We start from the raw sequence: 112,552 nt of genomic DNA on the forward strand, positions 1-112,552 counted from the left end.
GCATTTGACAAGTGCACGCTGTTGAGTTCTCAAGGAACGGACGCACCCACAGAAACGATCTCTCGACCTACCCGCGAGGCAACTTCACTACCTTATACGCCACACACAAGTCATATTTCACAAGTCGAATCAGAGGATTCAGTCTTGGAAGACAAGTGCCGAGTGGCAGAATCCGATCTTAGACCCTCGAGCCGAAGCTCACAAGTTCTGATCGGGGTGGTTCACCGCTTGAGAGGACGCGGGGCCTTTCGGCCGCTCCGCTCTCCCCTGTGGGGCGAACAAGTAATAAGTTACGCGGATACGGCCGACTCGTCCAATCAGCGCCTCATCCCGGGCGTGTCGCGACTTGAAATCCGCGGAAACACGCGGATCTCGCGCCGACGCCGGACCTGAACCGTGACGGCCAGCAGAAGGGACGCGATCGCCCATGCCGCGGCGATGCGCGTCAGAACTCCATAGATCAGTGCGGTCGGGGACATCACCGTGCTCTGGGCGGCGCTCATGAACACCGCGATCGCTCCGCCGACGACCAGAGCGACCGGCAGGGATACCCACCACAGGACACGCACCGCAGTCGGCAGCACCCGTCGCACCGGAACGGTCCCTCGTCGTGCCATCCACACGAGTCCATAGGCGGCGAGGACGATCAGCCCGAACGCGCCCGATCCGTACTGCAGCCACTTCACTCCCGGGAGGGGGCCCCACTGGTCGTCCAGCGACGGCATCAACGCCACGCCCAGACGCCCCTCGTGAGTGAAGAGATCCCACAGGATGTGCGTCGCGACTCCGAACGCGAGCGAGAGGAGCAGCCACATCAGCGCCACCGGTCCCCCGCCGAGTGTTTCGCGGAGACCGTCGCGGAAGCCGGCATCCCATCGGTCCGGAAGACGCTCGGCGACCACCCGCGGGGAGAGCTCGCGAACGGCGGGGCGGAGAACGCACCGCCAGACGAGAAGCAGCAGCACTGCCAGCACCGTGGTGACCGGCACCCAGGCGAAATCGTGGGTCAGGGAGTAGTCGGGCCACATGCCGCGGAAGAACAACGGCAGGTCGGGGGTCATCGCCCCGATGGCGATCGCCGCCGGCACCAGCCGCGTGCGCACGAAAGGGAGCGCGACGACGGCATGGCTCGGCGTGAAAGGCATCAGCCGACGAACACTCCGGCCAACGTCTTCTTGCCGCGCCGCAGAACCGAGACACCGCCCGGCAGCGAGCCCGTCACCGGGGTGTCGTCCGCGGTCACCTTCTGCCCGTCCAGCGACACACCGCCCTGTGCGATCGCACGCCTCGCCTCGCTCAGACTGCTCACGAGACCCGTCGACGTGAGTCCATCGAGCACCGTCGCCCCCGCGGGCAGGGACGCGTGCGGGAGTTCCGCCAGGGCGCTCCGCAGGGTCGCGGCATCCAGAGCCATCAGGTCGCCCTGGCCGAACAATGCCTCGGTGGCCGCGACGACCGCGTCGGCAGCATCCGGGCCGTGGACGGTCGTGACGACCTCGCGCGCGAGGCGCTTCTGCCCGGCACGACGGTACGGCTCCTCGTCAACCAGTCGCGCGTAGTCCTCGATCTCGGCTCGCGTGAGGAACGTGAACACCTTCAGGCGGTCGACGACGTCGCGGTCGTCGGTGTTCAGCCAGAACTGGTACATCGTCCACGGGCTGCACATGTCGGCATCCAGCCAGATCGCGTTGCCCTCGCTCTTGCCGAACTTGGTTCCGTCGCTGTTGGTGATCAGCGGAGTGCCGATCGCGTGGACCGACTCCCCCTCGACGCGGCGCACCAGATCGGTGCCGCTGGTGAGGTTGCCCCACTGGTCGCTCCCGCCGGTCTGCAGGACGCAACCGTACGCGCGGAAGAGCTCGAGGTAATCCATGCCCTGCAGGATCTGGTAGCTGAACTCCGTGTAGCTGATCCCGGCCTCGGAGTTGAGGCGGGCACTGACCGCATCCTTCTTCAGCATCGTCCCGACGCGGAAGTGCTTCCCGATCTCGCGGAGGAAATCGATCGCGCTGAGCGGTGCGGTCCAATCGAGGTTGTTGACCATCCGCGCCGCGCTGTCGCCCTCGAAGCTCAAGAAGCGCTCCACCTGCGTCCGCAGCCGGTCGACCCACTCCGCGACCGTCTCCCGGGTGTTCAACGTCCGCTCCGCCGTCGGACGGGGGTCGCCGATCAGCCCCGTCGAGCCCCCCACGAGGCCCAGGGGGCGGTGCCCCGCGAGCTGGAGTCGCCGCATCGTGAGCAGCTGCACGAGGTTTCCGAGGTGCAGACTCGGCGCGGTCGGGTCGAAGCCGCAGTAGAAGACGATCGGCGGTCCGGACAGCAGTTCGCGCAGCTCGTCCTGGTCGGTCGAGACGTGGATAAGACCGCGCCAGACCAGCTCGTCCCACACCGAATCGAACGCGGGGTCGTTGGCGGGCTCGAGGGCGCGAACGGAAAGCTCGTCGGAGGGAACGGACACCCTTTCAGGCTATCAGCGGCGACGACGCGGCCAGGATGGCGGGCGGGTCACGCGCCGCTGACGCCCCACCACACGACGAAGGCGGCCGCGAGCGCGGTCACCCAGCTGACGAGGCTGCCGATGAGGAAGTACTCCGCCCGATCTCCGCCCTCGCCGTCGCGGGAGATCTCGGGGAACCGCACGATCCCCTTCGCCGCGAGGACGGCGGCCAGCAGCGTGTACGCCCCTGCGAGGGTCAGGGCGAAGACGAGGATCCGTTCGAGCGGACCGATCAGGCGGCCGCCTTTGAGGGTGGTCGGTGCCTCGCCGGACGGGGGCAGCACACGCTCCCCCATCTCGGCGCGCAGCGCGATGCGGACCACGGCATTGCCGGACTCGAGCAGGAACAGCAGGCACCCCGCCACGAGCAGCACCGCGTCCAACGAGACGTCCGCGCGCGGCCCGTACGCCTCCCAGCCTGCGCCGAGGAGTCCCGGATGGGGACGAGCGGGCGCGACGACCACGCACGCGGCGACCGCGATCCCGAGGAGTCCCACCGGCCACAGGCCCGCGCGCGCCGAACCCGACTCGGGAACGACCCACGTCCAGATCGCCGCGACCGCCACGGCGAGGATACCGGCGACGACCGCATCCGCCCCGGCCGACAGCGCCACCAGCAGGACGCCCGCGACGGCGAAGATCGCCCTCCGGCGATGCGCGATCAGCCGGCGCAGAAGGTCCACGCCACCGACGGCGAGGAGCAGCAGGGCCGCGGCGATCACGATGACACCCCCGCCCGGAGGGCGAGGAACCCCTCGACGATCGCCACCGACCCGGCGGAGGCCAGCGCCTGCGAGACAGCCGACTGGGTGATTCCCTCATCGGCGGCGAGCTCGCGCTGCGATCGCCCCAGACACCGGCCGTACGTCAGACGTCGCGTCCGCTCGCTCATCGACGACACGAGTTGATCTCGCGACAACCCGTACGCGTTCGCGAGCGCGACGCTCTCGAGCACCCTCGCACCGGTGTGCTCCTGCGCCTCGAACCAGGTGCGGGCGTGGGGAACCGCCCGCTGCTGCATCGCCTCGACCCGCTCGATCGCCGTCCGCGCCGCCCACCACGCGGGCCCCTCCGGAATCGTCCGGCCGTCGACCTCGACGGGACGCACCTCACCGATCCCGACGCCGAACCGGCACTCGACCCCGTCGGGAAGGTTGAGGCGGACCAGGAGGAGGGCGGCCGCCGCGGCGGCGATCGTGGGGTACTCCCCCTGCAGCTCGTCTCCGACGACGGCGGTGAGCGGCGCGAGTGCGAGCGGGACATCGGCCTCCGCTCGCGCGACGGCGGCGTGGATCGCGCTCTGCGCACGGCTGCGGTCGTCCAACTCGCGCGAACGGACGATGTCGGCGATGACGGCGGCGATCATGTGAACAGCTTATGGCTTATGGGGACGGATTTATAAGCTTTTTGCTTATTCAGAACCCGAGATCATGCGCGGCCGCCTGCGCGCGGGACACCAGTTCGGTGCGCTGCTCGGACACACGGTCCGGTGCGGTGCCACCGGCGCCCGTGCGGCTGGCCACCGAGCCCTGGATCGTCAGCACGTCGCGAACCTCGGGCGTGAGCGACGGCGAAACCGAGGCCAGCAACGCGTCGTCGGCATCCTCGAGACCTATCCGCCGCTCTTCGCACGTGCGCACCAGTGCTCCGGAGATCTCGTGGGCGTCGCGGAAGGCCACGCCCTGCCGGACGAGCCACTCGGCGACGTCGGTCGCGAGCGAGAAGCCCTGCGGGGCGAGCTCCGCCATCCGATCGGTGTGGAATCGCAGGGTCGAGATCATGCCCGAGAACGCGGGCAGCACGAGCTCGAGCGTGCGCACCGAATCGAAGACCGGCTCCTTGTCCTCCTGCAGGTCGCGGTTGTAGGCCAGGGGGAGCCCCTTGAGCGTCGCCAGGAGACCGGAGAGGTTGCCGATGAGCCGCCCCGCCTTGCCGCGCGCGAGCTCGGCGATGTCGGGGTTCTTCTTCTGCGGCATGATGCTCGAACCGGTCGAGTACGCGTCGTCGAGGGTGACGAACCCGAACTCGCGCGTGTTCCACAGGATCACGTCTTCGGCCAGGCGGGACAGGTCGACGCCGATCATCGCGGTGATGAAGGCGAACTCCGCGACCACGTCGCGCGACGCCGTACCGTCGAGGGAGTTCTCGGCCGGGCGTGCGAGGCCCAGCCGGTCGGCGACGAGCTGAGGGTCGAGGCCGAGAGTCGCTCCGGCGAGCGCGCCTCCGCCGTAGGGCGAGACGGACGCGCGCACCGACCAGTCGCGCAGGCGCTCGATCCCGCGGACGAACGCCCAGCCGTACGCCTGGAGATGATGCGCGAGGAGGACCGGCTGCGCGTGCTGCAGGTGGGTACGGCCGGGCATGATGGCCGACTCGTGCGCAGATGCCTGCGACACCAGCGCGTCGATCAGTCGCAGCAGTTCGCGCGTGATGGTGCGGGCGTGGTCGAGCAAGTACAGACGCACCAGCGTGGCGATCTGGTCGTTGCGGCTGCGACCCGCGCGGAGCTTGCCCCCGAGGGCCGGACCCACCGTCTCGATCAGCACCCGCTCGAGGGCACCGTGCACGTCTTCGTCGCCCGGGGCCGCCACGAGCGCACCCGAACGCACGCGCTCGGCGAGGTCGTCGAGCCCGGCGTGCATGTCGCGTGCCTCATCCGCGGACAGATACCCGGCGGCCTCGAGGGCGGCAGCGTGCGCGTGCGAGCCGGCGATGTCGTACAGCGCGAGGTCCCAGTCGAAGTGGGTGGAGCGGCTGAGCGCCGCCAACTCGGGAGAGGGCCCGCCGGAGAAACGGGCGCCCCACAGCGCGCCCTCGTTCGTACCCTGGCCGGTCTCGGTGCTCATGCGTCCCAGCCTAGCGAGAGCGTCGGACACCACCCGGCCCGCTCAGTCCGCGGACGCCGGAGGCGCGGCATCCGGTCGGGAAGCAGGACCGACGACGCGACGGACGACGCCGTCGATCACCGCTTCCAGCGGCCCGCGCCCCCACAACAGCGCCCAGGCGGTGCACCCGACGACGATTCCGAGAGTCAGCGGCAGGAACAGACCCGCATCGCGCACGCCGGAAAGATCGGACGTGTCGCCGAGCAGCACGGCCGCGAACACCGCCCACACGACGATCTGGAGGACGTACGCGGTGAGCAGCATGGAGCCGACCGTGCGAAGCGGAATCGCCACCCATCGGAGCGGAGTGCGACAGACCAGCAGGCACAGCCCGATCATCGCGACGGCGAATCCGCCCGAGCCGACGACCTCCCACAGACCTGACGAGTGCGCCTCGGCGGTCCAGACCGCGGCGAGATAGGGACCGGCTTCGGCGACCGTCGCCGCCGTGGCGATCGCGACGCCGTACCCGCACGCCGCCACCGCGCCGCCCACGACCGTGAGCGCCGCCTGCACGCCGAGCCGCCGCAGGTCCAGGCGCCCGACACCCATCCCCGCGAGCAGGAAGGCGATCCACACCGGGAAGGGGTACGCCCACCCCACGAGGGCCTGCAGGTCCTCCCCCGCGCGCCCGCTCCAGATCGGAGCGGCGTCGAGGAACGGGTAGACCCACGGCATCACGACGGCGACGAGCGCCGCCGCCAGGAAGAGGTTCCCCGCGCGAAGCCCGAGGAACGGCAGCGAGAGGGCGAACAGCAGCGCGTAGGCGGGAAGGATCACGTACACCGGGACGCCCGTCATCACCAGCAGGATGCCGATCCCCCAGAGCAGAGCCCCGCGCAGGGCCAGGCGCGCCGCCGCGCGCGAGCGAGCGGCCCCCTCGGGCGGTCGAGCCCCACCGGTGACGAGAGCGATCGAGACACCCGCGAGCGTCGCGAACAGGATCGAGGAGCGTCCGTTGACGATGTCGAGCCAGGTCGTCGGATCATCGAGGACGAGCGGATCGATCGTGAGCAGGTGCGCGGCGAGCATGCCGAGCACCGCCAGCCCGCGAGCCAGATCGATGCCGACGAGTCGGGCGGGTCCGTCGAAACGACGCCACGCCCGACCCGTCCGCGAGATCAGTCCTGGCTCAGCAGCCACACCAGCAGCGCCTTCTGGGCGTGCAGTCGGTTCTCGGCCTCGTCCCACACGACGCTCTGCGGACCGTCGATCACCTCGGCGTCGACTTCGTACCCGCGGTCGGCCGGGAGGCAGTGGATGAAGATCGCCGCGTCGTCGGCCCGCGCCATCAACTCGGAGGTGACCTTGAAGCCGCCGAGATCGCGGATACGCGCGATCTTCTCCTCCTCTTTGCCCATGGACACCCACGTGTCGGTGACCACGACATCCGCTCCGGATGCCGCAGCTTCGGGGTCGGTGGTCAGCGAGATCGATCCGCCGGTCGCGGCGGCGATGCGCTCGGCATCCGCGATCACGTCGGCACGAGGGGAGTAATCCGCCGGCGAAGCGACCCGGACGTGCATGCCGGCGGTCACACCGGCCAGGACGTAGGAGTGAGCCATGTTGCTCCGACCGTCGCCGAAGAACGACAGCGTCAACCCGCGCAGCTCGCCCTTGTGCTCGCGGATCGTGAGCAGATCGGCCAACAGCTGGCACGGGTGGAAATCGTCGCTGAGGGCGTTGATGACCGGGACACGGGTGCCGCGAGCCATCTCCTCGAGCCCCGCCTGAGCGTATGTGCGCCACACGATCGCCGCGACCTGGCGTTCCAGGACGCGTGCGGTGTCCGAGGGCGTCTCCTTGCCGCCGAGCTGGCTGTTCGCGGTGGAGATGATCAGCGGAGAGCCCCCCAGGTCGGCGATGCCGACCGCGAACGACACCCGGGTGCGCGTCGAGGACTTGTCGAAGATGACCGCGACGGTCTGCGGGCCGGAGAGGGGCTTCTGCGCCCAGCGATCTTTCTTCAGCTCGAGGGCGAGGTCGAGGATCTCGCCCTGCTCGGCAGGGGTGAGGTCGTCGTCGCGCAGCAGGTGGCGGGTCACGCGGGTACTCCTTCGGCCGCCCGATCGGCGGACTCGTCGATGATGAGGGCGTCGGCCACCGTGGCCAACGACGCGCGGAACAGCGCGAGGAACTCCGCGATCTCGGCATCCCCGATGATCAGCGGCGGGGCGAGACGGATGGTCTCGTCGTTGGCGGCGTTGATGATCAGCCCGTGCTCCTGCGCAGCCGCCACCACGGCCTTCGCGACCGGGTGGGCCAGCGCGACGCCGAGCAGCAGCCCGCGGCCACGCACGCCGGCGACCAGCGGCGATGCCAGGCCCGCGATCCCCTCACGGAGCTGTGCTTCGCGCCGCGCGGCGTTGTCGACGAGACCGGCGGACTCGATCTCCTGCAGGACGGCGCCGGCGACGGCGGTTCCCAGCGCATTGCCGCCGAACGTCGAGCCGTGGGTGCCCGGGAAGAACAGGTCGCTGGCCGCCCCGAACGTGATGAGCGCGCCGATCGGGAACCCGCCGCCGATGCCCTTGGCGACCGTGATGGCATCCGGGACGATTCCCGCTTGCTGGAAGGCGAACCAGGCACCGGTACGACCTGCCCCCGTCTGGATCTCGTCGACGATCAGCAACGCGCCGTGGCGGGCCGTGATCTCGCGCGCCGCCTCGAGGTACCCCTCGGGGAGTTCGACCACACCGGCCTCGCCCTGGATGGGCTCGACGATGAACGCGGCGACGCGCTCGTCGACCGCCGCCTCGAGGGCTTCGACCGTCGCCTCGATGTGCTCGACGCCGGGCACCATCGGCAGGAAGTCGGCCTGCAGGGCGGGCTTGCCGGTGAGCGCGAGAGCACCCATCGTGCGCCCGTGGAAACCGCCCTGGAGCGTCAGGATGCGGGTGCGGTCGGTTCCGCGCCCGTGCAGCCGGGCCAGCTTGAACGCCGCCTCGTTCGCCTCGGCGCCCGAGTTGGCGAAGTAGACGCGGCCGGACTCCCCGGTGCCCGCGAGTCGCTTCAGCCGCGCGGCGAGCGCCAACTGCGGGGGCGTGGCGAAGTAGTTCGAGACGTGCGCGAGGGTCGCCGCCTGCGTCGACACCGCCTCGACGAACGCCGGGTGGGCGTGGCCGAGAGCGTCGACCGCGATCCCGGCGAGGAAGTCGAGGTACTTCTTGCCGCCGTCGTCCCAGACGTAGGCACCCTCACCACGCACGAACAGCGCCATGCGGTCGCCGAAGCTGCGCACGAGGTCGCGCCCGGCATCCTCCTGCCAGGACGGGCCGCGCGAGCCGTGGGATTCCTGTGTCGTGTCCGCGTTCACGCGACCACCTCCGTTCCGATTCCTTTGCTGGTGAACAGTTCGACGAGCACCGAGTGCGGCACGCGGCCGTCGATGATCGCGGCCGTGGGCACTCCCCCGTCGACGGCGTCGAGGCACGCCTGCATCTTCGGGATCATGCCCGACTCGAGTGTCGGCACCATCGCGCGCAACTCCGTCGAGGTCAGGTGGGAGACGAGCGAGTCGCGGTTCGGCCAGTCGGCGTACAGGCCGGGGACGTCCGTCAGCACGACCAGCTTCTTCGCGTTCAGCGCCACCGCGAGGGCCGCAGCTGCGGCATCCGCGTTGACGTTGAGCGATGCGCCCGGGTTGTCGAGGTCGGGTGCGATCGAGGAGACGATCGGCACCCGCCCGGCGGCGAGATGGTCGAGCACGGGCTGCGGGTCGACGGTCACGACGTCGCCCACCCTCCCGAGGTCGTGCTCGACGCCGTCCACCACGACGCCGCGGCGACGACCGCCGAAGAGTCCGGCATCCTCTCCGCTGAGACCCGTCGCGAGCGGCCCGTGCGCGTTGACCTTGGCGACCAGCTGCGGGTTGATCTGCCCCGTGAGGACCATGCGCACGACCCCGATCGCCTCGGTGGAGGTCACCCGGTAGCCGCCGCGGAACTCGCTCGGGATGTCGAGCCGGTCGAGCATCGACGAGATCTGCGGACCGCCGCCGTGCACGACGACCGGCTTCACCCCGACGTAACGGAGGTAGGCGATGTCGGCCGCGAAGGCGTCCTGCAGTTCATCGCTGACCATGGCGTTGCCGCCGTACTTCACCACCACCACCTGGTCGCGGTACTTGCGCACCCACGGCAGCGATTCGACGAGAGTCACCGCCCGTTCGCTCGCCGCGGCCGGATCGGTGTCCTGGATATCGATATCGCTCATGAGGCGTAGGCGCTGTTCTCGTGGACGTAGTCGTGGGTGAGGTCGTTCGTGCGGATCGTGGCCGCGGCGTCGCCGACGCGGAGGTCGACGACGAGATCGGTCGCGCGGGGGGTCAGGTCGACCTCCTCGCGCGGACGGTCGGGGCCGCCCGCCGAGCACACGCGCACCCCGTTCATCCACACGTCGACGTCGTACGGGTCGAACGCGGCCTGCGTGGTGCCGATGGCGGCGAGCACGCGGCCCCAGTTCGGGTCGTTGCCGAAGATCGCGGCCTTGAAGAGGTTGTTCCGGGCGATCGAGCGGCCCACCTCGACGGCGTCGTCCTCGGTCGCGGCGCCGACGACCCGGATGGTGATGTCGTGGCTGGCGCCCTCGGCGTCGCTCTGCAGCTGAGCGGCGAGATCGTCGCACACCGCGGTCAGCGCGGCGGCGAACTCGGCGGCATCCACCCGGATGCCGCTGGCCCCGCTCGACAGGAGGGTGACCTGGTCGTTGGTCGACATGCAGCCGTCGGAGTCGAGACGGTCGAAGCTCACCCGCGTCGCGGCACGCAGGGCGGCATCGGCCTCGGACGCGTCCAGCACCACGTCGGTGGTCAGCACGACGAGCATCGTCGCGAGCCCGGGCGCGAGCATGCCGGCGCCCTTCGCCATCCCGCCGATGCTCCAGCCTTCTCCGACGTGCGCCGCACGCTTGGGACGGGAGTCGGTCGTCATGATCGCGAGAGACGCGTCCTCGCCGCCGTCGACCGACAGCGCCGCGACGCCCTTCTCGACCCCGTCGAGCACCTTGGCGCGGAAGACCTCGTCGCCGGTGCCGATGAGACCCGTCGAGCAGACCACGACGTCGCCCGCACCGACGCCCAGCAACTCGGCCGCCCGCTCGGCGGTCTGGTGAGTGGTCTGGAAACCGAAGGACCCGGTGAAGCAGTTCGCTCCGCCGGAGTTGAGCACGACGGCCTCAACGACACCGTCCTTCACGACCTGCTCCGACCACAGGATCGGGTTGGCCTTGGCGCGGTTGGAGGTGAAGACGGCCGCCCCGACCTTCTGCGGACCGCGGTTGACGACGACGGCGACATCACGCGCGCCGGTGGACTTCAGCCCCACGGCGACGCCGGCCGCTTCGAATCCTGCGGGGACGGTCACGCTCACGGGGCGACTCCGTTCAGGGGAAGGGCCGTGGTCTCGGGAAGACCCAGCGCGATGTTGAGGGACTGCACCGCGGCGCCCGCGGTTCCCTTGACCAGATTGTCGACGGCGGCGACGACCACGACCCGGTTCGCCGCGCGGTCGATCGCGAGTCCGAGCGACGCGACATTCGCGCCGAGCACGTCGGCCGTCCGCGGGAACGTCCCCTCGGGCAGGACCTCGACGAACGGCTCACCCGCGTAGGCGTCCTCCCACGCGGCTCGGATCTCGGCATCCGAGACCCCGGAGCGGATCGGAGCGGACGAGGTCGCCAGGATGCCGCGCGCCATCGGCACGAGCACGGGCGTGAACGAGACCCGGATGCCGTCGGCCGGAGCGCCCGCGGCGGCCAGAGCCTGCCGGATCTCGGGGATGTGCCGGTGCGTGCCGCCGACCGCGTAGGGGTTGGCCGTGCCGAGGATCTCGCTCGCGAGGAGGTTCACCTTGGCCGATTTGCCGGCACCGCTCGGCCCGACCGCGAGCACCGACACGATGTCGCCCGGATCGATGACCCCGGCGGCGACACCGGGTGCCAGAGAGAGGGCGACGGTGGAGGCGTTGCATCCCGGAGCGGCGATCCGCGCGGCGCCGCGCAGGAGGTCTCGCTGCTTGCCGCCGGCGATCGGAAGCTCGGGAACGCCGTACGCCCACGGCTCGGGGTGCTCGCCGCCGTAGAAGGCCGCCCAGTCGGCGACGGAGGTGAGCCGATGATCGGCTCCGGCGTCGATGACGAGCGGGGTGTCGCGGAGGGCTTCGGTGTACTGGGCCGACTGACCGTGCGGCAGCGCGAGGAAGACCACGTCGTGCCCGGCGAGCACCTCCGGAGTCGTGGCCTGGAGCTCGAGGTGCGCGAGCGAGCGCAGGTGCGGCTGGTGGGAGATGAGCGCCTGGCCCGCGTTCGCGTGCGCGGTGACGGTGCGGATCTCGATGTCGGGGTGATCGGCGAGCAGGCGGAGGATCTCGCCGCCCGCATAGCCGGAGGCGCCGGAGACGGCGACCGAGAGGGTCATGGATCCACCTTAGAAGTCGGGGCTGTGGCTGTGATCAGCGTGAACCGGGGCGGCGACGCCCGTATGCCCGACCGACGGCGGGTTACGAGGTCGCCGAAACTCGGCGTGCGGCCCGACGTCGACGCACGGCAACGGTGCTCACGGAGAGCTCCTCGTTGCGGACGACGATCGACGACATTCCGCGAGGCTATCCGCCGCGGCCGCGCCGGAGCAAATCCGCCGCGCGGGACGCCCGTCCGGGCCGGCGAAAAGAAGACGCATCGACTTCTTTCAGCTTGTCCCCCATATGGGGGACAAATTGGGGGTATGCTCATGACACCTGCCCTCATCGCCGACCACTTCCGACTGCCCCCTCGTCGGCGATGAGGGCAGGCACTTTTCCGGGCTCCCCCGGACAGCGCCCGCCCGAAGCAGATCAGACGCTCGCCTCGCCGTCCCGGATGGCGGCGCCGAAACGCTTCGCCGCCACCGCGACGCCACTCATCTTGGCCTCCGTCGCTTCGGCCGCCGTCAGCGTCCGATCCGCCGCACGGAAGCGCAGGGCGAACGTCAGGCTCTTCGTTCCGTCCGCAACGCCGGGCCCGCGGTAGTCATCGACCAGCCGCACGCCTTCGATCAGCGGCGCACCGCCCTCGAGCAGCGCAGCCCGCACCTCGCCCGCGGCGGCCCCGACCGGCACGACGACCGACACGTCCTGCGTGGCCGCCGGGAAGCCGGACAGGGACGCCGCGACCACCCGCGACTGCGCGCGCTCGAGAAGCGCATCGAGGTCGAGTTCCGCCACCAGCACGCGCCCCGGGAGATCGGCCGCGGCGGCCACGGCAGGCAGCAGCTCACCGACGTAGCCCACGTCGACACCCGCGACCAGAACCCGCGCCGTACGGCCCGGATGCAGCGCCGCACGCTGTGCCTGAACCAGTTCCACGTCGACGCCGGCTGCTCCGGCCAGCACGCGCACCGCGTCCACCGCGTCGGCGAGGTCGGCCGCGACGGCCGCCTGCCCCGGCTGCTTGGCGACGAGGTTCCCCGTCAGCAGCACGGCGACGTGCCGACGCTGCGGCGGGATCGACGCGTCGAGTGCCGTCAACGTCGCGGCATCCGGCCGCACCGCGAGCGGCGGGACCGAGGAGGTGCCGTACTGCACCCCCGGCTTCGGCAGGAAGACGGTGCCCGTCTCGAACAGGGCGAGATCGACGATGCCCCGCGAGAGGTTGCGGTGGGCGACCTGCAGCAGACCGGGCACGAGCGAGCGGCGCAGGAACGGCGCCAGCCCGTCGAGCGGGTTGGCGAGTTTCACGCTCGGCAGCGCTTCGCCCGACGGCGATCCGTGCAGATCGTTCTGCTCGGAGGTGGTGAAGGGGAACGACGGCGTCTCGACGAACCCCGCCGCAGCCAGAGCGTTCGCGACGCGCCGGCGCCCCTGCTGAGCGAGGGTGAGCCCGCGCCCCGAGGGAGGGGTCGGGAGCACCGACGGGATGCGGTCGTAGCCCTCGATACGGGCCACCTCTTCGGCGAGCGTCCACTTGTCGGTGAGGTCGGGGCGCCACGACGGGGGCACGACGCTCCATCCGCTCTCGCTCCGGTCGACCGTCGCGCCGATGAGGCGCAGGGCGCGCTCCGTCTCATCGTCGGTGTACTCGACGCCGATGAGACCCGGGACGAACTCCCGGGGCAGCGCGATCGCCTCGCGGGTGTAGCTCTCCGCGAGCGAGCCCCCGAGGGAGGTGTCGAGCGTGCCACCGGCCAGCTCCACCATGAGGGTCGCCACGCGCTCCGCGGCGACGAAGGCGACGAGCGGGTCGACGCCGCGCTCGAAACGTCGCGACGCCTCGGAAGGCAGCTTGTGACGACGCGCGGTCCGCGCGATCGAGACCTGGTCGAACGTGGCCGCCTCGATGAGCACGTTGCGGGTCGCGTCGCTCATCTCGGTCGGGCCGCCGCCCATGACGCCGGCGAGACCGATCGGGCCGGACTCGTCGGTGATGACGAGATCTTCGACGTGAAGGGTGCGGACCTGGCCGTCCAGGGTCTCGAGCTTCTCGCCCGCGGTCGCTCGGCGGACCGTGATGCCACCCTGCAGGCGGTCGAGGTCGTAGCCGTGGATCGGCTGGCCGAGTTCGAGCATCACGTAGTTGGTGATGTCGATCAGCACACCCAGCGATCGGATGCCGGCCAGGGACAGGCGCGTGATCATCCACGGCGGCGTGGGGCGCGACGGGTCCACATCGCGCACGATGCGCGCGACGAACTGGCTCGCCCCGACGCGTCCGCGGATCGGCGCGGCGTCGGCGACGGAGATCGGGAACCCGTGGGGCGTGCGCTCGCGCGCGGCGTCGTGGCCGGCGCCCGGGTCGCGGAAGGCGGCGCCGGTCGCGTGCGAGTACTCGCGGGCGACACCGCGCAGGGAGAGGGCATACCCCCGGTCGGGCGTGACGTTGATCTCGACGGCGACGTCGTCGAGCCCGAGCAGCGCGATGGCGTCGGTTCCCACCGGGGCGTCGATGCCGAGCTCGACCAGACGCAGGATGCCGGAATGCTCGCTGCCGAGACCCAGTTCCTTGGCGGACGCGATCATGCCGTCGGACACGTGACCGTACGTCTTGCGCGCGGCGATCGGGAAGGGTCCGGGAAGGACCGAACCCGGAAGCGTCACGACGACCTTGTCGCCCTCGAAGAAGTTGCCGGCTCCGCAGACGATGCCACGGATGCCGCCGTGCTCCTCGCCGACGTCGACCTGGCACCACCGGATCGTCTTGCCGTTGGACTGCGGTTCGGGCGTGAACTCCTTCACCTCGCCGACGACGACGGGACCCGACAGCTCGAAGCGGTGAACGTCCTCTTCTTCGAAACCGACCGACACCAGGGCCGCCAGGACGTCGTCCGGTGCGGCATCCGCCGGCACGTCGACGTACTCGCGCAACCAGGAGAGCGGGACGCGCATCAGACCACCATTCCGAACTGCTCGCTGAAACGGACATCGCCCTCGGCCATGTCGCGCATGTCTTGGACGTCGCTGCGGAACATGAGCGTGCGCTCGATGCCCATGCCGAAGGCGAAGCCCGAGTACTCCTCGGGATCGATCCCCGCGGCACGCAGGACGTTGGGGTTCACCATTCCGCAGCCGCCCCACTCGATCCATCGCGCACCGCCCTTGAAGGTGGGGTGCCACAGGTCGAGCTCGGCGCTCGGCTCGGTGAACGGGAAGAAGTTGGCGCGGAACCGGGTCTTCGCCTCGGGCCCGAAGAGCACGCGGGCGGCGTGGTCGAGGGTGCCCTTGAGGTGGGCCATCGTGATGCCCTTGTCGACCACGAGTCCTTCGAACTGCGTGAAGACGGGGAGGTGCGTCGCGTCGAACTCGTCGGTGCGGTAGACCCGGCCCGGGCACAGGACGTAGATCGGGAGGTCGCGTTCGAGCATCGATCGCACCTGCACCGGGCTCGTGTGCGTGCGCATCACCAGGTGTCGCGCGACGGGGTCGACGAAGAACGTGTCCTGCATCTGCCGCGCCGGGTGGTCGACGTCGAAGTTCAGTGCGTCGAAGTTGAACCACTCGTGCTCGAGCTCGGGACCCTCGGCAATCTCCCACCCCATGCCGACGAAGATGTCGGACACCTGCTCCTGCAGGAGCGAGATGGGATGACGTGCGCCCACCCGCGCACGCTGCGGCAGTGCTGTGACGTCGACGCGCTCCGCGTCCAACCGCGCCGCGGTCTCCGCCTCGGCTAGCTCGCCCTCACGGACCGCGAACGCCTGATTCACCCGGCCGCGCGCCTGCCCGACGAGCTTGCCGAAAGCGGCCTTGTTCTCGGAGGCGACGTCACGCAGGCGGGCGTTCAGTCGCGATAGCGGCGACTGCTCCCCCGCATGTGCGGAGCGGGCGGCCTTCAGGTCGGCCGTGGTCGCGGCACCGGCGACCGCGGCGAGCGCGGCATCGACGGCGGAGGCGACGGCCTCGGGGGTGATCTCAGGTGCGTCGGACACGAGAACCGAGTCTACCGACGGGCGGGGATGCTCCCCCGCCCGTCTGTCGAGACGGCGAGCGCGTCAGGCCGCCGAACCGGGGTCGTTCTTGCCCGCCCCGCGCTGCGCGACGATGAGCTCGGTGTCGGTGCCGGTCTGGCCGGGAGGCTCGGCGCCCGCGACACGCGCTGCGCGCGGCGAACGGCGCAGGCCGATCTCGACGCGGTGCGCGGCGTACGACAGCGCCAGACACATGGCGACGTAGATCACGCTCGCGATCATGGCCGCGGGGATGAGCGGCGAGCCGTACTCGCCGTTCGAGCCGAGCTGCCGCGCGAAGTACAGCAGTTCGGGGTAGGTGATGATGAAGCCGAGCGCCGTGTCCTTCAGCGTCACCACGAGCTGCGCGATGATCACCGGCAGCATCGCCCGGATGGCCTGAGGCAGGAGGATCAGACGCATCACGTTGGACTTGCGAAGGCCCAGGGCGTAACCGGCCTCGCTCTGACCGCGCGGCAGCGACTCGACGCCGGCCCGGATGACCTCGGACAGAACCGACCCGTTGTACGCGATGAGAGCGATCACGACGGCCCAGTAGGGCGAGAGGCGGATGCCGATGACGGGCAGACCGTAGTAGAGCAGGAGCATGAAGACCAGCACGGGCACGGCGCGGAGGATCTCCACGATCCAGCCGACCGGGATGCGAACCCAGGCGTGGTCGGACAGGCGCCCGATCGCGAGGACGAATCCGAGCACCAGCGCACCGACCGCCGCGGCCGCGAAGGCCGACAGGGTGGCGAGGGTGGCTTCGCCGAAGCGCACCCAGATCGCGGTGTAGGTGAAGACGTTCCACTTCGTCGCGGAGAACTGCCCGGTGTCGATGAACCGCCACACGACGAAACCGATGATCCCCGCGACCACCACGAGGGTGAGCGCGCCGAGGAGCCGGTTGCGCACGCGCGCGCGCGGGCCGGGGAGATCGTAGAGGACGGAGGAGCTCATCGGGCCACCTTCCACTTCTTCTCGGCGGCGTTCTGCAGAGCCGAGAGCACCAGCACGAGCAGGACGAAGATGACCATGACCAGGACGATCGTCACCAGCTGGTTCTCGCCGTTCTCACTCATGTTGGCGCGGATGTTGCCGAGGTTGACGACCGAGAAACCCGAGGCGACGGTGGTGTTCTTCAGGAGGGCGATGAACACGCTCACCATCGGGGGGATCACGGAGCGGGTCGCCTGCGGGAGGACGACCAGCGTCATCACCTGACCGAAACTGAGACCCAGGGCCCGGGCGGCCTCGGCCTGCCCGACGGGCACCGTGTTGATCCCCGACCGGATCGTCTCGGCGACGTAGGTCGCGGTGTAGATGCCGATGCCGCAGACCGCCAGCGGCAGGAAGAAGCCGCGGGGCACGTCCACGAGGAGCGGCACGCAGAACGCGAAGAAGAACAGGACGAGGGTCAACGGGGTGTTGCGGATCCAGTTCACGTAGACCGCGCCGACCGCACGAGCGATCGGTACCGGCGAGACGCGCATGGCCGCGACGACGAACCCGAGCACGATGGCGATCGCCCCTCCGCCCAGGAAGAGGACGACGGTTCCCCACAGCGCCTGCGCCCACAGGTCGGGGTAGTCGAAGATCTGATTCACCGGTTGATTCCTGTCTTCTCGTGATCGACGAGGTCGAGGGTGCGGGCGACGCGCTCACGCCGCCCGCACCGTGTGCTCAACCGGCGGCGTCGACCGCGGGCTGCTTGCCCTCGACGCCCGAGGCGCCGAGGTTCTTCTCGAAGATCGCCTGCCAGGTCGACCCGCCATCGGTGAAGAGCGTGTTCACGAACTCCTGGAACGACGTGTCGCCCTTGGCCAGGCCGACGCCGTAGCGCTCCTCGCTGAAGGGCTCGCCCGCGATCTTGAGGTTGTCGGGATCCTGCGCGGCGTAGCCCAGGAGGATGGCCTCGTCGGTGGTCACGGCATCCACTTCGCCGTTCTTGAGCTTCTCGACGCACTGCGAGTACGTGTCGAACTCGACGACCTTCGCGGGAGTCTCCTCGCGGATGCGCTGGATCGGCGTGGAGCCGGTCACCGAGCACACCGTGGTGTCCGCGGTGAGCGAGTCCTTGCCGGTGATCGTGTCATTGTCGGCCGCCACCAGCAGGCCCTGGCCGGTGAGGAAGTACGGACCGGCGAAGGAGATCTGCTCCTTGCGCTTGTCGGTGATCGAATAGGTGCCGACGTAGTAGTCGATGTCGCCGTTGATCAGCGCCTGCTCGCGGTTGGCCGATGCGATGGCCTTGTACTCGACCTTGGACTCGTCCGCCGGGTCGTACCCGAGGGACGCGGCGATCCACCGCGCGATGTCGACGTCGAAGCCCTTGCGCTCCCCCGTGACGGGGTCGAGGTAGCCGAGGCCCGGCTGGTCTTCCTTCACACCGATGACGACCTTGCCCGCCGAGCTGATCTTCTCGAACGTGGGGCTGCCGTCGATGGTCACGTTCGACGCGACCTCGCCCCACACCGGGGCGTCGGAGGAACCCTCGCCGGAACCGGCGTCGGGCGAACCGGGGGTACCGCTGTTGCAGGCGGTGAGAGCGAGCAGGCCGGCGGCGATGACGCCGACACCCGCGAGAAGCCGAGATTTACGCATGTGATGTCTCCTTGGTTACGTGTGCTGTTCGGAGGGGATACAGGGGGATGGCACGTCGGGTCGGCCGGAGGCGGTGCGGGCAGCGGAACACCGTCGTTCCGCGCGCGATCAGTGGGTGATGAGCTTCGAGAGGAAGTCCTTCGCTCGATCGGACTGCGGGCGCGTGAAGAACTGCTCGGGCGCGGCCTGCTCGACGATCTGGCCGTCGGCCATGAACACCACCCGGTTCGCGGCCTTGCGGGCGAATCCCATCTCGTGGGTCACGACGATCATGGTCATCCCGTCAGCCGCGAGCCCCACCATGACGTCGAGCACCTCGTTGATCATCTCGGGGTCGAGGGCCGAGGTGGGCTCGTCGAACAGCATGACCTTCGGCTTCATGGCCAGGGCACGGGCGATGGCCACGCGCTGCTGCTGACCGCCGGACAGTTGCGCGGGCAGCTTGTCGGCCTGGTGGCCCACGCCGACGCGGTCCAGGAGCGCGCGCGCCTCTTTCTCAGCATCCGCCTTCTTCATCTTGCGGACCTTGATCGGGCCGAGCGTGACGTTCTCGAGGATCGTCAGATGTGCGAAGAGGTTGAACGACTGGAAGACCATGCCCACGTCGGCGCGCAGCTTCGCGAGGCCCTTGCCCTCTTCGGGCAGCGGGTCGCCGTCGATCGTGATCGAGCCGCTGGTGATCGTCTCGAGGCGGTTGATCGTGCGGCAGAGGGTCGATTTGCCCGACCCGGACGGGCCGATGACGACCACGACCTCGCCGCGATCGACCGTGAGATCGATGTCTTTCAGCGCTTGGAATTGGCCGTAGTGCTTCTGCACGTCGGACAGGACGACAAGGGGCTCGGGGCCCGCCGGGGGAACGGATGCCATTCGCCCACCCTATGAGACCGATCAGAAAGCAACCACACCGTGGCGCGCGCCTTAACCGTTCTGTAACAGCGGAATCACCCGGCGCGCTGCGCGAACGCCGTCTCGTAGAGACAGACGCTGGCGGCGGTGGCGAGGTTCAGCGACTCCGCACGCCCGTAGATCGGCAGCCGCAGCGACTGGTCCGCGTGCGCCAGCGCGGTCTCGTCGAGGCCGCGGGCCTCGTTGCCGAACAACCACGCCGTCGGACGGCTGAGCAGGTCTCGCGACGCCACGAAATCGTCGCCCCCGACGTCGGCGGCGACCACGCGCAGCCCCGCCTCGTGCACGCGCGCGACGACATCGGCGAGTTCGAGGTCCACGGCGACCGGGAGGTGGAAGAGCGACCCCGTGGTCGAGCGCACCACCTTCGGGTTGTAGAGGTCCACGGTGCGTCCGGTGAGGATCACCGCGTCCGCACCGGCGGCGTCCGCCGCCCGGATGATCGTGCCCAGGTTGCCGGGATCGCGCACCTCCTCGCAGATCGCGAGCAGAGTCGGCCCCTCGGCGAGGATGTCCTTCAAGGCGGTCGGCGACTGGCGGGCCACCGCGACGATGCCCTGCGGGGTGACCGTGTCGGCCATGGCATCCAGCACCGCCTCGGTCGTGTACTGCAGGTCGACACCGGCGTCGACGGCGGCGTCGCGCACGTCGGTGTGCTTCTCGAGGGCGCTGGGGGTCGCGTACAACTCGAGCACCGTCTCGGGCGCCCAGGCGAGAGCCTCGCGCGCGGCTTGCGGGCCCTCGAGGAGGAACAGGCCGGTCTCCTGCCGGGCGGCGCGCTTGCTCAGCTTGGCCACGGCGCGCACCCGCGGCGAACGAGGGTTCTCCAGCACGTCCCCAGTGTATGGCGCGAGCGGCATGAACCCCGAGAACCCGCGCAGAAACGCCGAACGGGCGCCCTCCGCGGAGGACGCCCGTTCGTGGAACCGGTGATTACGCGGTCTTGGCGGCGTTGACGTCGCTGGGCAGCGCGGCCTTGGCCGTCGCGACGAGCGAGGCGAACACGGCCGGCTCGTTCACGGCGAGCTCGGCGAGCATGCGACGGTCGACCTGCACACCCGCGAGGCCGAGGCCCTGGATGAAGCGGTTGTACGTGAGACCGTTCTGGCGGCTCGCGGCGTTGATGCGCTGGATCCACAGACGACGGAAGTCGCCCTTGCGCTTGCGACGGTCGCGGTACGCGTAGACGAGCGAGTGGGTGACCTGCTCCTTCGCCTTGCGGTACAGGCGCGAACGCTGACCCCGGTAACCGGAGGCGCGCTCGAGGATGACGCGACGCTTCTTGTGGGCGTTGACAGCCCGCTTGACTCTAGCCATTTCTCATTCTTCCTAACGTGCGTCGGCGCTCAGAGGCCGAGGAGCTTCTTGGCGACCTTCGAGTCGCCCTTGGCCAGGACCTGCTCCTGGTTCAGGCGACGGGTGCGCTTGGAGGCCTTGCCCTCGAGGTTGTGCCGCATGCCGGCCTGCTGCTTCATGAGCTTGCCGCTACCGGTCAACTTGAAACGCTTCTTGGCGCCCGAGTGGGTCTTCTGCTTCGGCATCTGTCTTCCTTCGTTGGGTTTCCCGGCGGAGCGGGAGTCGGGGAGCTTACTCGGCGGGTGCCGGTTCAGCGGTGCCCTCGGGGGCCGAGTCGCCACGAGCGGCGCTGCGTGCCGCCTCGCGGTTCGCCGCGCGCTGCGCGTTCTGCTCGGTCTTGACCTCGGACTTGTTCTTGTGAGGAGCAACCACCATGACCATGTTGCGACCGTCGATCGTCGGGTTCGACTCGACCGTGCCGAACTCGGCGACGTCTTCGGCGAACTTGCGCAGCAGACGCACACCCTGCTCGGGACGGGACTGCTCGCGGCCACGGAAGAGGATCATCGCCTTGACCTTGTCGCCGGCCTGGAGGAAGCCCTCGGCGCGCTTGAGCTTGGTGATGTAATCGTGCGCCTCGATCTTCAGACGGAACCGAACCTCCTTGAGGACGGTGTTCGCCTGGTTGCGTCGCGCTTCCTTGGCCTTCTGAGCGGCCTCGTACTTGAACTTGCCGTAATCCATGATCTTGACCACGGGCGGCTTGGAGCTCGGGGCGACCTCGACCAAGTCGAGGTCCGCTTCCTGGGCCAGGCGCAGCGCAGCTTCGATTCGGACGATGCCGACCTGCTCGCCGTTGGGTCCGACGAGACGGACCTCCGGGACTCGGATGCGCTCGTTGGTGCGGGGATCGCTGATGCGGGACTCCTCTTGTCTGCTGATGACGGCCGCCGCGATCCTGGCGGATCACGGGCGAAGAGGAGACGAACCACCCGGCACGGTGCTCTCGGCACCGGCTTCTGCACCCAGGCGACTCCGTGCAAGACGAAGCGGAGTGCGGGAACCCGGTAGCCTGGAGCGGCAAGCGCGGGTGGGATGTGATCCTCTTTCGTACGGAGCAGAACGCTCCGAAGCCCGCCACAGTCTAGCAGAGAGAACCACGTGGACACGATTCCCCCCGACGACGCCCTTTCTTCACAGGATGCCGAGCGGCTCGCGCGGTGGGAGGAGCAGGAGCGCGTCTCCGCCTCCGCCTCCCGCGACATCGCCGACGTGCCCGCCGTCGAGGTCATCACCACCACCGCCGTGCACCTCATGAGCGCCGCCGCGGTCAAGGTCGGACTCGCCGACGACCCGCAGCGGCAGACCGACCTCGACGAGGCTCGCAAGCTCATCAACGCCCTCGCCGGGCTCATCACCGCCGGCGCCCCCGAGATCAGCGACATGCACGCGCGGTCGCTGCGCGACGGCCTCCGCTCGCTCCAGCTCGCCTTCCGCGAGGCCTCGGTCATCCCCGACCCGATCGGCAAGGGGCCGGGCGAGAAGTGGACGGGTCCCGTCACGTAGGTCGCTTGTTCTGGGGTACCGGGCTCCGGGATGCCGTCCTCTCGAGGCAAGAACAGGGCCCCTACCCCGATTGCCTAGAGAGGACGGTATCCCTCCACCCTGTGCCGCAGGACGGCTCCTCCGTGACACCCGCGGAGCGTGAAGCGGCGGGTCGAGGTGGCGGTGGGATGCCGGTGCGGGACAGCTCCTCCGTGACACCCGCGGAGCATGAAGCGGCGGGTCGGTGCAGGACGGCTCCTCCGTGACACCCGCGGGAGTGCGGATGCGGCGTCAGGGGACTCGAGTTTCGAGGAGATGCTGCGTGATCTCGGCGAGGGCGTCGTGGCGGGCGGCATCCACGGCGATCCGGCTCGCCGCCGCACGGTACGAGGGGTCGGCGAGGACGGCATCCACGGCTCGGGCGACCTCGTCGGGCTTCGGGCTCCCGGTGCGCAGATCCACGCCCGCGCCGGTCCAGGCGATTCGCGCACCGACCTCGGGCTTGTCCTCGGTGTCGCCGGCGGCGACGACCGGGACACCCGCCGCGAGAGCCGCCTGCACTCCCCCGAACCCCCCGTTCGTGACAAGGACGTCCGTGCGCGGGAGCAGTGCGTCGTACGGGAGGTAGCTCGCGGCTCGCGCGTTGGCCGGAAGGGGGCCCAGATCCTCGACGGCGCGTCCCCCCGCGCTGACGACGACGAGGACGGGACGGTCGCTCAGCGCCGCCAGGGTCGGACCGACGAGACGCCCGAAATCGTGGTTGTCGATCGTGCCCTGAGTGACATGGACGACCGCTTCCGCCGCGTCGAGATCGTCCCACCACGGCGGCAGGGCCACGTCGGAGGCCGCCTGCGGCAGCACGCCGACGAAGTGCGTGTTCGCCGCGAGATCGGGGCGCGGGTACTCCAGGCTCGCCGGCCCGGTCTGGAGGAAGCGGTCGAACCGCTCCGACAGATCCATGACGAATCCCCGGGGGCGCGTGCCGCAGGCCGCGAGCGCACGGACCGCCGCCCGTCGGGTGGACCCGAAGACGATACGACGGGCGACCACACCCAGCGCCGCGTACCGGGCACGGTCGACCGCACCGCGCGCCGGGGGGAGGGCCATGCCGTACGGGCCCAGCACCCGCGACGACTGCGACAACGGGGTCACACCGAGGGCGAGCACCGGAGGTCGCTCGCCGGTCCGATCGAGGATCGGCAGGATGCCTCCGAACGCGCCGTCCACGAGGACGGTGTCGGGACGGATGTCCTCGATCGCCGCCTCCACGGCCGCGTGCTGATCGGGGATCGTGTCGATGAAGATCGTCCGGATGTCGTATTGAGCCTGGCGGACGCCGGAGTACTTCGCCCTCTCCGGCAGGTACAGGTCGGGGCGGCGGTCGTCGTAGTCGGCCGCGCCGCGGAGCGGACGGAAGTCCGCGCCGACCGCTTCGACGCGCTCCCGGAATCGCGTGCCGGTGACCACCGTCACCGCGTGCCCCTCGCGCACGAGATGGCCGGCGACCTGGAGCATCGGTCCGACGTGGCCGTGGATCGGGTTCGACGCCAGAAGAACGGTCACCATGGTGGCATCCATTTCGTTAGATTTGGTCTCTAACCATAGTGGAAGGATGCCATGTCCCCGCGGCCCTATTCGTCGCCCGCGCGGCAAGCGGACGCCCAGCGCACGCGGAACGCCATCCTCGACGCGACCGCCCGACTGCTCCCCCGGCGCGGCTACACCCGCACGACCATGAAGGACATCGCCGACGAGGCGGGGGTGTCGGTGCAGTCCGTGCATCTCGCGGGCACCAAGGCGGCGCTCCTCATCGCGGCCTACGAGCGCACCTTCGCCGGGGACGACGGTCCGCACAACCTGACCGAACGTCCGGCGATGATCGAGATCATGTCGCGTCCGGATGCGGACGACGCCATGGGCGGCTGGCTGGACTACGTCGCGCACGCCAACCGCGCGACCGCGGGACTCATCCGCGCGATGACCGTCGCCGCCGAGACCGACGACCTCGCTGCGGCATCCATCCGCGATCTGGGGACACGACGGCGCGCAGACCTCGGACGGGCGGCGGGATGGTTGATCGAACGGGGCCTCCTCGACCCGCGAGAGCGTGAACAGGCGACGGACGAGTTGAACCACCTCGTCGGACCCGAGACCTACGCGTTCTTCGTCACCACCTCCGGGTGGACCGACGCCCGCTACCGCGCCTGGCTCGACGCGGCGCTGCGCGGGCTGTTGGCGCGGTCGGGTCCCCGCCCCGTGTGAACGTCCGCGCGCGCGTCAGACGTCGGTGCTGCGATGCAGTTTGACCGTCAGCGAGTCCACGAGGACCGCGACACGGTCGTCGGCGGCCCAGCGACGCGCGAGACGGGCGAGCACGGCATCCAACTCGTCCTGCTCCAGGCCCGACATCAGCTGGAGGTGGACCACCAGCTCCGGGCCCCGCAAGCGCCCCGTCGGGTCGCCCGGCTGCACCGCGAGATCGAGCACCGCGAGTTCGCCGGAGATGCTCTCCTGCAGCCCGGTGAAGACGGCGGGAGCGGTATGCGCCGGCTCCCACGACTCGCCCTGCGCGATGGCCCACACCGCGGGCCGGCGCAGCACGAATTCCGTGTCCGAGGCCGGATCGATCACGATGAGCTCCGTGTCCTCGGAGGCCGCGGCCAGGGCCGTGCGGCGACCGTCCGCGGGCACCGGGCGGGCCGTGGCATCCCATCGTTGCATCGCCTCGACCGAGCTGAACACCGGCAGGACCTTGCGCCCATCCGGGGCCGCGACCGTCACGATCGACAGCTCCTGCGTCTTGTCGACCTCGAGCCCGTGCGCGCCGATGCCGTGGTCGCCCTTCTCCGCCACCAGGGGGATGAGCAGCCGCGCCGTGCGGTAGGCCTCGACGACGGCACCGGCGTCGCCGCCACCCGCGGCGAACGCCTCCAGCGCGAGCAGAAGCGCGGGATCGGCGGAGCCGTCGTCCCCGGAATGCGGATTCGCCTCGAACCGTCGCCCCTCCCACGGGACGCCGGCCGAGTCGGCCCGGTGGTCGTCAGTGCCCGGCGACATCCAGCGCCTCGGCCAGGGTGAACTGGCCCGCGTAGAGCGCCTTGCCCACGATCGCGCCCTCGACGCCCAGCGGCACCAGCTCCCGCAGGGCCGCGATGTCGTCCAGGCTCGACACGCCGCCGGACGCCACGACGGGCTTGGGCGTGCGCTGGGTCAGTTCGCGGAGCAGCTCGAGGTTCGGGCCGCGGAGCGTGCCGTCCTTCGTCACGTCGGTGACGACGTAGCGGCTGCAGCCGGCATCCTCGAGTCGCTCCAGGACCGTCCACAGGTCGCCGCCGTCACGCGTCCAGCCGCGGGCGGCGAGCGTCGTGCCGCGCACGTCGAGGCCCACGGCGATGGCCTCGCCGTAGCGGTTGATGACGTCGGCGGCCCACTCCGGGTTCTCCAGGGCGGCGGTGCCCAGGTTGATGCGGCTCGCGCCGCTCTCCAGAGCCGCCTCCAGCGACCGGTCGTCACGGATGCCACCGGACAGCTCGACCTGCACGCCCTTGACCTGCTTGATGACCTTGCGCATCACGGCGGTGTTGTTGCCGCGACCGAAGGCGGCATCCAGGTCGACCAGGTGGATCCAGGCCGCGCCCTGACGGGCGAAGTCCAGGGCGGCATCCACGGGATCGCCGTAGCTGGTCTCGGTGCCGGCCTCTCCCTGGGTCAGTCGGACGGCCTTTCCGTCGGCCACGTCGACCGCGGGGAGAAGGACAAGCTCGGGCGTGGACGCGAAATCGTTCATGGCTCCTCGTGCCGGCAGGCGCCTGTCGCCAGCCCCGGGCACGAGGTCACACAGTAGTCGCGCGCAGCCCGTCGATCCAATTCGCGAGCAGCCGGATGCCCGCCTCCCCCGACTTCTCGGGGTGGAACTGCGTCGCCGCGAGAGGACCGTTCTCGACGGCGGCCAGGAAGGGCTCGCCGTAGGTGCACCACGTGAGCACCGGCTCGGGGAACGGAGGGGTGACCTCGAGCGACCATTCCTGAGCGGCGTACGAGTGCACGAAGTAGAAGCGCTCATCGGCGATCCCGTCGAACAGACGCGAGCCCTGCCCGGCGGAGACGGTGTTCCATCCCATGTGCGGCAACACCGGAGCCGCGAGCTCCGAAACGGTGCCGGGCCACTCCCCGAGGCCCTCGGTGTCGGTGCCGCGCTCGATCCCGCGACCGAACATGACCTGCATGCCCACGCAGATCCCGAGCACGGGACGTCCGCCGGCGAGGCGGCGATCGATGATCTCGCCCCCGCGGCTGGCGGTGAGGGCGTCCATCACGGCGCTGAAGGCCCCGACGCCGGGAACCAGCAGTCCGTCGGCGTCGAGAAGCAGCGCACGGTCGGAGGTGAGGCGCGCGTCCGCACCGGCCTCGATGAGAGCCTTGACCGCCGAGTGGACGTTGCCCGAACCGTAATCGAGGACCGCGACGACGGGCTTGCTCACAGGGCTCCCTTGGTGCTGGGGATGCCGTCGACGAGCGGGTCGAGCGCCTTCGCCTGGCGGAACGCGCGAGCCAGCGCCTTGTACTCGGCCTCGGCGATGTGGTGCGGATCGCGCCCGCCCTGCACGCGCACGTGCACGGTGAGTCCGGCGTGGATCGAGATCGCCTCGAACGAGTGACGCACGAGCGACCCGGTGAAGTGTCCCCCGATGAGGTGGTGCTCGAAGCCCGCGGGCTCGCCGGTGTGGACCAGGTACGGCCGGCCGCTGATGTCGACGACCGCCTGGGCGAGCGCCTCGTCGAGGGGAACGAGGGCGTCGCCGTACCGGGCGATGCCCGACTTGTCGCCCAGCGCCTGACGGATCGCCTGGCCGAGCACGATCGAGGTGTCTTCGACCGTGTGGTGCGCGTCGATGTGCGTGTCGCCCGTGGCCGTCACCCGAAGGTCGGTCAGCGAGTGCTTCGCGAAGGCCGTCAGCATGTGATCGAAGAACGGCACGCTCGTGGAGATCTCGCTCGCTCCGGTCCCGTCCAGGTCGAGGGACAGCTCCACCCGCGACTCGCTCGTCTCGCGGACGATCGTTGCGGTGCGAGGCGTGGCAGCGGCGGTCATGCTCGCGATCCTACCGACGCCAGTGCATCGAGGAACGCCGTCGTCTCGTCCGCCGTCCCCGCCGTGACGCGCAGGTGGTGGGCGATACCGACATCGCGGATGAGGACGCCGCGATCGTAGAGGGCCTGCCAGGTCGCTGCCGGATCGTCGACCCCGCCGAACAGCACGAAGTTCGTCCACGACTCGTGCGCGGTGTACCCCAGCGCCGCCACCGTGGCGGAGATCCGGTCGCGCTGGGCGACGATCTCATCCACCATCGACAGCATCGTGTCGGCGTGCCCCAGGGCGGCGGTCGCCGCCGCCTGGGTCAGGGCGCTCAGGTGGTACGGCAGACGCACGAGACGGAGCGCGTCGACGAGGGCGGGGTCGGCTGCGAGATACCCCACGCGGGCGCCGGCGAAGGCGAACGCCTTGCTCATCGTCCGCGACACCACCAGACGCGGGCGCCCCGGCAGCAGCGTCACCGCGGACGGCTCGTCGTGGGGAGCGAACTCCTGGTATGCCTCGTCGACGATCACGATGCCGTCAGTCACCGCGTACACGGCCTCGATGACGTCGAGGCTCAAAGGAGTGCCGGTGGGGTTGTTCGGGGCGCACAGGAACACGATGTCGGGGTTCTCGCGCACCACCTGCTCTGCGGCGAACGCGGCGCTCAGCGTGAAGTCGTGCTCGCGCTCCCCCGCGATCCATTCCGCGCCGGTGGCGCGCGTCAGGATCGGGTACATCGAGTAGGTGGGTGCGAAGCCCATCGCGCGGCGCCCCGGACCACCGAAGGCCTGCAGGACGTGCTGGAGCACCTCGTTCGACCCGTTCGCCGCCCAGATCTGCTCTCGGACGAGACCGTGGCCGAGATAGTCGGCGAAGGCCTCCCGAAGGCCGGTGAACTCGCGGTCCGGGTACCGGTTGACGTCGCGAAGGGCCCGGGCGACGGCGTCCAGGATGTCGTCCGCCACCTCGGACGGAACGGGGTGGGTGTTCTCGTTCACGTTGAGGGCGACGGGCAGGGCCGCCTGCGGCGCTCCGTAGGGAGTCATGCCCCGGAGGTCGTCGCGAAGAGGAAGGTCGTCGAGGCGCACGGTCACCTCACCCATGGTAGGCGGCGACGCGCCGGGTGATCACCGCCCCGAGGCGTAGGCCGCGGGGATGGCGATGCGCTGGCCGGCGGTGACCGAACCGTTCTCGAGCGCGTTGAGGCGGGCGATCTCGGCGACGACGTCGCGCGGATCGGACGCGGGGGCGACGTCTTCGGCGATCGACCACAGGGTCTCGCCGCTCATGACGGTGATCTCGGTGAAGGCGCCGGTGGGAGCGCCCGTCTCGTTCGAGGCGAGGGCCGCTCCGCCGCCGACGACGGCGATCGCGAGCGCGACGACCACGGGAAGCGCGGCCAGGAAGGCGAACACCCGGCGTCCGCGCGCGGTCAGACGCAGGCGGGTGGTGGGGGCGGTGACGGCGATGCTGCTCATGGTGTGCTCCTCGGTGGGGAGAGATTCGCACCCCACCCTCGGCCGGGAGGGCGGTGGTGCGAATCTGTATTCCGAATCTATCTTCGATACTGTGGAGGTGTCAACACCGGCGTTATCGGAGACCGATCGAACGCGACACGCGGGAAGCTCCGCCGCGATCGAGTGGTCCACCGGATACGGTTTCGACGAGGAGACCTCATCACGGACCTCCGACATTCGAATTTCCGCCGCATCGCAGGACGCGGCGCGAGGGGAGCACACATGACCGACGCGACGACCGCGGCCGGCCGCGAACGGCCGCAGACCCGGCGCCGGAAGAGCCTCAGCGACAAGCAGCTCGCCATCCTCGAGGTGATCCAGCGCTCGATCGCACGGCACGGCTATCCGCCGAGCATGCGCGAGATCGGCGACGCGGTGGGGCTCAAGTCGCTCTCGAGCGTCACCCACCAGCTGAACCAGCTCGAGCTCAGCGGGTACCTCCGCCGCGACCCCGGCAAGACGCGGGCGATGGAGGTCCTGATCGACCTGCCCGGCACCGCCGCCGAGAATCCGGCCGACACCGCACCCGCCGTGGGCGACGCCGCCCTGGTCCCGCTCGTCGGCCGGATCGCCGCGGGAGTGCCGATCACCGCCGATCAGCAGGTCGAGGAAATCTTCCCCCTCCCCCGCCAGCTCGTCGGAAAGGGTGAACTGTTCATGCTGAAGGTCTCGGGCGACTCGATGATCGACGCGGCGATCTGCGACGGCGACTGGGTGGTCGTGCGCACGCAGTCCACCGCCGAGAACGGCGAGATCGTGGCCGCCATGCTGGACGGCGAGGCGACGGTGAAGACGTTCCGCCGCCGGGACGGTCACACGTGGCTGCTCCCCCGCAACTCCGCGTTCGAGCCGATCCTGGGCGACGAAGCCGTCGTCCTCGGCCGGGTCGTCGCCGTGCTGCGGACGGTCTGACGCCGGCTCTGCTCCTCCGGAGGCCGGATGACCATCTCGCGGTGGGCATCCGGCCTCCGTCGTTCCACGCTCTCTCCACAGCCGCATGATCGCCCGCGCCGGACGCCCCTAACATGACAGGACACATCGAGAGAGCGAGTCCCGTGTCGTCCCCCACCCCTGCCGCCGAGCCCTTGCCCTCCGACCCGGCCGGTACACGCCCCGCTCCGCCCGCCGTGCCCGATGATCCGGCCGCGGGTCGCGTGCCCGGGGATCCGGGCCCCGCTCCCTCCCTCGCCGCGGACGCACCCCTCGCCGAGGCCCCCGTCACCGTCCCGGCCGAACGTCGTCGTCCGCGCGCGAGCGTCGTGGTCCTCGCCGTCCTGTTGGCCGTCGCCGTCGTGGCCGGCGGGTTCGGATTCTTCTGGGTGGTCACCCAGCTGCAGGAGGCTCGCACGCTCATCGGCGACCAGCAGCAGCAGATCACCGACCAGCAGCGACGTCTCGATGAGCAGCAGGAGATGATCGATCGCAAAGACCAGTTCGGTAGTGCCATGAACGACCTGTACGCGACGATCGAGCCGCTCGTGGGTCTTCCCTACGCGATGATCGTGCCGTGGTACCGCGTCGAGGATCTCGCCGATCGCGCGTGGATCCACCGGCGGAACCCCTCCGCGCTCGATCAGGACGTCATGGACGTGCAGAGATTGACGTCGGAGATCTCGAGCCGCTCCGACGGCGTCAGCGCTCAGGCCGAGTCGAACGCGTCGGGGACCGCGTGGGAGGCGACGCTCGACGATCTCGGACGCGGGTGGGTCTCGACCGTCTTCGAGGGCGCCACGCCCTGCGGTGCCACGGCGCTGGCGTGCGTGTCCGGCGCGCAACCCTTCACGGTGCACGTGCGGGCCGACTCCCAGACCGATCCCACGATGACCGACTGGATCCGCACCGGCGCCGCCTACCACGAGTACGCTCACGTCCTGCAGTTCACCAACCCTCAGCCGACCGACGACGCGCTCGCGTCCTTCGGGGGCGACGCCGAGACGATGGCCGACTGCTACGCGCTGACGTTCCTCGACGGGTGGTCGCTCGATCACGAGGTCGCGATCGACGCCTACTCCTACTACGAGGTCACCGTCGGGTACGGCTACACGTGCGACGCGGGCCAGCGTCAGGTCATCCGCGACTGGGTGGGTCGGCTCGGTGTGACGCGGCAGGTCGTCGGCGGCTGAGACCGTCGCGGGTGGGCGCCCGGCCGGGTCGCGCGCCGTTCGGGTGCCTCGGGGCACGGCGACGAAGTCGCAGCGCGGCATGTCCGGCCCGGTCCGTAGGGTGGATGCCATGCCGCAGACGCTCCCCTACGGATCCTGGCCCTCTCCCCTCACGCCCGAGGCTGTGGCGCAGTCATCGCCTCGGCTGGACGGCGCGCGCATCGTCGGCGACGACGTCTGGTGGGGCGAATCCGTCCCGAGCGAGGGCGGACGCGTCACCGTGAAACGGAAGCGCCCGGACGGATCGGTCGAGACGGTCCTGCCCGCTCCGGGCAACGCCCGCTCGTCGGTGCACGAGTACGGCGGCGGCGCCTGGACGGCATCCGACGACGGCCAGCTCTTCTACGTCGAGAAGTCCGACCAGCGTGTCTATTCGCTCACCCCCGGCGGCGCGCCGCGCGCGCTGACCCCCGAGGGCGGCGATGTGCGGCACGGAGGGCTGTCCTGGCAGCACGGCAGCCTCGTGGCGGTCCGCGAGACCCACGGAGCCCAGCGGGTCCCGGAGCGCGCGATCGTGCGGATCCCGCTCGACGGCTCCGACACGGAGGTGCTCGCCACGGGAAGCGTGTTCCTCGCCCACCCGGCGCTGTCGCCCGACGGCCGCCACCTGGCGTGGATCGCGTGGGACCACCCCGACATGCCGTGGGACGCCACCGTGCTCCGCGTCGCCGACCTCGCCACCGGAGACGTGCGCGATCTCGCCGGAGGCGACCGCCGCGCACCGCTGCAGCCCGTCTGGATCGGCGACGACGAGCTGCTGTACGCCGACGATCCGGAGGGGCGCTGGAACCTGTTCCGTCGGTCGCTCGACGGTGACCCCCAGCCGGTCGCGCCGGCCGACGCCGACACCGGCGGCCCGGTCTGGGTCCTCGGGACCCGCTGGTTCTCGGCCACCGACGACGGTCGCATCATCGCCGTCCGCACCGACGGCGGCGACGAGATCGTCGAGATCGCGCCCAGCGGCATCCGTCTGCTCGACGTGCCCGTGGTCGCCGGCGCCTCGGTCGACGACGTGCGCGGCTCCCGCGCCCTCGTCTCCGGTTCCGACGCCTCGGGGCTGTCGGGACTGTGGTCGATCGACCTCGACACCGGAGCGGTCGCGCAGGTCACGGTCGCAGACCACCCGGGCGTCGAATGGATGCCGGCCGCCCGCGCCCTCACCACCGGGGGCCCGCACGGCCCGGTGCACGCCTTCGCCTACCCGCCGACGAACCCCGATGTCGTGGCCCCGGACGGCGAGCGGCCGCCGTACCTCGTCCTCGTCCACGGCGGGCCGACGTCGCACGTCGGTCCCGCCCCTTCGGCGAAGACGGCGTTCTTCACCAGTCGCGGAATCGGCGTGCTCGACGTGAACTACGGCGGTTCCACGGGGTACGGTCGCGCCTACCGCGAGAGACTGCGCGGGCAGTGGGGGGTCGTGGATGTCGACGACGTCGCCGCGGCGGCATCCGCTCTCGCGGCCGCCGGTCTCGCCGACCCCGAGCGCCTGGCCATCGCCGGAGGGTCCGCGGGCGGCTGGACCGTGCTCGCGGCGGTGACGAACACCGACGTGTTCTCGGCGGGGATCTCCCGCTACGGCGTAGGCGACGCCCGCGCTCTCGCGGAAGACACCCACGACTTCGAAGCGCGCTACCTCGACGGTCTCATCGGGCCGCTCCCCGAAGCGGAGGCCGTCTACCTCGACCGGTCGCCGTTGTCGCACCCCGATCGCTTCCGCGTGCCCCTGCTGATCCTGCAGGGCGCCGAGGACCGTGTCGTCCCGCCCTCGCAGGCCGAAGCGATCCGCGACGCCCTCGCGGCCCACGGCGTCGCGCACTCGTACGTCCTGTACGAGGGCGAGGGCCACGGTTTCCGTCGCGCGGAGACGGTGGCGGACTCCCTCCAGCGCGAGCTCGGCTTCCTCGGCGCGGTCTTCGGGTTCGAGACACCCGGCATCCCGGCGTTCGCGCTCGACTGAGTCCTCACCCGACGACGCCCCGCCGAGAGGCAGGGCGTCGTCGTGTGAGGGATCCGATCAGGCGGCGTACGGAGCGAGCTCGGCCGCGAGACGCGCACCGACGTGCGCGTGCAGGAAGGTTCCCTGCTCGCGGTGCTCCTGAGCCATGATCAGGCCGGTCTCGTGGACCGCCGACACGAGGTCGCCGCGGTCGTACGGCACGACCGCGCGCACCTCGACCGCGGGGAGCGGCAGCGCGTCCTCGATCGCGGCGCGGAGCTCGTCGATGCCCTCGCCGGTTCGGGATGACACGAACATCGCAGCCGGGGCGAGACCGCGCAGGACGAGGCGATCGTCCGGGCTCACGAGGTCGGCCTTGTTGAACACGACGATCTCGTGCCCGAAGTCGGCGTCCACGTCGCCCATCACATCCCGAACCGTCGACAGCTGCGCCGCGGGATCCGGGTGCGACGCATCCACGACGTGCAGGATGACATCGGCGTCGCCGACCTCTTCCAGGGTCGAACGGAACGCCTCGACGAGCTGGTGCGGAAGGTTCCGGACGAAACCGACCGTGTCGGTCAGCGTGTAGACACGGCCGTCCGTGGTCTCGGAACGGCGGACGGTGGCATCCAGGGTCGCGAACAGGGCGTTCTCGACCAGAACGCCCGCGCTCGTCAGTCGATTGAGCAGGCTGGACTTGCCGGCGTTGGTGTATCCGGCGATCGCGACGGAGGGGATCGTGTGACGCTTGCGCTCGGCGCGCTTCGCCGCGCGGGCGGGCGCGAAGTCCCGCAGCTGCTTGCGCAGCAGCGCCATCTTGGTGCGGATACGTCGCCGGTCGAGCTCGATCTTGGTCTCACCGGGACCGCGCGAGCCCATACCGGCGCCGCCGGCACCGACCTGTCCACCGGCCTGACGCGACATCGAGTCACCCCAACCGCGCAGGCGCGGAAGCAGGTATTCGAGCTGCGCGAGTTCGACCTGCGCCTTACCCTCGCGGCTCTTGGCGTGCTGGCTGAAGATGTCGAGGATCACGGTCGTCCGGTCGATGACCTTGACCTTCACCACGTCCTCGAGGGCGCGCCGCTGGCTCGGGGCGAGTTCGGTGTCGGCGATGACCGTGTCCGCACCCACCGCCGCGACGATGTCGCGCAGCTCCTGGGCCTTGCCGCGCCCCACGTACGTCGCGGGGTCGGGATGCGGGCGGCGCTGCAGCACGCCGTCCAGCACGACCGCGCCCGCCGTCTCGGCCAGGGCCGCCAGCTCGCGCAGCGAGTTCTCGGCATCCGCCTGCTCGCCCTGCGGGTGCACGCCGACGAGAACGACGTTCTCGAGGCGCAGCTGCCGATACTCGACCTCGGTGACGTCTTCCAGCTCGGTCGACAGGCCCGGGACGCGTCGGAGCGCCGCACGCTCCTCACGATCCCACTGGTCGCCGTCGGCGGATCCGCCGTAGGCGGTGGCGGAGTCCTGCAGGGCCTGCGCTGCGCCGAAGACCCGGACCCCGCGATGCGCGTCGGCGCGCGAAAGCACACGGTCGACCGGGTCGACCGGCGACTCGTCGATGCTCGGGGGTGTGGTCTGTTCGGTCATGTGTTCCTTCCGTCCGCGAGCGGTGCCGCGGCATCCTCGCACTTTAGTCGCCCCCACGTCGAGGGCTCCGGTCCGCTACGCTTCCTTGGCATGGGGAGCGACCACTATTTCAGCGCGTCGCCGTCGAGTCCCGAACAGTTCCGCCGCCTCCGTGTCACCCTCGCCGGGCGTGAGCTCGAAGTCGTGACCGCGGGCGGTGTCTTCAGTCCGGACCGTCTGGATGCCGGAACCTCGGTGCTCCTGGCCAACACGCCGGCCCCGCCCGCCGGTGGGAACTTCCTCGACCTGGGAAGCGGCTGGGGTCCGATCACGCTGAGCCTCGCTCTGGACGCCCCGCACGCGACGGTCTGGGCCGTCGACGTCAACGAGCGGGCTCTCGACCTCGTGAGGCAGAACGCGGAGCGCCTCGGCCTCACCAATGTCAACGCCGTTCGTCCCGAGGATGTTCCCGACGGGATCGCGTTCCGCACGATCCGCTCGAACCCGCCCATCCGGGTGGGAAAGAACGAACTCCACGGCATGCTGGAGCACTGGATCCCGCGCCTCGCGGAGCGGTCCGACGGGTGGTTCGTGGTCCAGCGCAACCTCGGTTCCGATTCGCTCCAGCGGTGGCTGGCGGCGACGTTCGCGAGCGGATTCTCGGTCCACCGTGCCGCCACCGGACGCGGGTACCGGGTGCTGCGGGTCCGTCGTCACGGCTCGCCTCCGAGTGAACCCATCGACGTCATCGCCGACGCGCTCTGACGCGTTCCGCCGGCGCACACCGCCGGTTCAGGCCAGAGCGACCTCTCCGGTGAAGACGAGGGATGCCGGGCCCGAGAGGTACACGTGACCGTCGGCGACGCGCACGCCCAGAGTTCCGCCGCGCGTTTCGACGACCCACGCATCGGGCGCCGCGGATCCGGCCCAGTGCCGCACGGCGAGGGCCGCGGCCGCGACACCCGTGCCGCAGCTCAGCGTCTCGCCGACGCCGCGCTCGAACACGCGCATGCTGATCGCGCCCACGCCGTCGCGCACGAGCGGGTCGGCCGGAACGACGAACTCGACGTTCGCCCCGTGCCGGGGCGCCGGGTCCAGCACCGGTTGATACGCCAGCTCCGCGCTGTCGAGCTCGGCGTCCGAGGAGAGCGCCACGACGACATGCGGGTTGCCGACGTCGACACCGACGCCGGGCCGCGCGACGGGCAGGCCCTTCGCGCGCACGAGCACCTCGCCGGGCTCGATCAGGAACTCCCCCAGGTCGACTTCGAAGCCGCGGTCGCTGCGGGTCAGGGTCTTCACGCCCGCGCGCGTGCCGATGCGCAGCCCACCGGCGATGTCGGCGAGTCCCGAATCGGTCAGGTAGCGGGCGAACACCCGCGTACCGTTGCCGCACATCTCCGCCTTCGAGCCGTCCGCATTGCGGTAGTCCATGAACCACTCAGCCCCCGACGCGGCCGCGTCCGCCCCCTCGTCGATCGCCACGGACCGGACGACGCGAAGCAATCCGTCGGCTCCGATGCCGAAGTGACGGTCGCACAGGATCGCGACCTGGTCGTCGGAGAGGTGGAGCTCGCCATCCGGGTCCGACACGATCACGAAGTCGTTGCCGGTGCCGTGGCCCTTGGTGAACGCGAGAGTCGCCATGGCATCCAGTCTAGGGATGGCCGCTATGCGGGCGCCGTGGGCGTCGTCAGGCGGGACCGCCCGGTCCGTCGACGATGAGGCGACGCCCCGTGGCCCACGTCTCGAACGGGACGTACCCCAGCGCGTCGTAGAACCCGCGCGCACCGGTGTTGTCCGGCCGCACCATCAGCTGCACCTTCGGGCATCCCATCGCTTCCAGGAGCCGTTCGGCCTCGGCCACGAGGGCGCGACCGATCCCCCGCCCCCGGCGCGACGACGCCGAGGCCAGGTAGTACAGCCATCCGCGGTGACCGTCGTATCCGGCCATGACGCTGCCGACCACCGTGTCGCCGTCGGCGGCCACGAGGAAGAGCTCGGGCTGAACGGTGAGCTTCCGCCGGATGTCGGCGCGCGGATCGTTCCACGGCCGGGTGAGCCCGGCCTCCTCCCACAACGCCACGACCGCCTCTTCGTCCGCCGCCCGGAACGCGCGGATCTCCACACTCACCCCCGCACCTCGTCTCCCCGCACCTCGTCTCCCCGCACCTCGTCTCCCCGCACCTCGTCTCCCTGCACCTCGTCGACGAGCGCGTCGGCACGGGCGGTCCGGACATCGAGGCGGCGGGCGTCGGCATAGCGACGGAACCACGACACCTGGCGCCGCGCGTAGCGGCGCGTGAGCGCCTGCGTCTCGGCGATCGCCTCCGCGCGGGTCATCTCGCCGCGGAGCTGGGCCAGCGCCTGCGCGTACCCGATCGCGCGCGCCGCGGTGACACCGCGCTCGATCCCCTCGGCTCGCAGCGCGGACACCTCGTCGAGCAGCCCCTGCTCCCACATGGCCTCGACCCGCGCGTCGAGGAGGCCCACGAGCCTCTCGCGTTCGATCTCCGTCGCGAGGATCGTCGTCCGCGGATGCCAGAGGTCGGGCTCGGCGGGAAGGGCACCGCCATGGGTGTCCTCGCCCAGCGCCAGCACCTCCAGCGCGCGGACGACCCGTCGTCCGTTGCGCGGATCGATGCGTTCGGCGGCGGCGGGGTCCTCGGCCTTCAGGCGTGCGAAAAGCACGCCGGGACCCTCGCTCTCGAGCTCGGCCTCCAGCCCCGCGCGGACGGCGGAATCCCGCGGCGGGAAACGGAAGTCCCACAGCACGCTGGAGACGTACAGTCCCGAACCGCCCACGAGGATCGCATCCGCCCCGCGCGAGAACACGCCTGTGATCGTCTCGCGGGCCGTCGGCTGATACCAGGCCACCGCCGCTTCGTCGGTGACGGCGAGAGCGTCAAAAAGGTGGTGCGGGATCCCGCGCCTCTCCGGCGTCGGCAGCTTCGCGGTGCCGATGTCCATGCCGCGGTACAGCTGCATGGCGTCGGCGTTCACGATCTCCACCGCGCGTCCCCGCGCGTGGAGGGCGTGGGCCAGATCGAGCGAGAGCCCGGTCTTCCCCGTCCCGGTCGCACCGACGATCGCCCACAACCGCGGCGCGTCGTCGGCGGTCACACGCCGATACGCAGACTCGGAAGGCCCAGTGACACGGCGCGCGGGGCGCCCGCGTCGGCACCGGGTGCCGGAACGCCGCACGACTCCGCCTGCGCGCGGTCCCAGGCGTCGCCCGCCCGCGTGCGGCGGACACGCAGCGGCCCGCCGGTCACCGCATCGGCGACGAGGTAGAACGGCGCGGCACGCGTGACCTCCACAGAGACGACATCACCCGGGCGCGGGAGCGCCGAACCGTCGGGCACCTCGAAGTGGACGAGACGATTGTCTTCCGCGCGGCCCGTGAGGCGCCGCGTCGCCGCGTCCTTCTTGCCTTCGCCGGTCGACACCAGCACTTCGAGCACGCGCCCGACCTGGTTCTGGTTCTCTTCGAGGGAGATCCGCTCCTGTAGCGCGATGAGACGCTCGTAGCGCTCCTGGACGACCGCCTTCGGAACCTGATCGTCCATCGTCGCGGCGGGAGTGCCCTCGCGGATCGAGTACTGGAAGGTGAAGGCGCTCGCGAAGCGGGAGGCCTCGACCACCCGCATGGTCTCTTCGAAGTCGGCATCCGTCTCGCCCGGGAAACCGACGATGATGTCGGTCGTGATCGCGGCGTGAGGGATCTGGTCGCGGACACGCTCGAGGATGCCGAGGAACCGTTCGCTGCGGTACGACCGGCGCATGGCCTTGAGGATCCGGTCCGACCCCGACTGCAGCGGCATGTGCAGTTGCGGCATGACCGACGGGGTCTCGGCCATCGCGGCGATCACGTCGTCCGTGAACGCCGCCGGGTGCGGGCTGGTGAAGCGGATGCGCTCGAGACCGTCGATCTCGCCGGCCGCGCGCAGAAGCTTGCCGAAGGCGAGCCGGTCACCGAACTCGACGCCGTAGGAGTTGACGTTCTGCCCGAGCAGCGTGACCTCGATCGCCCCGTCGTCGACGAGGAGGCGGATCTCGTTCAGGATGTCGCCGGGACGACGGTCCTTCTCTTTTCCGCGGAGGCTCGGGACGATGCAGAACGTGCAGGTGTTGTTGCACCCCACGGAGATCGACACCCAGCCGCTGTGCACCGAGTCGCGTTTGGTGGGGAGCGTCGAAGGAAAGATCTCGAGCGACTCGAGGATCTCGAGTTCGGCCTCGCCGTTGTGGCGCGCCCGCTCGAGCATTCCGGGAAGGGACCCCATGTTGTGCGTGCCGAAGACGACGTCGACCCACGGCGCCTTCTGCTGCACGGCGTCCTTGTCCATCTGCGCGAGGCAGCCTCCGACGGCGATCTGCATGCCGTCGTGGGCGTCCTTGCGCGACTTGAGGTGACCGAGGGTGCCGTACAGCTTGCCGGCGGCGTTGTCGCGGACGGCGCACGTGTTGATCACGACGACGTCGGCGTCGGCACCGGCTTCGGCTCGGACGTAGCCGGCGCTCTCGAGCGAACCGGAGAGACGCTCGGAATCGTGCACGTTCATCTGACAACCGAAGGTCCGCACCTCGTAGGTGCGCGCGCGACCGTCGGCCGTGTGAGCGGCCGCGGAGGGCGCGATGAGCGTCGGTGTCGATACGGGGGTCGTCATGATGCGTGCCATTCTAAGCGCCGGTCGCCGGAGGAACACGGTCGGGAGGGAGCGCGCGCGGCCGGTACCGGACGTCAGTCGTCCGGGGTGAACCGGACGGCGGCCGACGCGGCCGGTCGTGAGAACGGGGCACGCCGGATGCCCGCTTCTGCCAGTGCCTGACGCGCAGCTTCGAGGGAGATCGACGACGAGTACCCTCGCCGGCCGAGTTGTCCGGCTAGGCGGCGCAGGCTGGCGTCGTAGTCCTTGCCGCCGACGTTGCGGGCCTTCGAGCGGGCGAACTCCAGCGCGCGTTCCGCGTCGTCGTCGGGCAGCTCGGCGATCGCGGCATCCGCGACTTCGCGCGAGATCCCGCGTTTGCGGAGAGTCTGCGCGACCGCACGACGACCCTGCCCTCGGCGTTCGATCGCCGACATCGCGAGCTGCTCGGCGAACGCCTCGTCGTCGAGGTAACCGAGGTCGACGAACTTCGTCACGACGTCCTCGATCACGGAGTCATCGACACCGTCGATCCCGCCGAGAGCCGTACGGGCTTCCGCCAGCGACAGGGAGTGCCCGCGAAGCTTGCGCAGGAGAACCGCCTCGGCGCGATCGCGGATCTCATCGGGCGATTCCGCGTCAACGGGATCGTCGAACGCGGCACCCGGGCGAGACCAGCCCTTCGCCTCGTCCCGGGGGGACGTCGACGTGGCCGCACGGTCGCGCGACGCCTGGGGAGCGGGAGCACGCGAACCGAAGAGAGGGATGACCGGCGCGAGGTCGTCACCGACCGCGCGGTCGCCCGCGTCGCGCTCCGCTTCGGCGGAGACGCGACCCGGGCGACGGGCGTCGTCTGTCATCAGGCGGGACGGCGGGCGGCCAGCTCGTCTGCGGCCGGAGCGGCGGTCGCGGCCGGAGCGCCGATACCGAGCTTGCCCTTGATCTTCGACTCGATCTCGGCCGCGACATCGGCGTTCTTGATCAGGAAGTTGCGGGCGTTCTCTTTGCCCTGCCCGAGCTGCTCGCCGTCGTACGTGTACCAGGCGCCCGACTTCTTCACGATGCCGTGCTCGACACCGAAGTCGATCAGGCTTCCCTCGCGCGAGATGCCCACGCCGTAGAGGATGTCGAACTCGGCCTGCTTGAAGGGCGGCGCCATCTTGTTCTTGACGACCTTGACGCGAGTGCGGTTACCGACCGCCTCGGTACCGTCCTTGAGGGTCTCGATTCGACGGATGTCGAGACGGACCGACGCGTAGAACTTCAGCGCCTTACCACCGGCGGTGGTCTCGGGCGAGCCGAAGAACACGCCGATCTTCTCGCGCAGCTGGTTGATGAAGATCGCGGTCGTCTTGGTGGTGTTCAACCCACCGGTGAGCTTTCGCAGGGCCTGCGACATCAGGCGAGCCTGCAGACCCACGTGCGAGTCGCCCATCTCACCCTTGATCTCGGCTTCGGGGACGAGCGCCGCCACGGAGTCGATGACCACGAGGTCGATGGCACCGGAACGGATCAGCATGTCGGCGATCTCGAGCGCCTGCTCACCCGTGTCGGGCTGCGAGACGAGGAGGGCGTCGATGTCGACCCCGAGCTTCTTCGCGTACTCGGGATCGAGCGCGTGCTCGGCGTCGATGAACGCCGCGATACCGCCCGCACGCTGTGCATTGGCGATGGCGTGGAGGGTCAGCGTGGTCTTACCCGAGGACTCCGGGCCGTAGATCTCGATGATGCGACCGCGGGGAAGACCGCCGATGCCGAGGGCCACGTCGAGGGCGACCGAGCCGGTGGGGATGGTCTCGATCGGGGCGCGCTCGTCGCTGCCCAGTCGCATGACCGAGCCCTTTCCGAACTGCCGGTCGATCTGGGCGAGGGCCGATTCGAGGGCCTTCTCGCGCTCTGCGGGTGAGGGCATGACGTCTTCTTTCTTCTCGCGATCCGTCGCCTATAGGCTGTCGTGCTCCCCTCCGACGGAGGGGATGCCCGACAAGGCGTTCAGAGTGTCGTTCGACATCGATCACGTTAGGGAGGGCCTCCGACATCGACGGAGGAAACCCCGGCTTCTGTGGACGAGAACGCCCGAAACTCCGATGTGCAGGAGCCTACGCCGAAATCGAACGAAGATTCGATGACACGCCGTGCGGCGCGTCGCGACACCCGAAGACGTGCCGGTCGTCGGCGAGGGCGCGCGCCGCCCGCGACGCGGCTCGTCAGACCCGAGGCGCGATCACCGGCGCCGTGGGTCGAGACGACCGACGCCGTACCGCCGCTCGGCAGGGACGTCCGTCTCCTCGCACAGCGCGAGCCACACGTCGCGCGGGTCGACGCCGGCGGCGAGGGCGTCCGCACTCGTGCGTCCGCCCACGGACGTCAGCACGAGGTCGGTCATCAGGGAACCGCCGCGCGCGCCGAACTCGTCGGCGACCGCGCGATCGAATTCGCTACGTCGCATTACGCGGGATCAGTGCAGGGAGAGCTCGGGCTCGACCGCTGCCACCAGGTCGTCGGGAACGACGTCGGGGAAGCTCTGCAGACCTTCGAGGACCGACAGGCGGTCACCGACCTCGCGCATGATGGTGGAGATCGGCACGTCGAGGGCTTCGGCGACCGAGGCGAGGATCTCGCTGGACGCTTCCTTCTGGCCGCGCTCGACCTCGCTCAGGTAACCGAGAGCCACACTCGCGCGGCTGGCGACCTGACGAAGGGTACGACCCTTCTGCTGGCGGAGCTCACGCAGGACCTCGCCGATCTCTTGACGGACCAGGATCATGTGAACCCCTCCTCACTACCGATTCCTCCGCTGCCCGGGTGGACAACGGTACAACACCGTTTCAGGTCACCCTAATGCCGCGCGCTGGGCACTGGATGGGAATCGCTGGGAACAACTCGGATGTGTCATCATTTGTTCCCCTCGGCACGAGCGGAAGCGCTCACAGCGCGGCGAGGGCGCGACGGATGGCGATGTGCGTCGCCTCCCGGCGGATGCGGTCTCGGTTGCCCGCCAGCACGAGGGAGTCCACGCGCGTCCCGAGGGGCGTCGAGACGGCGATGTGCACCGTCCCGACCGGTTGCCCGTCCTGCGGGTCCGGACCGGCGACCCCGGTGGTGGCGATACCGACGTCGGCCGGGATGCCGTCGTGTCCGAGGACGTCACGGACGCCCCGCGCCATCTGACGGGCGACGCGCGGATGTACGGCGCCGTGCGCCTCCAGGAGCGCGGGATCGACGCCGAGCACGCTCCGCTTCAGATCGGTCGCGTACGCCACGACTCCGCCCCGGACGGCGCGGGACGCACCCGGGATGTCGACGAGCGACGAGACGACCATGCCGCCGGTGAGCGACTCGGCGACGGCGACTGTCCAGCCGAGTTCGACGAGACGCTCGAGGAGTACGGCGGCGCTCTCGCGCGGGTCGCGCACGACGGTCTCGTCGAGGTCGTCGGGCACGCCGTCGATCATCGGCCGCCTCGCCGTGCGCGCGCCCCGCGAACCTCCGAGACGACGTAGTCGATGCCCGACGCGATGGTGAGGGCCACCGCGATGGTCATCGTCACCACCCCGGCCCACCACACGGTCGACTGCCAGACGGCGGCATCCGACAGGGATGCCAGCGGCAGGAGCGCGATCGAGAGCGCCACGGCTTGCGCCACGGTCTTGAGCTTGCCCATCCAGGCGGCGGCGAGCACGTGGTCGCTGACGACCATGAAGCGGTAGACGGTGATGCCGATCTCGCGGACCAGAACGACGATCGTCACCCACCAGTCCAGCTCGCCGAGGATCGACAACCCGACGAACGCGACGCCGGTGAGCGCCTTGTCGGCGATCGGATCGAGGAGCTTCCCGAGGTCGCTGACGATGTCGAACCGGCGCGCGATGTACCCGTCGACGCCGTCCGTGGCGATCGCCACAATGAAGACGATGCCCGCAGCCCAACGGAGCCCTCCCCCGGCCCCCGCGTCCGCGAGCAGCAGCCACAGGAAGACCGGCGCACACAGGATCCGCGCGATCGTGATCGCGTTGGGAAGCTGCGGGTGCACGGCCATCAGTCGCGTCCCGTCAGTTGCCAGGCGTCTTCGGAGTCCTCGTCGTCACCGACGACGGGAAGACCGTCGAACTGTGCCTCGACGGCATCCGGACCGTAGCGGTCGTCGTCGCCGCCGGCGGGCGGATCCTCGCCGCGCAGGCGGGCGAGGACGGCCGGAAGCTGCTCGTTCGTGACGAGGACGTCGCGGGCCTTGGAACCCTCCGACGGCCCGACGATCTCGCGCGACTCGAGGAGGTCCATGAGGCGCCCGGCCTTCGCGAAACCGACGCGGAGCTTGCGCTGCAGCATCGAGGTCGACCCGAACTGGGTCGAGACCACCAGCTCTGCGGCCGCTAGGAGCAGCTCCAGATCGTCGCCGATGTCGGCGTCGATCTCCTTCTTCTCGGCCGCCGCCTGCACATCGGAGCGGTACTCGGGACGCGCCTGCTGCGTCACGTGGGCCACGACGCGCTCGATCTCCTGTTCGCTCACCCACGCACCCTGCACGCGCAGGGCCTTGGACGCACCCATGGGCAGGAACAGGCCGTCGCCCTGCCCGATGAGACGGTCGGCGCCCGGCTGGTCGAGGATGACACGCGAATCGGTGACGCTCGTCACCGCGAACGCCAGACGCGAGGGCACGTTGGCCTTGATGAGACCCGTGACGACGTCGACGGAGGGGCGCTGAGTCGCGAGGACGAGGTGGATGCCGCTGGCGCGGGCCAGCTGCGTGATGCGGACGATCGAGTCCTCGACGTCGCGCGGGGCGACCATCATGAGGTCGGCGAGCTCGTCGACGACGACCAGCAGGTACGGGTAGGGCTTGAGCACGCGCTCGCTGCCCGCCGGGAGCTGGATCTCGCCCGCGACGACCGCTCGGTTGAAGTCGTCGATGTGACGGAAGCCGAACGACGCGAGATCGTCGTATCGCATATCCATCTCTTTCACGACCCACTGGAGCGCCTCGGCGGCCTTCTTGGGGTTGGTGATGATGGGGGTGATCAGGTGCGGCACGCCGGCGTAAGACGTGAGCTCGACGCGCTTCGGGTCGATGAGGACCATTCGCACCTCGGACGGCTTCGCCCGCATGAGGAGGCTCGTGATCATCGAGTTCACGAAGCTCGACTTGCCGGAGCCCGTGGACCCCGCGACGAGGAGGTGAGGCATCTTCGCGAGGTTCGCGACCACGAAGCCGCCGCCCACGTCCTTGCCGACACCGATCGTCATCGGGTGCGTCGAGGTGGTCGCGGCATCCGATCGGAGGATGTCGCCGAGCGTCACGATCTCGCGGTCGGCGTTGGGGATCTCGACGCCGATCGCGCTCTTGCCGGGGATCGGCGCGAGGATGCGCACCTCGTTGGAGGCGACGGCGTAGGCGATGTTGTTGGTCAGTGCGGTGATCCGCTCGACCTTGACGCCCGGTCCGACCTCGATCTCGTACTGGGTAACGGTCGGACCGCGGGAGAACCCCGTGACGCGTGCGTCGACCTTGAACTGCTCCATGACGCTCTCGATGGCGGCGACGACCGCGTCGTTCGCGGCGGAGCGCGCCTTGGGCGGCGTCCCCGCGGCGAGGGCGGCGACCGACGGCAGCCGGTAGTTCGCGGACGGCGGGAGCCCCGCGTTGTCACCGCCGAGGCCGGAGATGCCGGGGAGGTCGTCGTCGGGTTCGTCGACGGTCGGAGAATCGTCGTGGAGCCCGCGCCCGGTGGCGACGCCGGCCAGGGCACCCGGGTCGATGATCTCGGTGAGCGCGTCGGGTGCGGGTGGCATCGGCGGGCGAGCGGGCGGGGCCGCCGGCGGGGCCGCGGGAGCAGAGGGCGCGACGAAGGCGGACTCGAATCCCCCCTGGGTGGTGCCGGGTGAGAGCAGTGTCGTCAGGTCGTCGGAGCCGAGGTCGCCATCGACGTCCTCTTCGCGGCCGGACTTGTTCCTCCGCCACCAGGGCAACGACTTCTCGCCGGGCGTGTCGTCTTCGGCATCCACCGGCAGGACCGCCGTCGTCGCATCCTTCTCGACACGCTCGGCGCCGAACATCCAGGCGTACAGGTCGCCGAGGCGCTGGACGATGCGGTTCGGCGGGGTCTTCGTGAGGATCAGGACGCTCAGGACCGTCAGGAGCGACAGCGCGATGTACGCACCGACGTCCTTGAGCACGAACGCGAGCGGCTCGCCGCTCAGCCAGCCGGCCAGACCGCCCGCGAGACTGAGAGTGGGGAGCCCGGCGCTCGGAGCCGGGCGTCCGCCGGCGACGTGGCAGAACCCGGCCATCGAGATGACGAAGAGCGCGAAGCCGATACCGATTCGCCCGTTGTCGTGCACGGACGACGGGTGCCGGAACAACCACCCCGCCAGGAGCAGCAACAGCACCGGGAACACGAAGGCCACACGGCCGATGAGTCCGCCGAAGCTGTAGGCACTGATCGCCGCGGCGACCTCGGTGCCGATGAAGAACCATTCGACCACCGCACCGAGTACGGCGAGGAGGACGAGGAGGAACGGGAAACCGTCGCGACGCTGGTCGCGTTCGAGGGTCTCGGGGCCGAAGACGCGGAACATGCCGCCGACCCCGTGGGCCAACGCGGTCCAGGCGCGGACGGCGACGGGCGGCCTGTCGGGCTCGTCGACGTAGCGCTTGGGCGCGGGCGCCGACGCTTTCGGTCGCGCCTGTCCCTTGGCGGGGGCGCGACCGCCGGACGTGGACGTACTGCGGGGCATTCCTCCACGGTAGGCCGAGCTCCCGACATTCGCAGGGACCGACGCGGGGTTCGAGACCGGACCGATACCGCGGTTCAGCGCAGCGTCTTCACCATGACGTCGCGTCCCTGCCCCGCTCGGGTGACCGCGAAGCCCTCGGTGCGGTAGAACGTGCGGGCGAAATTGTCGCGCTCCACGCTGAGACTGATGCGCGAATAGCCCTGATCCCGGGCGTGGGCGACGAGACGCTGCAGGAGAGCCCGTCCGACTCCATGGGCCCGCCACACCGGACGCACGCCGATGATGAGCTCGGGGACGCCGGTGCCGACCCAGCCGAAGCCGGGCTCGCTGCGCGGCAGCATGCGGTACCAGGCCGCGCCGATCGCCTCGCCCGCGGGCGATTCGGCCACGAAACCCGCGTCGCCCGGTCGCTGCCACCCCGCGACGTACCGCTGATGGTCGGGGCTGCTGAGCACCTCATGACGCGGTCGGACGCTGCCGGCGCGCCAGTTCGCGGCTTCCACGGTCATGTCGGCGAGGAACGCGCCGTCGGACGGGAGAGCCGCGCGGATCGGGATGGCGGGCATGCCCGCATGATACCGATCCGCGCGGCGCGTCCGTGGGTCCGCTCCCCCGGCGGAGGGAGAGCGGGCCCGGGGTCATGCCTCGATGACGAGGGGCACGATCATGGGGCGTCGACGCAGCGACTGGTTCACCCAGCGACCGATCGTGCGACGCACCACCTGCGACAGCGCATGCGTGTCGCGCACGCCCGACTGGGCGGCCTCGGCCAGAGCGGCGGCGATCTTCGGCTTGACGCTCTCGAACACCGCGGCATCCTCCGCGAACCCGCGGGCATGCACCTCGGGACCGGAGATGATCTTGCCGGTCTGGCGGTCGACGACCACGATCACCGAGATGAACCCCTCCTCGCCCAGGATGCGGCGGTCCTTCAGGTCGGCATCCGTGATCTCGCCCACCGACGAGCCGTCGACATAGACGAAACCGATGTCCAGCTGACCCACCACCTCGGCGCGGCCATCGCGGAGATCGACCACCGTGCCGTTCTCGCCCAGGATGGTCCGGTCGGCGGGGATCCCCGTCTCCTGCGCCAGCTTCGCGTTGGCCATCAGGTGACGGAACTCGCCATGGACGGGCAGCACGTTCTTGGGCTTCAGGATGTTGTAGCAGTAGAGCAGCTCGCCCGCCGCCGCGTGACCCGAGACGTGCACCTTCGCGTTGCCCTTATGCACGACGGTCGCGCCGAGCTTCGTGAGCCCGTCGATGACACGGTAGACGGCGTTCTCGTTCCCGGGGATGAGGCTGGATGCCAGGATCACGGTGTCACCCTCGCCGGGCTCGATCGCGTGGTCGAGGTTCGCCATGCGGCTGAGCACGGCCATCGGCTCGCCCTGCGAACCCGTCGACATGTAGACGATCTTGTCGTCGGGCAGGTCGCGCGCCTTCTTGTAGTCGATCAGCACGCCGTCCGGGACGTTCAGATAGCCGAGGTCGGCGGCGATGCCCATGTTGCGCACCATGCTGCGCCCGAGGAGCGCGACCCGGCGGCCGTTGGCGTGCGCGGCGTCCAGAACCTGCTGCACCCGGTGCACGTGGCTCGAGAAGCTCGCCACGACGACGCGACGGGGGGCACGGGCGATCACCTGGTCCAGGACCGGGCCGATCGCGCGCTCCGTCGGCGTGAAGCCGGGGACGTCGGCGTTCGTCGAGTCGACGAGGAAGAGGTCGACGCCCTCCTCGCCCAGGCGCGCGAACGCACGGAGGTCGGTGATCCGACCGTCGAGAGGCAGCTGATCCATCTTGAAGTCGCCGGTGGCCAGCACGAGACCGGCGGGCGTGCGAATCGCCACGGCCAAGGCATCCGGGATCGAGTGGTTCACCGCGACGAACTCGAGGTCGAAGGGACCCACCTGCTCGCGCTGCCCCTCCTTCACCGTGAGCGTGTACGGCCGGATCCGGTGCTCCTTGAGCTTCGCCTCGATGAGGGCGAGCGTCAGGCCGGACCCGATGAGGGGGATGTCGTTCTTGAGCTTGAGGAGGTACGGGACGGCCCCGATGTGGTCCTCGTGCCCGTGGGTCAGCACGACGCCGACGATGTCGTCGAGGCGGTGCCGGATCGGCTCGAAGTCCGGCAGGATCAGGTCGACACCCGGCTGGTGCTCCTCGGGGAACAGCACGCCGCAGTCGACGATGAGGAGCTTCCCCTCGAACTCGAACACGGTCATGTTGCGACCGACCTCGCCGAGGCCGCCGAGCGGGACCACGCGCAGGGTTCCCGGAGCGAGAGTGGGGGGATCGTAAACGGTCGTGGGCATATGGTGCCTCCTCGGACGCCGCCCTGCGGCATCCCTTCGTGTGGCGTCCCTGGCCGCGGTTCGGCGGACGCCGATGCTTATCTCGTGGTGCCGTGCACCTTGGGCAGGGCACCGCCCGCCGCGGCGTTGCGGTCGGGACGGAAGTTGGAGAAGTCGGCGCCGGGCACGTCGCGGACCAGCGCGAGCTCGTCCTCGATCGTCGCGGCCTCCCACTCCTCCGGACCCACCAGGGGCAGGCGGACGCGGGGGCTGCCGATGCGGCCGAGGCCGTGGAGGATGTACTTCGCCGCGACCGTTCCCGGCACGTGCGTCATCACCGCGCGGACGAGCGGTTCGAGGCGCTTGTGCTCGGCGGTGGCCGTGGCGAGGTCGCCGCGGTTCACGGCATCCACGATCGTCCGATACGGGGCGGCGGCGATGTTGGCGGTCACACCGATGAGTCCCGAGGCTCCGATCGACAGGTGCGGCAGGACGTTGGCGTCGTCGCCGGAGAAGTACAGGAGGTCGGTCTGGTTCAGCACGCGGCTGACCTCGCTGAAGTCGCCCTTGGCGTCCTTCACGGCGAGGATGTTCGGGTGCTTCGCGAGACGCAGGATCGTCTCGTACTTGATCTCGACGCCCGTGCGACCGGGGATGTCGTAGAGGATCACCGGGAGGTCCGTCGCATCGGCGACGAGCCGGAAGTGGGTCAGGATGCCGGCCTGGGTGGGCTTGTTGTAGTACGGCGTGACGATCATGATGCCGTCGGCGCCGGCCTTCTCGCTGGCCTTGTACAGCTCGATCGCGTGCGCGGTCTCGTTCGAGCCGCCGCCGGTGATGATCTTCGCGCGACCGGCCGCCACGTCTTTGCCGACCTCGACGAGACGGAGCTTCTCCGGGTCGGTGAGCGTCGACGTCTCGCCGGTGGTGCCCGTGACGACGACACCGTCGGCGCCGGCGCTCACGACGTCGTCGATGTGCTTCTCGACCGCGGGCCAATCGACCTCGCCGTCGGCCGTCATCGGGGTGACGAGCGCGACGAGCACCTGACCGAAGGGGTTGCCGGAGTGCGTCATGCTCTCAGGTTATCGGTTCGGCTCGCTCTCCCCCCGGTCCTGCGGCCCCGGTGGATGAACATCGTCCGACGCGGGTCGGGTCGGGGCGCGAGGTCGTCCTAGGCTGACCGCATGGCCTGGACGACCCGCTCCACCCGCACCGTGTACGAGAACCGCTGGATCCGGGTGCGGGAGGACGAGGTCACGGGCCCGGACGGCGAGGGGATCTACGGCGTCGTCCGGATGCAGCAGCCCGCGGTCTTCGTCGTCGCCCTGGACGAGGACGATCGCGTCTGCCTCGTCGAGCTCGAGAGGTACACGACGGGCCGATCCCTGGAGGTCCCCGCCGGCGGCAGCGACGGCGAGGACCCGCTCGTCGCCGCCCAGCGGGAGCTGCTCGAGGAGACCGGTGTGACGGCCGCGACCTGGGAGCATCTGGGGCGCATGAACGCTCTCAACGGCATCGCCGAGGCGCCCGAACACGTCTACCTCGCGCGGGATCTCCGCATCGCGGATGCCACGTCCACGCAGCGCGAGGAGGGCATCGAGGCCGTGCGGTGGGTGCCCTTCGCGGAGGTGCTGGGCCTCATCGCCGACGGCGGGATCACGGACGGGGAGACGATCGCGGCGCTGGCCTTCGCCGGCATCCGTTCGGGTCGGTTCCGCTGAGTCAGCGGCCCCGCGACGCCGCACGCACGACCACACCGTCGGGGAGCAGGCGGGACACGGCGACGATCGCCCTGTAGCGCAGCGACGGGATGGACACCGAGCGGCCGCGGGCGGCGTCACGCAGCCCCTCGCGCACGACGGTGCCGGCGTCGAGCCACATCCCGGCCGGAACCCCCTCCTGCCCGGGCGGGAGTCCGAGGCGCTCGTGGAAGTTGGTGTGCACGAATCCCGGGCACACCGCCGTGACGGTCACTCCCCGCGGACCGTAGACCACGTTCGCCCAGCGGCTGAACGAGATCAGCCACCCCTTCACGGCGCCGTAAGTGCCGCGTGGAACGAATCCGGCCACCGAGGCGACGTTGATGATCCTGCCGCCGCCACGCTCGAGCATCGCGGGCAGAGCCGCGTGCGTGAGACGCATCGCGACCTCGACGTGCAACCGGAGGTGCCGCACCTCGTCGGCGATGTCGTTCTCCTCGAACGCCAGGTCGAGACCGAATCCGGCGTTGTTGACGAGGACGTCGACGCCGACGGCGAGACGCGCTTCGACCGCCGCGCGGTCGTCGTCGTCGAGAAGATCGGCGGGAAGGATCTCGACCCGGCTCCGGGAGACCGCGCTGATGCCGTCGGCCACCGCGGCGAGCGCCTCGCGGTCGCGCGCGACGAGGACGACGTCCGCGCCGTGGACGGCGAGCTGACGCGCAAACTCGGCGCCGAGGCCGGAGCTGGCGCCGGTGATGAGCGCGGTGCGTGTCATGGGCGGTCCGCCGGGACGTAGGTCTCGAAGCGATACCGGATGCCGGTGCGCGAGACGTGCCAGCCGTCGTCGGGGTCGGCGGAGGTTCGGGCCCATCCGGAAAGAGGCGGGGCGAACGTGTCGCCGTCGACCTCCAGATCGAGCTGCGTGACCTCGAGGGCGTCCGCCTTCCCGATGGCCTCGGCGTACAGTTGTCCGCCGCCGATCACCCACACCTCGGGTGTCGTGGACAGCGCGCGCGCGGCATCCAGGGAATCCGCTCGCTCGGCACCCTCGTCCGCCCAGTCGACCGAGCTCGAGACGACGATGTTCCGGCGACCAGGAAGGGGACGGAATCGCGGCGGGAGCGACTCCCACGTGCGGCGCCCCATGATGACGTCGGACTCCCCCGTCACGGCGCGAAAGTGGGCCAGGTCTTCCGGCACGTGCCAGGGCATCTCACCCGCGGCGCCGATGACGCCGCCGTGCGCCTGCGCCCAGACGAGCCCGAGCCTGCTCATACCGCGACGGCCGCCCGGATCGCGGGGTGGTGCCGGTAGTCCTCGACCACGATGTCGTCGTACGTGTAGTCGAAGATCGAGTCGGGCTTCCGGGCGAACCGGAGCGTCGGGTAGGGGTACGGATCACGCGAGAGCTGTTCCTGCACCTGCTCACGGTGGTTGTCGTAGACGTGGCAGTCGCCGCCGGTCCAGACGAACTCGCCCGGCTCCAATCCCGTCTGCTGGGCGATCATGAGCGTGAGCAGCGCGTACGAGGCGATGTTGAACGGAACACCCAGGAACATGTCCGCGCTGCGCTGATACAGCTGGCAGGAGAGCTTGCCGTCGGCGACGTAGAACTGGAACAGCGCGTGGCACGGGGCGAGCGCCATGTCGGGGATGTCGGCGGGGTTCCACGCCGACACGATCAGGCGACGCGAGTCGGGGTCGCGACGGATCTGCTCGATCACCTGCGAGATCTGATCGATCTCGCCGCCGTCGGCGGTCGGCCACGAGCGCCACTGGACGCCGTAGACGGGGCCGAGCTCGCCGGCGGCATCCGCCCACTCGTCCCAGATGGTCACGCCGTTGTCCTGCAGCCACCCGACGTTCGACTCGCCGCGCAGGAACCACAGCAGTTCGTAGACGATCGACTTCATGTGGACGCGCTTGGTGGTCACGAGAGGGAACCCCTGAGCGAGGTCGAATCGGATCTGTCGACCGAACACGCTCGTGGTGCCGGTGCCGGTGCGATCGGACTTGTGCACGCCCGAGGCGAGGACGTCGCGCAGGAGATCTTCGTAGGGCGTGGGGATGTCGGCGGTCACGGTTCTCACGATACCGGGGTCCTCCGACACCCGCGCGGAGCGCGCGGGCGCTCCGTCGTCGGAGAACCGCGTTGTCTGAGGGACCGCTGGGGAAACGCCGGGCGGGAGCGTCATTCGGGGACTCATCGGCCCGCGTCGTCCTCGCGCGCGTTAGCGTTATCGGTCGTGGACCTGACTCTTGCTCTCCTCGTGATCGCCGCGCTCGTCGTGGTCGCCGTGGGCGCCGGCGTCGTCTTCCGCCGCACGCAGGGCCGTGCTCGCACCGTGGACTCCGCCGAGATCGTCGACCCGCGCCGCCTCGGCGCCGACGGACTGGGCGAGGAGGCGACGCTGCTGCAGTTCAGCACCGAGATGTGCGCGCGCTGCCCGGGCGTCCACCGCATGCTGTCCGACATCGCCGACGACCGCGAGGGCGTACGCCACCTCGACGTCGACCTGACGCATCGTCCCGACATCGCCCAGCACTTCCGCGTGCTGCAGACGCCCACCACGCTCGTCCTCGACCGCCACGGTGCGATCCGCACCCGTTTCGGCGGTACCCCTGGCCGCGCCGTCGTCGAGCTCGAACTGAGCCGCCTGCAAGAGGAGTCCGCCCGTGCCTGAGGTCCAGCGCATCGATGTCCGAGGACCGCGGTTCGCGGCATCCATCACCACCGTCCTGCTCCTGATCGCGACCTTCCTGTCGTTGATCGGCGTCGCCACCGGCGACCTCGCCGCCGCAACGCTGTCGGCGCGCCTCCTCGACCCGGGCTTCCTGCTGGTCCTGGTGATCGCCCTCCTCTTCGTGTGGGGGGTCGCGTCGCCGCGCACCACCCCGTGGGGCGTCCTGTTCCGGCGGGTGGTGCAGCCGCGCCTGGCCCCGCCGACCGAGTTCGAAGACCCGCGCCCGCCGCGCTTCGCGCAGGGTGTCGGCCTGCTCGTCACGGCCGTGGGTCTTCTTCTGCACGTCGCGGGCGTGCCGTGGGCGCTCCCGATCGCCGCGGCGATGGCCTTCGTCGCCGCGTTCTTGAACGCCGTCTTCGGGCTGTGCCTCGGATGCCAGCTGTACCTCCTCCTCCAGCGTGCGGGCCTCATCGGTCGGCGTCGCCCCTCCGCCGCCTGAGCGCCGTCTAGGCGGGGGCTGTCAAGACCTCCGACGCGTCGGAGGCCGTGGCTAGGCTGACTTTCGCCGCAGCCGCTTCGGGCTGCGCGGAACACGGAGGTTCGAATGTCCGTCACGAGCGAAGCCACCACCGCCTGGAAGGGCAGCCTGTTCGAGGGATCGGGCGAGGTCACCTTCACGTCGTCGGGGATCGGCACGTTCGACGTGAACTGGAAGGCCCGTAGCGAGGGCTCCAGCTCGGTCACCACCCCCGAAGAGCTGCTGGCCGGTGCGCACTCGTCGTGCTTCAGCATGGCGCTCTCCAACGCCCTCGCCGAGAACGGCACCCCGCCCGAATCGATCGACGCGACCGCGTCGGTCACCTTCAAGCCGGGCACCGGGATCACCGGCAGCCACCTGAACGTCAACGCCGTCGTCCCGGGCCTGGATGCCGCGACGTTCGAGAAGATCGCGAACGACGCCAAGGCGAACTGCCCGGTCTCGCAGGCGCTCGCGGGCATCGACATCACCCTCGAGGCCACGCTTGCCTGAGTCCCCGGCTCGACGCGTCGTCCTCGCCGGCGCGTCGGGCCTCATCGGCTCGGCACTGGCCGAGGCGCTGCGCGCCGATGGCGTGGAGGTGACGTCGCTCGTCCGGCATCCCGCATCCGGCCCGCACGAGGTGCAGTGGCTGCAGGATGCCACCCCGCTCGATCCGGGCGTGCTCGCCGGCGCCGACGCGGTGGTGTGCCTGAACGGCGCCTCGATCGGGCGATTCCCGTGGACGCCGTCGTACAAGAGCCGACTGCTGTGGTCGCGGATCACCCCGACCCGCACGCTCGCCACCGCGATCCGGGCACTCGGCGACGACGCTCCGGCGCTCGTGAACGCCTCGGCGACCGGGTACTACGGATCGCAGCCGGGAGCGGTGCTCACGGAGTCGTCGCGACGCGGTGACGGATTCCTCGTCGACATCTGCGACGAGTGGGAGAACGCGGCCCGCGGTGCGGGACCGCGCGCCCGTGTCGCCCTGCTGCGCACGGCTCCGGTCGTGCACGAACGCGGCGTCCTCAAGCCGCTGCTCCTGCTCACGAAGCTCGGCGCCGCCGGGCCGATCGGTCGCGGCACCCAGGTGTGGCCGTGGATCACGCTGGAAGACGAGGTGCGCGCCATCCGGCACGTCATCGACTCCGACCTCGAAGGACCGGTGAACCTCACCGGGCCGACGCGGGCGACGGCGAACGACCTCGGGTTCGCCCTGGCCCGACGCATGAACCGCCCGTACGTGCTCCGCGCCCCCGTGTGGGCGATGAAGCTCGCGCTCGGCCGGGACGCGACGGAGGCCCTGCTCACCTCGGATGCCGATGTGCGCCCCGCCGTGCTCGAGGACGCGGGCTTCACGTTCCTGCACCGCACCGTCGAGGACGCCGTCGCGTCCGCCGTTCCCGCCGCTCGCTGACGCCGACGGCCGCGCCTCCGGGCGTCGGCCGTCGCGTCAGGCGACGCGTCGGTCGGCCGCCTCGAGGGCGATGGCCCGGCGCACCGCCTCGCGCGCCCGACGCCGGTCGCCGGACGCGTCGTACGCGAGACCGAGCCGGTACCACGCCCGCCAATCCGCCGGATGCGCCTCCACGTCGGCACGATAGTCGGGGAAGAGTGCGTCGGCGTCGGCGCGCGTCGCCCGCCCGCTCGGGCGCACCTCGAGCTCCTCGTCCGGCAGGGCACCCTCGGCATCCAGGATCTCGCCGAGCTTCTGGGCGCGCACACCGAACCAGAGTTCCCGGCCGATCGCCCACAGCGCGATGATCGGCAGCACGATCAGGGCCACGCCCATCGCGATTCCCACGCCCTCGCCGCTGCCGAGCAGCACGAGGGCGCGCTGGCCCGCGAGAACGACGTACAGCAGGAGGAGCACCGTCATGATCGCGACGGCGATGCGCGTCCTCATGCGCTGGTGACGCCCGCGACCTGACCGGAGACGTCTCCGTCGGCGATCGGCGCCTCCGCACGGGCGGGACGCGTACGTACGCCGATGTCGATGAAGCTGTCGAGCCCGACGACCACCCCGCGCGCCTCGCGCGCAGCGGCCATCGCGATGCGGATGCCGGGAGCGTAGGCCGTGGCCGGGTCGATGGTGTCGTGGACGATCGTGAGCGACTCTCCCGCGCCGGAGAGCACGGTCTCCTGGCGGGCGACGACACCGGGGCGTCGCAACGAATGGATCGGCACGGAGGCGACCTGCTGGCCCCGCGCGCGCTGGTCCACGTGGGGCGAGTGCACGGGACCGACCTTCTCGCGGGCCGCGGCGATGAGCTCGGCCGTCCGGACGGCGGTGCCGCTGGGCGAATCCACCTTCGTCTCGCGGTGCGCCTCGACGATCTCGATCGACGGGAAGAAGGGGGCCGCCGCGGCGGCGAGGGCGCTGCCGACCACGGAGCCGAGCGAGAAGTTGGGGATGAACACGGCGCCGGTGCCGCTGGCATCCACCAGGGGGCGCACCAGGGCGATGCGCTCGTTCGACCATCCCGATGTGCCCACGAGGACGTTGATCCCCCGCTCGATGGCCGCGCGCACCACGTCGATCGACACCGCGGGAGTCGATGCGTCGATGACCAGGTCGGCGCCGTCGAGTTCGGCGAGGTCGGATCGCGACCCGAGGACGGCGGCGACCTCGTACCCCTCTTCGGCCTCGACGACCTCGCGGATCACTCCGCCGAGCTTCCCGGTTCCGCCCACGATGGCAACGCGTGTGGTCATGCTGCCAGCCTAGGTGTCGGCGCGCCCCGCGGGCGGGGCCCGGGGAGGGACGCGCCGGTTCGACCCTCGCCTAGCATCGGAACGTGGTCTCGATTCGCCTCTCCCCCGTCGACGCCCCCGACGCGCACGCGCTGCTCGAGGAGTACTTCACGCTGCGCGCCTCGATCTTCCCCGGCGGCGGGTACCGCACCGTCTTCCCGTCGCCCGCGACGTTCGTCGAACCGGCCGGCGTCTTCGTCGTGCTGGACGACGACGAGGGTCGCCCGGCCGGATGCGGGGGCATCCGCCGCATCGACGACGGGCCGAACGGTCCGCGCGACGAGGTCAAGCACCTGTTCGTCCGCGACATCGGTCGCGGACGCGGGTGGGGGCGCCGGATCCTTCAGGACCTCGAACGTCGAGCCCGTGAACGCGGCGCCGCAGAACTCGTCCTCGACACCCACCACACGCTCGACGCGGCGGGCGGCCTGTACGCGCGTTCGGGTTTCCAGGCGATCCCCGCGTACAACGACAACGCCAACGCGACTGTGTGGTTACGTAAGGCTCTTTAACCGCGCGGGCCGGTCTCGGTTTGACAACAGTTCGCGGCACTCGGTGCGCCGCGCTGGCACGCTGTCCCACTCGAGGAGAAGGACGGCATCGATGCCCAGCTATATCGTCACGTATGACCTCCGTGCACCGGGGCGCGACTACCAGCCCCTGTACGCGTACCTCAACTCACTGCCCTACGCGGTAAGGCCCCTAGAGAGCGTGTGGCTGGTCGAAACGACCCTCTCGCCGTTTGAGCTGCGAGACGCACTTGCCAAAGTCGCTGACGCCAATGACGGCATCCTGGTGGTCCACGCATGCACCCCTGCCGCGTGGACCCACCTCAACGTGAAGCACGAAGCGATGCAGGGCCATTTCGACTGACTGCCATATCGCGACGAAGCCCCTCACCCGAGATGGATGAGGGGCTGGCGAAAGGGAAGTCAGTCGCCGCTCGGAACCTGCCGGATCATCTGAACGAGATCCGACCGAATCGCGAGGAAAGTTTCGTCACTGTGCCCCACGCGCTTGGCGAAGTGGACGAAGTCGTCTTTGACGTAGAACGAATCCGCTTCCACGGTCGTTATGTCGGGGAACACGGAGTCGATTTCGTAGTGAGCCATGGCCTGAGGTTAGCGCCGGCTCATGCCGATCATGTGGCAGGCCAGACCTCGGGCTCGATCTTCTTGTACAGCCGCTGGATGCTGGGCCAGGGATAGAACGCCGCGAAGTAGCCCGCTTCGCTGTCGTGCACGACGTTCACGCCGACCTCGTCCCAGGAGGTGATGGTTCCCTCCGGGTGGCGTTCAGCTCCGGTGAACTGGACGAGTACGACGTCTCCGGGCTTCACTTCGTGCTCTCTGTTCGCGCTCATGCTGAGACCCTAGCGACCGTGCCCGTCCTTGTGGGGTGAGATCTCGGGTCCACGCCGTTGTCTACGAGCTTCCGGGCCAAAGACTAAGCGGTGCGGGTCAGGTCGAAGGGGGCCGTCCAGCCTTCTCGTTCGATGAGCTCGTCTAGCGGCATCGAGAGGGCTTCGGCCAGCTCCGGATGTTCGTGGAGATCATTGATGCGCATTGCGATGGTGTAGAGGCTAGGAATCTTAGTTTCGGGCCAAGCAACGTCCCGGCGCACCGCGATCAGGAGATCTGCCATCAGTCGGAAGATGATCGTGCTGGAGGGCGACACGTTCGCTGCTGCGCGGTACCTGTAAAAGGCTTCCACGACCTCGTCTGACCCCCACACCGCAACGAATGTTTGGAAGTCGGCGATGACATCTTCCAATTGGGCGGCAGCTGCGACATTGCGCGATGGCGTGAGCAGGTCGCCAAGGGTCTGCAGGAACGGTTGATATAGCTCGTACTTCTTCTGGGCGACTCGATCTTCTAGCGCCCGGAGCCGAGCGGCTTCATGCTCCGCCTGCTGTGCACGACGGGCGGATCGCGATGCCCACAGCGCGGAGAAGATGGCCACGACTGCGGGAACGGCGAGGGCGACAATTTGGAGCCATACCGGGAGCGTCATGGCCAGACCCTACCGACCGTCCCCGTCCTCCGGGTGGAGCTGACGGTTGAGTCGCGCTACCTCTTCGTTCAGGCGGGCGATCTCGTCGTCCTTCTTGCTGAGGGTCCCGTTGGTCTGCCGTTGCACGGCTTCGACCTTCTGATTCACCTGGTTCTGATTCACCTGGTTGAGGCCTGTCCTGCAACTCGCGCGCCCGGCACCCCCCACCTGACCGCGACGGGATCCGCCTCACAGACGTCTTCCTCGCCCCGGTCGGGCGGGATCAGGAAACCGAAGAGTAGGCCGTAGACCACCGCCCCGGCGACAGTACCGGCCAGAGCCAGCCACCCGGCGACGGGCACGTACGACTCGCCGCGGAACGCCGCCGCCACCTCAGACCGGGAGCGGGTCGACGAGGCCCGTGCGCAACTCGACCGGCAGGTGCGCCAGGTCGTTGTGCGACAGCAGGGTCCAGGGGCGGCCCTTCTTCTGCGCGATGACGGTGAGTCCGCAGTACGCCTGGTTGATCGTCATCCACCGCCACTCGGGAGCCTGGAGCACCTCGCGCACGAACCAGGCGATCACGAAGTTGTGCGTGATCAGCAGTTCGTGCACCTCACCGGTCTTGCGCGCAAGGAACTCGGCCGTGGCATCCGACATCTGGGCCCGGCCGGCCTCGAGCTCGGCCTCGGTGATCGAGCCGAAGAACGGCTCGTACGCCGCCGGAGTCTCGGCCGTCATGCCGGTCGGGACGCAGTCGAACAGCAGGGCGGATGCCTCGGGCGAGACCGACGGGAGACGCTCGGCGACGGCGCGTGCGGTCTGAGCGGCACGTTCCAGGGGCGAGTGCCAGACGGCGTCGAGCGGCAGGCCCGAGAGACGGTCGGCGAGGAGAGCGGCCTGGCGGTGACCGCGCGGAGACAGGGGTCCGTCGGTGAGTCCGTGCTCGGCATCCTGGTGCTCGCCGTGGCGCACCAGGTAGATGTAGTGCGTCACGTCAGCTCACCTCGTCGTCAGTGTGCGGGCCCCCCGCAGAACACTTCCAGCCTACGTCACGCCTCCGACACGGGGCGGATCACTCGGCAGCGCGGGCGATGTCCGACAGCTGGGCGCGGCTCAACCGGACGCCCACCGCGCGCATGCACTCGACCACGTGCCGCGGCGCGAACGCATTGACGATCGGCGCCGTGACCGCCTTCTGAGCGAGGAGCCAGGCCACGGCGACCGCGGCGTCCGGGACGCCCAGCTCCACGCCGACGGCATCCAGCGCCCGCAGGACCCGGGAACCGCGGCGGTTCAGGTGCGCCGCGAGCTGGGAGCCGCGGACCGAGGTGGCCTGCTGACCGCGCGTGCGGGTCTCTCCGGCGAGGAAGCCGTGCGCGAGCGGGTGCGACGGCGTGACCGCGATCCCCTGCGCCGCGGCGATGAGCCGCAGGTCGCCGTCGAACTCGTCGCGACGCATCACGTTGTAGGGCACGTCGAGCACCGTCACGCGCGGGTACCCGGCCGAGGAGAGGATCCGCGCCTCCACCAGCTGCGACGCGGTGTAGCCGTGCGCCCCGATCGCGCGCACCTTGCCGCTCTCGACGAGCCACTCGCACGTCGCGAGCGTGTCCTCCAGCACGGCGGTGTCACCCCGGACGGCATCCAGCGAGAGCACATCGATGCGGTCGGTGCCGAGACGGCTCAACGACGCCTCGACCGCGCGCACGAGGTTGACCGCACCGAGACCGGGGTTGTCGGGATGCCGACCGATGCGCACCGTGAGGACGGTGTCGTCGCGCGTCCCGCGCGAGCGCATCCAGGATCCGATGATGAACTCGCTGCGGCCTGCCGCGTAGCTGTCGGCGGTGTGGATCGCGTTGCCGCCGAGCTCGACGTACGTGTCGAGGATCTCGTGGCTCGCCTGCGCATCGACGTTCCAGCCGAATTCGCCGCCGCCGAGGAAGAGCGGGAAGACGTCGAAGCCGGTCTCGCCGAGCGGAACGCGGACGTGCGACCCGAGACCGGGACCCTGCAGCGTCACGGGGGCCGAGGGGTGAGGCACGCGGTTCCGGCGCAGGGGCGGCGTGGCCGTCTCGTCGACGCCCGAGCCGCTCATGGGCCACTCCTCGGTGCGGCGGAGACCGGACGCCGGCGGCGCCCACTGCGCCCCCGACGCGTAGTTCGAGGGTAGGGCCTCACGAGAGTCCGACCGCCGATTCACCCGGCTCGGCGGTAAACATTGCATAACGCTTGATGACGGCGGAATCTCGGCGACCGAGGAGGGCGGAATGCACGGATGCCCGCCCCGCGAGAAGCGGGACGGGCATCCGTCGAAGAGGGATCAGCCCTCGGCCGGACCCTCGGGACCCTCGCTGGCCGCAGCCGAGCTCTCGGTGTCGGCGGGCTCGGTGGCCTCGTCGAGCACGGGCTCGAGCGACAGCTTGCCGCGGTCGTCGATCTTGGTGATGCGCACCAGGATCTTGCGGCCGACGGACAGGACGTCCTCGACGTTCTCGACGCGCTTGCCACCGGCGAGCTTGCGGACCTCGCTGACGTGCAGCAGTCCGTCCTTGCCGGGCAGGAGCGAGATGAACGCGCCGAAGGTCGCGATCTTCACGACCGTGCCCAGGAACTGCTCGCCGACCTCGGGGTTGGTCGGGTTTGCGATCGCGTTGACCTGGGCGCGGGCGGCCTCGGCCGACGGGCCGTCGGTCGCACCGATGTAGACCGTGCCGTCGTCCTCGATCGAGATCTGGGCGCCGGTCTCGTCCTGGATGGAGTTGATCGTCTTGCCCTTGGGCCCGATGAGCTCGCCGATCTTGTCGACCGGGATCTGCACGCTGATGACGCGCGGCGCGGTGGGCGCCATCTCGTCGGGCGCGTCGATCGCGGCGTTCAGGACGTTGAGGATCGTCAGACGAGCCTCCTTCGCCTGGGTCAGCGCCGCGGCGAGGACCGAGGACGGGATGCCGTCGAGCTTGGTGTCGAGCTGGATCGCGGTGATGAACTCGCTCGTACCGGCCACCTTGAAGTCCATGTCACCCAGGGCGTCTTCGGCGCCGAGGATGTCGGTCAGCGCGGCGTAGCGCGTCTGACCGTCGACCTCGTCGGTGACCAGACCCATGGCGATACCGGCGACGGGGGCGCGCAGCGGCACACCCGCGTTCAGCAGCGACAGGGTCGAGGCGCAGACGGAGCCCATCGAGGTCGAGCCGTTGGAGCCGAGCGCCTCGGAGACCTGACGGATGGCGTACGGGAACTCCTCGCGGCTGGGGAGCACCGGCACGAGGGCGCGCTCGGCGAGGAAGCCGTGCCCGATCTCGCGACGCTTCGGGCTGCCCACACGACCGGTCTCACCGGTCGAGTACGGCGGGAAGTTGTAGTGGTGCATGTAGCGCTTGCTCGTGATGGGCGACAGCGAATCGATCTGCTGCTCCATCTTGAGCATGTTCAGCGTGGTGACACCCAGGATCTGGGTCTCGCCGCGCTGGAAGATCGCCGAGCCGTGGACGCGCGGGATGACCTGCACCTCGGCGTCGAGCGGGCGGATGTCGGCCAGGCCGCGTCCGTCCATGCGCACACCCTCGGCGAGGATGCGACCGCGGACGATCGTCTTGGTCACCGACTTGTACGCGGCGTTGAACTCGAGCGTCGCGACGGCGGGGAGCTCCCCCGACTCGACGGCGGCGAGCAGCTGCTCCTTGACGGAGGACTTGACCTCGTCGTCGGCGTTCTGACGCTCCTGCTTGTCGGCGATCTGGTAGACCGGCACGAGGCGGTCGTACGCGCGACCGGCGACGAAGTCGTAGGTCTCCTGGCTGTACGCCGGGAAGACGGGGAACGTCTGGATCTCCTTGGCCGCCGTGCGGGCGACCTGGTTCTGCGCGTCGACCAGCTGACGCAGGAACGGCTTCGCGGCCTCGAGGCCCTCGGCCACGACCTGCTCGTTCGGCTTGGTGGCGCCGCCCTTGATGAGGTTCCAGCTGCCTTCGGTCGCCTCGGCCTCCACCATCATGATGGCGACGTCGCCGTCGTCGAGCACGCGGCCCGCGACGATCAGGTCGAAGACGGCATCCTCGAGCTGGGTGACGGTCGGGAACGCGACCCACTGGTCGGCGTGCTCGCCGTGACCCGGGAGGAGCGCGAGACGGACACCCGCGATGGGGCCCGAGAACGGCAGGCCCGAGATCTGGGTCGACAGCGACGCGGCGTTGATGGCGAGGGCGTCGTAGAACTCGCCCGGCGCGATCGAGAGCACGGTCACGACGATCTGCACCTCGTTGCGGAGGCCGTCGACGAACGACGGTCGCAGCGGGCGGTCGATGAGACGGCATACGAGGATGGCCTCGGTGGAGGGGCGACCCTCGCGGCGGAAGAACGAGCCGGGGATCTTTCCGGCGGCGTACGAACGCTCTTCGACGTCGACGGTCAGCGGGAAGAAGTCGAAGCCTTCACGCGGGTGCTTGCCGGCGCTGGTGGCCGAGAGAAGCATGGTCTCTTCGTCGAGGTACGCGGCGACCGCGCCCTGCGCCTGCTGCGCGAGACGGCCCGTTTCGAAGCGAACGGTACGGGTGCCGAAACGACCGTTGTCGAGAACGGCCTCAGCGGCGGTGATTTCTGGACCTTCCAAGAGGTCCCTCCTTCTTTGTTTAGGCTCGGCGCCCCGTGTGGGCGACGAGCTGACATGCGAAGGAGCAGGAACAGGCAGAAAGGGCGCGCCGACTCGTCGGCCCGGAAATCCCGGCGACTGGCCACCAGTAGACGACCACCCGGCGTCATGACGGGGAGTCCACCACAGGGGACCAGCGTCTGCCGGCCTGCTCCGTGAGCTCATGTGTAGTTGAGCGGATGCCATGGCGGCATCCTCCGAGAGCCTATCAGGGCCGGGCTTTCGCGGCTGGTTCGACGCGGACGGGTGCCGTACCCTCGCCTCATGGGCCTCAGACGTCACACGCGTCACACGGTCCTCGCGTGCGCCGTGGTCTGCGGTGCCCTCGCGATCGCTCCTCTCAGTCCGGCCGCGGCGGTCTCCGTCCGTTCCACGGCGGTGGGCGACGACGACCCCGCCGTGGCGGAGATCCGACAGCAGCTGGATGCCGCCGAAACCGCGGCCTCGTCCGCGTCGCGCCGCGCGCTCGACGCCTCCGCCGCGGCGGAACGCGCGCGCCTGCTCGCGGAGAGCACGGCGGCCCGTGCGGAGTCGCTGACCGCCCAGAGCTCCACGGCCGACACGACCCTGACGGCGGCGAGCGCCCGCGCGGGCGCGAGTGCGGCGCGGCTGTACCGGTCGAGCGCCGGAGGCCCCCTCGTCGCGCAGCTGCTGACCACGGCCGAGCCTGACTCGCTGCTGGACCGTCTCGGCATCCTGGACAGGGTGACGGCGATGACGGCGCGGACCGCGAGCGAGGCCCGGAGCGCCGCGGACCTCGCGACATCGCTCCGCACGCAAGCCGAGGAGGCGCGCGCGGAGGCGGCCCGCCTCGCCACCGAGGCGGCGGCCACTGCCGCCCAGGCACAGACCGACGCGGATGCCGAGGCGGCCACGGTCGCAGCGACCCAGGCCGAGCTGGACGCGCTGTACGCCCGGCTCGCCGCCCTTCGCGAGACGACCGCGGCACAGGAACGCGCGGCGCGTCTGGCCGCGCAGACGACGGCCCAGGCGGCCGACCCGGGCGGCGCGACCGGCGGCGGGGCGAGCGCGGGGTCCGGCGGGGGCGGTTCGAGCGGTGGCGCGTCGAGCGGCGGTTCGGCGACCACGGGTGGTTCGAGCGGCGGCGGGACGGGCTCCGGTACCGGGACGAGCGGCGGCTCGGGTTCGAACGGATCCGGCTCCTCCGGCGGCGGGTCCGGCTCGGGCTCGAGCGGCAGCGGGTCGAGCGCGGGCGGATCGGGCTCCACCGGCGGGTCGGGCGGCACCACCGCGCCGGCGGGGCCGACCATGAGCCCCTCCGAGGCGCGCGACTACGCACGCGGCGCGCTCGGCGGATACGGGTGGGGCGACGACCAGTTCTCGTGCCTGGTGTCGCTGTGGAACCGGGAGTCCGGCTGGCGCGCGGACGCCCTCAATCCGTGGAGCGGTGCCTATGGCATCCCCCAGGCCCTCCCCGGCGAGAAGATGGCCGCAGCGGGGCTCGATTGGCGGACGAACGCCGCGACGCAGATCGCGTGGGGCCTGTCGTACATCAGGTCGCGCTACGGCTCTCCCTGCGGGGCGTGGGCGCACTCCGAGTCGACCGGCTGGTACTGAGCACCGCCCCTCCCGGTCCCGCCCGGCGCGTGCCGTGCACGCGAAGCCAGATCACGTGAAATGGACCACATCACACGCCCCGGCCGGGCCATACCGTGCGCATTCGGCCAGATCACGTGAAATGGCCGCCGCAGACCCCGCTCAGGACGACGCGCGCTGACGCTGGCGGTCTCCGCGCGTGGGCAGCTCGACGTAGCCCTCGTGCTTGGCGAGGATGCCGTCGCCGGCGGTCCGGCCGCGGATGCGGCGCCACACCCAGGGCAGGGCGTCGCGCGTGAGCCACCCGCCCTGCGGCACCTCGTCGTCGGCGTGCAGCGCCTCGTCGAGGCCGGACAGCTCCCCGGCGTCGGGCACGCCCAGCGCCTCGGCCGCGCGGTAGGCCACGAGGCGGTGGCCGCGCGAGCGCAGGTGCACCAGATCGTCGGCCCAGAGCGACAGGTCGCCGATCTCGGCGACGGCCTCGAGGTCGAGCAGGATCGCGCCGTGCGTGCGGGCGATCCGGCGGAGTTCGACGTTGTACGCGGCGAAGTGTCGGGCGAAGATCCGCGCCGCCGTCCGCCGCGGAAGGAACGTCGTCACCAGCAGCACGTCGGCGCCGGTGCGGCGGACGGCACGCACGGCGGACTCCACCTCGGCCACGAGAGCCGGGATCACCGGGGCGGGACCGACGAGGTCGTTCGCGCCGATGAGGATCGACACGAGGTCGGGCTGGAGCGCCAGGGCGGCGGGGATCTGCTCGTCGATGAGGTGCCGCACCCGGCGGCTGCGCACCGCGAGGTTGGCGTAGCGGAACGGCCCGTCGTCACTGGTGTGGGCGAGGAGCTCCGCGAGGCGGTCCGCCCACCCGCGGAACTGACCCGACGGCATGCGCGAGGCATCGCACAGCCCCTCGGTGAGCGAGTCGCCGAGGGCGACGTAGCGCGTCCAGCGCCCGCGGGCGCGGGGCGCCGGCACCTCGGGACGCTCTCCCCCGCGCACGAGCATGCCTTCGTCGCGCGCGCGCAGCGCGGCCGCCTCGCGGTAGTGCCCGACGAGGTCGCGGGTCAGGGCCTCCCACGTCCGGCCCGCGACGGCGTCCCGCGCCGCGCGGGCGAACGCCTGCCGCTTGGAGTCGTCGCCGATGAGGTCGGCGACCCGCGCGCGGAGGTCGTCGAGGTCGCCCGGCTTGTACAGCCAGCCGTCCACGCTCGAGCGGACCAGGTCCAGCGGCCCGCCGACGCCCGTGGCCACGACCGGCACACCGCTCGCGAGAGCTTCCTGGATCGTCTGGCCGAAGGTCTCGCTCTCGCCGGGGTGCACGAACACGTCGAAGCCCGCCATCGTCCGCGCGAGGTCGACCCCCGACAGGTGCCCGGTGAAGACGGCATCCGGGATCGCCTTCTCCAGAGCCGGACGCGAGGGTCCATCTCCGACGATGACCAGGCGCGTCCCCGGCAGGTCGGCGAGCGCGCGCAGGTCGTCGACCTGCTTCTCGGGGGCGAGGCGGCCGACGTATCCGACGATGCGTTCACCGCCGGGCGCGACCGTGGCGCGCCAGGTCTCGTCGCGGTGCTCGGGTGCGAAGCGGACGGCATCCACTCCCCTCCCCCATCGGCGGATGCGGTCGACGCCGAGCTCCTCGAGCTGACGGGTGGATGCCGACGACGGGGCGAGCGTCAGGGTCGCCCGGCGGTGGAGGCGGGTGACGTGCCCCGCGACCAGCGCGGTGGCCTGGGGAAGGCCGTATTTCTGGGCGTAGGAGATGACGTCGGTCTGGTAGACGGCGACCGAGGGGATCTTGAGAGCCTCGGCGGCCGCGAGTCCCTGCCAGCCGAGGACGAACGGGGATGCCAGGTGCACCACGTCGGGACGGAACTCCCGGAGCAGCGCGCCCAGGCGTGCGGCGCGGGCGAACACCACCCGCACCTCGGGATACGACGGCAGCGGCACCGAGCGCAGCAGCTCGGCGCGGGCGCCGTGCAGATCGGCGGTGACGTCTCCGGACTTGGGGGCGATCACGAGAGTCTCGTGACCAGCCTCCGCCAGATGACGGAGGACGTGCAGAACGGAACCGGTGACCCCGTTCATGTGCGGGAGGAAGGACTCGGCCAGCAGCGCGACTCTCACGCATCCAGGGTGGGACCCGTGACCCCGCCGCGGCGTCGATCAGGGCCCGACGTTCGCGATGTTCACCGGATGCTCCGCGGCGGGTCACCGCCCCGTCGGCATCCCGTCTCGATACGCGACGGAGAGTGACGTGATGGACGGTATCGATGCGTGGCTCGGGCTGATCGCGGCGAGCCCGTGGGCGCTGCCCGCGATGGCGGCCCTCGTCTTCGCCGACGCGTTCCTCGTCGTCATCCCGGGCGAGGCGGCCGTCACCGCGTTCGGCGCGCTGGCCGTCGCCCACGGCACTCCCCCGCTCTTCGCCGTCATCCTCGTCGCGGGGGCGGCGGCCTTCTGCGGCGACCTCTGCTGCTACCTCGTGGGACGCGCCGTCGGTGTCGAACGCTGGGCGTGGATGCGCGGGCCGCGCGTCCGCACCGCTCTGGAGTGGGCGCGTGCCCGGCTCGAACGCAACGCCGCCGTCGTGCTGTTCACGGCGCGGTTCGTGCCGTTCGCCCGACTCGCGGTGAACCTCGCGGCGGGCGCCGCGCGGGTGAACCCGGCGCGCTACCTCGGGGTGGCCGCGGTCGCCGCGATGGCGTGGGCCGCGTACCAGGCCGTGATCGGCGCCGTCGTCGCCGCGCTCGTCCCGGGCGGACCGGTGGTCGCGGTGATCGTCTCGATCGTGGTGGCCGTGGGGATCGGGGTCGGCATCGACCTCGTCCTCGCCCGCCGGGCGCGGAGGCGGGCCGCGCGCGACATCGCCGCGTAGTCCGCGGGCTCAGCGCAGCGCGAGCGTGCGCTCCGCGGCATCCACGAGCTCGTCGCCGTAGGCCGGCCCGTGCCCGGCCGCGTGGACGGCGAGCGGATGCAGCTGGTGCAGGGGCACGCGCTCCCGCCACCCGGCGGTGAGGGGGTGCCGCCGGTCGTATGCGGCCAGGACGCGGTCGAGGAACGGGCAGCCGAACAGCGCGAGCATCGCCAGGTCGGTCTCGCGGTGCCCGCCGTGCGCCGCGGGATCGATGAGCACCACACCATCGGGCGACCACAGGACGTTGCCCGCCCACAGGTCGCCGTGCAGTCGGGCGGGGGCGTCGTCGTCGTCGAAGGCCCCGGCGGCGATCAACGCGCACGCCTGCCGCACGACCTCGGCCCCGGATGCCGAGAGGTTGCCCGCCGCGACGGCCGGGGCGAGGAACGGCTCGACGCGCTGTGCGGCGTAGAAGGCTCCCCACGTCGCTTCCGGCCGCGCCGGCTGGGTCCGCCGACCGATGAAGATGTCGCCCGTCCACCCCGGCGGCGGCGAGCCGAAGGCGGGCGCGCCGGCGTCGTGGGTCGCGGCGAGCGCGGCGCCGAACTCTTCCGCCGCGGCCGCGGTGGGGCGAACGGTCTCCACCCGCTCGAGCACGATGCGCGTCGGCCCGCTGTCGAGGACCTCCACCGTTCGAGCGCCGCCCGCGGCGGCGAGCCAGACCAGCCCCGCCGCCTCCGCGGCGAAGAATCCGTCCGGCGCATCGTCGCGGGACTTCACCAGCCGTTCCATCGCCCCAGTCTGTCGCGATGTCGGACGCCCGGGGCACGATGGGGCGATGAGCGACGGTTTCGACCCCGACTTCCTCGGCATCCCCCTGCCCCTGCCCTCCCCCGCCGTCCAGACGATCCGGCTCGACTACCCGCGGTTCTCCGTGCTGCTCGACCCGGAGCGCCGCTTCGCCGCCGTGACGGGGGTGGTCATCGACGGAGCGACCCTTCTCGACCTCCCCCGCTCCGGCGAGTGGCGGCTCGATCCCCGGGCGCCGGAGTCGGCGCAGGCCGGTCCCGAGGTCTACAGCCGCAACGATCTCGACCGCGGCCACCTCGTCCGGCGCCGCGATCCGGGGTGGGGGTCTCCCGACGACGCTCGCGATGCCACCGCCGCCACGTTCTTCTACACCAACGCCGCTCCCCAGGCAGCCGGCTTCAACCAGTCCAAAGAGCTCTGGCTCGGCCTGGAGGACCACGTGCTCGCCTACGCCGAGAGCACCGATCAACGGCTGGCGGTGTTCACCGCGCCGGTGCTCGGTCCGGACGACCCGCCCTACCGCGGCATCCGGGTGCCTCTGCGGTTCTGGAAGATCGCGGCGTGGCGCTCGGCCTCGGGCCTCGCCGCCGCGGGTTTCGTGCTCGACCAGACGTCGCTCGTCGACACCGCACAGGGGCTGCGGGTGCCGCCGCTCGGCGCGTTCCGCACGTTCCAGGTGCCGATCGACGACATCGCGGCCGAGGCGGGCATCGATGTCGGGCCGCTCGCCGGGGCGGACGTCCTCGCGCGACCCGGTGTGCGCCCCGTCGGGGTGCGCGAGCTGCACGACGCGGGCGACATCGTGCTCTGATCACGACGCGCGGCGGGTCTCAGCGCACGCGCACCGCGTGCAGCAGCGTGTCGATCGCGGCGTGCGTATGGCCCCCGCGCAATTCGGCGTCGCCGGTGCCGCGGACCACGCGTTCGCAGCGCTCGATGCGGAATCGCTCGTCGAGCGCGCCCCGGAGCAGCTCGGGCGTGTAGAGGATCGCCGGGTCGGACGGTCCGTGACCCCCGGCGGCGATGTTCTCGACGTCGTGCCCCAGAACCACCAGCGTGCCGCCCACACCGACCCATCCGGCGACGCGCGCGATCGCGGCGGCGTTGTCGTGCAGATGCAGGTAGCACGACACCACCAGATCGGCGGATGCCACGGGCTCCCACGCGTGGACGTCGGCGCGGACCCACGTCACGGCGTCACCACCGGGTCGTGCGGCCGCGATCCCGAGGGCCTCGGCCGAGAAATCGACCCCGGTCACCGACCATCCGCGCGCGGCGAGCCACAGCGCGGTGCGCCCGTCCCCGGTGGCCACGTCGATCGCGGTACCCGGGCGGAGCGTGTCGGCGATCTCGCGGACGACGGCGGGCGGCTCGCTCGCCCACACCCCTCCGGCCGAGGCTCGATAGCGCTCGTCCCACTGCGCGGCATCCATGCCCTCACCCTAGGGCCGCCGCGGAAGCTCGGCGATCCGCACGGTATCCGCGCGGATCCGCGCGACCGCACGGAGGCTGCGCGACTCCCCGAGCCGGCGCCGCCCGCACAGCACGAAGCCCCGCCGTCCGCGAGGACGACGGGGCTTCGAAGGGCGGTCACTCGCCGGAGAGACCCCCGAGCAGGTGGCCGAAGGACTTCCCCGCGCCGAGATACGACGACGGGTCGTACGGATCGGCGTCCTGCACGGGCTCCCGCGCGGCGATCGCGTCGGCGAACTCCCGAGCCGCGCGGTCGACGCGCGCCCCGAGGGGGGCGACCTCGTCGGCGTTCGACCCCCAGTCACTGGATGCCGCGAACACCCCGGTCGGAACCGGATTCGCGTGCAGGTAGGTGAACAACGGCCGGATGGCATAGTCGATCGCGAGCGAGTGCCGCGCGGTCCCCGCGTTGGCGCCGATGAGGACGGGGGTCCCGGTGAGCGCCTGCGGATCGAGCACGTCGATGAACGACTTGAACAGACCCGAGTAGCTCGTCGAGAAGATCGGGGTCACCACGATGACGCCGTCGGCGGAGACGACCGTGTTGATCATCTGCTCGAGCGCGGGCGGGGCGAATCCCGTCAGCAGGTTGTCCGTCAGGTCGTGGGCGTAGTCGCGCAGTTCGAAGACGTCGCTCGTGGCCTCGATCCCCCGCTCGCGGAGCTCGGCGAGCGCCGCGTGCGCGAGCCGGTCGCCCAGCATGCGCGTCGAGGAGGGGGTCGACAGCCCCGCGGTCACGACCGCGATACGGCGGGCGGCCATCTCAGGCACCCACCTTCGTCGCCGCGGCACCGAACGCGCTGCCGGCCTTCTTTGAGGCATCCTGGTACGGGCTTCCCGCGGTCAGGTTGTCACCGCGGTTGGCGGCGGGGACGGCCTGGCGGGGAGCGGCGCCCGCGTAGATCTTCTCGACGAGGTTCGCGTGCGTCGGAGCGTCGGGTACCTCGGCCGGACGGTTCTTCTGCAGCTCCTTGCGCAGGACGGGCACGACCTCGCCGCCGAGGATGTCGAGCTGCTCGAGCACCGTCTTGGTCGGGAGACCGGCGTGGTCGATGAGGAACAGCTGACGCTGGTAGTCGCCGAACGTCTCGCGCATGGCGGCGTACCGGTCGATGATCTGCTGCGGCGAGCCGACGGTCAGCGGGGTCATCTCGCTGAAGTCCTCCAGGCTCGGGCCGTGGCCGTAGACCGGGGCGTTGTCGAAGTAGGGGCGGAACTCCTTGACGGCGTCCTGCGAGTTGGACCGCATGAACACCTGGCCGCCGAGGCCGACGATCGCCTGCTGGGGCGTGCCGTGGCCGTAGTGGGCGTAGCGCTCGCGGTAGAGGGCAATGAGGCGCTGGTAGTGCTCCTTGGGCCAGAAGATGTTGTTGGCGAAGAAGCCGTTGCCGTAGAACGCGGCCTGCTCGGCGATCTCGGGCGTACGGATCGACCCGTGCCACACGAACGGGGGAACGCCGTCCAGCGGACGCGGGGTCGAGGTGAAGCCCTGCAGCGGGGTGCGGAACTTGCCCTCCCAGTCGACGACGTCCTCACGCCACAGCTTGTGGAGCAGGTCGTAGTTCTCGATGGTCAGCGGCAGGCCCTGGCGGATGTCCTTGCCGAACCAGGGGTAGACCGGGCCGGTGTTGCCGCGGCCCAGCATGAGGTCGGCGCGGCCGCCGGACACGTGCTGCAGCATCGCGAAGTCCTCGGCGATTTTCACCGGGTCGTTCGTGGTGATGAGGGTCGTGGAGGTCGTGAGGATCAACCGCTCGGTCTGGGCGGCGATGTAGGCGAGCGTCGTGGTCGGCGACGACGACCAGAACGGCGGGTTGTGGTGCTCGCCGAGGGCGAAGACGTCGAGGCCCACCTCTTCGGTGTGCTTCGCGATCGTGAGCGTGTCCTTGATGCGCTGGGCTTCGCTCGGGGTCTTGCCGGTGGTCGGGTCCTGGGTGATGTCGCTCACCGTCATGACACCGAACTGCATTCCGGGCCAGTTGTTCGTCTCGTTCACGATGCCCCTCCTTTTTGTATGCATCTGAATATACATCGTGAAACGCACGGGCGCGAGATCTATTCCCGGGGTCCTCGGCATCCCCCGGTCGGTCCGAAAAAGCGATCTGCGCCGGAGAACGCGGGGAGAACGCGTTTTCCGGCGCAGAGAGCGCCTGCGACGGGATGCCGGACCGTCAGGAACCGAGCAGTGCCGCGCCGATCGACTGGCCCGCCACCGGGGCCGGGGGCACCGCCCACAGGCCCGAGCCGACGTGCTTGAGGTACTCGCCCATGGCATCCGTGGCGAGGGAGCGCTGCAACCGGATGAACCGGTCGGGGCTCCGCTGGAACGACAGGAAGAACAGTCCCGCGTTCAAGCGCCCGAGGTCGGTGGTGCCGTCGACGAAGTTGAAGCCGCGGCGGAGGATGCGGATGCCGTCGTTCATGTCGGGGTGGGCGAGACGCACGTGGCTGCGCGCGTCGATGCGGGACTTGCCCGCGGCATCCGTGGCTGCGAAGTCCGGGGCGGTGAACTCGTCACCACCGGACAGCGGAGCCCCCTGCGCCTTGTCGCGCCCCACGACGCGGTCCTGCTCGGCGAGGCGCGTGCGGTCCCACGTCTCGATCAGCATCGCGATGCGCCGCGCGACGAGGTACGACCCGCCCGCGAGCCACGCGGGCCCCTCGGATGCCGGGACCCACACGTTCTCCTCCAGCGCCGCCGCGTCGTTCGCGAGGATGTTGGCGGTGCCGTCCTTGAACCCGAAGAGGTTGCGCGGGGTGGACTGGTCGCTCGTGGTCTTGGAGGTGCGGCCGAACCCGAGCTGCGACCAGCGGATGCTCGCACGGCCGAACGCGATGCGACTGAGATTGCGGATCGCGTGCACCGCCACCTGGGGGTCGTCGGCGCACGCCTGGATGCAGAGGTCGCCGTCGGAGCGTTCCGGGTCGAGGTCGTCGCCGAGGAAGGCCGGAAGGCGCTCGAGTCCCGCGGGACGCTGATCGGCGAGTCCGAAACGGTCGTCGAAGAGCGACGGCCCGAAACCGAACGTGATGGTGAGGTTGCTCGCCGGCAGACCCAGCGCCTCGCCGGTGTCGTCCGGCGGCGCCTCGGGCGAGCCGCCGACGGCACCGGTCGCGCTCACCTCGAGGCCCTGCATCATCCGCGTCGCCGCGTACGTCCAGTCCGCGAGCAGGGAAGCGACGTCCTCGCGGGTGGTCCGCGCCATCATGTCGTATGCCGCGAAGTGCAGGTGCTCCTGCACGGGGGTGGTGATCCCGGCCTGATGGATGCCGGATGCCGGGGCCACGGCATCCATCGCCTGTCGCGTCTGCTCCTGGCCGTAGGCTGCGCCACCGGCAAGACCCGCACCCGCGCCGACGACGAGGCTCGTGGCGCTCGCCCCGATGGCGAGGCCGATCAGGTCGCGACGGGACACCCCGGCGGAGGCGGAGCCGTCGGCCGAGACCGTGGCATCCCCCTCTGCGTACTCCTGCGTCACCGTCACTCCAGGACGGTCACGGTGAGCTGCGAGAGCGGCTCGGCCAGGGCGTTGATGAGGTCGGTGAGCTGACGCTTGTCGTCCTCGGTGAGCTGCGAGTAGGGCACGAAACCGGCATCGGCGGAACCGTGAGCGGCGAGCGCCGCCTCGAGGTCGGCGTAGCCGGAGTCGATCCGGGTCACGAGCGAGGCGCCCTTGTCGCCCTTCGACTCGGCGAAGTCACGCACCAGCGAGAACGCCATCTTGGAGCCCTCGACGTTGGCGGCGAAGTCGTAGAGATCCGTGCCCGACCACCAGTCCTCTTCACCGCTGATCTTGCCGGTCGCGACCTCGTCGAGCAGCGCGATCGCGCCGTTGGAGATCCCCGCGACGCCCTGGTCGGTGAGGGCCTGCTCGAAGGCGTCGGAGTGAACGTAGTCGTACAGCTCCTGCGTGTCGGCGACCAGGGTCTGGCCGTACGTCGCCCGCTCGGTCGGGGTGGACGGTGCCCAGTCCTGCCACGCCGGGGTCTCGCCGTCGGCGTTCAGGGCATCCTGCGCCGGAACCCAGAGGTCCTTCTCGATGCGGTGGAACCCGGTCCACGCCAGCCCCTCGGCGACGGCGTCGACCTCGCGGTAGTCGATGCGCGGGTCGAGGTCGCCGAGCGCCTCCGCGATCGGCTCGATGCGCTCGTAGAACGCGCGGACGCGCGGGTACTGCTGCTGCGCGGCCGCGTCGTCTCCGGACTCGTAGACGGCAGCGAAGGCCTGCACCGCGGGGAGCAGCTGTCCGACCTGATCCTTGACGAACGCGGCGTACAGGTCGATCGCCTGCTGCTTCTGTTCGGCATCCGCGCCGTCGACGGCGACCGCGTCGCCCGTGACCGTGAAGGCGGCCTTGCCCACGCCGTCCCCCACCATGCCGGGCTTGCACAGCGTGAAGTAGTCGCCCGGCTGTGCGGTGACCGTGAGGCTCCGCGATGCCCCCGGGGCGACGTTCTCGACCTCGCCGACGATGCGCAGACCGTCGGAGGCGAGCAGGTAGAACTCGGTGGTCTGATCGCCCTTGTTCACCACGTCGAACGCGAGCGTGCCACTGGTCGCGGTCGCCGCGGAGACGTCGCAGCCGTCGGCCGTCGAGGTGACGGTGAGGGCTCCGGTGGCGGCGGCGTCGGTCTTGGCGACGCAGCCCGAGAGGACGAGGACGGCCGCGCCGGCCGCGGCCGCGGCCGCGAGGAGGCGAGTCGGGTTCATGATGCTCCGTTCGGGTGGGCGACGGATGCCACGGTGGGCGCGGCATCCGGAGTCGAGGCGGCGGCGGTCGAGGCCGGGGCGGCGGCCCGTTCCGGGGCGGCGGTGCTCGCGGGGGCGGCGGGCGTGGCCGCGGCGGGGCGCCGGCCCGCGCGCACGCCGCGGACGAACAGGGGGACGACGACGGCGACGTAGACGACCCACGCGATGACCTGCAGCCAGGTCATCTGGGGCATGAAGCCGACCGTGGCCTGCAGGAGCACCGCGAGGGTGCTGTCGGGGGCGAGTGTGCTCGAGACGTCGAACGCCCAGCCGAAGGGAAAGCCCGCCCAGCCGACGGCGACGGCTCCGGTGGACGGGTCGATCGGGGCACCGGCCCCGAACGGGCCCGGAAGCGCACCGGCCTCCTGGAGGTCGTGGAAGGCGTACGCGAGCACGCCCGCCGCGACGATGATCAGGAACCCGCCCGTCCAGGTGAAGAAGCGGCCGAGGTTCAGACGCAGCATGCCGCGCGCGATGAGCCAGCCGAGCACGGCGGCGGTCACGAGACCGACGAGTGCTCCGACGAGGGCGACGGGCTTGTCGCCGAAGCCCTGCACCATCGACCACAGCAGGAGGGTCGTCTCCACGCCCTCGCGTGCGACGGAGACGAAGCCGATGGCCACGAGCGCCCAGACTCCGCCGCGGAGGGCCCGATCGATTCCCCCCTCGAGACCCGCCTTCAGGGACCGACCGGCCTTCTGCATCCAGAAGATCATCCAGGTCACCATCGCCACTGCCAGGAGCGACAGACCGCCACCGATCAGCTCCTGCGCTTCGAAGGTCAGTGCATACGCGCCGAACGTGAAGACGGCGCCGATCGCCAGGGCCAGACCGATCGCGAGTCCGACACCGACCCAGAGACGCGGCAGGGCGTCGCGGCGCCCGAGCTTGGTGAGGTAGGCGACGAGGATTCCCACGACCAGGGCGGCTTCCAGCCCCTCACGCAGCCCGATGAGGAACGGAGCGAAGAAGGAGGCGAGCACGAGCGGACACCGGCTTTCGGGATTCGGAGGGGGAGCCGCGGCGGTGCGGGTAGGTAAGGACAGCCTCACCTGACTCAGACACATTACGCAATGCGACACGCCTCCCGCACCCCACCGAACGGCGGAATACCCCCGCTGATCGGCGGGGTATCGGTCGTTCGGATGCGCGTGACCACCCGGCGTCACATTCCGTGTCTCGCCGAAAATTCCTCCCTTGATCGGGGAAATCCAGCGCGGTGCACGTCCACGGGCCGCGCTCGGCGCCCGAGCGGCACCGACGCCGCGTGCGGACCGGTAACCGTCGGCAATATTCGCCCTCGCCGCGGGGGCCCGACTTAGCCTCGGTTCATGTCCGAGCTGAACCTCCCGATCCTCGACCTCTCGCTCCTCGACCAGGGGCCGGAGGCCGCCGCACGATTCCGCGACGAGCTGCGCACCGCCACCCGCGATGTCGGTTTCTTCTACCTCACCGGCACCGGGATCAGCCCCGAGCTGGAGGCTCGCCTCCTCCAGGCCGCGAAGGACTTCTTCGCCCTCCCCGAGGAGGAGAAGCTCGCGATCGAGAACCTCACCAGCCCGCATTTCCGCGGCTACACGCGTGTCGGCGGCGAACTCACCCAGGGTCGTGTCGACTGGCGCGAGCAGATCGACATCGGGCCCGAGCGCGAGGCCATCACAGATCCCGACGGCCCCGGCTACAACCGGCTCGTCGGCCCGAACCTCTGGCCTGCGGCGCAGCCCGAGCTCCGCGACGTCGTCACCGAATGGCACAACCGCCTGACGGAGATCGCCCGGACCCTGCTGCGCGCATGGGCACTGTCCCTCGGCGCCGAGGAGGAGTACTTCGACCGCCACTTCGGCGACCCGCAGACCCTCATCAAGATCGTGCGGTACCCCGGCAAGGACGACCCCACGCCCCAACAGGGCGTCGGCGCGCACAAGGATTCCGGCGTGCTGACCCTGCTGTGGGTGGAGCCGGGCAAGGGCGGACTGCAGGTGCTCCGCGACGACGAGTGGGTCGACGCTCCCCCGGTGTCCGGGGCCTTCGTCGTCAACATCGGCGAGCTGCTGGAGTACGCCACGCAGGGATACCTGACGGCCACCAAGCACCGCGTGATCTCGCCCCGGTTCCCCGACGAGCGCATCTCGGTGCCGTTCTTCTTCAATCCGGCCCTCGACGCGGTGCTGCCGATCATCGACCTCCCTGCCGAGCTCGCGGCCGATGCCCGCGGCGTCGAGCAGGATCCGACGAACCCGATCCACGCCACCTACGGCGAGAACGCCCTCAAGTCGCGCCTGCGCGCCCACCCCGACGTCGCCGAGCGCTGGCATCCCGATCTGGTCGCCGCCCGCGCGGCATCCTGAGGCTCCTCCTCGCCTCCTCACTGATAAACGCGATCCACGACGAGAAACACGACGCCATCGTGTTTCTGACCGTGGATCGCGTTTATCGATGGATGCCGCACCCCGGTGCCGCACCCCCGGTGCCGCACCCCCGGTGCCGCACCCCGGTGCCGCACCGCAGCACCGCCCGCGACGCCACCGGGGAACGACGAAGGCCGCCCCACACCGTGGGGCGGCCTTCCAAGAATGTTTTGCGCGATTGAACGCTGGTGCGATTAGCGACGCAGACCGAGACGCTCGATGAGCGAGCGGTAACGGTTGATGTCGACGTCCTGCAGGTAACCCAGCAGGCGGCGGCGCTGACCGACGAGCAGGAACAGGCCACGGCGCGAGTGGTGGTCGTGCTTGTGTGCCTTGAGGTGCTCGGTGAGGTCCTTGATGCGCTGCGTCAGCATCGCGACCTGCACCTCGGGGGATCCGGTGTCACCGGGGTGCGTCGCGTACTCTTCGATGATCGCCTTCTTGACGTCTGCTTCCAGTGCCATAGGTGATCCCCTTCCTCTTCGTTGCGCGGCGCCCGACGCCTGATGCGTGGGCTCTCTTTATCCGCGGCCGATCGAACGGCAACCGCATGAGTCTACCAGCATCCGGATGCCGCCACCCACTCGCCCGCGGACCCGCCCACGCCGGGGTGCCGTAGCCTCGACGGGTGCAGATCACCGTCCGCGTGAAGCCCGGCAGCCGGCGCGGCCCCCTCGTCGAGGACGGACCCGACGGTCTCCTCGTCCACGTGCGCGAGCGCGCCGCGGACGGCGCGGCGAACGCAGGCGTCGTGCGGGCCCTGGCCGAGCACTTCGGCGTCCCGCCGCGCGACGTCGAGATCGTGCGGGGCCACGCCGCCCGGATCAAGCGCGTCGAGGTCGGAGAGTGAGCCGGGGCAGTGCGCTGATCGACCTGCGCCCGCTCACCACGTCGCCGGCGTTCGCGCGACTGTGGATCGGATCGACCCTGTCCGGCATGGGCGGGCAGCTCACCGTCGTCGCCGTCATGCTGCACGTGTTCGAGCTCACGCAGAGCACGTTCGCCGTGTCGATGATCGCCGTCGCGGGCCTGGTGCCGATGGTCCTCGCGGGGCTCTACGGCGGCATGCTCGCGGATGCCTTCGACCGTCGCACCGTCGCCCTGCTCGCGGCTTCCGTGACGTTCGTGTCCACCGCGCTGCTGGCCGCGCTGGCCTGGACGGGGATGGAGAACGTGGCATCCCTCTTCGTCCTCAGCGTGATCAACTCGGCCGCCAACTCGATCGTCATGGCCACGAAATCGGCGATCACTCCGCGCCTGCTCCCCCGCGACCTCCTGCCGGCCGCGGCCGCGCTGCAGGGTGTCACGGTCGGGATCATGGTGATGGCGGGCCCGGCGCTCGCCGGCGTGCTCGTCGCGTTCGCCGGCTACGCCTGGACGTACTCCCTCGACGTCCTGCTGATGACGTCGCTGTTCCTGGGTCTGTGGTCGCTCCCCCGACTCCGCCCCGAGGGCGAGATCGTCCGGCCGGGCCTGGAGTCGTTCCGCGACGGCGCCCGATTCCTGCGCCGTGCCCCGAACATCCGCCTGCAGTATCTGCTGGACATCACCGCGATGACGTTCGGTCAGCCGATCGCGCTGTTCCCCGCGATCGGCGCGGTGCTCCTCGGCGGCGGCGCCATCACGACCGGCATCCTCACGGCGGCGATCGCGGCGGGCGCGTTCCTGTCGAGCCTGTTCTCGGGACCGGTCGGGCGCGTTCGGCGACAGGGCCTCGGGATCGAGCGGGCGATCCAGGTCTACGGCCTGTCGATCGGGGCGTTCGGTCTCGTGCTGCTCGCGGCGACCCTCGGATGGATGCGCCCGGACGGCACCGGCGAGGACTCCGGCGCCGTCGTGCTCATCGTGCTCGCGGCGATCGTCCTGGCGGTCTCCGGCGCCGCGGACAACGTCAGCGCGATCTACCGGTCGACGATGATGCAGGCGGCGGTCCCGGATGCCATGCGCGGGCGCCTCCAGGGCATCTTCATCGTCGTGGTCGCCGGCGGCCCCCGCGTCGGAGCGCTCTACGCGGGTACTCTCGCGACCCTCACCGCGCTGTGGGTGCCGCCGCTGTTCGGCGGCATCCTGATCCTCGCCGTGGTTGGTGTGCTTGTGCGCCTGTCCCCGCGGTTCCGTGAGTACGACGCGCTGAACCCGACGCCGTAGCGTCAACCACCGGCGGATTCCGGACGTCGCAGTCGGACGCCGCGCGCGATGTCCGACCCCGCACCTAGTGTCGGGAACGTGGCATCCGCTCCTTCCCCCTCCCCCGTCTCGGTCACGGTGCAGTTCGTCCTGACCGGCATCGTCTGGGGGTCGAGCTTCCTGTTCATCGCGATCGCCCTCACCGGCATGACGCCCGCCCAGGTCGCCGGTGGCCGCCTGCTCTTCGGTGCGCTCGCCCTGGCCGCGGTGGTCGCGATCCGACGGGAACGGATGCCGCGGAGCCCCCGGATCTGGGCGCACCTGTGCGTCCTCGGCGTGACGTTCTGCGTGGTGCCGTTCCTTCTCTTCGCGTGGGCGGAGCAGCACGTGTCGTCGGGGCTCGCGAGCATCTTCAACGCCACGACCCCGATCATGACGGCCGTGATGGCGTGGGCGGTGTTCCGGGTCGAACGACTGCGGGCGGGCCAGCTCGCGGGGATCGCCCTCGGCATCCTGGGGGTCGTCGTCATCATCGCGCCGGGCGCCCTCACCGACCTCGGCGGCAGCACGGTCGCTCAGCTGGCGCTCCTCGGCGCCACGGCCTGCTACGGGTTCAGCCTCGCGTACATGCGCCGGTTCCTCGGAAACGCCGGACTCTCGGGCATCGCCTTCGCGTTCGGCTACATCGGCCCGGCGGCGCTCCTCATGCTGCTGCTGTCGCCGCTGATCCTCGCCGAGCCGATGCGCCTCACGCCCGCCGTCGTCGCGAGCATCGTCGCGCTCGGCGTTCTCGGCACCGGCCTGGCCTATGTCTGGAACCAGAACACGCTGCGCGCGTGGGGGCCGACCCGCGCATCCACCGTGACCTACATCACCCCGGTGGTCGGCGTCGCGCTCGGCATCGTCGTGCTCGGCGAGAGGATCACCTGGAACGAGCCCGCCGGCGCGCTCATCGTCTTCCTCGGCATCCTGCTGGTCCAGGACCGCGTGCGGCTCCGCCGCCGCGCCGCCGCCTGATCACTGCCGTCCGGGCACGACGGAGGCCCCGGATGCCGTGGCGTCCGGGGCCTCGCGGGGGTCGAGCGATCAGGCCTGGAGGGCGAACTGCAGGTCGAGCTCGATGGTGACGTCCTTGCCGACGAGCACGCCGCCGGTCTCGAGCGCGGCGTTCCAGGTGAGGCCGTACTCCTCGCGGTTGATGACGGTCTTGGCGGTGGCGCCGGCCTTGTAGTTGCCCCACGGGTCGGTGCCGAAGCCGCCGAAGTCGATGGCGAAGGTGGCGGGCTTGCTGACGCCGCGGATGGTGAGCTCGCCGTCGACGAGGAAGTCGCCGTTCTCGACGCGGGCGCCGGTGGAGCGGAAGTCCATGGTCGGGTACGTCTCGGTGTCGAAGAACTCGGCGGAGCGGAGGTGCTGGTCGCGGCCCTCGTCCTTGGTGTCGACCGAGGTGACGTCGACGGACGCCTCGACCGTGGCCTCGAGCGGGTTCTCGGGGGCCACGAGGGTGGCGCTCTTCATGCCGAAGGTGCCGCGGACCTTCGAGATCATCATGTGGCGAACCGTGAAGGTCACCTCGCTGTGCGAGGGGTCGAGCACCCAGGTGCCCGCCTTGTAGCCGGGGATCTCGAGCGTGGTCGTGTCGGTCATGTCACTCCTTGAGGTCTGGGGAGCCGGTTCGGCGTCCTGCCGATGTCCAACTCTCATTCATCCGAATGTATTCCACGATCGTGGAAAAAACACGAACCCGAGGGGGCCGCGGCTCCCTCGGGTTCGTGAACAGGCGATGAAAATGCCGGATCAGCCGACCTTGAGCAGGTCGATGATGAAGATCAGGGTCTTGCCGCCGAGGAAGTGGCCACCGGCGGGACCGTAGGCCAGGTGCGGCGGGATCACGAGCTCGCGGCGTCCGCCGACCTTCATGCCCGGGATGCCGTCCTGCCAGCCCTGGATGAGTCCGCGGAGGGGGAACTGGATGCTCTCGCCGCGTCCCCACGAGGAGTCGAACTCCTCGCCCGATTCGTATTCGACACCGGCGTAGTGCACGGTGACGGTGTCGCCGGGCTTCGCCTCGTCGCCGTCGCCGACGATGATGTCGCGGATGACGAGGTCGGAGGGGGCGGGACCGGTGGGAGCGTCGAACTCCGGCTTGGTGCGATCAGTCATGAGTCCATCCAAGCACGCGGGACGCCGTCGCGAACCCCCTGGACAAGACTCAGCGCCCGGTGCCGCGGCGATGCCTGCGTGTCTCCCGGGCGCTGAGTTGGCCTACATCGATGGTGCTCCCGGTGCCCTCCGGCTGTCAAGACCCTGGGTCACGGCGCCAGCAGCGCCGCGCGCGCGGCGGTGGTGCGCTGCAGCAGCGCGCGCTCCTGCCCCGCCGCGGTGGCGTCGCGTCCGGAGAGCGCGCGCTGGCGCGCTGCGGCGAGCGCCGTGGCATCCCGGATGAAGGTCTTCATGACGGCGGAACGGTCGCCCGGCAGCCCGCGCGCCCACGCCACCGACGAACGGCGCCCGGCGCCGGTGGCCAGCATGTCGACCTCCTGCGCGGTGAACCACCCGGCGGCGGCGTACTCGCCCAGTCGCGCCCGGGTCAGCCGCGCCTCCTCCCGGCGGAGCGCCAGGATGCCGAGCACGAACAGCACGAAGAGCGGCACCTGCAGCGTCGCGTACAGCTCGAAGAAGTCGAAGAAGGTGGCGGAGCCGTTCCACAGCGCGTGGAGCACGATCGCGCCCGCGAGCCCCGGGAGGGCGTAGCGGAACGCGGCCCCGGTTCCCAGCGACCGCCGGGCGGCCAAACCGAACGCGAAACCGGTGAGGCTGGTGAACATGACATGCGCGAACGGCGAGAGGACGGCCCGCAGGAAGAACACCCCGCTGACCTGGACGGCGCCGCCCTCGATGAAGCTCACCGCGAAGTACTGCACGTTCTCGGTGAACGCGAAGCCCGCGCCGATGAGCGCGCCGTAGACGATGCCGTCCACCGGCCCGTCGAACCACCGGCGGGCGCCGACGTACAGCAGCAGCAGCCCCAGACCCTTCGCGATCTCCTCGACGATCGGGGCCTGGACGACCGAGCTGAACGCGTCGCCCAATCCCCCCGTGAGGAACGCCAGGAGCGCGTCCACGCCGAGCGCGATCGCGACCGAGGCGATCGCGCCCCACGCGACGGCGAAGGCCAGGAGCCGGCGCGGCTCCGGCTCCCAGCGGTCGATGAGACGCACGGCGAACCAGACGATCACGAACGGCACGACCGCCAGGACCATCCCGACGATGGATGCCGCGGGCCCAAGGAACCGCAGGAAATACAGCACGAGCAGCCCGAGGACGGGCACCAGCAGCGCCGCGACGACCCAGAGGAGCACCCCGTCCCGCCGCGGACGCGCGGGGACCGCCGCGGCCGGGGCGGCGGAGGGCGGGGCGGCGGAGATGCGGGCGGGCTCGCCCGGGCCGGGCTGCCACAGCGGCGAGGGGTAGCTCATGCGCACAGCCTAGGGGCGCTCTCCCGGGCGCTCGGGCCGGTTGCGGGGTCGGCGGACGGCTTCTCGCGCCGAGCGGCCCGGTAGCGTGGAGGCATGCGTTTCGCCCACGTCCGTTCCCCGGAGGCGGCCGATGCCCCTCGCCTCATCAGCGTCCACGGCGAGGAGTTCGCGTTCGTCGATGAATTCTTCGCCGGCGCTCCCTCGACCCTCGAACAGCTCATCGCCGGCGGGGACGACCTCCTGGGCCGTGTCCGCGAGGCTGCGGCGGCGGCGCCGCGGCATCCGCTCGACGGGGTCCGTTTCGCTTCGGCGGTCCTGGCTCCCCCGACCATCCTCGCCGTCGGCCTCAACTACGCCGCGCACTCGGGCGAGCTGGGACTGAAGACCGATGCAGGCCCCACCGTGTTCGTGCTGTGGCCGAACTCCCTCACGGCGCACCACGAGACGACCTCGTGGCCGCGTTCCCTCAGCGAGGCCGTGGACTACGAGTCCGAACTCGGCGTGATCATCGGGCGCCCCGGCCGCGACATCCCGGAGACCGACGCCCTCGATCACGTGTGGGGCTACACCGTGGTCAACGACATCACCGCGCGCAACATCCAGTTCTCGGAAGCGCAGTGGTCGCGCTGCAAATCCTTCGACGGCTTCACCCCCACGGGTCCGTTCGTCGTCACCGCCGACGAGATCCCCGACCCGCAGGACCTCCACATCTGGACCGTCGTCGACGGCCACACCGTGCAGGACGCCTCCACCGGGCAGATGGTGCGATCGGTGGCGACGCTCATCCACAAGCTCTCGGAGTCGGCGACCCTGCTGCCGGGCACGCTGATCTCCACCGGCAGCCCCGGCGGTGCGGGTTACTCCCGCGATCCGCAGATCTTCCTCCGCGACCGGTCGACGGTCACCGTCGGCATCGACGGCATCGGCGAGCTCACGACCCACTGCCGCATCCTGGACTGAGGGCGTGGCGGCGGGGCGGCGCCGCGTCGGGTCGCCGCCCGAGTCAGGTGCGGGTCACTCCTCGACGACGCTGTCTGCGGCGCGGACGACCGGGATCGCCGCCGTGACGGCCTGCAGACCCGACAGACGGGCGGGCGAGATCTGCTTCATGACCTCGTCGCGCGTCATGAGCCCCGCCTCGACGACGAGGTCGGCGACGTTGCGATGCGTGAGGAGCGCGGTCTTGGCGAGTGCCGCAGCCGCCGCGTAGCCGATGAAGGGCGTCAGGGCCGTGACGACACCGACCGACGAACCGACCATCGCGCCCAGGCGCTCGCGGTTGGCGGTGATCCCGTCGACGCAGTTCACCCGCAGGGTCCACATCGCCTGTCGCATCCAGGTGATCGACTGGAAGATCGAGTGCGCGATGACCGGCTCGAAGGCGTTGAGCTGCAGCTGACCGCCCTCGACGGCCATGGTGACCGTCATGTCGGCCCCGACGACCGAGAACGCGACCTGGTTGACCACCTCGGGGATCACCGGGTTCACCTTGCCGGGCATGATGCTCGAGCCCGCCTGGCGCGCCGGCAGGTTGATCTCGCCGAGACCGGCCTGCGGCCCGCTGGAGAGCAGGCGCAGGTCGTTGCAGATCTTGGAGAGCTTGATCGCGTTGCGCTTGAGGGATGCCGAGAACGACATGAACGCACCGGTGTCGCTCGTCGACTCCACCAGGTCGGTCGCGGTCTCGAGGTCGAGTCCCGTGATCTCACGCAGGTGACGCAGCACCGAGGGACCGTAGTCCGGGTGCGCGGTGATCCCCGTGCCGATGGCGGTGGCCCCCATGTTGATCTCGAACATGAGGTAGGCGTTCTCCTGCAGACGGTTGTAGTCCTCGCCCAGGGTCGTGGCGAAGCCGTGGAACTCCTGCCCGAGAGTCATCGGCACGGCATCCTGCAGCTGGGTGCGACCGACCTTGAGGACGTCGTGGAACTCATCGGCCTTCGACAGGAACGACTGCCGCAGGAGCCCGAGCTCCTCGAGCAGACTCCGCAGCGTCAGCGACAGACCGATCTTCACCGCCGTCGGGTAGACGTCGTTCGTCGACTGGCTCCGATTGGTGTCGTCGATCGGCGAGAGGAACGCGTAGTCACCCTTCTCGCGCCCGGCCATCTCGAGGGCGATGTTGGTGATCACCTCGTTGGCGTTCATGTTCGTCGAGGTGCCCGCGCCGCCCTGGATGACTCCCACGGCGAACTCGTCGTGGAACTCCCCGTCGATCACGCGCTGCGCGGCGCGGTCGATCAGGTCGGCCTTGGCCGGGTCGAGCACGCCGATCTGCCGGTTCGCGCGCGCGGAGGCCTGCTTGACCATCGCGAGGGCCCGCACGAGGTCGGGGTAGACCGAGATCGGTCGCTTCGCGATGGGGAAGTTCTCCAGAGCCCGTGCGGTGTGGATGCCCCAGTAGGCATCGGCGGGGATCTCGAGGGAGCCGAGCGAGTCGGTCTCGATACGGGTGCGCGTCATTGCGTCCAAAGCCATGGGGGATGTCCTCGTGGGTCGTCACGGCGGTCAGGGATCCCCCGAGCCTAACCACCGCGACCGACGGAGTCGCTGGACGCCACGGCCTGTCGCCGGAGCCGCGCACTCCCCCGCGTACAGCGACGGGGCGGCCGGGTCAGCGCTTGCGCGAGAACGCCTCGAGCCGCTCCTCGGGCGTGAGCGCGGCCATGCGGGCGACCCACTCCGGCGTGAAGTAGCCCGCCGGTTCGGCGTCGACGACGGGCACCACCGCGTGGGTGATCGTGTCGTCCCACACGTGGACGAGGTGGAAGGACTGCCCGGCATCCATTCCGTTCACCTCGTCGGCGGGGGCGGCGAGATCCATCGTGTAGCACGAGGCCGCGGAGACGCTCACCGGGACCCCCGCGAAGGTGCCGGACGTGGAGTAGTGGAGGTGGCCGGCGAGGATGGCACGGACGTCGCTGCCGGCGATCGCCGACGCCAGACCCGGCTGGTCGCGGAGCTCGAGGATGTTGAAGAACGGGATGTGCGTCGGCAGCGGCGGATGATGCAGCGCCAGGATGGTGCCCAGCGGCGCCGGCTCGGCGAGCTCGGCCCGCAGCCAGTCCAGCTGCGCGGCGTCGAGGTCGCCGTGATGCCAGCCCGGGACCGTCGAATCCAGCGCGATCAGCCGCAGACCATCCAGGTCCCAGACCCCCGTCACGGGCTCGGCCGTCGCGTCGGCGTCGAGCAGGCCGGCGCGCAGCGCCCCGCGCTCGTCGTGGTTGCCCGCGACCCACACGACGGGGGCTCCCAGACGTTCCGCCCACGGCTCGACCTCCGCGCGCAGCGCACGGTACGCCTCGGGTTCGCCGAGGTCGGTCAGATCGCCCGTGAACACCACGGCATCCGGTCGCACACCCGTCGCCTCGGCGGCCGCGAGCGTGCGGCGGAGCTGCGCGGCGGTGTCGTACCGCCCGCCCAGCAGCCGATCACCCGCGAGCAGGTGGGTGTCACTGAGGTGGAGGATCACGCGCCGCGCGGGCGCGTACTGACCGAACTGCACCGATGCCATTCCCTCAGCCTACGAGGGGCGCTCGACACGGCGCGTCAGTGGCGCAGCAGGATCAGCAGCAGCGCACCGAGCACCGCCGCCGCGCAGACGGCGAAGCACGCGTAGGCGCCGAGGAGCGCGAGCCGCTTCTGCCCCGCGCTCAGCGGATTGCGCGCGGCCGCCTTGGCCACCGCCTTCTCGGCGCGGCGTCTCTGCTTGTCGGTGAGCACGGTGATGGCATCCGTGAACTCCACTGGAGCGACCAGCGGCGGACGGCCGCCCCGGACGAGCAGACGCAGCCCGAGCGCGTAGAAGGTCACCACGGTCGCGGCCCCCACCAGCGCGGCGATGAAGACGTGGAGGAAGGCTTCCCAGTCGATGCTCATGCGCGGTCGTCCCTTCCGGCCTGCGCGCGCTCCAGGCGGCGCTGACGGCGCGTGGGGCCGGGCTCGTGCGGCACCTTCACCGCCGCTCCCGAGTCGGCGACCTCGCTCATGGCGTTGGCCGAGGTGACCTCGTCGCGGCGCGAGCGGAGGAACAGGCCGAGGATGATCACCACGGCGATGACAGCATCCACCGCCACGCCCCAGCCCCCCAGCCAGACCACGATCAGGGCCGCCGCCGCCCCGACGGCGCCCGCCGCCGGCAGGGTGAGCACCCAGCCGATCATGATGCGACCGACCGTGTTCCAGCGCACCGTCGAGCCGCGACGGCCGAGCCCCGAGCCGATGACCGACCCCGACGCGACCTGCGTGGTCGACAGCGCGAAACCGAGGGCGCTGGATGCCAGGATCGTCGCGGCCGTGGACGTCTCGGCCGAGAAGCCCTGCGCGGGCTTCACGTCGGTCAGCCCCTTGCCGAGCGTGCGGATGATGCGCCAGCCGCCCATGTAGGTGCCGAGGGCGATCGTGATCGCGCACGCGAAGATGACCCACAGCTGCGGGTCGGTCTCGGACGAGGACTGCCACCCGACCGTGATGAGGGCGAGCGTGATGACGCCCATCGTCTTCTGCGCGTCGTTCGTGCCGTGGGCGAGCGCCACGAGCGAGGACGTGAAGATCTGCCCCCACCGGAAGCCGTCGCGGCCGTCGGCCTTCATGTCGTACCGGCGTGTGATGCCGTAGGCGATCTTGGTCACCGTGAAGGCGATGAGGCCGGCGGTCAGGGGGGCGATGAGCGCGGGCAGGATCACCTTGCTGAGCACGACGCCCATGTCGATCGCCGCCGCCCCGACGCCCACGAGCGTTGCGCCGATCAGCCCGCCGAACAGGGCGTGCGACGAGCTGGAGGGCAGCCCCAGCAGCCACGTGAGCATGTTCCAGGTGATCGCGCCGATGAGGCCCGCGAAGATGATCGGCGGGAAGATGTCCGGACTCAGCTGGTCCTCGCGGATCATGCCGCCCGAGATCGTCTTGGCGACCTCCGTCGACAGGAACGCGCCCACCAGGTTCAGGCCGGCCGCGAGGAGCACCGCGACCTTGGGCTTCAGGGCACCCGTGGCGATGGGCGTGGCCATCGCGTTCGCGGTGTCGTGGAAGCCGTTCGTGAAATCGAAGAACAGTGCCAGGGCGATGACCAGCACGATGACAAGGGCTGCGCTCTCCACCGATCGCTTTCCGTAGGGGGAAGGAGGGATGCCGACGGGATCGGCGCGGAGAACGAAGAGTTCACCTGACATTCGGCCCACGTTCACCGGGCCGACGACATCATTTCACCGGCGTGCGCATCGGTCAAACGCTGCGCGGCCGTCCGCGCCGGGAGCGGGATAGCGTGGGGAGGTGACCGACACCGACGCCCGCCCCGTCCCTCCCGTCGCCTCCCGCCGCCTCACGGCGCGCACCCACCACGGTGACACCTTCGACGATCCGTACGAGTGGCTGCGCGCCAAGGACGACGCCGACGTCGTGGCCCACCTCGAGGCCGAGAACGCGTACACCGATGCGCGCACCGCGCACCTGGCATCCCTGCGGGACGAGATCTTCGGCGAGATCAAGGGGCGCACGCTCGAGACCGACCTGTCGGTGCCCGCCCGTCGCGGCGAGTGGTGGTACTACGGCCGGACCATCGCCGGCGCGCAGTACGGCATCCAGTGCCGCGCCCCCCTCCGCTCCCCCGACGACTGGACGCCGCCGCAGCTCTCCCCCGACGTCGCCGTCCCCGGTGAGCAGATCCTCTTCGACGGGAACGTCGAAGCCGAGGGCACCGACTTCTTCTCCCTCGGAAGCTTCGAGGTGTCCAACGACGGAACCCGCATGCTCTACGGCGTCGACGTCGCCGGCGACGAGCGGTACACCGTGCGCGTCCGCGACCTCGCCACCGGAGAGAACCTCGTCGACGAGATCCCCGGCACCTTCTCCGGCGCCACGTTCTCCCCCGACGGCCGCTTCATCATCTACACCACCGTCGATGACGCGTGGCGCCCCGACACTGTGTGGCTGCACGAGATCGGTACGGGCGTGGATGCCGACGTGAAGCTGTTCCACGAACCCGACGAGCGGTACTGGGTGGGTGCGGACTTCACCCGCAGCGACCGCTACCTGGTGATCGGTGTGGGCTCCTCGATCACCTCGGAGGAGCGGCTCCTCGACGCCGACGACCTGCGCGGCGAGGCACGCGTCGTCTGGCCGCGCCGCGAGGGCGTGGAGTACTCGGTCGATCACGCCGTCGTCGACGGGGACGACGTGCTGTACATCCTCCACAACGACGGCGCGCTCGACTTCGAACTCGTCCGCGTCGCGGCATCCGATCCGGAGGGTGCGCGCGAGACGGTGATCGCCCATCGACCCGGCGAGCGCCTCCTGGGCGTCGACACGTTCCGCGACTGGGGAGTGGTGGCCTACCGCCGCGACGGTCTCGCGCGCCTCGGCCTGCTGTCCTACGGCGACGGGGCGGTGACCGAGATCACGTTCGACGAACCGCTCTACAGCGTCGGCACCGGCGGGAACCCCGAGTGGGCGCCGCCCGTGCTCCGCGTCGGTTACGGCTCGTTCGTGACGCCGGGCACCGTGTACGACTACGTCATCGACACCGGCGAGCTGCTGCTGCGCAAACGGCAGCCCGTCCTCGGCGGCTTCGACCCCGACGACTACGGCCAGGCCCGGGCGTGGGCGACCGCCGACGACGGCACCCGCGTGCCGGTGTCGCTGGTGTGGAAGCGCTCGTTCGGCGAGCCCGGTTCCTCGCCGCGGCCCGTCCACCTCTACGGCTACGGCTCCTACGAGCACTCGATCGAGCCCGGCTTCTCCGTTCCGCGTCTGTCGCTGCTGGACCGGGGCGTCGTCTTCGCCGTGGCTCACGTCCGCGGCGGCGGCGAGATGGGCCGCCAGTGGTACGAGGACGGCAAGCTGCAGTCAAAGCGCAACACGTTCACCGACTTCGTGGCGGTCGCGCGGCACCTCGTGGCATCCGGGTACACCACCCCCGATCGCCTCGTCGCCGAGGGCGGGAGCGCCGGCGGCCTGCTGATGGGCGCGGTCGCCAACCTCGCGCCGGAGCTGTTCGCGGGCATCCTGGCCGACGTGCCGTTCGTCGACGCGTTGACGACGATCCTCGACCCCTCCCTCCCGCTCACCGTGATCGAGTGGGACGAGTGGGGCGACCCCCTGCACGACGCCGACGTGTACGCGTATATGAAGTCGTACTCGCCGTACGAGAACGTCCGCGACGGGGTCCGGTACCCCCGCATCCTCGCGGTCACCTCCCTCAACGACACCCGCGTGCTGTACGTCGAGCCCGCCAAGTGGGTGCAGCGCCTGCGCGAGGTGGGCGCCGACGCGCTGCTGAAGTGCGAGATGGTCGCCGGGCACGGGGGCGTCAGCGGGCGCTACAACGCCTGGCGCGAGCGCGCGTTCGAGCTGGCCTGGCTGCTGGACGTGCTGGGGTTGGCGGAGTAAGCGGGGTCGCGGGGCTCGATAACAGGCATTTCGCTGAGAACAGGCCGATTTCGTCCGATTCGGCCTGTTCTTGCGACATCCCCTGTTTTCAGGACAATCCTGTGGATGCCACTGAGCCGCGGCCGCTCCTCCCCAGATGCGCATGACGGGTTCACTGTCCACATTGCGGAGGATTCGTCCCGCCGCGCGGCCGGGCGGCAGCGAGGGTAGGGAGATGAGCTCCTCCCTCCTCCCGTGGCTCACCGGGCACGGCGGCGTTGCGCACACCTCCGTCCTCCGAGCCGCCGGCTTCGGTACTCGCTCTATCGCCACCGCCGTGGCAGAGGGAGCAGTCGTCCGCATCCGGCGCTCGTGGATCGCGGCGCCGGATTGCTCAGCGGGGCGGAGGGCGGCGGCATCCGTCGGCGGACGGTTGACGTGCGTGAGCGCGGCGCGGGAACGCGGCCTCTGGACTCCCCGCACGGACGAGCACCATGTCTGGGTACCGTCGACGGCGTCGCGTTTGGAGCACGGCGGGCTGAAGGTGCATTGCGCGACCCCGCCCGTGTCGCTACCGCGCACCGACCCTGACGAGTCGATGATCAACGTGCTCTTCCACGTCTCTCGGTGCATGCCGCGCGTGGACGCGCTCGCCGTGTGGGAGTCCGCCCTGCGTACCGGGGCCGTGGACGCGGCGATCTTGAGTTCGGTGCGCTGGGGATCAGCCCGCGCTCGCGCCTACGCCACAGCGGCCGGACACCTTTCCGACTCGGGACTGGAGACGCACTTCCGAGAACTCATGGCCTCGATCGGGGTGGTGATCCGCCAGCAGGTCTGGATCGATGGCCACCCCGTCGACGGGCTCATCGGCGACAGCCTGGTCGTTCAGATAGACGGGTTCGCTCATCACCGCTCCGCCGACCGCCGCCGCGATCTTCGGCAAGATGCTCGGCTCATCCTGCGCGGATACACCGTTCTGCGCTTCGACTACGTGCAGGTGTTGTTCGATCCGGAGTACGTCATCGAAACGGTCCGCATGGCCATGGCCCAGCGCCGCCACCTCGCTGCGAGTTGAGGCGGGCGCGCGAGGCGTCGCAGTGGCGAACACAGGCGATGTATCCAGAACAGGCCCATTGTGGGCTGATCGGCCTGTATTCAGCGCTTCGCCTGTTCTCAGCGCAAGACACCGCGCGCGCAGTTTCGCGGCGCCGCGCAGCTCCGCCGCATCCCCGTGTCGTCGTGGACGGCCGCTGCTGCGATGAAAACAGGCGCTGTGCCCGCGACAGGCGGATCGCTTCGATATGCGCCTGTTCTCGACGCGCCACCTGTTCTCGGCCCGCAGGGGCACGCCGCACACCGGAGACGACGACGCCCCGCCCCGGGCGAGCGGGACGGGGCGACGGATGCCAGGACTCAGCCGAAGAGCGCGGCGGCCTCTTCGTAGCGGTACAGGGGCACGCTGTTGAGCTCGCCGAGCGCGTCGGCGAACGGCACGCGGATGATGTCGGTGCCGCGCATGGCGACCATCTGCCCCCAGGCGCCCTCCGCGAGGGCGTCGGCGGCGTGGAGCCCGAGACGCGTCGCGAGCACGCGGTCGAACGCCGAGGGCGAACCGCCGCGCTGGATGTGCCCGAGCACCGTGGCGCGGGTCTCGATGCCGGTCAGGCGCTCGATCTCGGGGGCCAGCAGTTCGCCGATGCCGCCGAGGCGGGGGCGGTTGAAGGCATCCAGGCCCTTGTCACTGAAGGCCTCGTCCATGCCGGTGAGCTTGAATCCCTCGGACACGACCACCAGCGGCGCGCGGCCGCGGTCGTGGGCGCGCGTGACCTGCTCGACGATCTCGTCGATGGACATCGGAACCTCGGGGATGCAGATGACGTGGGCGCCGGCGGCGATGCCGGCGTGCAGCGCGATCCAGCCGACGTGACGGCCCATGACCTCGGCCACCATGCAGCGCTGGTGCGAGTCGCCGGTGGTGCGGAGGCGGTCCATGGCATCCGTGGCGATGTTGACGGCGGTGTCGAAACCGAACGAGTAGTCGGTCGCCCGGAGGTCGTTGTCGATCGTCTTGGGGACGCCGAGGACGTTGATGCCGTCCTTGGACAGGCGGTCGGCGGCGGCGAGCGTGCCCTCGCCGCCGATCGCGACGATGCCGTCGATGCGGTGGCCGTACAGGGTCTTGGAGATGTTCTCGGCTCCGCCGCGCACACCCTCGTACGGGTTCGTGCGGCTCGTGCCGAGGATCGTGCCGCCGACCTTCGACAGACCCTTCACCTCGTGACGCGTCAGCGGGAAGAAGTCGCCGTCGACGACTCCGCGCCACCCGTCGCGGATGCCGACGAACTCGATGTCGTAGTTGGTGGTGCCCTTGAGCACGACGCCACGGATGACGGCGTTCAGCCCGGGGCAGTCTCCGCCACTGGTCAGGATGCCGATCTTCATGCTGGAACCTCGCTATTGGGGATGATCGAGTCGGCGACGCTGCCGCGTTCGACACTAGCGCCCCACCCCGCGCGCCCGCCAAACGGGGGACGGCTCACGCGGGATGCCATGACCCGGAGGCCTCGTCGCGCACCCGGTGCTCGTCGGGGCCGGCCGGGCTCACCGGGTCGAACCAGAACGTCTCGTCGGGCGACCACCCGGCCATCACACTCATCCCGATGTCTCCCACGACGATCCCCCTTCCCGCGGTCGCCAGGTACCCGGCGACGCTCACGTGCACGCCGACCGCCTCCTCCGCGACCGAGGCCCAGTCCGGTTGCACCCAGACGCCGCGGTGATCGGCGATGTGCTCCCAGTCTCCGCGCCGCGACGCGGTGACGACGAGAGGATGCCGCTCACACAGGGCCGCCCAGTCCTCGGGGCCGGCGACCTCCACCACCGGGCCCTCGGGAACGACGACCCGGCGGACGCGAGCGGACTGCCAGCCCATCCCGTCTTCGACGTAGCGCAGTCGCAGTGGCTCCCGAGGCCGCCCCGCCCCGGTGGTCACGGGGCACACCCGAGGCGGGGTCGACCACCACGTTCCGCTCCATCGCTCGCCGGGATCCCGCGCCGCCGACGCGACCTCGTGCCTCATCGTGTCCGTCCGCCACCGTCGGATGAGCGAGCGCGGATCCGCGGCGGGCACGTCCGCGCCGTCGAACTGCACCGTCCACTGGTCGTCGGGGTCTATGCGGTGGCCCCACGTCTGGCCGTGGGGCGACCGGGAGAGCTCGATCGCGACGGCTGCGAGCACGGGGGTCATCGCGTCCTCCGCGGCAAGCGCGTCGGTGCCGTCCGGCGGCTGCCAGTACATGGCCGCGTCGACGGAGGCCTCGAGGGCGTCGCCGAGGACGGCGGGCGTGACCGCGGGCACCGGGAGCGCGGCGAGCGCCGCCGCCGCGTCGCGCGCGGTCACCTCCGGCTCTACGAACGGCTCGGACCCGTCGCTGAACGAGAGCAGCACACTCGCCCCTCGCTCGCGCCCGTGCGCCGCCCAGAACACCGCCTGCACGGCGTCCCGCGCCTCGGGCGTGTCGGCGCGACGCGCCCCCTCCAGAAGGATCTCCAGGCACAGCCGCCGCCCGCGCGGGCCGTCGAGCAGTGCGGAGGCATCCAGGGGCATGCCCCGACCCTAGCGACCCCGCCCGACACGGCATCCGGGTCCGCGGACCCGCGGCACGACACACGAACGCCCCGGCGGCACCGGGGCGTTCGTGGGAAGGGTCAGGCCCCGAGCGCCTGCCGCAGCAGGTGCATGAGGGCGGACAGCTGCACGGAGTCGCTCGAGCCGGGCTCGATGGCGAGGCCGTCGAGCGCGCGCTGCGCCAGGCCCTCCTTCGAGTCGATGAGCTCGGCGATCTTGGTGTCGATGGTGTGCGCGGCGATGATGCGCCACGCGGTGACCGGCTCGTCCTGTCCGATACGGTGCACGCGGTCGATCGCCTGCGTCTGCTCGGCGGCGGTCCACGACAGCTCGGCGAGCACGACGTTGGACGCCGCCTGCATGTTCAGCCCCACACCGGCGGCGGTGAGCGAACACACCGCGATCCCGACGGACGGGTCGGTGTTGAACGCGTCGATCGCCGCCTGGCGGGCCGTGGAGGTCTGATCTCCGCGCACCGACACCGAGGTGAGCCCGGACGCCTTGAAGTGCGCCTCCGCGGCATCCATGACGTCGATGTGCTTGGCGAAGAAGACGACCTTGCCGACCGATCGCTGCAGCTGCACGGCGTAGTCCGCGGCGAGCTGCGCCTTGGCCTGACCGATGCGACGGACCATCGTGAAGACGTTCTCGGAGCCGGTTCCGGCGGCCTTGCTCTCTTCCAGTTCGCCGTGCGCGACGAGGCGCACGATGTCCTCGTCGATCTCGCCCGGCGCGAGCCCGCGGTCGCCGCGGGCCTCGATGATGCGGCGGTACTTCGCCGCGAGGCGCGCCCCGAGCTCGCGCTCGGCGTGGCGGATCGACCGACCGTACTCGTCGTCGAGCTCGACGGGGAGGTCGGCGATGAGCTTGTCGGGCAGGTCGGCGGCGACGTCCTTCTTCTTCCGACGCACGATGCCCATGGAGATCACGGCCTCGCGCGCTTCGGGGTAGAACGCCTTGTCCGCGGGGGTGAGGCCCGTGGCATCCAGCTTCGCCATCAGCTCCGCGCCCGGCTTCTCGCCGTTCGTCCAGCCGAGGAAACGCCAGATCGCGTCGAAGTCTTCGACGTCGTTGATCAGCGGGGTACCCGTGAGGGCGAGCAGCAGCGGATCGCGCGTCTGCTGACGGACACGGGATGCCAGCGCGAGGACGTTCTGCGACCGCTGCGACGACAGGTTCTTGATGAAATGCGCCTCGTCGACCGCGATGCCCTTGAGGCCGATCGACGACAGCCACGACAGGTGCCGGTCGAGGATCTCGTAGTTGACGATGAACACGTCCGCGAACGCGTCGATGTCGGCGCCGCTGCCGGAGATCACCGTGGCGCGGCGGTGCGGCGTCCAGCGCTGCACCTCGCGCGCCCAGTTCATCTTCACGACGTTGGGGACGACGACCAGCAGCGGGTAGGCCTCGGCGACCGACGCCGCGAGCACCGATTCGGCCGTCTTGCCGAGGCCCGGCTCGTCGGCCAGCAGGAACGAGCGGTGCCCCTGACGGACGGCCTCGAGGAAGCGGGACTGGTGGGGCATGACCTCGAGGCCGCGCGGCGAGAGCCGATCGAACTCGGGGACGGGCGGCAGATCCATGCTGGCGGCCGAACCTCCGGCGCCGGTCTCGAACGCCTTGTACAGCGGACCCATGAGCTCCCAGCCGTCGAGGCGGCGTCGGGGGGCGTCACCGGTGGCGCGCGGGGTGAGGTCGGGCGGGAGGAACGGGTTCGCCATCTGCCGCGCCTCGATCGAGGGCGGGACGACCTGCTTCTCGGCGAGCGCCGCGGGGACGACCGGCGAGACCTTCGGGGCGTTGTCGGTGATGATCAGCTCGTCCGGGGGCAGGTCGGCGCCGGACTCCAGCAGCCAGTCCCGGCGCATGCGGCGCGCGACGGGCGACGTGGCCTGGTCGACCTCGAGGAGCTGGATCAGCGACGTGTCGCGCGCGGCGGTCTTGGCCAGGATCGTGGCCACACCGTCGAGGCGCTTGAGCAGCTCGGAGCGCGCGGCGTCGGTGATCTCGGTGTCGGCCTTCACCCGGGCTCGCTCCTCGCGGACGAGGAAGGCGATGACCTGGAACTTCACGCGGTTGGTCGGGCCGAGCTTGCCGCGTTGGGCCTTGGCTTCGACCTCGCGAACCTTGCGGGCGAGGATGGGGATGACAGGGGCCTCGTCATCGCGACGGGATGACGAGGTCTTGCGGCGCCGTTGGCTCGAGCCTCGGGCGGCGGTTGCCGTGGTCGGCATGCTCCTCCTGAGCGTGTCGTCCGGATGTGTCCGGGACGTCCCGGCCGGTGGCCGGTGGATCAGTGACCCCGGAGGATGCCGCGAGACTCACCGCCGGAGCGGCAGCGTCTGCGACCCGCAACGCGTCTTCACCGGAACGGCTCGCGAGGAGGCGGGTGACGGGGTCGATACCATTCTAGCGCGTCGCCGGGGGGTCCTGCCGTACCCACCCACGCGCGCCGCGGCCGCACCTACGCTGAGGGAATGGCCGAACCGATGTCGCGGGACCAGCGCGTGGTGCTGACCGTCGCGGTCCTGGCATCCTTCGTCTCCTTCCTCGACGGCACCGTCGTCACCGTCGCGCTCCCCGCCATCTCGCGCGACCTGGGCGGGGGCCTCTCGACGCAGCAATGGGTGGTGGACGCCTATCTCGTGACCCTCGGCGCGTTCATCCTCGTCGCCGGGTCGCTCAGCGACGTCCTCGGGCGCACGCTCGTGCTCCGCATCGGTCTGGTCGGCTTCGGCATCACCTCGCTCGCGATCGCCGCCGCGCCCACCGCCGAATTCCTCATCGTCGCGCGAGCCCTCCAGGGGATCGCGGGTGCCCTTCTCGTGCCGAGTTCGCTCGCGCTGATCACGTCGACCTTCCGCGGGCCGACCCAGGCCCGCGCGATCGGCATCTGGACCGGCGCCACCACCGTCGCGATGATCGCGGGGCCGCTCATCGGCGGGGTGTTCGTCGACACGCTGTCGTGGCGCCTGGTGTTCCTCGTGAACGTCCTGCCGATCGGGGTGACGCTGTGGCTGCTCGCTCGGCGCGCGCACGCCGACCAGCGACGCCCGGGCGCGCACGTGGACGTGCTGGGGGCCGTGCTCTGCGCGGTCGGGCTCGGTGGGATCGTCTTCGCCCTGATCGAGCAACCGAACCTCGGCTGGGGGTCGCCCGTGATCTGGGTGCCCGCGGCGGTCGGCGTGGCCGCGTTCGCAGGGTTCCTCGTCCGCCAGCGCGTCGCACGCGAGCCGCTGATGCCGCTGGACCTGTTCCGCTCGCGCAACTTCTGGGCCGGCAACCTCACCACGATGTTCGTCTACGCCGCCCTGTCGCTGAACGGCTTCGTCCTCAGCGTCTACCTGCAGCAGGGGGCGGGGCTCCCGGCGACCCTCGCGGGGCTCGCGTCGCTTCCGAGCACGCTGCTCATGATCACCCTCAGCTCCCGCATGGGCGCCCTCTCGGGACGCATCGGCCCGCGGCTGTTCATGACGCTGGGCCCCGCGGTGATGGCGATCGGCGCGCTGCTGCTGCTGTCGGTGCGTCCCGAGTTCGACTACTGGACGCAGGTGCTGCCGGGCGTCGTGGTGTTCGGCCTCGGCCTGACCGCCACGGTGTCGCCGCTGACGGCGGCCGTCCTGGGCGCGATCGACACGGAGCGTTCGGGGATCGCCTCGGCCGTCAACAACGCGGTGTCGCGCGTCGCGGGGCTCCTGGCGATCGCCGCGGTGTCCGCCGTCGCGGGCGGTGCGCTCGACATCGACGGATTCCACCGCGCAGCGATCTTCACCGCGGTGCTGATGGTGCTCGGGGCGGCGACGTCGTTCCTCGGCATCCGGAACCATCTTTCGCGCCGCGAGTGAGGTCGCGGGCAGAGGAACAGGATGCCGCGCGGTCGCGGGCATCGGCACGGGATGCCGCGCGGTCGCGGCTCAGCGCAGGATGCCGCGCACGCGCTCGACGTCGTCGGCCATCTGCACGAGCAGCGCATCGACGCCGTCGAACGCCGCCATGCCCCGGACGCGCTCGACGAAACGCACCTCCACGTGATGCCCGTACAGGTCGAGGTCGGTCTCGTCGAGGACGTACACCTCGACCTGCCGCTGGTGCACGTCGTCGAACGTGGGGTTGGTTCCGATGCTGATCGCGGCCGGATAGCTGATGCGCCGGGCACCGTCCACGTCGATGAGCCACCCGGCGTACACGCCGTCGGCGGGCACGAAACCCTCGAGATCGGGCGAGAGGTTCGCCGTCGGATACCCGAGCTCGCGCCCGCGCTTGAGCCCATGCACCACCTCGCCCCACACCGACGGCGCGCGACCCAGGAGCCGGGCGGCGGTGGCGATGTCGCCCGCCGCCAGCGCCTCGCGGATCCACGTCGACGACACACGGCGGTCGGCGTGCACGGCGCGGACGTCGTCGACCACGTCGACGCGGAAGCCGTCCCGCTCCCCCAGCCGCTCGAGGAGATCGGGGTCGCCGGCGCCGCCGGCACCGAACCGGAAGTCGCGCCCGACGAGCACGGTGCGGGCGGCGAGCGCGTCGACCAGCACCTCGCGGACGAACTCCTCGGCCGACTGCGCGGCGCGCGCCTCGTCGAAGGTCAGCAGGAGCGTGGCATCCACTCCCGCACGATCGAGCAGTTCGAGCTTCTGGTGCGGGCCGATCACGTCGGGCGGGCACCTATCGGGCCGGAGGACGCTCAGCGGGTTGCGGTCGAAGGTGACGGCGACCACCTGAGCACCGTCCGCCGCCTCCACGCGGGCACGATCGATGACGGCCCGATGGCCGGTGTGCACACCGTCGAACTTCCCGATCGCGACGACCGAGGGACCGAAGCCCGACGGCACCTCCGCCGGGTCGCGGAAGACGATCACGATGCCGTCCTGCGATGCCGGATCAGCCACCACAGACCGAGGAACGGCAGCACGAGCGGGATGAACAGGTAGCCGATGCCGTACACCGACCACACCGTCGGGTGCTGGAAGAGCGAGGGCAGCGCCAGGCTCAGGGTGCCGACGACCAGGACTCCGACCAGCTCGAAGCCGATCGCGACCCAGGCGACGCGGTACCAGGCCGGGCGCGCGGAGAAGATCAGCGCGAGGGTGGCCAGGATATACACGACCGCGGCGAGCGCCGAGAGCGAGTACGCGACGGGGGCGTCGTCGAACTCGCGGACGATCTGCACGAACGACCGGCCGGTCGCGGCGAGCGCCATGATGCCGTAGACGATCACGAGGACCCGGCCGATGCCGGTCATTCCGCGGGTGCGGGCGGGAGTGGTGGATGCCATGACCTTCCGAGTCTAGTTCGGACTGTGCCCGCGCTCACCGTGCGGCGGAGGCCGTCAGGCCACCTGCACCGTCCAGATCGCGTGCATGCGCCACACCATGACGGCGACGGCGAGGGCGGCGACCCCCATGACGACGGTGCTCCAGCGGCTGCGTTCGATGAGAGCCCACGCTGCCCCCGCCGGCGGCAGGAGCGCGGCGGAGACGAGGTAGGTCCAGAACTCCAGCAGGCTCCCCGTCGGCGGGTTCCCTGCGAACGGCGAGACGAGGGCGATGACGATCTGGACGATCAGGAGCACCTCGATGAGGGCGAGCGCCCCGACGGTCAGGTCGGACGGGCGACGCCCGACGAGCCCCGCGACGACTGCGATGAGCCCCGCGAGCACGGCGATCCCCACCTGCGTGAGTGTGAACCACAGGATCATCCCGCGACCTCCTCGGGCATGTTCATGACGCTCTTGAGCTGAGTCCCCCGGCGCTCGACGATCCCCACGAGTCGTCCGTCCGGATCGATCGCCGCGGCGCGTTCCCCCGTGAGGCGGCCGCCCCCGTCGATGCGCTTGCCGTGGCGCAGGTCGCGCGCCTCGTCCGCACCGACCGCGAGCGCACCGACGACCACGGCCGCGGCGGTCGCCGGCTTCACGAGGGCGGTCTCGACGATGTCGTCGACCGTCACCGCGGCGGCGACGTCGAAGGCTCCGATGCGGGTGCGCCGGAGCGCGGTGAGGTGGCCGCCGACCCCGAGCGCCGCGCCGAGATCCCGCGCGAGCGCGCGGATGTACGTGCCGCTGGTGCAGTCCACGACGACGTCGAGCGCGATGGTCGCACCCTCGCGCCGCGTTTCGCGGACCTCGAAACGCGACACGGTCACCCGACGGGCCTTCAGCTCCACGGTTTCGCCTGCGCGGGCGAGATCGTAGGCGCGGCGACCCTGCACCTTGATGGCCGAGACCGTGCTGGGCACCTGGTCGATCTCTCCGGTGAGGTCGAGGATGCCGGCGTCGATCGCCGCGTCGGTCACGGCGGCGACGACAGCCTCATCCGCTCGCGCCGTCTCGACGCCGTCGGCGTCGTCGCTGTCGGTCGAGACCCCCAGCAGGAGGGTAGCCTCGTACGTCTTGTCGGCCCCCACGATGTAGGTGAGCAGGCGCGTCGCGCCCTCGACGCCGAGCACGAGGAGTCCGGTGGCCATCGGGTCGAGCGTGCCCGCGTGACCGATCTTGCGGGTACCGAGGGCGCGGCGCGCCCGCGCCACGACGTCATGGCTGGTGATGCCCCCCGGCTTGTCGACGAGGAGGATGCCGGCGCGCGCCATCAGCAGAAGTCGCCGAACACCTGCACGGGGTGCGCGGGGTCGGAATTCTCGACGATGACGGATGCCGCGACCCGCGGCCGCGCGGTGCGGACGTACTGCTTCTCGGCATCCGGCAGCTCAGGGCGCGGAGTCCCGATCGGCGGGTTCGCCTCGAGCCACACCGACCAGTTCCAGAGGCCCCGGAGACCTGAGGCGTGGAGGAAGCGGCCGTCGACGACGAGGACCGCGCGTTCGGGGGCGGGCGTGCTGCTGCCGTCGAACGGCTCCCCCGCGCGGAAGGGGGCGACGATCCGCCCGCGCACGTCGCCGGCGTCGTCGGCGAGTGTCGCGCGGAAGACGGCCGTGCCGTCCTCGCCGACCGCCGTGGCGAAACCGTTCGCGAAGGCCGTGGCGGCAGCGGCATCCAGCGCGTCGATCGCGACGACGAGTCGCCCGTTGCCCGCGTTCTGGCGCATCAGGTCGCGGAGGCTCCGCTGCACGGTCTCGACGGGGTTCTCGCTCGACATGCCTCCAGCCTACGGTCGCTCCCGGCGCCGCGCTCGCGACCGGGGCGGCTCCCTGCGCGCTTCCTGCGGGCGCGCGTCGATCGCTGCCGTGGCGCGTCCGGCGCACGGCTTCGCACGCATAAACGCGATCGACGCTCATAAACGCGATGGCATCGCGTTTATGAGCGCGGATCGCGTTTATGCGGGTGGGATGGACGCGGCGCGCCGACCATAGGGTGGAGGGATGCCAGGGATCGCCGCGCCGCTCATCGCCTGGTACCGCGGTAGCGCGCGGGATCTGCCGTGGCGCCGGCCGGGATTCGGCGCGTGGGGCACCCTCGTCAGCGAGTTCATGCTGCAGCAGACCCCCGTCGCGCGCGTCATCCCCCACCTCGAAGCGTGGCTGGGGCGCTGGCCGACGCCGGCGGACCTGGCCGCGGCCGCCCCCGCCGAGGCGGTCACCCAGTGGGCGAACCTGGGATACCCGCGGCGCGCCCTCTGGCTGCACCGCGCCGCCGTCGAGATCCGCGACCGCCACGACGGGACCGTGCCGCGCGATGTCGATGCGCTGCTCGCGCTCACCGGCATCGGCGACTACACGGCCCGTGCCGTGGCGGTGTTCGCCTACGGCGACCGGCATCCCGTCGTCGACACGAACACCCGCCGCGTCCTCGCCCGCGTCGTCGACGGCGTCGCGCAGCCCGGACCGCCGGGCAAGGCGGATCTCGCCCGGATGACCGCGGAGCTCCCCGACGACATCGGCGAGGCGGCGATCGTCAACGCGGCGGCGATGGAGCTCGGGGCGATCGTGTGCACGGCCCGCGCGCCGAGGTGCGACGTCTGCCCCCTCGCGGCGCAGTGCGCGTGGCGAGCGGCCGGGTACCCGGCATCCGAGGATCGCCGACGACGCCAGGCGAAGTACGAGGGAAGCGATCGACAGGCGCGCGGCGCGGTGCTGCGAGTGCTGCGCGAGGCGGCGCCGGCCGCCGTGCTCCTCGACGACGTCGTTCCTGACTGGCCCGATCCGGTGCAGCGCGACCGCGCCATCGACTCGCTCATTTCCGACGGGCTCGCCGAGGCCGAGGGCGGCGCGCTCTTCCTCCCCCGCTGACCGCCGCGGTTCAGGACGACGGCGTGGCCGATGGCGCGTCGACCCGGACCGGGTCGGGGCCGAGCCGTGCGTCGAGCCGATCGGCGCGGAACTGCCCTGACAGGACGAGGACCGCGATCACGACGGCGAAGACGCCCCCCATCACGACGCCCAGCGGACCGGCCACCACCGGGGACGGCGTGGCGGAGTCGGCGGCGACGACGAGCGCCCCGAGCCCCGCCGAGGCGTTGAAGGCTCCGTGGGCGAACACCGCGGGCCAGACCGACGCGGTGCGCAGCCGGGTCCACCCGATCAGGATGCCGAAGAGGATGCACCCCACGATCATCAGGAGCACGCCGAACGCGTTGGGCTCGAGGAAGTTGTATCCGAGGAGGATCAGCGGTGCGTGCCAGAACCCCCAGAAGGCGCCGGAGACCAGGAGCGCGGGCCACACGCCCAGCGGCCGGAGGGCGGGAAGCAGGAACCCGCGCCAGCCGAGCTCCTCCCCGAACGCGAACGGCGCGTTGATGACCGCGCCGATGGGGATGGTGGCGAGCTGGACCGCGACGAGCAACCCCACCGGCGGCAGCGGAGTCCCCGCCGGAACCGCCTCTTCGAGCGTCCTCTGGAAGCCCGAGAACCCGACCAGGTCGAACGTCGCGAGGCCGAGCGCGCCGACGATCGCGAGACCGATCGCGACCAGGAGCGGGGCGGCGATGATCACGGCGACGCACGTCCAGACGGTCCGCGCGGCCGGCCGGAGGGGCCACATGCCGAGCTCGCGCAGCACGGCGCGCGCGCCGCGACGCCCGCGCGTGCGCCGCTGGACCAGCAGCGCCGCGACGACACCGAGCGACGGGGTGAACATCATGGCAGCGGCGACGAGCCCGAGGAACGGATCCGCGAGCCCCTGACCCCGGAGCCACAGCGGCAGAGCCACGAGCCACGACAGGGCGACGGAGGTGACGGCGAAGACGCCGATGGCGAGCCAGTCCGGGCGAGACGAAGCGGTCATGCGCCGAGCCTACGAACCGGTGGATGCCACCACCTCCCCCGCGCGACGGAGAAGCCAGCGCGCCGCGAGGCGGAACGACGAACGGCCGGACGCGCCCCCTGCGGGGGCGGCATCCGGCCGTCCAAGCGACGCGCGTCAGTCGCGCTCGTCGTCCTCGTCTTCATCGTCCTCGTCGAACTCCCGCGGCTTGACGTACGGGTCGGCTTCGCCGGCGTACGACGCGCTCGCGGCGAGACCGGCGACCGACTCGTCGCGCTCGCGCGCTTCGCGCAGGAGCGCCGAGATGTGGTCGGCGTTCTCCGGGATGGCGTCGAGGATGAACTCCAGCGTCGGCGTCAGCCGCGTGTTGAGGTTCTTGCCCACTTCGCTGCGCAGCATCCCCGTGGCCGACTTCAGCGCCGCGGCCGTGTCGGCCCGGTGTGCTTCGTCACCCATCACGGTGTAGAACACCGAGGCATGCTGCAGGTCGCCGGTCACCCGCACATCGGTGATCGTCACGAATCCGAGCCGCGGGTCGCGCAGCCCCTTCTCGAGGCGCTCCGCGAGGACCACCCGGATGCGGTCGGCCACGCGGGCCTGTCGCTCTCCTGCCACTTCCATTCCCATCTCTCACTAAGCGAGGCGTCATATGCCCGATGCCGAAGCAGAGGCGAAGGACGGAGGTTTCGTGGGTCTGCCGGAGCATCGGGGTAGGGGCCCTGCTCTGCTCCGGCGGACCCACGAAACCGGAGGCCGTAGCCGGGAGCTACGACCTCCGGTGTGTGATCAGCCTCGCGGCTTCTCGACCATTTCGGTGGTCTCGATCTCGTCACCGATCTGGATGTCGTTGTACTTGCCGAGTCCGATACCGGCCTCGAAGTCCGTGCGGACCTCGGTGACGTCGTCCTTGAACCGGCGCAGCGACTCGATCTGCAGGCCGTCGGCCAGCACGACGCCGTCGCGGATGACGCGCGCCTTGGCGTTGCGCGTGATCGTGCCCGAGCGGACGATGACACCGGCGATGTTGCCGAACTTCGAGGAGCGGAACACCTCGCGGATCTCGGCGACACCCGACTGCACCTCTTCGAACTCCGGCTTGAGCAGGCCCTTGAGCGACTGCTCGACGTCGTCGATCGCGTTGTAGATGACCGAGTAGAACCGGACGTCCACACCCTCGCGGGCGGCGCGCTCGCGGGCCTTCGTGTCGGGACGGACGTTGAAGCCGATCACGATCGCGTTGTCGATCGTGGCCAGGTTGATGTCCGACTCGGTGATCGCACCCACGCCACGGTGGATGATGCGCAGCTGGACGCTGTCGTCGACCTCGATCTTGAGCAGCGATTCCTCGAGCGCCTCGACGGCACCCGACACGTCACCCTTGATGATGAGGTTGAGCGACTCGACCTTGCCCTCTTCGAGAGCGCGGGTGAAGTCCTCGAGCGAGATGCGCTTGCGGGCCTTGGCCAGCTGGGCGTTGCGCTCGGCGGCTTCGCGCTTCTCGGCGATCTGGCGCGCGGTGCGGTCTTCCTCGGTGACGATGAAGACGTCGCCGGCGCGCGGGACCGAGTTGAGTCCCTGCACCTGGACGGGACGCGAGGGGTAGGCCTCGTCGACCGCGTCGCCGTTCTCGTCGATCATGGCGCGGACGCGGCCGTAGGCCGTACCGGCGACGATCGCGTCGCCGACGCGCAGCGTTCCGGACTGGATGAGCACCGTCGCCACCGAACCGCGGCCCTTGTCGAGCTTCGCTTCGATCGCGACACCGCGTGCCGCCTTGTTCGGGTTGGCCGTCAGGTCGAGACCGGCGTCGGCGGTCAGCAGCACGGCGTCCAGGAGTTCCTGGATGTTCGTGCCCTGGCGGGCCGAGACGTCGACGAACATGACGTCGCCGCCGTACTCCTCGGCGACCAGACCGTACTCGGTGAGCTGCTGGCGCACCTTGGCGGGGTTGGCATCCGGCTTGTCGACCTTGTTGACCGCGACCACGATCGGCACGTTCGCCGCCTGGGCGTGGTTCAGCGCCTCGACCGTCTGCGGCATGATGCCGTCGTCGGCCGCGACCACGAGGATCGCGATGTCGGTCACCTGCGCACCGCGGGCACGCATGGCGGTGAACGCCTCGTGACCCGGGGTGTCGATGAAGGTGATGGCGCGCTCGATGCCCTCGTGCTCGGTCCAGACCTGGTACGCACCGATGTGCTGCGTGATGCCGCCGGCCTCGCCCGCCACGACGTTCGTCTGGCGGATGGCGTCGAGCAGTCGGGTCTTACCGTGGTCGACGTGGCCCATGACGGTGACCACGGGAGGACGGATCTCGAGGTCGTCCTCGCTCTCGGCCTCCAGCTCGGCATCGAGGTCGAGACCGAAGCCCTCGAGGAGCTCTTTGTCCTCGTCCTCGGGCGAGACCATCTGGATCTTGTAGCCCAGCTCGGCGCCGAGCACCTCGAACGTGGCCTCGTCCAGCGACTCGGTCGCGGTGGCCATCTCGCCCAGGTTGAACAGGATGGTCACGAGCGTGCCGGGCTGCACGGTGTAGCCGCGCAGGGCCTCGAGCTTGTCCGCGAAGTCGGCGATCGAGGCGCCGCGACGCAGGCGGATGATCTCGCCGTTGCCCTTCGAGACGTTGACGCCGCCGACGACCGGCGCCGACCGCATCTCGAATTCCTGCCGCTTCGCCCGACGCGACTTGCGCTGCTTGGACTTGCCGCCACCCTTACCGAAGGCACCCGCGGTACCACCGCCGGGGCCGCGTCCGCGGCCACCGCCGCCACCGGGACGACCGGCGAACCCGCCGCCACCGGGAGCACCCGGGGCGCCACCGGGGCGCTGGAAGCCGCCACCGGCACCGCCGGGACGACCGGGACCGCCGGGACGCTGCTGGAACGGCGCGCCGGGACGACCGCCGCCACCGGGACGACCGGCACCACCGGGACGCGGGGCGCCGGGACGCGGAGCACCCGGGCGCGGGGCCTGGGGACGCGGGATGTTGCCGGGGGTCGGGCGCTGGCCCATGCCCTGCGCCGAAGCGAAGGGGTTGTTGCCCGGGCGCGGGCCGGCGGGACGCTGACCCATGCCCTGCGCCGAAGCGAAGGGGTTGTTGCCGGGGCGTGCGCCTCCCGGGCGCGGGGGCGCGCTGGGGCCGGGCTTGGGGCCGCCGGGCTTGGGCGCCTGCGAAGCCGGAGCCTGCGATGCGGGGGCCTGCGAACCGGGGTTCGGGGCCTGCGAAGCGGGAGCCGCCGGGGCGGACTCGGCGGGAGCGGGAGCGGATGCCGCGGGCGCCGGAGCCGCGGGCTCGGGTGCGCTCTTCGGCGCAGCCGGACGCGCCGGGCCGGGCGTGGGACCGGACGGTCGCGCACCGGGGGTCGCCGCGGGACGCGCGGGGCCGGGACGGGCGCCCGGGCGGGACGCTGCCGCGGCGGGCTTGGCATCCGAGGATCCCGACGACCCCTCGGCCGCGAGGGCGGCGCGGAGCTTACGGGCCACCGGGGGTTCGATGGTGGACGAAGGGCTCTTGACGAATTCGCCGAGCTCCTTCAGCTTCGCGAGCGCGACTTTACTGTCGACGCCGAGCTCGGAAGCGATCTCGTGCACGCGTGGTTTTGCCACAATTCTCCTGTCTGAGGGCCTCCCCCGGACAGGGCAGACCGCTAGTTGCGGACGGGTCTCATTTCGAGCCGTTCACTTCGTGTCCATAGCCGTTCAGCCTTTTCGCTGGTGGTGTGATTCGAAGGTCTGCGTGTCAAGCGGGCCTGACACACGCAATGCTCGTACGAAGGCGCGGCGCGCGAGAGCTTTCCCGACGCACGCGTCCGTCTCGTGCACCCACGCGCCCCGTCCCGGCAGGACCGCCCGCTCGTCTCTGACGAGGACCGACCCGTCCGCGACCACACGCAGAAGCGATGATCGGGGGGCACGTGCGCGGCATCCGACGCACGTTCGTACAGGTTCCATCGTACACCTCGCCGTCGTCCGGACGACGGACGCTCAGTTGTCTTCGAGGATGCTGTCCGGCTGGATGTCGATCTTCGCGCCGGTCAGCTTGGCGGCGAGTCGGGCGTTCTGCCCCTCCTTGCCGATGGCCAGAGACAGCTGGTAGTCGGGCACCAGCGCGCGGACGGCCTTGGTCGTGGCATCCAGGACGAAGCTGGACGTGACCTTCGCGGGCGACAGGGCGTTGGCGACGAACTTGGGCAGCTCGGCGTCGTAGTCGATGATGTCGATCTTCTCGCCGGCCAGCTCCTCGGTCACGGCGCGCACGCGGCGGCCGAGTTCGCCGATGCAGGCGCCCTTGGCGTTGACGGTCGGGTCGTTGGCCTTGACCGCGATCTTCGTTCGGTGGCCGGCCTCGCGGGCGAGCGAGACGATCTCGACCAGGCCGCCGGCGATCTCGGGGACCTCGAGGGCGAAGAGCTTGCGGACGAGCCCGGGGTGGGTGCGCGAGACGGTGATCTGCGGGCCCTTGGTGCCCTTCGACACGCTGGTCACGTACACGCGAAGCCGCGAACCGTGCGCGTAGGTCTCGCCGGGCACCTGCTCCTCGGGCGGCAGGATCGCCTCGACCGTGCCGAGGTCGACGTGCACCATGCGCGGGTTCGGACCCTGCTGCACGACGCCGGCGACGATGTCGCCTTCCTTGCCCTTGAACTCCCCCAGCACGGCGTCGTCGGCGATGTCGCGCAGACGCTGGCTGATGACCTGCTTCGCGGCGAACGCGGCGATGCGACCGAAGTCGTCGGGGGCCTGCTCCTCCTCGCCGATCACCGCACCCTCCTCGTCGAGGACGGGGGTGTAGATGCCGACGTGGCCGCTCTTGCGGTCGAGCTCCGCCCGCGCCCCGGCGGGGATCTCGCCGCTGGGCGAGATGTGCTTGGCGTAGGCGGTGAGGATCGCCTGTTCGATGATGCGCGCGAGTTCGTCGAAGGGGATCTCCTTCTCGCGTTCGATCGTCTTCAGAAGTGCGAGATCGATGTCCACAAGACCCTCCGTATTCAGCTCTCGTCGGCACGAACGGCGCCGACAACCCTCCTACGATACCCGGATGCCGGCTCCCCCGCGACCTGGCCCGGCCATGCGCTCCAGCGGGTTCGCCGCCAGCTTGTCGAGCACTCCCCCGTCGACCAGGCGTCGCGCCGCGGTGTCGGGCTTGCGCCGCGCCTGATCGACGACGCACGCGCCGAACTCGGCTGCGAGCGCGCCGCGCGGATGCGCGGTGAGCACCTCGCGCACGAACTCCGGTGGCAGGGCGTCGGGCCGCGCCCCCGAGATGTCCAACGCTGTCGCGGTCTCGAGCAGATACCCCTCGGCATCCATCTCGGGGTCCACGCTCGGCCAGTTGTGCCGCACGATGACGTCGAGCACGCGCTCCCGTCGCGCACGCTCCCACCCGGCGCCGGCCGTGAGGGCGATGCCCACGTGGCCGCCGGCGTGCTCGTACGACAGGGTGTGGTTGTCGAACTCCGTCACGGTGCCGATGTCGTGCAGCACCGCCGAGACGTAGAGCAGTTCGTGATCGATGTCGGCGATGCCGTCGACGAGCGCGAACGCCTCGGCCCACAGCCACGACCGCAGCGCGTGCGCGGTGATCGCGGGTGACTGGTACTCCTCGGCGAGCGCGAGCGAGCCCCGCGCGGCGAGGGTGTCGGGCACGGGGATGTCGGTGATCTGCACGGGGCCTCCTGGGCTGGGGTTCCCACTCTTGCGCGCGCGGCCGCCGCGCGCCCGCGCCGGACGGTCACCTTCCACAGCCTTCCCGCCAACCGCGTACACAACGAAGGAGATCCGCTGCGCGACGGCCGCGAACGCGCGACCGGACCGGGGCGAACGGCCGCAAATCCTGCGTTGTGTACTCGAAGCCCACCACAGAACGCCGGATGCCACGACCCGTGGGCCGTGGCATCCGGCGTGCTCAGTTGACCGGGGTGGCGTGCCAGATGCGGTCGAGGTAGTCGCGCATCGCCCGGTCGGAGGAGAAGAAGCCGCTGCGCGCGACGTTGAGGATCGCCGAGCGCACCCACGCGTCCTGGTCGGCATAGGCCAGGTCGACCCGCTCCTGCGCGTCGATGTAGGTGCCGAAGTCGGCGAGCGCCATGAACCGGTCGTCGTACAGGAGGTTGGAGATGAGCGGCTCGAAGACCGTCCGGTCACCGTCCGAGAACGTGCCCGCGGCGATCAGGTCGATCGCCCGGCGCAGGCGTTCGTCCGCCTGGTAGAAGTCGGCGGGACGGTATCCCTCGGCCCACAGCGCCTCCACCTCGGGCTCGCTCATGCCGAACAGGAAGAAGTTGTCGTCGCCGACGAGCTGGCGGATCTCGACGTTCGCGCCGTCGTCGGTACCGATGGTGAGGGCGCCGTTGAGCGCGAGCTTCATGTTGCCGGTGCCCGAGGCCTCCTTGCCGGCGAGGGAGATCTGCTCGGACAGGTCGGCCGCGGGGATGATGCTCTCGGCGAGGGTGACGTTGTAGTTCGCCGGGTACAGCACCTTCAGGCGACCCTCGACGCGCGGGTCGGCGTTGACGACCTCGCCCACGGCGTTGATGAGGTGGATGATGTGCTTGGCCATCGCGTATCCGGGGGCGGCCTTGGCGCCGAAGAGGAAGGTCCGCGGCTGCACGTCCTCCACGTTGACGCGCCCGGACACAATGCCGTCGTACGTGCTCACGATGTGCAGCACCTTGAGCGTCTGCCGCTTGTACTCGTGGAGGCGCTTGATCATGACGTCGAGCAGGTGTCCGTCGTCGAGGGAGGTGCCGTCGCGCGCGGCCAGCACACGACTCAGTCGGCGCTTGTTCGCGGCCTTGACCGCGGCGAAGCGCTCACGGAACTCGGGGTCGTCGGCGAACGCCTCGAGCCCGCGCAGGCGCTCGAGGTCGACCGTCCAGCCGGCGCCGAGCGTCTCGGTGATGAGGGCCGAGAGCTCGGGGTTCGCGAGCCGCAGGAACCGGCGCGGCGTGACTCCGTTGGTGACGTTCGTGAACTTCTCGGGCCACATCTTCGCGAAGTCCTTCAGGACGTTGTCGCGCAGCAGCTGCGAGTGCAGTTCGGCGACGCCGTTCACCTTGGAACCCGCGACCGTGGCGAGGTAGGCCATCCGCACCGAGCGGTAGGGGTGCTCGCCGATGATCGACATGTCGCGGATGAGCATCTCGTCGTCGCCGAAGCGGTCGCGCACCTCGAGCAGGAACTCGTCGTTGATGCGGTAGATGATCTCGAGGTGCCGCGGCAGCAGCCGTCCGAGCAGCTCGACCGACCACACCTCCAGCGCTTCGGGCAGCAGGGTGTGGCACGTGTACGCGAAGCATTTCTGCGTGATCGCCCACGCGGCATCCCACTCGAGGTGCTTCTCGTCGATGAGCACGCGCATGAGCTCGGGCACGCCGATGACGGGGTGGGTGTCGTTGAGCTGGAAGATGACGCGCTCGGGCAGCTTCGCCAGATCGAAGCCCTCCGGCAGCACGTTGTCGACGAAGTCGGCGATGGATGCCGCGACGAAGAAGTACTGCTGCTGGAGACGCAGCTCCTTGCCCTGCGGGGTGGAGTCCTCGGGGTAGAGGACCTTCGAGATGTTCTCGGCGAAGGTCTGCGCGCGCACCGACGCGACGTAGTCGCCCGAGTTGAACGTGTGCAGGTCGAACGCGTTCGTCGCCACCGCCCGCCACAGGCGCAGGGTGTTCACGCGGCCGTTGTGATAGCCGGGGACCATCATGTTGTAGGGCACGGCGAGGACGTTCCACTCGGGCACCCAGCGGGTGCGCTCGATGCCGTCGTCGTCGTAGGTCTCGGTGTGCCCCGCGAACGAGATGGTCTGCGCGGCCTCGGGGTGCGGGAAGTCCCACGGCGAGCCGAGCCGCAGCCACGCGTCCGGCTGCTCGACCTGCTGCCCGTCGGCGAAGGCCTGACGGAAGATCCCGTACTCGTAGCGGATGCCGTAGCCGATCGTGGGGATGCTCATCGTGGCCAGCGAGTCGATGAAGCACGCCGCCAGACGGCCGAGGCCGCCGTTGCCGAGCCCGGGCTCGATCTCCAGCGCACGGAGGTCGGCGATGTCGATGCCGCACTGCGCGAGCGCTTCGGTCGCGATGTCGGTCAGACGGGCCGCGAGGAGGTTGTTGTCGAGCTGGCGCCCCAGCAGATACTCGGCGGAGAGGTAGCACACCGTCTTGGACTGCTGCGTGCTCTGCTGCGCCTGGTCGTCGAGCCAGCGCGCCATGAGGTAGTCGCGGACCGTCCCCGCCAGCGCCAGATACCGGTCGTTGTCGTCGGATGTCGACAGGGCGACACCCTGGTCGAAGTTCAGGTTCTGCAGGAAGCGACGGACGAAGCCGTCGACCGACGCGGGTGGGGCCGCCACGGGCGCGAGCGCGAGCGGGTGGGTGGGGCGGAGCTCGGACGCGGGAGAAGTGATGTCGGGCACCCTCCGACCGTAATGAGAACCGGCCGCACTCGCCAAGAGGGATCGGCTCCGACACAGGATCTTCACCTCGTCGCCGCACAGCCGACGCATGCGCCGGTCAGCGCAGTCCGCACCCGTCGGTGACCTGCGATCGACGCTCGATCAGGTCTTTCGTCCAGTCGAACAGCACCGGCAGGAACCGGGACTTCGGCAGGATCGGGCGCAGGTGGTCGTACCCGGCGTAGGTCGCCCACCGCACCGGTTGGCCCTCGGCGCACAGCCGGTCGACGTAGTCCCGCTGGAGTCGGGGCGGGATGACCTCGTCGTCGGCGCCCCACGCGACGAGCATCGGCGTTCCGAGCGGCTGGGTGATGGTGTTCTCGGCGAGGCGTCGGCCCAGCGCCCCCTCGGTGAGGTCGGCGCTGTAGAGGGGCCGGTCCTCCGACACCCCCAGGGCCGCGAGGACAGACACCACGACGCCCGGTTCGCTCGGGCACCGCTGGGTCATCTCGAGCACGATCGAGCGGGAGCCCTCGGCGATGTAGTCGTCGAGCGCGACGTCCGGGTACGTGCGGGAGTACGGAACGAGCACCCACGACGTGATGACCGACAGCATCGCGTTCGGCGGTCCGGACAGCAGTTCCCGCGCCAGCGCGGGCGGATCGGCGACGGGCGCCACGACCGCGGTGCCGAGCACGTCGACCCCCGGGGCGTACTCGGGCGCGATCGCGGTGGTCCACAGCGCCGCGTGGCCGCCCTGCGAGTGGCCCCACACCACCGTGTCGGGCGACAGGGTCAGATCGGCGCGCAGCTCCCCCGCCGCCAGGACCGCGTCCAGCGACGACCGCGCCTCCCCCTCGCCGATCAGGTAGGGGTAGACCCCTGGCGCACCCTGCCCGGAGAAGTCGGATGCCACGACCACCCAGCCCGCCTTGAGCGCCTGCTCGAGCGCGGGAATCGACCACTTCGTCGCCGACGCGTCACGCAGGCTCGGCGCACAGCCCTGCGCGACCCCGGTCGTCCCGTGGTTCCAGACGATGACCGGGCGCGGGCCGGAGGGCGGGTCCTTCGGCACGATGACCAGCGCGCTCGACACGGCCGCCCGGCCCACGGCATCCCGGGTCGTATAGAGGATCCGCGTGACGTCGCCGTTCTCGGGCAGACGTCCGAGGTAGGCGTCGGAACGGATGAGTCGGCCGTGCCCGCTCGGCACCTGGGCGGGCGGGTCGTAGAACGCGTCGACCACCGGAGCGCCGTCGTCCAGCCAGTCGTTGAGCCACCAGCCGCCCGCCGCGGTCGCGACGAGGATCAGCGAGAGCGCGTAGTGTCCGGCGGCCGCCCACCCCGCGCGGACGCGTCGGCGCCGGACGGCGCGTTCGGCATCGAAGGGGGTCGAACGGGGACGGCGGATGCCGACGACCCCGCGCGCGAAGATCCCGACGCCGAACACGATGGTGCGCACACCGAAGACGACGGCCAGCACGAGCACCGTCACGTCGGGCCAGGTGAAGGAGAGCAGTCCGAACGCGACCTGCGCGACCCCCCACGCCAGCGACAGCACGCGCGAGCTCGCCGTCCCACGGGAGACGGCGCGTCCGATCGAGGCCAGGCCGCCGATGACGAGGAGGACCGCGAGCACCGGCGGGAGCAGCTCGAGGCTGCGTCCCAACCACACCAGCACCGCGACGCCCGCCAGGATCCACGCGGCCGACACCGCCCGCGCCCACCAGCCGGCCGGCCGGCCGACGAGTTCGAGCACCCCCATCACCACCGCGCTCGCCCCGACGTAGACGCCCAGGAGCACCAACGAGGTGAGCGGACGCGACACGATCAGCGCCCCGAGCACCACGACGACCGCCCCGACCACCAGCAGCACCCTCGGCGGGGCGTCGCGCACGAGGGCGGGAAGAGCGTTCCACCGGCGCGGCAGCGAACGGCGGGTCACGGGCATCAGGCCATGATAGGCAGGGCGATGCCGCCCGGCTCTCTCAGTCGAGGTCGGGGTCGCGTCCCGTCCGCTCGCCGGTCTCGAGCGCGGCGATCTGCGCGTGGTCCTGGTCGTCGAGGGCGAAGTCGAACACGTCGCCGTTCTCGCGCAGGCGATCGAGCGAGACGGACTTCGGGAAGACGACGAG

At 70.6% G+C, this 112,552-nt stretch carries 113 protein-coding genes (1 of these 113 cut by a window edge); 25 read left to right on the top strand and 88 right to left on the bottom strand.

The window, feature by feature from the left end:
- Positions 1 to 317 precede the first annotated feature (317 nt).
- The 21 genes from CSIV_RS03980 to infC form a co-directional block, all read right to left on the bottom strand.
- Positions 318 to 1,145, bottom strand: a complete 828-nt coding sequence (locus CSIV_RS03980) for a DUF4184 family protein (RefSeq protein ID WP_077050136.1) — start codon at positions 1,143 to 1,145, stop codon at positions 318 to 320.
- On the bottom strand, positions 1,145 to 2,458 hold the full coding sequence (tyrS, locus tag CSIV_RS03985; RefSeq protein WP_077050137.1) for a tyrosine--tRNA ligase: 1,314 nt from the start codon (positions 2,456 to 2,458) through the stop codon (positions 1,145 to 1,147). Before tyrS ends, CSIV_RS03980 begins: the two co-directional genes overlap by 1 nt.
- A gap of 47 nt (positions 2,459 to 2,505) precedes the next feature.
- Positions 2,506 to 3,219, bottom strand: a complete 714-nt coding sequence (locus CSIV_RS03990; RefSeq protein ID WP_077050138.1) for a hypothetical protein — start codon at positions 3,217 to 3,219, stop codon at positions 2,506 to 2,508.
- Entirely contained in the window at positions 3,216 to 3,863 is a 648-nt protein-coding gene (locus CSIV_RS03995) for a SatD family protein (protein WP_077050139.1), read from the bottom strand. The genes CSIV_RS03990 and CSIV_RS03995 overlap by 4 nt, the downstream gene beginning before the upstream one ends.
- A 49-nt stretch (positions 3,864 to 3,912) precedes the next feature.
- Positions 3,913 to 5,343 carry an argininosuccinate lyase gene (argH, locus tag CSIV_RS04000; RefSeq protein ID WP_077050140.1) on the bottom strand — a complete coding sequence of 477 codons (1,431 nt, stop codon included), beginning with the start codon at positions 5,341 to 5,343 and terminating at the stop codon, positions 3,913 to 3,915.
- Between the two features lie 42 nt (positions 5,344 to 5,385).
- Complete coding sequence (locus CSIV_RS04005) at positions 5,386 to 6,525, bottom strand: heparan-alpha-glucosaminide N-acetyltransferase domain-containing protein (protein WP_083734978.1); 1,140 nt, start codon at positions 6,523 to 6,525, stop codon at positions 5,386 to 5,388.
- Complete coding sequence (gene argF / locus CSIV_RS04010; RefSeq protein ID WP_077050141.1) at positions 6,504 to 7,427, bottom strand: ornithine carbamoyltransferase; 924 nt, start codon at positions 7,425 to 7,427, stop codon at positions 6,504 to 6,506. The genes CSIV_RS04005 and argF overlap by 22 nt, the downstream gene beginning before the upstream one ends.
- The gene (locus tag CSIV_RS04015; protein ID WP_077050142.1) at positions 7,424 to 8,698 is read right to left on the bottom strand and encodes an acetylornithine transaminase; all 1,275 of its coding nucleotides are present in this window, start codon (positions 8,696 to 8,698) and stop codon (positions 7,424 to 7,426) included. Before CSIV_RS04015 ends, argF begins: the two co-directional genes overlap by 4 nt.
- Positions 8,695 to 9,597, bottom strand: a complete 903-nt coding sequence (gene argB, locus CSIV_RS04020; protein WP_077050143.1) for an acetylglutamate kinase — start codon at positions 9,595 to 9,597, stop codon at positions 8,695 to 8,697. Before argB ends, CSIV_RS04015 begins: the two co-directional genes overlap by 4 nt.
- A complete protein-coding gene (gene argJ, locus CSIV_RS04025; protein ID WP_077050144.1) occupies positions 9,594 to 10,751 on the bottom strand; it encodes a bifunctional glutamate N-acetyltransferase/amino-acid acetyltransferase ArgJ in 1,158 nt (385 codons plus the stop codon). The genes argB and argJ overlap by 4 nt, the downstream gene beginning before the upstream one ends.
- On the bottom strand, positions 10,748 to 11,797 hold the full coding sequence (gene argC, locus CSIV_RS04030) for an N-acetyl-gamma-glutamyl-phosphate reductase (protein ID WP_077050145.1): 1,050 nt from the start codon (positions 11,795 to 11,797) through the stop codon (positions 10,748 to 10,750). Before argC ends, argJ begins: the two co-directional genes overlap by 4 nt.
- Before the next feature lie 415 nt (positions 11,798 to 12,212).
- A complete protein-coding gene (gene pheT, locus CSIV_RS04035; protein WP_077050146.1) occupies positions 12,213 to 14,738 on the bottom strand; it encodes a phenylalanine--tRNA ligase subunit beta in 2,526 nt (841 codons plus the stop codon).
- Positions 14,738 to 15,778: a phenylalanine--tRNA ligase subunit alpha gene (gene pheS, locus CSIV_RS04040; protein WP_077050147.1), complete on the bottom strand. Its 1,041-nt coding sequence runs from the start codon at positions 15,776 to 15,778 to the stop codon at positions 14,738 to 14,740. Before pheS ends, pheT begins: the two co-directional genes overlap by 1 nt.
- Before the next feature lie 63 nt (positions 15,779 to 15,841).
- A complete protein-coding gene (locus CSIV_RS04045; RefSeq protein ID WP_077050148.1) occupies positions 15,842 to 16,759 on the bottom strand; it encodes an amino acid ABC transporter permease in 918 nt (305 codons plus the stop codon).
- Positions 16,756 to 17,406 carry an amino acid ABC transporter permease gene (locus CSIV_RS04050; protein ID WP_077050149.1) on the bottom strand — a complete coding sequence of 217 codons (651 nt, stop codon included), beginning with the start codon at positions 17,404 to 17,406 and terminating at the stop codon, positions 16,756 to 16,758. Before CSIV_RS04050 ends, CSIV_RS04045 begins: the two co-directional genes overlap by 4 nt.
- Positions 17,407 to 17,482: 76 nt before the next feature.
- A complete protein-coding gene (locus CSIV_RS04055; RefSeq protein WP_077050150.1) occupies positions 17,483 to 18,403 on the bottom strand; it encodes a glutamate ABC transporter substrate-binding protein in 921 nt (306 codons plus the stop codon).
- Positions 18,404 to 18,511: 108 nt separating this feature from the next.
- Complete coding sequence (locus tag CSIV_RS04060) at positions 18,512 to 19,273, bottom strand: amino acid ABC transporter ATP-binding protein (protein WP_077050151.1); 762 nt, start codon at positions 19,271 to 19,273, stop codon at positions 18,512 to 18,514.
- A gap of 74 nt (positions 19,274 to 19,347) precedes the next feature.
- On the bottom strand, positions 19,348 to 20,145 hold the full coding sequence (locus CSIV_RS04065; RefSeq protein WP_077050152.1) for a TrmH family RNA methyltransferase: 798 nt from the start codon (positions 20,143 to 20,145) through the stop codon (positions 19,348 to 19,350).
- Positions 20,146 to 20,245: 100 nt separating this feature from the next.
- A complete protein-coding gene (gene rplT, locus CSIV_RS04070) occupies positions 20,246 to 20,629 on the bottom strand; it encodes a 50S ribosomal protein L20 (protein ID WP_063257942.1) in 384 nt (127 codons plus the stop codon).
- Between the two features lie 29 nt (positions 20,630 to 20,658).
- Positions 20,659 to 20,853, bottom strand: coding sequence for a 50S ribosomal protein L35 (gene rpmI, locus CSIV_RS04075; RefSeq protein ID WP_013583375.1), 195 nt, complete (start codon positions 20,851 to 20,853; stop codon positions 20,659 to 20,661).
- Between the two features lie 46 nt (positions 20,854 to 20,899).
- Complete coding sequence (gene infC, locus CSIV_RS04080; protein WP_076490814.1) at positions 20,900 to 21,526, bottom strand: translation initiation factor IF-3; 627 nt, start codon at positions 21,524 to 21,526, stop codon at positions 20,900 to 20,902.
- Between the two features lie 243 nt (positions 21,527 to 21,769).
- Here infC and CSIV_RS04085 point away from each other — a divergent pair, with 243 nt between their 5' ends.
- Entirely contained in the window at positions 21,770 to 22,174 is a 405-nt protein-coding gene (locus CSIV_RS04085) for a DUF1844 domain-containing protein (RefSeq protein ID WP_077050153.1), read from the top strand.
- A gap of 270 nt (positions 22,175 to 22,444) precedes the next feature.
- On the opposite strand, the gene CSIV_RS04090 is transcribed toward CSIV_RS04085, so the two are convergent.
- Positions 22,445 to 23,731, bottom strand: a complete 1,287-nt coding sequence (locus CSIV_RS04090; protein ID WP_160897461.1) for a glycosyltransferase — start codon at positions 23,729 to 23,731, stop codon at positions 22,445 to 22,447.
- A gap of 39 nt (positions 23,732 to 23,770) precedes the next feature.
- Between CSIV_RS04090 and CSIV_RS04095 the strand changes: the two genes are divergently transcribed.
- On the top strand, positions 23,771 to 24,415 hold the full coding sequence (locus CSIV_RS04095; protein WP_077050155.1) for a TetR/AcrR family transcriptional regulator: 645 nt from the start codon (positions 23,771 to 23,773) through the stop codon (positions 24,413 to 24,415).
- A gap of 15 nt (positions 24,416 to 24,430) precedes the next feature.
- Here CSIV_RS04095 and CSIV_RS04100 read toward each other — a convergent pair whose 3' ends face one another.
- From CSIV_RS04100 to CSIV_RS04125, 6 genes are read right to left on the bottom strand one after another with little or no spacing between them, the layout of a single operon-like run.
- Positions 24,431 to 25,210 carry an SseB family protein gene (locus CSIV_RS04100; RefSeq protein ID WP_077050156.1) on the bottom strand — a complete coding sequence of 260 codons (780 nt, stop codon included), beginning with the start codon at positions 25,208 to 25,210 and terminating at the stop codon, positions 24,431 to 24,433.
- Positions 25,194 to 25,940 (bottom strand): bifunctional 1-(5-phosphoribosyl)-5-((5-phosphoribosylamino)methylideneamino)imidazole-4-carboxamide isomerase/phosphoribosylanthranilate isomerase PriA, encoded by a 747-nt coding sequence (gene priA, locus CSIV_RS04105; protein WP_077050157.1) that lies wholly within the window; start codon positions 25,938 to 25,940, stop codon positions 25,194 to 25,196. The genes CSIV_RS04100 and priA overlap by 17 nt, the downstream gene beginning before the upstream one ends.
- 46 nt (positions 25,941 to 25,986) lie before the next feature.
- A complete protein-coding gene (hisH, locus tag CSIV_RS04110; RefSeq protein WP_077050158.1) occupies positions 25,987 to 26,634 on the bottom strand; it encodes an imidazole glycerol phosphate synthase subunit HisH in 648 nt (215 codons plus the stop codon).
- The gene (gene hisB, locus CSIV_RS04115) at positions 26,631 to 27,245 is read right to left on the bottom strand and encodes an imidazoleglycerol-phosphate dehydratase HisB (protein ID WP_077050159.1); all 615 of its coding nucleotides are present in this window, start codon (positions 27,243 to 27,245) and stop codon (positions 26,631 to 26,633) included. The genes hisH and hisB overlap by 4 nt, the downstream gene beginning before the upstream one ends.
- Positions 27,242 to 28,336: a histidinol-phosphate transaminase gene (locus CSIV_RS04120; RefSeq protein ID WP_175627547.1), complete on the bottom strand. Its 1,095-nt coding sequence runs from the start codon at positions 28,334 to 28,336 to the stop codon at positions 27,242 to 27,244. Before CSIV_RS04120 ends, hisB begins: the two co-directional genes overlap by 4 nt.
- 24 nt (positions 28,337 to 28,360) lie before the next feature.
- A complete protein-coding gene (locus CSIV_RS04125) occupies positions 28,361 to 28,711 on the bottom strand; it encodes a LysM peptidoglycan-binding domain-containing protein (RefSeq protein ID WP_077050160.1) in 351 nt (116 codons plus the stop codon).
- A 261-nt stretch (positions 28,712 to 28,972) separates the two neighbouring features.
- Between CSIV_RS04125 and lexA the strand changes: the two genes are divergently transcribed.
- The 3 genes from lexA (at position 28,973) to CSIV_RS04140 (ending at position 32,869) form a co-directional block, all read left to right on the top strand.
- A complete protein-coding gene (gene lexA, locus CSIV_RS04130) occupies positions 28,973 to 29,662 on the top strand; it encodes a transcriptional repressor LexA (RefSeq protein ID WP_076490821.1) in 690 nt (229 codons plus the stop codon).
- 143 nt (positions 29,663 to 29,805) lie between these two features.
- Positions 29,806 to 30,873 carry a hypothetical protein gene (locus tag CSIV_RS04135; RefSeq protein WP_175627548.1) on the top strand — a complete coding sequence of 356 codons (1,068 nt, stop codon included), beginning with the start codon at positions 29,806 to 29,808 and terminating at the stop codon, positions 30,871 to 30,873.
- 109 nt (positions 30,874 to 30,982) lie between these two features.
- A complete protein-coding gene (locus tag CSIV_RS04140) occupies positions 30,983 to 32,869 on the top strand; it encodes a S9 family peptidase (protein WP_077050162.1) in 1,887 nt (628 codons plus the stop codon).
- A gap of 57 nt (positions 32,870 to 32,926) precedes the next feature.
- Here the strand turns inward: CSIV_RS04140 and hflX are convergent, their stop codons facing one another.
- Entirely contained in the window at positions 32,927 to 34,444 is a 1,518-nt protein-coding gene (hflX, locus tag CSIV_RS04145; RefSeq protein WP_077050163.1) for a GTPase HflX, read from the bottom strand.
- Positions 34,445 to 34,534: 90 nt separating this feature from the next.
- Here hflX and CSIV_RS04150 point away from each other — a divergent pair, with 90 nt between their 5' ends.
- The gene (locus CSIV_RS04150) at positions 34,535 to 35,188 is read left to right on the top strand and encodes a class I SAM-dependent methyltransferase (protein WP_077050164.1); all 654 of its coding nucleotides are present in this window, start codon (positions 34,535 to 34,537) and stop codon (positions 35,186 to 35,188) included.
- Between the two features lie 27 nt (positions 35,189 to 35,215).
- On the opposite strand, the gene dapF is transcribed toward CSIV_RS04150, so the two are convergent.
- From dapF to dapA, 14 genes are all read right to left on the bottom strand, one after another.
- Positions 35,216 to 36,070: a diaminopimelate epimerase gene (dapF, locus tag CSIV_RS04155; RefSeq protein WP_077050165.1), complete on the bottom strand. Its 855-nt coding sequence runs from the start codon at positions 36,068 to 36,070 to the stop codon at positions 35,216 to 35,218.
- Positions 36,071 to 36,116: 46 nt separating this feature from the next.
- Complete coding sequence (locus CSIV_RS04160) at positions 36,117 to 36,557, bottom strand: GNAT family acetyltransferase (protein WP_077050166.1); 441 nt, start codon at positions 36,555 to 36,557, stop codon at positions 36,117 to 36,119.
- Complete coding sequence (miaA, locus tag CSIV_RS04165) at positions 36,554 to 37,546, bottom strand: tRNA (adenosine(37)-N6)-dimethylallyltransferase MiaA (RefSeq protein ID WP_083734981.1); 993 nt, start codon at positions 37,544 to 37,546, stop codon at positions 36,554 to 36,556. Before miaA ends, CSIV_RS04160 begins: the two co-directional genes overlap by 4 nt.
- Positions 37,543 to 39,093, bottom strand: coding sequence for a tRNA (N6-isopentenyl adenosine(37)-C2)-methylthiotransferase MiaB (miaB, locus tag CSIV_RS04170; protein ID WP_077050610.1), 1,551 nt, complete (start codon positions 39,091 to 39,093; stop codon positions 37,543 to 37,545). Before miaB ends, miaA begins: the two co-directional genes overlap by 4 nt.
- A gap of 74 nt (positions 39,094 to 39,167) precedes the next feature.
- On the bottom strand, positions 39,168 to 39,932 hold the full coding sequence (locus CSIV_RS04175) for a regulatory protein RecX (protein WP_077050167.1): 765 nt from the start codon (positions 39,930 to 39,932) through the stop codon (positions 39,168 to 39,170).
- Positions 39,932 to 40,984 carry a recombinase RecA gene (gene recA, locus CSIV_RS04180; RefSeq protein WP_077050168.1) on the bottom strand — a complete coding sequence of 351 codons (1,053 nt, stop codon included), beginning with the start codon at positions 40,982 to 40,984 and terminating at the stop codon, positions 39,932 to 39,934. Before recA ends, CSIV_RS04175 begins: the two co-directional genes overlap by 1 nt.
- A gap of 312 nt (positions 40,985 to 41,296) precedes the next feature.
- Positions 41,297 to 41,521: a DUF3046 domain-containing protein gene (locus CSIV_RS04185; RefSeq protein ID WP_077050169.1), complete on the bottom strand. Its 225-nt coding sequence runs from the start codon at positions 41,519 to 41,521 to the stop codon at positions 41,297 to 41,299.
- Positions 41,522 to 41,530: 9 nt separating this feature from the next.
- Positions 41,531 to 41,839: a helix-turn-helix domain-containing protein gene (locus CSIV_RS04190; RefSeq protein WP_076490831.1), complete on the bottom strand. Its 309-nt coding sequence runs from the start codon at positions 41,837 to 41,839 to the stop codon at positions 41,531 to 41,533.
- 160 nt (positions 41,840 to 41,999) lie between these two features.
- Positions 42,000 to 42,527, bottom strand: coding sequence for a CinA family protein (locus CSIV_RS04195; RefSeq protein WP_077050170.1), 528 nt, complete (start codon positions 42,525 to 42,527; stop codon positions 42,000 to 42,002).
- Complete coding sequence (gene pgsA / locus CSIV_RS04200; RefSeq protein WP_077050171.1) at positions 42,524 to 43,111, bottom strand: CDP-diacylglycerol--glycerol-3-phosphate 3-phosphatidyltransferase; 588 nt, start codon at positions 43,109 to 43,111, stop codon at positions 42,524 to 42,526. The genes CSIV_RS04195 and pgsA overlap by 4 nt, the downstream gene beginning before the upstream one ends.
- Positions 43,111 to 45,810 carry a DNA translocase FtsK gene (locus CSIV_RS04205; protein ID WP_077050172.1) on the bottom strand — a complete coding sequence of 900 codons (2,700 nt, stop codon included), beginning with the start codon at positions 45,808 to 45,810 and terminating at the stop codon, positions 43,111 to 43,113. The genes pgsA and CSIV_RS04205 overlap by 1 nt, the downstream gene beginning before the upstream one ends.
- 74 nt (positions 45,811 to 45,884) lie before the next feature.
- The gene (locus CSIV_RS04210; RefSeq protein ID WP_077050173.1) at positions 45,885 to 46,376 is read right to left on the bottom strand and encodes a GNAT family N-acetyltransferase; all 492 of its coding nucleotides are present in this window, start codon (positions 46,374 to 46,376) and stop codon (positions 45,885 to 45,887) included.
- 72 nt (positions 46,377 to 46,448) lie between these two features.
- Positions 46,449 to 48,125, bottom strand: coding sequence for a ribonuclease J (locus CSIV_RS04215; RefSeq protein ID WP_077050174.1), 1,677 nt, complete (start codon positions 48,123 to 48,125; stop codon positions 46,449 to 46,451).
- A 77-nt stretch (positions 48,126 to 48,202) separates the two neighbouring features.
- Positions 48,203 to 49,180, bottom strand: coding sequence for a 4-hydroxy-tetrahydrodipicolinate synthase (gene dapA / locus CSIV_RS04220; protein WP_077050175.1), 978 nt, complete (start codon positions 49,178 to 49,180; stop codon positions 48,203 to 48,205).
- 111 nt (positions 49,181 to 49,291) lie between these two features.
- Between dapA and CSIV_RS04225 the strand changes: the two genes are divergently transcribed.
- Entirely contained in the window at positions 49,292 to 49,828 is a 537-nt protein-coding gene (locus CSIV_RS04225) for an NUDIX domain-containing protein (RefSeq protein WP_077050176.1), read from the top strand.
- Between the two features lies 1 nt (position 49,829).
- Here CSIV_RS04225 and CSIV_RS04230 read toward each other — a convergent pair whose 3' ends face one another.
- The 3 genes from CSIV_RS04230 to CSIV_RS04240 are packed head-to-tail and all read right to left on the bottom strand — an operon-like array spanning position 49,830 to position 51,891.
- Positions 49,830 to 50,585, bottom strand: coding sequence for an SDR family NAD(P)-dependent oxidoreductase (locus tag CSIV_RS04230; RefSeq protein WP_077050177.1), 756 nt, complete (start codon positions 50,583 to 50,585; stop codon positions 49,830 to 49,832).
- Positions 50,582 to 51,085 carry a dihydrofolate reductase gene (locus tag CSIV_RS04235; RefSeq protein ID WP_077050178.1) on the bottom strand — a complete coding sequence of 168 codons (504 nt, stop codon included), beginning with the start codon at positions 51,083 to 51,085 and terminating at the stop codon, positions 50,582 to 50,584. The genes CSIV_RS04230 and CSIV_RS04235 overlap by 4 nt, the downstream gene beginning before the upstream one ends.
- Positions 51,082 to 51,891, bottom strand: coding sequence for a thymidylate synthase (locus tag CSIV_RS04240; protein ID WP_077050611.1), 810 nt, complete (start codon positions 51,889 to 51,891; stop codon positions 51,082 to 51,084). Before CSIV_RS04240 ends, CSIV_RS04235 begins: the two co-directional genes overlap by 4 nt.
- A 165-nt stretch (positions 51,892 to 52,056) precedes the next feature.
- On the opposite strand from CSIV_RS04240, the gene CSIV_RS04245 reads away from it, so the two are divergent.
- The 4 genes from CSIV_RS04245 (at position 52,057) to CSIV_RS04260 (ending at position 54,431) form a co-directional block, all read left to right on the top strand.
- The gene (locus CSIV_RS04245; RefSeq protein ID WP_076490839.1) at positions 52,057 to 52,494 is read left to right on the top strand and encodes a TlpA family protein disulfide reductase; all 438 of its coding nucleotides are present in this window, start codon (positions 52,057 to 52,059) and stop codon (positions 52,492 to 52,494) included.
- The gene (locus CSIV_RS04250) at positions 52,487 to 52,993 is read left to right on the top strand and encodes a DUF4395 domain-containing protein (RefSeq protein WP_077050179.1); all 507 of its coding nucleotides are present in this window, start codon (positions 52,487 to 52,489) and stop codon (positions 52,991 to 52,993) included. Before CSIV_RS04245 ends, CSIV_RS04250 begins: the two co-directional genes overlap by 8 nt.
- Positions 52,994 to 53,098: 105 nt before the next feature.
- Positions 53,099 to 53,524 carry an OsmC family peroxiredoxin gene (locus CSIV_RS04255; RefSeq protein ID WP_077050180.1) on the top strand — a complete coding sequence of 142 codons (426 nt, stop codon included), beginning with the start codon at positions 53,099 to 53,101 and terminating at the stop codon, positions 53,522 to 53,524.
- On the top strand, positions 53,517 to 54,431 hold the full coding sequence (locus CSIV_RS04260; RefSeq protein ID WP_077050181.1) for a TIGR01777 family oxidoreductase: 915 nt from the start codon (positions 53,517 to 53,519) through the stop codon (positions 54,429 to 54,431). Before CSIV_RS04255 ends, CSIV_RS04260 begins: the two co-directional genes overlap by 8 nt.
- Before the next feature lie 36 nt (positions 54,432 to 54,467).
- On the opposite strand, the gene CSIV_RS04265 is transcribed toward CSIV_RS04260, so the two are convergent.
- Positions 54,468 to 54,920 (bottom strand): hypothetical protein, encoded by a 453-nt coding sequence (locus tag CSIV_RS04265; protein WP_077050182.1) that lies wholly within the window; start codon positions 54,918 to 54,920, stop codon positions 54,468 to 54,470.
- A complete protein-coding gene (dapB, locus tag CSIV_RS04270; protein ID WP_077050183.1) occupies positions 54,917 to 55,729 on the bottom strand; it encodes a 4-hydroxy-tetrahydrodipicolinate reductase in 813 nt (270 codons plus the stop codon). Before dapB ends, CSIV_RS04265 begins: the two co-directional genes overlap by 4 nt.
- Positions 55,730 to 55,812: 83 nt before the next feature.
- Between dapB and CSIV_RS04275 the strand changes: the two genes are divergently transcribed.
- Both CSIV_RS04275 and CSIV_RS04280 read left to right on the top strand, forming a co-directional pair.
- On the top strand, positions 55,813 to 56,280 hold the full coding sequence (locus tag CSIV_RS04275; RefSeq protein WP_077050184.1) for a GNAT family N-acetyltransferase: 468 nt from the start codon (positions 55,813 to 55,815) through the stop codon (positions 56,278 to 56,280).
- Positions 56,281 to 56,371: 91 nt separating this feature from the next.
- Complete coding sequence (locus tag CSIV_RS04280) at positions 56,372 to 56,641, top strand: hypothetical protein (RefSeq protein ID WP_077050185.1); 270 nt, start codon at positions 56,372 to 56,374, stop codon at positions 56,639 to 56,641.
- 59 nt (positions 56,642 to 56,700) lie between these two features.
- Here CSIV_RS04280 and CSIV_RS04285 read toward each other — a convergent pair whose 3' ends face one another.
- The 7 genes from CSIV_RS04285 to CSIV_RS04315 all read right to left on the bottom strand — a co-directional run bounded on the left by CSIV_RS04285 (position 56,701) and on the right by CSIV_RS04315 (position 62,375).
- Positions 56,701 to 56,880 (bottom strand): hypothetical protein, encoded by a 180-nt coding sequence (locus CSIV_RS04285; protein WP_077050186.1) that lies wholly within the window; start codon positions 56,878 to 56,880, stop codon positions 56,701 to 56,703.
- Positions 56,881 to 56,909: 29 nt separating this feature from the next.
- Positions 56,910 to 57,131, bottom strand: a complete 222-nt coding sequence (locus tag CSIV_RS04290; protein ID WP_077050187.1) for a hypothetical protein — start codon at positions 57,129 to 57,131, stop codon at positions 56,910 to 56,912.
- A gap of 83 nt (positions 57,132 to 57,214) precedes the next feature.
- The gene (locus tag CSIV_RS04295; RefSeq protein ID WP_077050188.1) at positions 57,215 to 57,781 is read right to left on the bottom strand and encodes a hypothetical protein; all 567 of its coding nucleotides are present in this window, start codon (positions 57,779 to 57,781) and stop codon (positions 57,215 to 57,217) included.
- Positions 57,782 to 57,790: 9 nt separating this feature from the next.
- Complete coding sequence (locus CSIV_RS18235) at positions 57,791 to 57,928, bottom strand: hypothetical protein (RefSeq protein ID WP_160897464.1); 138 nt, start codon at positions 57,926 to 57,928, stop codon at positions 57,791 to 57,793.
- A 225-nt stretch (positions 57,929 to 58,153) separates the two neighbouring features.
- Entirely contained in the window at positions 58,154 to 58,756 is a 603-nt protein-coding gene (locus CSIV_RS04305; RefSeq protein ID WP_077050190.1) for a histidine phosphatase family protein, read from the bottom strand.
- Positions 58,757 to 58,835: 79 nt separating this feature from the next.
- Complete coding sequence (locus tag CSIV_RS04310; protein ID WP_077050191.1) at positions 58,836 to 59,861, bottom strand: aldo/keto reductase; 1,026 nt, start codon at positions 59,859 to 59,861, stop codon at positions 58,836 to 58,838.
- Between the two features lie 225 nt (positions 59,862 to 60,086).
- On the bottom strand, positions 60,087 to 62,375 hold the full coding sequence (locus CSIV_RS04315) for a polyribonucleotide nucleotidyltransferase (protein ID WP_077050192.1): 2,289 nt from the start codon (positions 62,373 to 62,375) through the stop codon (positions 60,087 to 60,089).
- A gap of 303 nt (positions 62,376 to 62,678) precedes the next feature.
- Here CSIV_RS04315 and CSIV_RS18615 point away from each other — a divergent pair, with 303 nt between their 5' ends.
- Complete coding sequence (locus CSIV_RS18615; RefSeq protein WP_077050193.1) at positions 62,679 to 63,992, top strand: lytic transglycosylase domain-containing protein; 1,314 nt, start codon at positions 62,679 to 62,681, stop codon at positions 63,990 to 63,992.
- Between the two features lie 141 nt (positions 63,993 to 64,133).
- On the opposite strand, the gene CSIV_RS04325 is transcribed toward CSIV_RS18615, so the two are convergent.
- Positions 64,134 to 66,098, bottom strand: a complete 1,965-nt coding sequence (locus CSIV_RS04325; RefSeq protein ID WP_077050194.1) for a glycosyltransferase — start codon at positions 66,096 to 66,098, stop codon at positions 64,134 to 64,136.
- Positions 66,099 to 66,231: 133 nt separating this feature from the next.
- Here CSIV_RS04325 and CSIV_RS04330 point away from each other — a divergent pair, with 133 nt between their 5' ends.
- Positions 66,232 to 66,849 carry a DedA family protein gene (locus tag CSIV_RS04330; protein ID WP_077050612.1) on the top strand — a complete coding sequence of 206 codons (618 nt, stop codon included), beginning with the start codon at positions 66,232 to 66,234 and terminating at the stop codon, positions 66,847 to 66,849.
- A 9-nt stretch (positions 66,850 to 66,858) separates the two neighbouring features.
- Here CSIV_RS04330 and CSIV_RS04335 read toward each other — a convergent pair whose 3' ends face one another.
- Positions 66,859 to 67,620: a fructosamine kinase family protein gene (locus CSIV_RS04335; protein WP_077050195.1), complete on the bottom strand. Its 762-nt coding sequence runs from the start codon at positions 67,618 to 67,620 to the stop codon at positions 66,859 to 66,861.
- A gap of 46 nt (positions 67,621 to 67,666) precedes the next feature.
- Here CSIV_RS04335 and CSIV_RS04340 point away from each other — a divergent pair, with 46 nt between their 5' ends.
- Complete coding sequence (locus tag CSIV_RS04340) at positions 67,667 to 68,449, top strand: DNA/RNA non-specific endonuclease (protein WP_077050196.1); 783 nt, start codon at positions 67,667 to 67,669, stop codon at positions 68,447 to 68,449.
- 19 nt (positions 68,450 to 68,468) lie between these two features.
- Here CSIV_RS04340 and CSIV_RS04345 read toward each other — a convergent pair whose 3' ends face one another.
- From CSIV_RS04345 to efeU, 6 genes are all read right to left on the bottom strand, one after another.
- Positions 68,469 to 69,071: a class I SAM-dependent methyltransferase gene (locus CSIV_RS04345; protein ID WP_077050197.1), complete on the bottom strand. Its 603-nt coding sequence runs from the start codon at positions 69,069 to 69,071 to the stop codon at positions 68,469 to 68,471.
- 157 nt (positions 69,072 to 69,228) lie between these two features.
- The gene (locus CSIV_RS04350) at positions 69,229 to 69,873 is read right to left on the bottom strand and encodes an FMN reductase (RefSeq protein WP_077050198.1); all 645 of its coding nucleotides are present in this window, start codon (positions 69,871 to 69,873) and stop codon (positions 69,229 to 69,231) included.
- Position 69,874: 1 nt separating this feature from the next.
- Entirely contained in the window at positions 69,875 to 71,080 is a 1,206-nt protein-coding gene (locus CSIV_RS04355) for an LLM class flavin-dependent oxidoreductase (RefSeq protein ID WP_139340624.1), read from the bottom strand.
- Between the two features lie 202 nt (positions 71,081 to 71,282).
- Positions 71,283 to 72,590, bottom strand: a complete 1,308-nt coding sequence (gene efeB / locus CSIV_RS04360) for an iron uptake transporter deferrochelatase/peroxidase subunit (protein WP_077050200.1) — start codon at positions 72,588 to 72,590, stop codon at positions 71,283 to 71,285.
- Positions 72,591 to 72,592: 2 nt separating this feature from the next.
- Positions 72,593 to 73,822, bottom strand: coding sequence for an iron uptake system protein EfeO (gene efeO, locus CSIV_RS04365; RefSeq protein ID WP_077050201.1), 1,230 nt, complete (start codon positions 73,820 to 73,822; stop codon positions 72,593 to 72,595).
- Positions 73,819 to 74,844 (bottom strand): iron uptake transporter permease EfeU, encoded by a 1,026-nt coding sequence (efeU, locus tag CSIV_RS04370; RefSeq protein ID WP_077050202.1) that lies wholly within the window; start codon positions 74,842 to 74,844, stop codon positions 73,819 to 73,821. The genes efeO and efeU overlap by 4 nt, the downstream gene beginning before the upstream one ends.
- A gap of 348 nt (positions 74,845 to 75,192) precedes the next feature.
- On the opposite strand from efeU, the gene CSIV_RS04375 reads away from it, so the two are divergent.
- Positions 75,193 to 76,209 (top strand): isopenicillin N synthase family dioxygenase, encoded by a 1,017-nt coding sequence (locus CSIV_RS04375; protein ID WP_077050203.1) that lies wholly within the window; start codon positions 75,193 to 75,195, stop codon positions 76,207 to 76,209.
- 254 nt (positions 76,210 to 76,463) lie between these two features.
- Here CSIV_RS04375 and rpsO read toward each other — a convergent pair whose 3' ends face one another.
- Positions 76,464 to 76,733, bottom strand: coding sequence for a 30S ribosomal protein S15 (gene rpsO, locus CSIV_RS04380; RefSeq protein ID WP_071642334.1), 270 nt, complete (start codon positions 76,731 to 76,733; stop codon positions 76,464 to 76,466).
- A 164-nt stretch (positions 76,734 to 76,897) separates the two neighbouring features.
- Here rpsO and CSIV_RS04385 point away from each other — a divergent pair, with 164 nt between their 5' ends.
- The 3 genes from CSIV_RS04385 (at position 76,898) to CSIV_RS04395 (ending at position 79,413) form a co-directional block, all read left to right on the top strand.
- Positions 76,898 to 77,119 carry a DUF167 domain-containing protein gene (locus CSIV_RS04385; RefSeq protein ID WP_077050204.1) on the top strand — a complete coding sequence of 74 codons (222 nt, stop codon included), beginning with the start codon at positions 76,898 to 76,900 and terminating at the stop codon, positions 77,117 to 77,119.
- Positions 77,116 to 78,417 carry an MFS transporter gene (locus CSIV_RS04390; RefSeq protein WP_077050205.1) on the top strand — a complete coding sequence of 434 codons (1,302 nt, stop codon included), beginning with the start codon at positions 77,116 to 77,118 and terminating at the stop codon, positions 78,415 to 78,417. The genes CSIV_RS04385 and CSIV_RS04390 overlap by 4 nt, the downstream gene beginning before the upstream one ends.
- Positions 78,418 to 78,495: 78 nt before the next feature.
- Positions 78,496 to 79,413 carry a DMT family transporter gene (locus tag CSIV_RS04395; RefSeq protein WP_083734982.1) on the top strand — a complete coding sequence of 306 codons (918 nt, stop codon included), beginning with the start codon at positions 78,496 to 78,498 and terminating at the stop codon, positions 79,411 to 79,413.
- A 69-nt stretch (positions 79,414 to 79,482) separates the two neighbouring features.
- Here the strand turns inward: CSIV_RS04395 and CSIV_RS04400 are convergent, their stop codons facing one another.
- From CSIV_RS04400 to CSIV_RS04410, 3 genes are all read right to left on the bottom strand, one after another.
- The gene (locus tag CSIV_RS04400) at positions 79,483 to 80,043 is read right to left on the bottom strand and encodes a YceI family protein (RefSeq protein WP_077050207.1); all 561 of its coding nucleotides are present in this window, start codon (positions 80,041 to 80,043) and stop codon (positions 79,483 to 79,485) included.
- Positions 80,044 to 80,193: 150 nt separating this feature from the next.
- Positions 80,194 to 80,559: an FKBP-type peptidyl-prolyl cis-trans isomerase gene (locus CSIV_RS04405; protein ID WP_077050208.1), complete on the bottom strand. Its 366-nt coding sequence runs from the start codon at positions 80,557 to 80,559 to the stop codon at positions 80,194 to 80,196.
- 149 nt (positions 80,560 to 80,708) lie between these two features.
- Entirely contained in the window at positions 80,709 to 81,875 is a 1,167-nt protein-coding gene (locus tag CSIV_RS04410; RefSeq protein ID WP_077050209.1) for a PrsW family intramembrane metalloprotease, read from the bottom strand.
- Between the two features lie 93 nt (positions 81,876 to 81,968).
- On the opposite strand from CSIV_RS04410, the gene CSIV_RS04415 reads away from it, so the two are divergent.
- Positions 81,969 to 82,835, top strand: coding sequence for a fumarylacetoacetate hydrolase family protein (locus tag CSIV_RS04415; RefSeq protein WP_077050210.1), 867 nt, complete (start codon positions 81,969 to 81,971; stop codon positions 82,833 to 82,835).
- Positions 82,836 to 82,889: 54 nt separating this feature from the next.
- Here CSIV_RS04415 and CSIV_RS04420 read toward each other — a convergent pair whose 3' ends face one another.
- The 4 genes from CSIV_RS04420 to CSIV_RS04435 form a co-directional block, all read right to left on the bottom strand.
- Positions 82,890 to 84,353, bottom strand: coding sequence for an aspartate ammonia-lyase (locus CSIV_RS04420; RefSeq protein WP_077050211.1), 1,464 nt, complete (start codon positions 84,351 to 84,353; stop codon positions 82,890 to 82,892).
- A gap of 136 nt (positions 84,354 to 84,489) precedes the next feature.
- On the bottom strand, positions 84,490 to 85,389 hold the full coding sequence (locus tag CSIV_RS04425; protein ID WP_077050212.1) for a phosphodiesterase: 900 nt from the start codon (positions 85,387 to 85,389) through the stop codon (positions 84,490 to 84,492).
- Positions 85,390 to 85,424: 35 nt separating this feature from the next.
- Entirely contained in the window at positions 85,425 to 85,754 is a 330-nt protein-coding gene (locus tag CSIV_RS04430) for a peptidase (RefSeq protein WP_077050213.1), read from the bottom strand.
- Positions 85,751 to 86,974, bottom strand: a complete 1,224-nt coding sequence (locus tag CSIV_RS04435) for an inorganic phosphate transporter (protein ID WP_077050613.1) — start codon at positions 86,972 to 86,974, stop codon at positions 85,751 to 85,753. Before CSIV_RS04435 ends, CSIV_RS04430 begins: the two co-directional genes overlap by 4 nt.
- A gap of 172 nt (positions 86,975 to 87,146) precedes the next feature.
- Between CSIV_RS04435 and CSIV_RS04440 the strand changes: the two genes are divergently transcribed.
- Both CSIV_RS04440 and CSIV_RS04445 read left to right on the top strand, forming a co-directional pair.
- On the top strand, positions 87,147 to 89,261 hold the full coding sequence (locus CSIV_RS04440; RefSeq protein WP_077050214.1) for a S9 family peptidase: 2,115 nt from the start codon (positions 87,147 to 87,149) through the stop codon (positions 89,259 to 89,261).
- A 421-nt stretch (positions 89,262 to 89,682) separates the two neighbouring features.
- Positions 89,683 to 90,315, top strand: a complete 633-nt coding sequence (locus tag CSIV_RS04445; protein ID WP_238592331.1) for an endonuclease domain-containing protein — start codon at positions 89,683 to 89,685, stop codon at positions 90,313 to 90,315.
- Positions 90,316 to 90,653: 338 nt separating this feature from the next.
- Here CSIV_RS04445 and CSIV_RS04450 read toward each other — a convergent pair whose 3' ends face one another.
- The 3 genes from CSIV_RS04450 to CSIV_RS04460 all read right to left on the bottom strand — a co-directional run bounded on the left by CSIV_RS04450 (position 90,654) and on the right by CSIV_RS04460 (position 95,105).
- The gene (locus CSIV_RS04450) at positions 90,654 to 91,682 is read right to left on the bottom strand and encodes a 6-phosphofructokinase (RefSeq protein WP_077050215.1); all 1,029 of its coding nucleotides are present in this window, start codon (positions 91,680 to 91,682) and stop codon (positions 90,654 to 90,656) included.
- Positions 91,683 to 91,776: 94 nt separating this feature from the next.
- Complete coding sequence (locus CSIV_RS04455; RefSeq protein WP_083734983.1) at positions 91,777 to 92,847, bottom strand: hypothetical protein; 1,071 nt, start codon at positions 92,845 to 92,847, stop codon at positions 91,777 to 91,779.
- A 101-nt stretch (positions 92,848 to 92,948) separates the two neighbouring features.
- Positions 92,949 to 95,105, bottom strand: a complete 2,157-nt coding sequence (locus CSIV_RS04460; RefSeq protein ID WP_077050216.1) for a DEAD/DEAH box helicase — start codon at positions 95,103 to 95,105, stop codon at positions 92,949 to 92,951.
- A 243-nt stretch (positions 95,106 to 95,348) separates the two neighbouring features.
- On the opposite strand from CSIV_RS04460, the gene CSIV_RS04465 reads away from it, so the two are divergent.
- On the top strand, positions 95,349 to 96,716 hold the full coding sequence (locus CSIV_RS04465; RefSeq protein WP_077050217.1) for an MFS transporter: 1,368 nt from the start codon (positions 95,349 to 95,351) through the stop codon (positions 96,714 to 96,716).
- Positions 96,717 to 96,785: 69 nt separating this feature from the next.
- On the opposite strand, the gene CSIV_RS04470 is transcribed toward CSIV_RS04465, so the two are convergent.
- Genes CSIV_RS04470 through CSIV_RS04490 form a run of 5 tightly spaced genes read right to left on the bottom strand, consistent with a single transcriptional unit; the run spans position 96,786 to position 99,965 of the window.
- The gene (locus CSIV_RS04470; RefSeq protein ID WP_077050218.1) at positions 96,786 to 97,730 is read right to left on the bottom strand and encodes a bifunctional riboflavin kinase/FAD synthetase; all 945 of its coding nucleotides are present in this window, start codon (positions 97,728 to 97,730) and stop codon (positions 96,786 to 96,788) included.
- The gene (locus CSIV_RS04475; protein WP_077050219.1) at positions 97,727 to 98,146 is read right to left on the bottom strand and encodes a hypothetical protein; all 420 of its coding nucleotides are present in this window, start codon (positions 98,144 to 98,146) and stop codon (positions 97,727 to 97,729) included. The genes CSIV_RS04470 and CSIV_RS04475 overlap by 4 nt, the downstream gene beginning before the upstream one ends.
- 54 nt (positions 98,147 to 98,200) lie before the next feature.
- A complete protein-coding gene (locus tag CSIV_RS04480; protein WP_077050220.1) occupies positions 98,201 to 98,569 on the bottom strand; it encodes a hypothetical protein in 369 nt (122 codons plus the stop codon).
- Positions 98,566 to 99,459: a tRNA pseudouridine(55) synthase TruB gene (truB, locus tag CSIV_RS04485; protein ID WP_077050221.1), complete on the bottom strand. Its 894-nt coding sequence runs from the start codon at positions 99,457 to 99,459 to the stop codon at positions 98,566 to 98,568. The genes CSIV_RS04480 and truB overlap by 4 nt, the downstream gene beginning before the upstream one ends.
- A complete protein-coding gene (locus tag CSIV_RS04490) occupies positions 99,459 to 99,965 on the bottom strand; it encodes a hypothetical protein (protein WP_077050222.1) in 507 nt (168 codons plus the stop codon). Before CSIV_RS04490 ends, truB begins: the two co-directional genes overlap by 1 nt.
- A 223-nt stretch (positions 99,966 to 100,188) precedes the next feature.
- On the opposite strand from CSIV_RS04490, the gene CSIV_RS04495 reads away from it, so the two are divergent.
- The gene (locus CSIV_RS04495) at positions 100,189 to 101,055 is read left to right on the top strand and encodes an adenine glycosylase (protein WP_077050223.1); all 867 of its coding nucleotides are present in this window, start codon (positions 100,189 to 100,191) and stop codon (positions 101,053 to 101,055) included.
- 10 nt (positions 101,056 to 101,065) lie between these two features.
- On the opposite strand, the gene CSIV_RS04500 is transcribed toward CSIV_RS04495, so the two are convergent.
- The 9 genes from CSIV_RS04500 to CSIV_RS04540 form a co-directional block, all read right to left on the bottom strand.
- The gene (locus tag CSIV_RS04500; protein WP_077050224.1) at positions 101,066 to 102,049 is read right to left on the bottom strand and encodes a CPBP family intramembrane glutamic endopeptidase; all 984 of its coding nucleotides are present in this window, start codon (positions 102,047 to 102,049) and stop codon (positions 101,066 to 101,068) included.
- 135 nt (positions 102,050 to 102,184) lie between these two features.
- Entirely contained in the window at positions 102,185 to 102,643 is a 459-nt protein-coding gene (rbfA, locus tag CSIV_RS04505) for a 30S ribosome-binding factor RbfA (RefSeq protein ID WP_077050225.1), read from the bottom strand.
- A 171-nt stretch (positions 102,644 to 102,814) separates the two neighbouring features.
- Positions 102,815 to 105,634, bottom strand: coding sequence for a translation initiation factor IF-2 (gene infB / locus CSIV_RS04510; protein ID WP_175627551.1), 2,820 nt, complete (start codon positions 105,632 to 105,634; stop codon positions 102,815 to 102,817).
- A 93-nt stretch (positions 105,635 to 105,727) separates the two neighbouring features.
- Positions 105,728 to 105,979, bottom strand: coding sequence for a YlxR family protein (locus CSIV_RS04515; RefSeq protein WP_077050227.1), 252 nt, complete (start codon positions 105,977 to 105,979; stop codon positions 105,728 to 105,730).
- A gap of 33 nt (positions 105,980 to 106,012) precedes the next feature.
- Entirely contained in the window at positions 106,013 to 107,002 is a 990-nt protein-coding gene (gene nusA, locus CSIV_RS04520) for a transcription termination factor NusA (RefSeq protein ID WP_076490889.1), read from the bottom strand.
- Positions 107,003 to 107,053: 51 nt separating this feature from the next.
- Positions 107,054 to 107,695, bottom strand: a complete 642-nt coding sequence (locus CSIV_RS04525) for an HD domain-containing protein (protein WP_077050228.1) — start codon at positions 107,693 to 107,695, stop codon at positions 107,054 to 107,056.
- 238 nt (positions 107,696 to 107,933) lie between these two features.
- A complete protein-coding gene (locus tag CSIV_RS04530) occupies positions 107,934 to 110,429 on the bottom strand; it encodes a glycogen/starch/alpha-glucan phosphorylase (RefSeq protein ID WP_077050616.1) in 2,496 nt (831 codons plus the stop codon).
- A 106-nt stretch (positions 110,430 to 110,535) separates the two neighbouring features.
- Positions 110,536 to 112,368 (bottom strand): lipase family protein, encoded by a 1,833-nt coding sequence (locus tag CSIV_RS04535; RefSeq protein ID WP_077050229.1) that lies wholly within the window; start codon positions 112,366 to 112,368, stop codon positions 110,536 to 110,538.
- Positions 112,369 to 112,405: 37 nt separating this feature from the next.
- A protein-coding gene (locus CSIV_RS04540; protein WP_077050230.1) for an aldo/keto reductase crosses the window boundary here: on the bottom strand, positions 112,406 to 112,552 show its 3' portion. The gene runs 675 nt beyond the window's last position; 147 of the gene's 822 nt are visible here — the last part of the coding sequence; the start codon falls outside the window, past its right edge — the gene reads right to left on this strand; the stop codon is at positions 112,406 to 112,408.

This window comes from Microbacterium sp. CSI-V (assembly GCF_001984105.1).
In the GTDB taxonomy this organism is placed as follows: Bacteria; Actinomycetota; Actinomycetes; order Actinomycetales; family Microbacteriaceae; genus Microbacterium.

Bases quoted from the DNA above. Each gene is read 5' to 3' on its own strand.
- CSIV_RS03980 (WP_077050136.1), bottom strand. From the start codon at position 1,145: ATGCCTTTCACGCCGAGCCATGCCGTCGTCGCGCTCCCTTTCGTGCGC.
- CSIV_RS03995 (WP_077050139.1), bottom strand. From the start codon at position 3,863: ATGATCGCCGCCGTCATCGCCGACATCGTCCGTTCGCGCGAGTTGGAC.
- argH (WP_077050140.1), bottom strand. From the start codon at position 5,343: ATGAGCACCGAGACCGGCCAGGGTACGAACGAGGGCGCGCTGTGGGGC.
- argB (WP_077050143.1), bottom strand. From the start codon at position 9,597: ATGAGCGATATCGATATCCAGGACACCGATCCGGCCGCGGCGAGCGAA.
- argC (WP_077050145.1), bottom strand. From the start codon at position 11,797: ATGACCCTCTCGGTCGCCGTCTCCGGCGCCTCCGGCTATGCGGGCGGC.
- pheT (WP_077050146.1), bottom strand. From the start codon at position 14,738: ATGCGCGTCCCGCTCTCCTGGTTGCGCGAGTACGTCGACGTGCCGGCG.
- CSIV_RS04045 (WP_077050148.1), bottom strand. From the start codon at position 16,759: ATGAGCTCCTCCGTCCTCTACGATCTCCCCGGCCCGCGCGCGCGCGTG.
- CSIV_RS04055 (WP_077050150.1), bottom strand. From the start codon at position 18,403: ATGCGTAAATCTCGGCTTCTCGCGGGTGTCGGCGTCATCGCCGCCGGC.
- CSIV_RS04060 (WP_077050151.1), bottom strand. From the start codon at position 19,273: ATGGCATCCGTTCCCCCGGCGGGCCCCGAGCCCCTTGTCGTCCTGTCC.
- rplT (WP_063257942.1), bottom strand. From the start codon at position 20,629: ATGGCTAGAGTCAAGCGGGCTGTCAACGCCCACAAGAAGCGTCGCGTC.
- rpmI (WP_013583375.1), bottom strand. From the start codon at position 20,853: ATGCCGAAGCAGAAGACCCACTCGGGCGCCAAGAAGCGTTTCAAGTTG.
- CSIV_RS04090 (WP_160897461.1), bottom strand. From the start codon at position 23,731: ATGGATGCCACCATGGTGACCGTTCTTCTGGCGTCGAACCCGATCCAC.
- CSIV_RS04095 (WP_077050155.1), top strand. From the start codon at position 23,771: ATGTCCCCGCGGCCCTATTCGTCGCCCGCGCGGCAAGCGGACGCCCAG.
- CSIV_RS04100 (WP_077050156.1), bottom strand. From the start codon at position 25,210: ATGTCGCCGGGCACTGACGACCACCGGGCCGACTCGGCCGGCGTCCCG.
- priA (WP_077050157.1), bottom strand. From the start codon at position 25,940: ATGAACGATTTCGCGTCCACGCCCGAGCTTGTCCTTCTCCCCGCGGTC.
- hisB (WP_077050159.1), bottom strand. From the start codon at position 27,245: ATGACCGCCGCTGCCACGCCTCGCACCGCAACGATCGTCCGCGAGACG.
- CSIV_RS04120 (WP_175627547.1), bottom strand. From the start codon at position 28,336: ATGGGTGAGGTGACCGTGCGCCTCGACGACCTTCCTCTTCGCGACGAC.
- CSIV_RS04125 (WP_077050160.1), bottom strand. From the start codon at position 28,711: ATGAGCAGCATCGCCGTCACCGCCCCCACCACCCGCCTGCGTCTGACC.
- lexA (WP_076490821.1), top strand. From the start codon at position 28,973: ATGACCGACGCGACGACCGCGGCCGGCCGCGAACGGCCGCAGACCCGG.
- CSIV_RS04140 (WP_077050162.1), top strand. From the start codon at position 30,983: ATGCCGCAGACGCTCCCCTACGGATCCTGGCCCTCTCCCCTCACGCCC.
- hflX (WP_077050163.1), bottom strand. From the start codon at position 34,444: ATGACCGAACAGACCACACCCCCGAGCATCGACGAGTCGCCGGTCGAC.
- CSIV_RS04150 (WP_077050164.1), top strand. From the start codon at position 34,535: ATGGGGAGCGACCACTATTTCAGCGCGTCGCCGTCGAGTCCCGAACAG.
- dapF (WP_077050165.1), bottom strand. From the start codon at position 36,070: ATGGCGACTCTCGCGTTCACCAAGGGCCACGGCACCGGCAACGACTTC.
- miaB (WP_077050610.1), bottom strand. From the start codon at position 39,093: ATGACGACCCCCGTATCGACACCGACGCTCATCGCGCCCTCCGCGGCC.
- CSIV_RS04175 (WP_077050167.1), bottom strand. From the start codon at position 39,932: ATGACAGACGACGCCCGTCGCCCGGGTCGCGTCTCCGCCGAAGCGGAG.
- recA (WP_077050168.1), bottom strand. From the start codon at position 40,984: ATGCCCTCACCCGCAGAGCGCGAGAAGGCCCTCGAATCGGCCCTCGCC.
- CSIV_RS04185 (WP_077050169.1), bottom strand. From the start codon at position 41,521: ATGCGACGTAGCGAATTCGATCGCGCGGTCGCCGACGAGTTCGGCGCG.
- CSIV_RS04190 (WP_076490831.1), bottom strand. From the start codon at position 41,839: ATGATCCTGGTCCGTCAAGAGATCGGCGAGGTCCTGCGTGAGCTCCGC.
- CSIV_RS04195 (WP_077050170.1), bottom strand. From the start codon at position 42,527: ATGATCGACGGCGTGCCCGACGACCTCGACGAGACCGTCGTGCGCGAC.
- pgsA (WP_077050171.1), bottom strand. From the start codon at position 43,111: ATGGCCGTGCACCCGCAGCTTCCCAACGCGATCACGATCGCGCGGATC.
- CSIV_RS04205 (WP_077050172.1), bottom strand. From the start codon at position 45,810: ATGCCCCGCAGTACGTCCACGTCCGGCGGTCGCGCCCCCGCCAAGGGA.
- CSIV_RS04210 (WP_077050173.1), bottom strand. From the start codon at position 46,376: ATGCCCGCCATCCCGATCCGCGCGGCTCTCCCGTCCGACGGCGCGTTC.
- CSIV_RS04215 (WP_077050174.1), bottom strand. From the start codon at position 48,125: ATGCCCACGACCGTTTACGATCCCCCCACTCTCGCTCCGGGAACCCTG.
- dapA (WP_077050175.1), bottom strand. From the start codon at position 49,180: ATGACGCACTCCGGCAACCCCTTCGGTCAGGTGCTCGTCGCGCTCGTC.
- CSIV_RS04225 (WP_077050176.1), top strand. From the start codon at position 49,292: ATGGCCTGGACGACCCGCTCCACCCGCACCGTGTACGAGAACCGCTGG.
- CSIV_RS04230 (WP_077050177.1), bottom strand. From the start codon at position 50,585: ATGACACGCACCGCGCTCATCACCGGCGCCAGCTCCGGCCTCGGCGCC.
- CSIV_RS04235 (WP_077050178.1), bottom strand. From the start codon at position 51,085: ATGAGCAGGCTCGGGCTCGTCTGGGCGCAGGCGCACGGCGGCGTCATC.
- CSIV_RS04255 (WP_077050180.1), top strand. From the start codon at position 53,099: ATGTCCGTCACGAGCGAAGCCACCACCGCCTGGAAGGGCAGCCTGTTC.
- CSIV_RS04265 (WP_077050182.1), bottom strand. From the start codon at position 54,920: ATGAGGACGCGCATCGCCGTCGCGATCATGACGGTGCTCCTCCTGCTG.
- dapB (WP_077050183.1), bottom strand. From the start codon at position 55,729: ATGACCACACGCGTTGCCATCGTGGGCGGAACCGGGAAGCTCGGCGGA.
- CSIV_RS04280 (WP_077050185.1), top strand. From the start codon at position 56,372: ATGCCCAGCTATATCGTCACGTATGACCTCCGTGCACCGGGGCGCGAC.
- CSIV_RS04285 (WP_077050186.1), bottom strand. From the start codon at position 56,880: ATGGCTCACTACGAAATCGACTCCGTGTTCCCCGACATAACGACCGTG.
- CSIV_RS04290 (WP_077050187.1), bottom strand. From the start codon at position 57,131: ATGAGCGCGAACAGAGAGCACGAAGTGAAGCCCGGAGACGTCGTACTC.
- CSIV_RS04295 (WP_077050188.1), bottom strand. From the start codon at position 57,781: ATGACGCTCCCGGTATGGCTCCAAATTGTCGCCCTCGCCGTTCCCGCA.
- CSIV_RS04310 (WP_077050191.1), bottom strand. From the start codon at position 59,861: ATGAGCGGCTCGGGCGTCGACGAGACGGCCACGCCGCCCCTGCGCCGG.
- CSIV_RS18615 (WP_077050193.1), top strand. From the start codon at position 62,679: ATGGGCCTCAGACGTCACACGCGTCACACGGTCCTCGCGTGCGCCGTG.
- CSIV_RS04330 (WP_077050612.1), top strand. From the start codon at position 66,232: ATGGACGGTATCGATGCGTGGCTCGGGCTGATCGCGGCGAGCCCGTGG.
- CSIV_RS04335 (WP_077050195.1), bottom strand. From the start codon at position 67,620: ATGGAACGGCTGGTGAAGTCCCGCGACGATGCGCCGGACGGATTCTTC.
- CSIV_RS04340 (WP_077050196.1), top strand. From the start codon at position 67,667: ATGAGCGACGGTTTCGACCCCGACTTCCTCGGCATCCCCCTGCCCCTG.
- CSIV_RS04345 (WP_077050197.1), bottom strand. From the start codon at position 69,071: ATGGATGCCGCGCAGTGGGACGAGCGCTATCGAGCCTCGGCCGGAGGG.
- CSIV_RS04350 (WP_077050198.1), bottom strand. From the start codon at position 69,873: ATGGCCGCCCGCCGTATCGCGGTCGTGACCGCGGGGCTGTCGACCCCC.
- CSIV_RS04355 (WP_139340624.1), bottom strand. From the start codon at position 71,080: ATGCAGTTCGGTGTCATGACGGTGAGCGACATCACCCAGGACCCGACC.
- efeO (WP_077050201.1), bottom strand. From the start codon at position 73,822: ATGAACCCGACTCGCCTCCTCGCGGCCGCGGCCGCGGCCGGCGCGGCC.
- CSIV_RS04375 (WP_077050203.1), top strand. From the start codon at position 75,193: ATGTCCGAGCTGAACCTCCCGATCCTCGACCTCTCGCTCCTCGACCAG.
- rpsO (WP_071642334.1), bottom strand. From the start codon at position 76,733: ATGGCACTGGAAGCAGACGTCAAGAAGGCGATCATCGAAGAGTACGCG.
- CSIV_RS04400 (WP_077050207.1), bottom strand. From the start codon at position 80,043: ATGACCGACACGACCACGCTCGAGATCCCCGGCTACAAGGCGGGCACC.
- CSIV_RS04405 (WP_077050208.1), bottom strand. From the start codon at position 80,559: ATGACTGATCGCACCAAGCCGGAGTTCGACGCTCCCACCGGTCCCGCC.
- CSIV_RS04410 (WP_077050209.1), bottom strand. From the start codon at position 81,875: ATGAGCTACCCCTCGCCGCTGTGGCAGCCCGGCCCGGGCGAGCCCGCC.
- CSIV_RS04415 (WP_077050210.1), top strand. From the start codon at position 81,969: ATGCGTTTCGCCCACGTCCGTTCCCCGGAGGCGGCCGATGCCCCTCGC.
- CSIV_RS04420 (WP_077050211.1), bottom strand. From the start codon at position 84,353: ATGGCTTTGGACGCAATGACGCGCACCCGTATCGAGACCGACTCGCTC.
- CSIV_RS04425 (WP_077050212.1), bottom strand. From the start codon at position 85,389: ATGGCATCGGTGCAGTTCGGTCAGTACGCGCCCGCGCGGCGCGTGATC.
- CSIV_RS04430 (WP_077050213.1), bottom strand. From the start codon at position 85,754: ATGAGCATCGACTGGGAAGCCTTCCTCCACGTCTTCATCGCCGCGCTG.
- CSIV_RS04450 (WP_077050215.1), bottom strand. From the start codon at position 91,682: ATGAAGATCGGCATCCTGACCAGTGGCGGAGACTGCCCCGGGCTGAAC.
- CSIV_RS04455 (WP_083734983.1), bottom strand. From the start codon at position 92,847: ATGCCCCTGGATGCCTCCGCACTGCTCGACGGCCCGCGCGGGCGGCGG.
- CSIV_RS04460 (WP_077050216.1), bottom strand. From the start codon at position 95,105: ATGCCGACCACGGCAACCGCCGCCCGAGGCTCGAGCCAACGGCGCCGC.
- CSIV_RS04465 (WP_077050217.1), top strand. From the start codon at position 95,349: ATGGCCGAACCGATGTCGCGGGACCAGCGCGTGGTGCTGACCGTCGCG.
- CSIV_RS04475 (WP_077050219.1), bottom strand. From the start codon at position 98,146: ATGGCATCCACCACTCCCGCCCGCACCCGCGGAATGACCGGCATCGGC.
- CSIV_RS04480 (WP_077050220.1), bottom strand. From the start codon at position 98,569: ATGATCCTGTGGTTCACACTCACGCAGGTGGGGATCGCCGTGCTCGCG.
- truB (WP_077050221.1), bottom strand. From the start codon at position 99,459: ATGGCGCGCGCCGGCATCCTCCTCGTCGACAAGCCGGGGGGCATCACC.
- CSIV_RS04490 (WP_077050222.1), bottom strand. From the start codon at position 99,965: ATGTCGAGCGAGAACCCCGTCGAGACCGTGCAGCGGAGCCTCCGCGAC.
- CSIV_RS04495 (WP_077050223.1), top strand. From the start codon at position 100,189: ATGCCAGGGATCGCCGCGCCGCTCATCGCCTGGTACCGCGGTAGCGCG.
- CSIV_RS04500 (WP_077050224.1), bottom strand. From the start codon at position 102,049: ATGACCGCTTCGTCTCGCCCGGACTGGCTCGCCATCGGCGTCTTCGCC.
- CSIV_RS04515 (WP_077050227.1), bottom strand. From the start codon at position 105,979: ATGGAACCTGTACGAACGTGCGTCGGATGCCGCGCACGTGCCCCCCGA.
- CSIV_RS04535 (WP_077050229.1), bottom strand. From the start codon at position 112,368: ATGCCCGTGACCCGCCGTTCGCTGCCGCGCCGGTGGAACGCTCTTCCC.